The organism is Pseudophaeobacter sp. EL27, assembly GCF_900313025.1.
Classification (GTDB): Bacteria; Pseudomonadota; Alphaproteobacteria; order Rhodobacterales; family Rhodobacteraceae; genus Pseudophaeobacter.
Genome location: NZ_OMPQ01000005.1, coordinates 57,672 through 168,950 on the forward strand (window position 1 = coordinate 57,672; position 111,279 = coordinate 168,950).

Below are 111,279 nucleotides of genomic sequence, written 5' to 3' on the forward strand. Positions count from 1 at the left end.
GCTCTGGACGGGACCGTGGGCGAAAACCCTAATGGCTGGGTCCACGGGCTGGTGCGAAATGAATTGCAAACCTCCCCCCCCTGGGCAAAACCACTACCTCAGCACTTCAACCTTTACGGCTCACACAGCGAATATGTCTCGCAGCTTCCCGCAGGCGCCACGCCCTGCTCCAACAGTACCGGGTTGAACGCCGGCTTTACGGTCGACAGCCATATCTGGACCAGCCAGCACCATCCCGAGATGAGCCCTGATTTCATCACCGCCCTCACCAAAGAAATGCGCAGCGCCCTTGGCCCCGACCGATATAAACAGGCCACTTCCAGCCTGGCCGCCCCGGCAGATCAAGCGGCATTTGCGGAAAGCCTCGCCCGCTTCTTTGAACAGGCGCAATAGGCAGCCCCCGCATCCGGAGCACACAGCCCCCATTTTCATTTGGCCAAAAATATCCCCGCCGGAGGCAAACAAGCTCTCAGCCCAGTGCCGCCAGAAGATCCATCGCGGTGACCTGATCAAACTGCACATGTTGGGTCATGCGCCGCGCAGCCCCGATCTGGTCGTGGGAATAAATCAGCTCGGCAATCTCGCGATGCTCTTTGGCCGATTGCGCGATTGAACCCGGATAGTGATAACGGGCCCGGTAATAGGCCATCAATTTGCGCGCATTGGTCTTGATCATCTCCACCAGAAACGGGTTGCCTGCGCCCATGGCCACACCTGCGTGAAACCCTAGGTTCAACTGGTAATAGCCATTGGGATCACCATCCCCCTTTTCAGCTGCATGGGCCTCACAGGCCCGCACAATCTGCTCCAGCTCCGCCGCCTGCGCCGGGCTCATCCGACGCGCGGCCAGACCCGCCGCCTGCCCTTCCAGATTGGCATGCACCTCCAGAATAGCCAGAAACTCTTCCAGACTGGGCTTGAACAGTACCGCCCCCTTGCGCGGCAGCCGCCGGATCAGGCCCGCAGTTTCCAGCTGAATAAAGACCTCCCGGATGGGTGTCCGTGACACCCCATGACGCGCGGCCAGTCCAGCCTCATCCAGAACGTCACCTGGGTTCAATTGCCCGGCATCAATATCCACAAGGATCGCATTCAATAGCCCTTCGCTCTGCCCTGCCAATGCCGCCGCCCTTTGTTGCCGCCCGTTCTCCCCAGATCATAGGTTGCAGGGCGGAACAAGGCAACAAAACCCCGCCCCGACAGCGCATTGGCCCTACTCTTCCAGCAGGGCCCCCAGCCGCTCAAAAGCCGTCAGGAAATCCTCCTTGAAGCCCTGCACCACGCCGCCTGCCGACATTGCCTGGTTCATCAGGCCAACCCCCTGGCCAACCCAATAGGTGGCCAGGTCCTGCGCGCCCTCATGGCCTTTTTGCGACATCTGATCAATCCGGTGCAGCGCCGGCTCTGACACCAGGGTCTGCAGCGGCATTGGCAGTGGTTTGGGTGCGCCCTTGACCTCCCAGGCCTCGGTCCAGGCGCTGACCAACTGGCGCGAAGGCTTGCCCGTGCGCGAGCGTGAGCGGACGGTATCGCGGCTGCTGGCCGCCAGCATCTTTTCCTTCACCACCGGGTTGGTCTCAGCTTCGGCGGTGGTCAGCCAGACAGAGCCACACCAGGCGCCTGCCGCCCCCATGGCCATGGCCGCCGCCATCTGAGCGCCGGTCGCAATGCCCCCCGCCGCCAGAACCGGCACCCCGGATCCGGCAATGGCCTGCACCACCTCCGGCACCAGCACCATGGTTGAAATCTCGCCGGTATGGCCACCGGCCTCACCACCAGCGGCAATGATCACATCCACACCCGCTGCAACCTGAGCGCGGGCATGTTCCGCCGTGCCCACCAGCGCCCCCACAGCCACGTCCTGCGCCTTGCCGCGTTCCAGCATCTCCTGCGGCGGCAGGCCCAGCGCATTGGCGATCAGAGCAATTGGATGGGAGAAGGCCACATCCAGACTGCGCCGCGCGCCTTCGGCGCTGATGTTTTCGCGAAACACCAGCTGCTCGGCCCGCACCGGATCGAGGTTTCCGGGTTCAACCCCGTATTTCTGCATCACGTCATCGGCAAAATCCTTATGCCCCTCGGGCACCATGGCCAGGATCGCCGCATCCGGAATATCCTCCCCTTTGGCCTCAAACTTATTGGGCACGATAAGGTCGACGCCGTAGGGCTTGCCATTCACATGGGCATCAATCCAGGTCAGCTCTTCTTCCAGCTCCTCTGGCGACATCATGGCGGCGCCAAAAATCCCCATTCCGCCAGCATTGGTGACCGCTGCCACCACATCGCGGCAATGAGAAAAGGCAAAAAGCGGAAACTCGATGCCAAGCCGTTTACAAAGTTCCGAGTTCATTCCGTGTTCTCCTGTGTCGCCATTGCCTGCTCAATCTGCACCAAGAGATCGCCCGCCTTCACTTGGCAAGGTGCCGTGACAGCCACCTCGCTCACGGTTCCTGCCACCTCGGCCAGAATCTCATGCTGCATTTTCATCGCCTCCAACACCGCCAGACGGGTGCCCACCTCAACCGGGTCTCCTACGCGCACGCAGAGCTCCAGCAGGTTGCCGTGCATCGGGGCGGGTGTTTCACCACCACCAGCGGCCGCGCCAGCGCCAGCCCCAGACCGCTGTCGGGTCACCTTCAACATCCGCGTACCGGTAGCGAGAAACAGATCCTCCCCAACCATCAGGTGGTTGCGCAGATCCATACGCAGCCCATCCAACCGCAGACAATCCCCCTGCTGTTGCAGATGATGTTCCGCTTCGCCGACCTGTACCCGGATGCCATCGCGGCTCTCGTGCAGCAACACGGTTGCTCTCTCGCCTGCGGCCTCCAGCACCAACCGCGCCTGCAAAGCCCCTTGACTGGACCAGCCCAGCAGCTCTGCCGGGGTCTCTGCCCGCTTGGCCAATGCCGCCTGATCTACGCGGTAGATCAATGCCGCCGCCAGCGCCAAATCAGCGCTGGAGATTTCAGGTGGAACCAGAGGGTCAAAGTGATCGCCAATAAAGCTGGTCGTCGCCGCGCCTTTGGCAAACTCGGCATGGCCCAGGACATCCATCAGGAAGTCGCGATTGCAGGCCGGCCCAAAGATTACGGTGTCACCCAGCGCCGCGATCAGGCGCTCCAAGGCCTCTGCACGGGTCGCCCCATGGGCGATGACCTTGGCCAGCATCGGATCATAAAAGGCTGAGACCTCCTGCCCCGAAACAATGCCCGCATCCACCCGGATGCCCGCACCGGTGGCGGGCTGCCATTGGTGGATCTGCCCGGATTGGGGCAAGAACCCCTGGCCGGGGTCCTCGGCATAGAGCCGCACCTCGATGGCATGACCCTTCAGGGTTACATCTTCCTGTGCCACGCCCAGCGCCTGACCGCGCGCTGCGCGAATCTGCAGCGCCACCAAATCAAGCCCGGTGACCATTTCAGTGACGGGATGCTCCACCTGCAGGCGGGTGTTCATTTCCAGAAAGTAGAAAGCACCGTTTTTGTCCAACAGGAACTCCACCGTTCCGGCGCCCAGATAGCTGATGGCGCGGGCGGCTTCCACGGCGGCAGCCCCCATCTCAGCGCGCAGCTCTGGCGTCATCACCGGACAGGGGGCTTCCTCCACCACCTTTTGATGGCGACGCTGCACCGAACAGTCGCGCTCACCCAGATGGATGGTGTGACCTGAGGCATCGGCAAAGACCTGGATTTCTACGTGACGCGGGCGCATCACCGCCTTTTCCAGGATCATCTCTTCCGAGCCAAAGGCCGAGAGCGCCTCGCTTTTCGCCAGCTCCAGCGCAGTGACAAAATCCTCCGCCTCTGTGACCAATCGCATGCCACGGCCACCGCCGCCCGCTGCGGCCTTGATCATCACCGGATAGCCTATCTTTGCAGCCTCGGCCTGCAACACCACAGGGGATTGATCCGCCCCTTCATAGCCGGGGACGCAGGGCACCCCTGCTTTGATCATCCGGCGTTTCGCGGCTGCCTTGTTCCCCATCAGGGCAATGGCCTCGGCGCTGGGGCCAATGAAGGTAAGCCCTGCCTCGGCGCAGGCCGCGGCAAATTTGGCATTCTCCGACAGGAAACCATAGCCGGGATGCACCGCCTGCGCCCCTGTTTCCTTGGCCGCTGCCAAGACCTTGGCGGCATCGAGATAACTATCCCCCACTGGGCCTGCGCCAATGCAGACGGCCTGGTCGGCAAAGGCGACATGCGGGCTTTGCGCGTCGGCCTCGGTATAGACCGCGATGCATTTGATCCCCATCGCACGCGCCGTGCGCATGATGCGCAGGGCGATCTCGCCGCGATTGGCCACCAGAATTGAATTGAATTCTGTCATTGTCTGATCCTCTCCCATCAGGCCCGCCCCACGCCAAAGGCATTGGGGTTGAGATCGCGGCGACGTGCTTCCATGCAGGTGGCGAGGCAAAAGCCAATCACCGCCCGACTGTCACGCGGGTCGATCATCCCCATGTCGAGCATCCGCCCCGAGGTGAAAAACGCGTCCGATTGGTTGTCAAAATGCGCCGCGATCCCGGCACTCTGCTTGGCCAGACGTGCTTCATCTACCTCAACACCCTTACGCTCCGCCGTGCGCCGCGCCACCTGCTCCATGGTCAGGGCCGCCTGTTCGCCGCCCATCACACCCGTCATGGCATTGGGCCAGGTGAACAGGAAGTCGGCGCCAAAGGCATGGCCGCACATGCCGTAGTTGCCCGCGCCAAAACTGGCCCCGGTATAGAGCGAGATCTTGGGCACCCGTAGATTGGTCACCGCCTGGATCATCTTGGAGCCATGTTTGATCATGCCCGCGCGCTCATAGGCGGTCCCAACCATGTACCCAGTGGTATTGCCCAGAAAGATCACCGGCGTGCCCGCCTGATCCATCGCCTGCAGGAAATGTGTCGCCTTGGTGGCGCCATCGGGATCAATCGGGCCGTTGTTGCCCAGGATGCCCACCGGCTGACCCATGATATGCGCCTGCAGACAGACCAATGCCGGGCCGTAGTCTGGCTTGAAGTCGCGCAGGCGCGAGCCATCCACCAGCCGCGCCGCCAGCTCTCGCATGTCATAGGGCTTGCGGTAGTCAGCCGGAATCGCCCCGGCGAGTTCCTCGCCCGCGTATTTGGGCGGATCATACTCAACAGGTCCCTCAGTGCCCCGCTGCCAACCCAGACCTGCCATCACATCACGGGCGATCTCCAGCCCATGGGCGTCATCCTCGGCCAGATACTCCACCAGGCCGGTGACCTCGGCGTGCATCTCGGCACCGCCCAGATCCGCATCGCGAGCGATCTCGCCTGTGGCGGCCTGCACCAGTGCCGCCCCGGCCAGCATTGCCATACCGTTGCCTTTGACCCCGATCACATAGTCCGACAGGCCGGGCTGATAGGCGCCCCCCGCGGTCGAGGCCCCGTGCAACACCGTGATCACCGGATTACCCGCCGCCGAAAGCCGCGCCAGACCGGCAAACATGCCGCCACCATGAGCCCAGAGCTCAACCGTGTAGCGCGTGAGATCGGCCCCGGCACTCTCCACCAGATGCACAAAGGGCAGTTTCTGTTTCAGAGCGATGTCTATCGCCCCCAGGGCCTTATCCACTGATTTGCCGGTCATTGCGCCGGCATTGATTCCCGCATCATCGACAAAGACCATACAGCGCACACCCGATACATAGCCGATCCCCAGAATGATCGAGGCCCCCGGGATCGAGGTCTCCGGGTCGGTGTCATCCACCAGATAGGAGGCCATATTGTAGAGCTCAAGGAAAGGCATGCCGGGGTCGAGCAATGCGGCCAGACGTTCGCGTGGCGACAGCTGGCCACGTTTGTCAAAAACCGGGCGGCGTTGCTCCGATTTGGCTGCGGCACGAGCTTCCAAGGTGCGCATCCGCTCGACCTGGGCCAACATATCAGCCCGGTTCTGGGCAAAGCTGTCACTAGCGGTGTTGATCCTGCTTTGAAAGGCTTTCATCGACCTGTCCTCATTCCGGTATTCTTACGCATAGACGGCTGGGCTGGCCGTCCGAACTGTTGTTTTTTGTGATGAAACATCATGCTGTGCCTCGCAGTTTCGCCCAAAGATCGGCATCCACAGGGATAGGCGCCGCCAAAAGCAACTGGCCATAGCCCTTGGCCTGGGGATCATTGCGCAGCGACGAGGTGCCGCCGCCGCCCAAAGTGCCATGCAGCAGAATGTTCATCGACTCAGATCCCGGCAGATAGAAGCGCTGGATCTCGCCGTCGCAGAAATGGCCAAAGACCTTTTGCAGGTGCTCAGGCGTCAGGCCTGCCCAGATCCAGGGCATCAGCGCAGGGTCCCGCGCCATCACGCCGATATTGGCTATATCACCCTTGTCGCCGCTGCGGGCCCAGGCAAGATCCACCAGAGGAACCTCGACCGTCTTCTCCGCCTTTGGAGTGATGGGCAGATCGGGACGCGGTGCGTCAACCACCGCTACCCCCTGGAAAGCGGGGCATTGCAGCTCTCCTGCCTCGTCCAGCAGCCTGACCGCGACCTGGTCCTTTGGCGTCAGATAGGAAAACAGCGCCAGAACCGGAGAAGGCTTGGGCCGCGCCCCGGCAAATCCGCTAAGCCCCGGAGGTGTCGCCAACCCGAGGCCCACCGCCTCTTTCAGGAACAGGCCCACAGCCCGCGCATCCGCGTGGCGCACCGCAATCTTGGCCGCCACTTCCCGCGATGGTCCAGAATTGCGCATTGCGCCAAACTGGCTTTCGGTGCCGATCAACTCGACACTGACATCTGCGTAGTCCGGAGCCTGCATCCGCTTGAGGGAGGTCCGACAGCGCTGTAACACTGTCTCGGCAAAATGCTGCGCTTTCTCTTCGGCATCGAGACCGTAAAAGGTAAAGACGTGACCGGACCGGAAACCATCTGCCCAGGTCAGGCAGGTCTTGTAGCTGTTTGGCACCCCTAAACCACGCGCGCCTGCCACCAAAACCCGATCCGGGCCGACTTCTTCTAGCGTGACCTGAGAAAAATCGCAGGCGACATCCGGCAGCAGATAGGCCTGCGGGTCACCGATCTCATAGAGCATCTGCTCGCCCACGCTGCCGCGCGAGACCAAACCGCCCGAGCCCTGCGGCTTACTGACCTCAAAACTGCCGTCGTTGCGCAGATCGGCAATCGGATAACCGATCTCTGCCAGATTCTCAGCCACCAAGCGCCAGTCAGTGAAATTGCCTCCGGTGGCCTGAGGTCCGCATTCCAGAATATGACCCGCCAGACTGGCGCCCGCCATGGCATCCAGATCATTTGGCACCCAGCCAAAGTGATGGATCGCCGCCCCCAGCGTCACCGCGCTGTCGACACAGCGCCCCGTGATCACGATATCGGCGCCACGGTCCAGAGCTGCGGCAATGGGAAACCCTCCGAGATAGGCATTGATACTGGCAATCTTGTTCACCGGCGGCAGCGCACTGCCTGAAAACATCTCCTGCGGCGCGGCTTCAGCGATTTCCTCTGCTCGGTCCAACAGATCATCGCCCGTGACCACCGCCACTTTGAGCGACAGCCCCTGTTTCTTGATCTCTTCGCGTAGGGCTTCGGCGCAGGCCAGGGGGTTCATCCCCCCGGCGTTCGAGACAATCCGAACACCCTGCACTGCGATCTCGCGCAGGTTCGGCGCCATGGCAGAGGTGACAAAATCCGTCGCATAACCCGCCTTTGGATCCTTGACCCGTGCCCGCGCCAGGATCGCCATGGTGATCTCGGCCAGGTAGTCATAGACAATGAAATCCAACCCGCCCGCCGCCAAGAGCTGCGGCGTCGCCGCGCTGGCGTCTCCCCAAAATCCACTGGCCCCGCCGATACGCAGCTGCTGTGACATGTGCTTCCCCCTTCAGCTCCTCGCACCACCACTTCGTACAGGTGTTGACTCGGCGCAATTGATGAACAGACCAATCGTTCTGTTTTAATCTGAGCCTAGCCAGCCACCACCTGCAACCAAAATCATCCCGCCTGGCGTTACGACGTTAAGTCACGCGGCACCTGTCGATATGTTACAGAATTGCGCCGCGACATCTTAACTCGTTACGTTTCACTTGCCACGAATCGACAATCAGCATAATACCGACCCAACGGTCGGCTTATTTCGCCACCAGATCAGGAGACGCGAACACCATGGATGCATTCATCTGCGATGCCACCCGAACCCCAATTGGCCGCTACGGCGGTGCTCTGAGCCAAGTGCGGACCGACGACCTCGCTGCCGAACCTCTTGCTGCATTGGTTGCCCGCAACCCGCAGGTGGACTGGTCCAGCATTGATGATGTGATCTTTGGCGACGCCAACCAGGCCGGCGAAAGCAACCGCAACGTCGCCCGTATGGCCGCGCTGCTGGCAGGCCTGCCGGTGGATGTGCCCGGCACCACCATCAACCGCCTCTGCGCCTCTGGCATGGACGCCGTGGGCATGGCCTCGCGCGGGATCCGCGCTGGTGACTACGACATGGCCATCGCCGGTGGTGTCGAGAGCATGAGCCGCGCACCTTTTGTGATGCCAAAGGCGACATCAGCTTTCACCCGCGCCAATGCAGTTTACGACACCACTATTGGCTGGCGCTTTGTAAACAAGAAGATGCACCAGATGTATGGCACCGACTCGATGCCACAGACCGCCGACAATGTTGCCGCAGACTATGGCATCAGCCGCGCGGACCAGGACGCCTTTGCCGCCCGCAGCCAGGCCCGCTGGGCCGCCGCCCATGAGGCCGGCATCTTTGGCGATGAAATTACTCCGGTCTCGGTCCCCCAGCGCAAGGGTGACCCGGTTGTGGTCGACACCGACGAGCACCCCCGTCCCGGCACAGGCGCCGCCAAACTGGGTAAGCTCAAAGGCGTCAACGGCCCCGACCTGACTGTCACCGCCGGCAATGCCTCTGGCGTCAACGACGGCGCTGCTGCTATCTTGATGGCCAATGAGGCCGCCGCGGCCAAGAATGGGTTGAAGCCCATGGCCCGCATCGTCGGCATGGCCGCCGCCGGGGTCGAGCCCCGCGTCATGGGCATCGGCCCGGTGCCTGCCACCCGCAAGGTGCTGGCCCGGACCGGTCTGACGATCGAGCAGATGGATGTGATCGAGCTCAATGAAGCCTTTGCCAGCCAGGGTCTGGCGACGCTTCGCGAGCTGGGTGTCGCCGATGATGCGCCCCACGTGAATCCTAACGGTGGCGCCATCGCCATCGGTCACCCCCTTGGCATGTCCGGCGCCCGCCTGGTGCTGACTGCCGCCTATCAACTGCAACGCACCGGTGGGCGCTATGCGCTGTGCACCATGTGTGTCGGCGTCGGTCAGGGCACCGCCCTGATCCTCGAACGCGTTTAAGCCAGCAACCCTATAAGGGAGGAGCAAGTCATGTATGCACAGATGGTACAATCCGAAGCGAGCACCGATGATCCGGAAAAGCTGGCCGCCTTTCAGGCCCGCATTGATGCCGGAGAAAAGATCGAACCCAAGGACTGGATGCCTGCGGGCTACCGCAAGACACTGATCCGCCAGATCGGTCAGCACGCCCACTCAGAAATCGTTGGCCAGCTGCCGGAGGGCAACTGGATCACCCGTGCCCCCACTCTGGAACGCAAGGCGATCCTGCTGGCCAAGGTCCAGGATGAGGCCGGTCACGGGCTCTATCTCTACTGCGCCGCCGAAACGCTGGGTGTCAGCCGGGATGAGCTGACCGAAATGCTGCTGGACGGGCGGATGAAATACTCCTCCATCTTCAACTACCCCACCCTGAACTGGGCCGATATGGGCGCAGTGGGCTGGCTGGTTGATGGCGCGGCAATCATGAACCAGGTGCCACTGCAGCGGACCTCCTTTGGACCATACTCGCGCGCCATGATCCGGGTCTGCAAGGAAGAGAGCTTCCATGCGCGTCAGGGGTTTGACGCCATTCGCAAGATGGCGACAGGCACACCTGCGCAGAAGAAGATGGCCCAGGACGCAGTGAACCGCCTCTGGTTCCCGGCGCTGATGATGTTTGGGCCCTCGGACGCAGATTCCGTGCATTCGACCCAATCCATGGCCTGGAAAATCAAGATGAACACCAATGACGAGCTGCGTCAGAAATTCGTCGACCAGACCGTGCCGCAGATTGAATTCCTCGGGCTCGACCTGCCGGACGAAGGCATCACATGGAACGAAGAGCGCGGTCATTACGACTATTCCGACCCCGACTGGTCCGAGTTCTTTGACGTGATCAAGGGCAATGGCCCGTGCAACACCGACCGCCTCGCGGCCCGTAACAAGGCCTGGAAAGACGGGGAATGGGTCCGCGACGGATTGCTGGCCCATGCCCGCAAGAAAGCCGCCCGCAAACATGCCGCCGAATAAGCAGCCAAGTAACCTAACGATTATGCGCCCTGCCAGATCTCGCAGGGCCGCCACAGCCAGGAGAACTGAGCTATGAAAAACGAATGGCCCCTCTGGGAAATCTTCATCCGCGGTCAACATGGTATGAGCCACCGTCACGTCGGCTCGCTGCATGCACCTGATGCCGAAATGGCGATCAAGAACGCCCGCGACGTCTACACTCGCCGCAATGAGGGCGTATCGATCTGGGTGGTTGAGGCCAACCATATCGCCGCCTCTTCGCCCAGCGACAAAGGCCCGCTGTATGAGCCTTCTGAGTCCAAGGTCTACCGTCACCCGACCTTCTTTGACATTCCTGACGAAGTGGGAGCGATGTAATGGCGGCCCCGCTCACACAAGATGAGGCCCTGTTTCAGTTCCTGCTGCGCATGGGCGACAACACCCTGATCCTGGGTCACCGGGTCAGCGAGTGGTGTGGCCACGCGCCGGTTCTGGAAGAGGACATTGCCCTGGCCAATACGGCGCTGGATCTGATTGGTCAGACCCAGATGTGGCTGGGCCTGGCGGGTGACGTTCAGGGCGAAGAGAAATCGGCTGATGATCTGGCCTTTCTGCGCGATGTCTGGGATTTTCGCAACGTGCTGCTGGTCGAGGTTCCAAACGAAGACTTTGGCCGCACCCTGATGCGCCAGTTCCTGTTTGATGCCTGGCATTCGATCCAGCTGGGGCATCTGATGAAGTCCTCGGATGAGCGCATCGCGGCCATCGCGGCCAAGACCAGCAAAGAGGTCGCCTATCACCTGGAGCGCTCTGCCGATACGGTTGTGGGCCTGGGCGACGGCACCGCGCAAAGCCATGACTACATGCAGGCGGCGCTGGACTATCTGTGGCCCTACGTAGGTGAGATGTTCGCCTCTGATGAGGTCGACGCCGCCATGGTCAAAGCGGGCATTGCGCCTGACCCGGCATCGCTGCGCACCGATTATGACGCGCTGATCGGGCGCGTGCTGGCTGAGGCCACACTGGCCATTCCGGACAGCGGCTTTGCCCATAAGGGTGGGCGCAACGGCAAGATGCATACCGAGCACCTGGGCCATCTGTTGACCCATATGCAGTGGCTGCAGCGCGCCTATCCCGGCGCCAGCTGGTAAAACAGTACTGGCAATAAAAGAAATGAGGGCAACGCCTGACCCTGGGTGGGTGCGAAAGCGCCCTCCCGTGGGGAGGGTCGGGCGCTGCCCGGCCTCACGGCCGGGAAAAACACCGCAACGAGGAACGCACATGAGCCAATTACATGAACAGCCAAGTGTAGACCAAATCTGGGAATGGCTCGACGCCGTGCCAGATCCGGAGATTCCGGTGATCAGCCTGGTGGACCTGGGCATCATTCGTGGCGTGGACTGGCAAGAGGATACGCTCGTGGTCGCCGTCACTCCGACCTATTCCGGCTGCCCGGCAACAGCGATCATCAACCTCGATATTGAGACAGCCCTGCGCGATCACGGTCTGGAAAAGATCCAGCTGAAAACGCAGATCTCCCCCCCCTGGACCACCGACTGGATGAGTGAGAAGGGTCGCGCCAAACTGGAAGAGTTTGGCATTGCCCCACCGCAGGCGGCAGGTGGACCGGAACGCTGCCCCAACTGCAAAAGCACAAATGTCACCCGTGTGAGCCAGTTTGGCTCCACCCCCTGTAAGGCTCACTGGCGCTGCCAGGACTGTCTTGAACCCTTTGATTATTTCAAGTGCATCTGAGGAGAGCTCCATGGCGCGCTTCCACCAACTCGAAGTTACCGATGTCCGCAAAACCATCCGCGATGCGGTTGTGGTTTCCCTAAAGCCCGTCAATGGCGCGGCAGCGGAATTTGATTTCACCCAGGGCCAGTACCTGACCTTCCGGCGCGACTTTGACGGCGAAGAGCTGCGCCGCAGCTATTCGATCTGTGCCGGCAAGGGCGATGGTCTTTTGCAAGTCGGCATCAAACGGGTCGATGGCGGCGCCTTCTCGACCTGGGCCAATACCGAATTGCAGGCCGGCGAGATGCTAGAGGCAATGCCGCCCATGGGTAGCTTTTTCACCCCATTGGATGCCAGCGCCGCCAAGAGCTACCTGGGCTTTGCCGGTGGCTCCGGTGTTACCCCGGTTTTGTCGATCCTGAAGACAACTCTGGAAGCCGAGCCAGACTCCACCTTCACGCTGATCTATGCCAACAAGGGTGTGAACACGATCATGTTCCGCGAGGAGCTGGAAGATCTGAAGAACATCTACATGGGCCGCTTCAACGTGATCCATATCCTGGAATCCGATGCCCAGGAAATCGACCTCTTCACCGGGCTGGTGACTGAGGAGAAATGCGCCCAGCTGTTTGAGCACTGGATCGACATCAAATCCGTCGACACGGCCTTTATCTGCGGGCCTGAGCCCATGATGCTGGGCATTGCCTCTGCCCTACGCACAGCAGGTCTGGACGACAGCCAAATCAAGTTCGAGCTCTTTGCCAGCGCCCAACCCGGCCGCGCCAAGCGCAAAGAGGGGAGTGCAGATGCTGCCAGTGCCGGCAATCAGGCCACCGCAGCGATCACCCTGGATGGCTCAACCCAGACGGTGCAGATGGGCAAGGATATGACCATTCTGGACGCCGCTTTGGAAAACGCCATGGATGCCCCCTACGCCTGTAAGGCCGGGGTGTGCTCGACCTGCCGCTGCAAGGTGATCGAGGGCGAAGTGGATATGGTCGCCAACCATGCACTGGAAGATTACGAGGTCGAAAAGGGCTATGTGCTCTCCTGCCAGGCCTTCCCGGTCACCGACAGGGTTGTTGTCGATTACGATCAGTAACGCGTTTAAGAGGAAGGACATATCATGCCCGAAGACATGAGCATCGAGAGCTATCTCGCCCAGGGTGGCATGTTGAGCAACCCTGCCAATGTACCGCCACGCTACCGGGCTGCCTTGCTGAAGCTGATGGCCACCTTTGTGGATAGCGAACTGGCCGGTGCCGCCGGTTTTGCCGAAATCATCAACGAAGGCCCCGGCATCAAGGCCCGCATTGCAGCCGCCAAGATCGTGCTGGAGAAAAGCGATAACGCCGACCGCGTGCTGCGCATCATGGGCGAATTTGGCGCCGATACCGAGCGCTACGCAGATCACCACCCTTGGACTGCGCGGCTTGAACGCGGTGCGGATATTGGCCAACAGCGCTCGGATCATGACATGCGTCTGGCGGTCTTCAACTACCCGCTGGAAGGCTGGGCTGATGCCGTGGTGATGAACCTGCTGATGGGCCGAGCCGTTGCCGTGCAGCTGGCAGAGTTCTCGCTGATTTCCTATCAGCCTCTGGCCGAAGTGTTTCGTGCCCTGGCCCCGATTGAGGCCCGCCATGCTGAACTGGCCGAAGAAGGCCTGGAGCGGTTGATCGAAGAAACGGGCAAGGGCGATCTGCAATCATCGGTGAACTATTGGTGGCCACGGGTTGCTGCGAGCTTTGGCAGTGAAGGGTCAGACAAGTTCGAAGGGCTGAAAGCGCTGGGTCTACGTCGCACGCCCAACGGTGAGTTGAAAACCCGCTGGCAGGCGGAAGTGGGGGTAAAGCTGGCCAAATTGGGTTTGACACAGCCCGTCTAGCACCCAGTTCAACTGCGCCCGGCTCGCGGCTCATAGCCAAATGCTCCCGCCAAGAGCCTGGTGCATCAAAGATGCCCCGCTCCTGTTGGGCCCAGCGCGCGCCTTTGGGCGCGCGCTGTTGCGTTTGTTGTCAGCCATCCGCCTGAGCCATTCAAAACACGGCCTTCCCCATAAACTTACACACTCGATCAGCCTGCACCGTCAAAAAAGGTCTGGCCCTATGACCTTTTTCCACCTAGATTTTCCGCAACTAGTGAAGGGGAACACAATGGCCGCAGGCAAAAACATTCGCACCTATTTTCAAGGTCGCTGGCATGATGGCGATGTTGCTCTGCTGAAGGGGGCGGATCACGCCATGTGGCTTGGATCCTCGGTGTTTGATGGCGCCCGGTTCTTTGACGGCATGACCCCGGACCTGGACCTGCATTGTGCCCGCACCAATGCCTCAGCTGAGGCGCTGCTGATGCGCCCCACGGTCACAACTGCCGATATGGTTGAAATTGCCCTGGAGGGTCTAAAAGGGGTTTCTTCCGGTGCAGCGGTCTACATTCGGCCAATGTATTGGGCGACGGATGGAGATGCGACAACCATTGCCCCCGATCCGGAGAGCACTGAATTTGCGCTCTGCCTGGAGGAAATCCCCATGGCATCAGCTGAAGCCAGCGCAACCCTGACCCGAACAGGCTTTCGCCGCCCGGTCTTGGAAAGCGCGGTTGTCAATGCAAAAGCCGGGTGCCTTTATCCCAATAATGCGCGGATGCTACGCGAAGCCCGCAGCAAAGGCTTCAGCAATGCCCTGGCACTGGATGCCATGGGTAATGTCGCTGAAACGGCAACCGCAAACATCTTTATGACCCGCGATGGAGAGGTCTTTACCCCGATCCCGAATGGCACTTTTCTGGCCGGGATTACCCGGGCGCGCCATATTGCCAACCTGCGGGCGGACGGGGTTACAGTTCACGAAACCGTTTTGAGTTTGCAGGATTTTGAGGCCGCCGACGAGGTGTTTATGTCAGGCAATATGAGCAAAGTGACCCCCGTCACAGCCTTTGACAACTGCAGCTACCAGGTTGGCCCTGTGGCAAAGCGTGTTAGAGAACTTTATTGGGACTGGGCCTCCAGCCAGAAGTAACACCCCCTCCTGCCAACTCTTAATCTGCCCAAACCCTCCCGCCCATCGCCAAGGCCTCTTTGAGGCATATGGCTCCCGTTGGGGGGAGCGCCGTGCAAAGCGCGGCGCGGCAGCTCCCTTTCGCCAAAGTGCCGCAAACCAGCTGCACCAGTTTTTCTCCTCTCCCCTGAGATAGGGGCAGGACCCATTGGTTTCCTCCACGGGCCGTGAAGGAAGCACAGTTTTCCTGCGACCCTAAAGCTCTTCGGGTTTTGCTGGCAGGCGGCCTGGGGCGCTTGCAATCATAGAGTTGAAAGCTGGGCCATTGTCGCAGTGGCAGCATCCTGGGCTGACCAAGGCTGGGCCTGTTGTCGTACTGATGGAGACGTGGCAGGTGAAGCCGCGTTGAAAACGAAGCCGTTAGGACGTGCGGGTGCCCGACCCTGTAGAGCACAATGCCATGTTGGAGGCAGCACCCGTACCTATGCTCAAATCCCGTGCTGCACCGCGCCTTGAGCAGGCCAATCTGTCGCTCGTTGATGACACTGACGGGCATTGCAGCAATGGTCCCCTCACCTACAAATCCGCAGCCGATGATCCCACCCGTTCTAGATCCTCAAAACATGTTGGACCTTGGGGAGGGCTGATACTATCGCAGCATCAATCCGGAAACCGCGATGCCACTTGCGGCCTCACCAAGGTGGGGGACGTAAAAATGCTTCGGGCCTTGTGTCAAGTCGCGACCGCCATGGTGCATCGCGGGTGCCCCCATTGGCTATGGACATAGGCTACGCGAGTGGCCAAGCCTCAAGGAAGCAGGCGCTCAATGGTCGCGCTTGCGCGGCGCATCAGCATTGTTCGTCATCACATGTGGCGAGACTCATGCGATCCCACCGAGTGTCAGAGGTCTAGAAACAGCAAGAGAACGCTTGGGCGCAAGCTCTTGAAGGTTGCATAATTGCGACCCTTCGAGCTCCCCACCGGGACCTGGTTCCAAAGATGCCGAAGTCAAGACTGTTGCCGAACTTCGGTTCGAGCATGCCTATGGGATAGGTACTTCGGGTTATCACACTGGATCAGCATCATGATGGTAGCCATCGCGCTGACCACGGACAACTTGCCCAAGCATGAACTCATCGTCAGAAGCGGCCCCATGGCCAAAGCCCTGACCCTAGGAACACAGATCATCCAAGGAGCCATCCAAAAGAAATCGTCCAAGAATAAGCACCGAGACCTTACAACAAAACCCGCGCCGCGTAAGCGGCGCCAGGCCCAACTGTGAGTGGGATCGTAGATCACACGGAACAGGCGGGAGCTTCTCCCTGTCAACGCGATGCTCAGATCGAAGTCGGATGACCCGTTCCCAACTATGCCTCTTCAATTGTTACGCAGCCTATTGTTGCGCGGGCACTATTGCGCCATGATCTTTGGTGGAGCAACCAGAGGACAAAAATGCGCAAATTCCTTGTTGTACTGGACGACAGCCGAGAATGTCTGAATGCAATGCGTTTTGCCGCGATGCGCGCGGCAAAAACCGGAGGGGGTGTCGCCATCCTTTCTGTCATCCCACCGGATGATTTCAATCATTGGATTGGCGTCGGCGAAGTCATGCGGGAAGAAGCTCGCGAACGTATCCATGCTCACTTTGAAGTCTTTGCAAAATGGATGCGTGATCGCCAAGGCGTTGACCCGGAACTGGTGATACGCGAGGGTGATGCGGTGCCGGAGATCATGGCCCAGATCGAAGCCGATACCGAAATTGGTGTTCTGGTCTTGGGCGCCGGAGATGACCGGAAAGGCCCGGGCCCACTGGTCAGCCAGTTGAGCAAATCGTCGGGAAACCTGCCTGTCCCAATCACAATTGTGCCGGGAGATCTCTCAAAGGACCGCCTGGACGCCATCACCTGACGCGCCCTGCACAGCCCAGCTGTTTTTGGCGAGGGAGCACCAATTTCACCGGATTTGAAACGGTGCAGGCTCAGCTCTCAGCCTTAGTATCGTGACAGCAAGGGGGATTGCGCATAGGGCCACTGCAGTTTAGAATAATTCTAAACCTTGACTTGATGCCCCTGCGGGCGCATATCCCATGAGACGCTTTTTGGAGGCCCGAGATGTTCATTCAGACCGAATCCACGCCTAACCCGGCGACGCTTAAGTTTCTGCCAGGGCAGACCGTTCTGGACGCGGGTACCGCTGATTTCCCCAGCGCCGAAGCCGCTGGCAGCTCTCCACTGGCCAGCCGCATTTTTGCGGTCTCTGGGGTTGCAGGTGTTTTCTTTGGCAACGATTTTGTCACTGTCACCAAAGTAGACAGCGTTGACTGGGACCATATTAAGCCTGCCATTCTTGGCGCCATCATGGAGCATTACCAGTCCGGTCAACCTATCGTAGATGCCGGTGGGGAACAGAACTCTGGCCACGCCGAACACAGCGGTGAAAACAGCGAGATTGTTGATCAGATCAAAGACTTGCTGGACAGCCGCGTACGCCCTGCGGTGGCACAGGATGGTGGCGACATCACCTTCCACGGTTTTGACCGCGGCGTTGTCTATCTGCATATGCAGGGCGCCTGCGCCGGTTGCCCGTCTTCGACCCTGACCCTGAAGATGGGCATCGAAAACCTGCTGCGTCACTATATCCCCGAGGTGACCGAGGTGCGCCCGGTTGCCGTCTGAGGCAGCCACGCCACCTTTTTCCGCACGCTGCTACTGCGGCGCTTCCCGCCTACGCTTAAGCCAGGCACCGCTCACCGCCGCCTATTGCCATTGCCGGGATTGCAGACGCTGGACAGGGGCGCCCCTGGGCGCCTTTGCCGCCTTTACCCCCGCCGCCTTGACCGCAGATCCGCCGCTAGGCACGGGGGTATCCCTGGCTCCCGGGGTGCGTCGCTGGAACTGCCCGACCTGCGGATCGCCGCTTGCCGCCCGCTTCGACTACCTGCCCGATCAGGTCTATATCCCCCTCGGTATCATCGATCAGGCCGAACAAATCGCGCCGCAAAGCCATAGCCACGCTGCGGCGGCACTGCCCTGGCTGCATCTGAGCGATGACTTGCCACGGGAGGCCAGCTCTGCCAGAGAGCGGCTGAACGCGTCACGCAAGGATTTCGATAATGGTTCAGAGGGCTGATACCCCCCTTGTTCTGGGCTTTGACACCTCGGCGCCCCATTGTACGGCTGCATTGCTGCTGGGCGATAGGGTTCTGGCACAGCGGTTCGAGGAGGGCTCGCGCGGGCAGGCAGAGCGGCTGATGCCCATGCTGGAAGAAATTCTGACAGAGGCAGGCAAAACCTGGGCCGAGCTTACTGCCATCGGCGTTGGCATTGGTCCGGGAAATTTTACCGGCATTCGTATTGCAGTCTCCGCCGCGCGCGGGCTGGCACTGGGGTTGAAAATCCCCGCCGTGGGAATCAATGGTTTTGAGGCCCGCGAGAAACAAGGGGTTGTGGCTGCGGTCCCGGCCCCTCGCGCACAGGTCTATGCCTGCCTCAATGGGGAAGCGCCGCGTCTGATGCCCGAAGCTGAGGCCTCTGACGCTGCCCGCAGCGCCGGGCTGGTGTTTGCGCCTGAGGCCTCCCCGGCGGATTTGGCACAGCGCATCGCAGAACTGGCGGGGCAACGTTACCTGGACAGTGTCGCACCGCCGGCGCCGCTTTACCTGCGCGCGGCGGATGCTGCCCCCGCACGGGATTTGCCGCCACAGCTGATTGATGAGTAGCCCCCCAACCCCACAGGAGATGGCACGGATCCATGCCGCTGCCTTTCTGCAGTCCCGACCCTGGTCTACAGAAGAATTCACCTCTCTGTTGGAGAGCCCGCTGAGCTATGCCTGCGGTGACAGGCGCTGCTTTGCCCTGGTGCGGGTCATCGCAGATGAGGCCGAATTGCTGACCATTGCCACCGACCCTGAGTTTCAATGCCAAGGACTGGCGCGTAGGCTCATGCAGGATTGGCAAACCCTGGGTCAATCCCGGGGCGCCAAGACCTGCTTTTTGGAAGTTGCGGAAGACAATTGCGCGGCCATCGCGCTGTATCTCGCGGAGGGATTCGCGACCTGCGGGCGCCGCAGCGGCTACTACGCGCGCAGAAACGCTGCGGCTGTGGACGCAATTGTCATGCAAAAAGAGTTACCTTGAGCAACCTGCGCGGATTTCGCACCAATTGGTCAAAAAGCGGTTGACCCTCAGCCCGACCAAAGGGCTAAATTGCCGCACCTATTCATAACAATCCCTGTGGGGCCAAGGTGATCACCTCGAACGGATCATCCCTGACCACTGCATGGAAAAACAAAACCGGGAGTATCCTAATGACGCTGATGAAATCCCTGATGGGCGCCGCAGCTACGCTGGCCCTTTCTGCTGGTGCAGCCCTGGCCGAGCCTGCGCTGATCTTTGACCTTGGCGGAAAATTCGACAAGAGCTTCAATGAAGCCGCCTTTGGTGGCGCGCAGCGTTGGGCCGAAGAAACCGGCGGCACATTCCGCGAAATCGAACTGCAGTCCGAAGCCCAGCGTGAGCAGGCCCTGCGCCGCTTTGCCGAAGCCGGCGCCAACCCAATCGTCACCATGGGCTTTGGTATGGCTGATCCGCTCAGCTCGGTTGCCCCCGATTACCCCGACACCAAGTTTGTGGTGATCGATGTCACCTGGCTTGATGCGCCAAACATTCGTCAGGTTGGCTTTGCCGAGCACGAAGGCTCTTACCTTGTTGGCATGATGGCGGCAATGGCCTCCAAATCTGACACCGTGGGCTTTGTTGGTGGCATGGATGTGCCGCTGATCCGTCATTTTGGCTGCGGCTATGCACAAGGCGTCAAGGCGGTGAACCCGGATGCCACCGTTATTGCCAATATGACCGGCACCACGCCTTCGGCCTGGAATGACCCGGTAAAAGGCTCCGAGCTGACCAAGGCGCAGATCAGCCAGGGTGCTGATGTGGTCTATGCCGCCGCTGGCGGCACCGGTGTTGGCGTGCTGCAGACCGCTGCAGACGAAGGCATCCTGTCGATCGGTGTGGACAGCAACCAGAACCACCTGCACCCAGGCAAGGTCCTGACCTCCATGATGAAGCGCGTCGATGTTGCCGTCTATGAAGCCATGACCGCAGGCGAATCCATTGAGGCCGGCGTCTTCTCGATGGGCCTCGCGGAAGAAGGAGTTGGCTATGCCCTCGACGACAACAATGCCGCACTGGTCAGTGATGAAATGAAGGCCGCTGTTGACGAAGCACGCCAGAAAATCATCGACGGCGAGATCGAAGTTGTCTCCTACTACGCGGACAACAGCTGCCCTGCATTGAAGTTCTAATCTAGAAAGCCCCAGGCCATGACAACGTGTATTGATACCCTGTTCTCGGCCTGGGGCGACCCATCGCCCGAGAGCCGCGCAGCCAAAACAGATGCAGCCATCGGGCCCGACTTTTACTATTCCGATCCCAACGCGCCAGACCCGATCCGGGGTCGTGCTGCCTATCTGGACTATATCGCCCAGTTTGGCGCGATGATGCCCGGTGCCAGGGCTGAGGTGGTCGCGGTCAGCGAACACCACGGGCATCTGCGCGCCACTGTTGATTTTACAAAGGACGGTCAACGTATGATGCGCGGGCAGTATTTTGCGGATATGTCAGAGGGCAGGCTACAGCGTGTGATCGGATTTTCAGGCATGGGAGAGCCCGATTGACCGCCCCCGCCATTGAACTCAAAGGCATTTCAAAATCCTTTGGTCCCGTTCAAGCAAACAAAGACATCTCGATCAGCGTCGCCCCCGGAACCATCCATGGTATCATTGGTGAAAATGGCGCTGGAAAATCCACCCTGATGAGCATCCTCTACGGCTTTTACAAAGCCGATAAGGGTGAGATCTGGATCAACGGCAAACAGACGGAGATCCCCGACAGCCAGGCCGCCATCGCGGCCGGAATCGGCATGGTGTTTCAGCATTTCAAACTGGTGGAGAATTTCACCGTGCTGGAAAACATCATCCTCGGTGCTGAGGACGGCGGCCTTCTAAAGCCCTCGCTGTCCAAGGCCCGCAAGACCCTGAAGCAGCTTGCCGCCGAATATGAGCTGAACGTCGACCCGGACAAGCGCATTGATGAGATCGGCGTTGGCATGCAGCAGCGGGTTGAGATCCTCAAGGCGCTCTATCGTCAGGCCGATATCCTGATCCTGGATGAGCCGACGGGCGTGCTGACCCCGGCGGAGGCGGATCAGCTGTTCCGCATTCTGGACCGGCTGCGTGCCGAGGGCAAAACCATCATCCTGATCACCCATAAACTGCGCGAGATCATGGAGGCCACCGACACGGTCTCGGTGATGCGGCGCGGCCAGATGACCGCCACGGTCAAAACCACCGAGACCAGCCCTGAACATCTGGCGGAGCTGATGGTGGGGCGCAAGGTCTTGCTACAGGTGGATAAAGTACCTGCCAAGCCAGGTAAGCCAGTGCTGGAAATCGAAAAACTGCGCGTCGTGGATGAGGCCGGTGTTGAACGGGTCAAAAGCATCGACCTCACGGTCCGCGCCGGAGAGATCCTCGGTATTGCCGGCGTTGCGGGCAACGGCCAGTCAGAGCTCCTGGAGGTGTTGGGCGGCATGCGCAGCGGCGAGGGTGTCATCCGGTTGAATGGTCATGACCTGCCTCTGCACGGTGCCGGCTCCGATGCGCGCGCCCGGCGTGCAGCCCATGTGGCCCATGTGCCCGAGGACCGCCAGCGCGAAGGTCTGATCATGGATTTCCACGCCTGGGAAAACACCGCCTTTGGCTATCACCACGCGCCCGAATACCAACGCGGGCTGTTGATGGACAACGCAGCCATCCGCGCCGATACCGAGGCCAAGATGGCAAAATTCGATGTCCGGCCACCAGATCCCTGGCTGGCGGCCAAAAACTTCTCTGGTGGCAATCAGCAGAAAATCGTGGTGGCCCGCGAGATCGAACGCAACCCGGAGCTTTTGTTGATCGGCCAACCCACCCGAGGTGTTGATATTGGCGCGATCGAATTCATCCACAAACAAATTGTTGATCTGCGTGATCAGGGCAAAGCCATCCTGCTGGTCTCGGTCGAGCTGGAAGAGATCCTGTCGCTGGCAGACCGCGTAGCTGTGATGTTTGACGGCATGATCATGGGCGAACGCAGCGTGGATCAAACAGATGAAAAAGAGCTGGGCCTATTGATGGCCGGCATCGCGGGGGAGGCCGCGTAGATGGAAAAAATGCCAAAATGGGCCGATGTTGTCCTGATCCCTCTGATCAGCCTGGCACTGGCCGCGGGCCTCTCAGCGCTGGTGATCCTTGCCATTGGCGAAGACCCGGTTGCCGCCGTGAAACTCATGGTGGATGGCGCGCTCGGCTCCAGCTATGGCTGGGGCTATACGCTCTATTACGCCACCAACTTCATGTTCACCGGCCTCGCGGTGGCGGTTGCCGCCCATGCGGGTTTGTTCAACATCGGTGGTGAAGGTCAGGCCATGCTGGGCGGCCTGGGGGTCGCGGTGATCTGCCTGTTCATTCCCTGGCCACATTGGACCCTGGCCCTGCTCTTTGCCACACTTGGTGCCGGTCTGTTTGGCGCTGCCTGGGCGGCCATTCCGGCCTATCTGCAAGCAAAACGTGGCAGCCATATTGTCATCACCACCATCATGTTCAACTTCATTGCCGCGGCGGTGCTGAACTATGTGCTGGTCAATGTGCTCAAACCTGCCAGTTCGATGGATCCGGCCTCTGCCCGGTTCAGCGACACGGTTCATCTGCCTTCGCTACATGAATTGCTGGCGCCGCTGGGGATCGCCTTTTCCAAATCCGCCCCCGCCAATGTCAGCCTGCTGGTGGCGATTTTTGCCTGTCTGGCGGTCTGGTTGCTGATCTGGCGGACCTCGTTGGGGTTTGAGATCCGCAGCTTTGGCAAATCAGAAGCCGGAGCCCGCTATGCCGGGATCTCGCCGGTGAAGATCACCATCATTGCCATGATGATTTCCGGCGCTCTGGCCGGGATCATGGCGATCAATAACGTGATGGGCGAGGCCGAGCGCCTGGTGCTGAACGCCACCGAAGGCGCGGGCTTTATTGGCATCGCTGTGGCCCTGATGGGCCGCAACCATCCCTTTGGCGTCTTTCTGGCCGCAATCCTGTTTGGTTTTCTCTACCAGGGTGGCGCTGAACTGGCGCTTTGGACCAAGATCCCGCGTGAGCTCATCGTGGTGATTCAGGCGCTGGTGATCCTCTTTACTGGCGCACTGGACAATATGGTGCGGATCCCGCTTGAGAAGATCTTCCTCGCCTTCCGCCGGGAGGCAAACTGATGGATTTTCTCACTCTGATCCAGATTTTGGATAGCTCCGTACGTCTGGCAACGCCGCTGCTACTAGCCTGCCTGGCTGGTCTCTATTCGGAACGCGCCGGGATTTTTGACATCGGTCTTGAAGGCAAGATGCTGATGGCTGCCTTTTTCTCAGCAGCAATTGCCGCCAGCACCGGCAATGTCTGGCTGGGACTTCTGGCGGGCATCGTCTCTTCACTGGTTCTTGCAGCGCTGCACGGCGTGGCCTCAATCACCTTTCGGGGCAACCAGCTGATCTCTGGCGTGGCCATCAACTTCCTTGCTGCCGGGCTGACCGTGCTGATCGCGCAGGATTGGTTCAAACAGGGCGGTCGCACGCCTTCATTGCTCAGCGGCGGGCGCTTTGAAGGACTGGAATGGCCCTTTGCCATTGGCTCGCAGGATGCCGAGGCTGCAGGCGTGCCGGTGTCGCAGCTGATGAAGGATGCAAACCCGGTACAACAGGTCTATTCAGAGCTGATTTCGGGCCATTCCATCCTGGTTTACCTCGCTTTTCTGGCGGTTCCCGCTACCTGGTGGCTGCTCTATCGCACCCGGTTTGGTCTGCGTCTGCGCGCCGTGGGTGAAAACCCGGCAGCGGTGGACACGGCGGGGGTTTCTGTGGTCGGGCTGCGCTTTGCCGCCGTTGCCATCTGCGGGCTGCTCTGTGGCATCGCCGGCGCCTATCTGGCCACTGCCCTGCAAGCCGGTTTTGTCAAAGACATGACCGCCGGGCGGGGCTTTATCGCACTTGCAGCGCTGATCTTTGCCAAATGGCGGCCCTGGCAAGCCATGGGAGCCTGCCTGCTTTTTGGCCTGCTGCAAGCGGTTGCTTTGCGGTTCCAGAATATTGAGCTAGGCCCCATCGTGGTGCCGGTGCAGGTCATGGATGCCCTGCCCTATATCCTGACCGTGGTGATCCTCGCCGGTTTTGTCGGCAAGGCAATCCCGCCACGCGCCGGCGGCGAGCCCTATGTAAAAGAGCGCTAAGCCAAAAATGACTTCGCCCAAAGGCCCGTGTCCTCAAGACGCGGGCCTTTGGCGTGTTTCGGTGCTCTATTACTGGGAAATAGGTCCAGTTTCTAAATTCAAATCAGTCCTGCCTGCTGCAGAGCGGCATAGTGAGTTGATTTTCTTGTTACGCTACGCTCTAACGGAATTATGCAAGTCTATCTCCCCATCGCCGAAGTATCGGTCAACGCCTTCCTCTTGTTAGGCCTCGGAGGAATTGTCGGTATCCTGTCCGGCATGTTCGGGGTTGGCGGCGGCTTCCTGATGACGCCCTTGTTGTTCTTTATCGGTATTCCGCCTGTTGTGGCCGTTGCGACCGAAGCCAACCAGATTGTCGCCTCCTCCTTTTCCGGTGTCCTGGCGCATTTCCGAAGGCGCACAGTCGACATCAAGATGGGCATGGTGCTGCAAGTCGGCGGGTTGATCGGGGCTGCGCTTGGCGTGGTGGTGTTCAACTATCTCAAAAGCCTCGGTCAGGTCGATTTGCTGGTAACCCTTTGTTACGTTGTTTTTCTGGGTGTCGTTGGCACCTTGATGTTCATCGAGAGCCTCAATGCCATCTTCAAATCCAAGCGCACTGGTGGCGCCCCTGCGCCGCGGCGTCAGCGTGGCTGGGTCCATGCGCTGCCTTTCAAGATGCGCTTTCGCACCTCGGGGCTCTATATTTCGGTGATCCCGCCCATCATGGTTGGCATCGCCGTAGGCATTCTCGCTGCGATCATGGGGGTCGGAGGCGGCTTTATCATGGTGCCGGCAATGATCTATATCCTCGGCATGCCGACAAAGGTGGTTGTTGGCACCTCGCTGTTTCAGATCATTTTGGTCACTGCCTTTACCACCATGCTGCATGCCACCACCAACTATACCGTGGACATCGTGCTTGCGGTTCTGCTGCTGGTTGGCGGCGTCATCGGCGCCCAGATCGGTACCCGGATTGGTGTCTACCTCAAGGCCGAGCAGCTACGCATTCTGCTCGCACTGATGGTCATGCTGGTCTGTGTCAAACTGGGGCTTGATCTGCTACTGATGCCAAATGAGCTTTACTCCCTTGGCGCAGCAGGAGGGCATTGATCATGTCTATCCCACTCCTACGCGCAGCCGCATTGGTCCTGTGTCTGCTTGCTGGCCTGCCCTCTGCCGGCCTTGCCGTCGAAGAAGAGGTGGTCCTGGGTCTCAGCCAGGACCGCGTTGCCATTACCGCAGATTTTGATGGCTCAGAGATCCTGATTTTTGGCGCCGTGAAACGCGAGGCCCCGATACCGCAGGGCCCGCCCCTTGAGGTCATCGTCGCAGTCTCTGGACCAAACTCCCCGGTAACCGTCCGACGCAAGGCAAAACGGATGGGCATCTGGGTCAATACCGACAGCGTACTGGTGGATTCCGCGCCCAGTTTTTATGCCATCGCCACCAGCGCCCCCTTTCAGGAGGTGATCTCGGATACCGAGGACCTGCGCTATCGCATCTCCATTGCCCGCGCCATCCGTTCGGTTGGGGCCGCGATGAACATCACAAACGCCCAAGACTTTGCTGATGCGGTTGTGCGCATCCGCGAGAATGAGGGGCTCTATTCGCTGCGCGAGAACACCGTCGCCGTAGACCAGCAGACTCTGTTCCGCAGCGCCATCGATATGCCTGCCGATCTGACCGAAGGGCATTACACCGCCCGGATCTTTCTCACCCGTGCCGGCAAGGTTGTCTCCAGTTTTGAGACCGATATCGATGTTCGCAAGGTTGGCCTCGAGAGGTTTCTCTACAGCCTGTCGCGCGAACAGCCCTTTCTTTACGGGCTGATGTCCCTGGCCATTGCCATCGCCGCCGGCTGGAGTGCCTCTGCCGCTTTCCGCCTGCTCCGCAACAACTAGCAGCCTCTGACCTGGCCTTCTCCTGTTTGAACTGGGGTCAAGGGCCGCTTAGCGGCCGCGCGCAGGCGCGGTTCACCCTTGAGGCCTGAGCAAACCAAATAGACTGGAACAGGTTCTGATCGGGCAGATCGCCAGATCAGAACCTCTCAGCAGATCTTCCTGTTGCGCCGCGCGTCAGCGCGGCGCCCGGCCCAACGGGATTTGCGGCGCGCCAGCGCAGCACATCCGGGCGGGAGCCCCTCCCTTGGCAAGGCCGGGAAGACCCTTCAGCCGCGGCCGATATAGGGCATCTTGGTGGCCATAACCGTCATGAACTGCACATTGGCCTCCGGCGGCAGTTCCGCCATATGCAGCACCGATCTCGCGGCATCTTCCACCGCAAAACTCGGCATCTGTGCCGCCTCAGGCGCGGCCTCAGCCTGACGTGCTTTGAGATCCGCAACCATCGGCGTTTCGGCATTGCCGATATCAATCTGCCCACAGGCGATATCAAAGGCCCGCCCATCCAGCGACAGGCTGCGGGTGAGGCCGGAAATGGCTGCCTTGGTCGCGGAATAAGGCGCGGATCCCGGTCGCGGCACATGTGCCGCAATCGATCCATTGTTGATGATACGCCCACCCTGCGGCGATTGACGGCGCATCTGACGAAAGCTCGCCCGTGCAGCCAGAAACATGCCATTGAGGTTCACATTGACCGAAGCGTACCAGTCCTCAAGGGAGATTTCGTCGATGGTGCCGCTGGGGGTAAAAATCCCGGCATTATTGAAGAGGACATCCAACCGCCCCCTGGCCATAACAAATTGATTGACCGCGTGATCCACTGCCGTGGCATCGGTGACATCTGCAGGTAGTATGGTTGCATTGTCATGGCCCATGGCCACCTCTTCCAGGGCCTCATAGCGGCGCGCCAACAGCCCAACCTGCCAGCCCTTTGACAGACACAGCTCAGCCACTGCCCTGCCAATACCAGAGCTTGCTCCGGTGATCAGGATCGTTTTTGCGCGTTGCGTACTGCTCATAACAGCGGCGCCTCCTCTTGCATTTCCAGGGTCAGTGCTGCCGCTGGAGCAGCTTTCAGATCATCCACCTGCAGGGGACCCGTTGGCTTGGCCAAGCGGTTGCGCACCACCCAGATCAGCCGCTCCTGGGCGCGGGTGATGGCCACATAGGCCAGACGTTTCCACAAGGGCTGCCCCGCCTCTACCCGCCCCATACGGGCAGCGGCATAGATATCCGGCGCAAAGACCTGGGTGGTATCCCATTGGCTCCCCTGCGCCTTGTGGATCGTCACCGCCGCCCCGTGCAGGAAGGTGGCCCCCATCCGGGCGGCATAGGGAATGAAGGGCTCTTCCTCGTCCGGTTTTTCAATCTTCACGATCGAGGCCGCCGAGACCTGCGGATCTTCGGCCCCCATCACATGCAGACGCGAAAACCCCGGCTTACGTCCCGGCCCCAGATAGACCACCTGGGCGCCCTTGATCAGCCCGCGCGCCTCCAGGTCCAGACGTTTCTTGCGATGCTTCATCGGCAGCTCGATCCCGTCGCAGATCAAAGGCTCGCCCTCAGCCAATGCATCTTCCGGCGCGCCATGCACCTGACGAAAGGCATTGATCAGCCGGATTCGGGTGGCATTGCGCCAGACCAGAACCGGGCTGCGCGCCATCAGGTCGACCTCAACCCGCTGCCCCCAAACCACACGTTCATCCCGCCGCGCGGTCTCTTCGATCATCCGTTCAAACTCTTCAAATCCAAGTGCCGGATCCGCCAGAGCATGGGCCAGATCCAGGATCGGGTTATCCGCATCCTGGCGGTGAACCCGGTGCAGCACCAGTTGACGCGGCTCTGGCAGGGTCTCAAACACCATCGAGCCCGACTGGTTGACCGGCGCCAGCTGCGCCGGATCGCCAAAAAGAATCAGATTGGGAAAGATCTCTTTCAGATCCTCGAACTGGCGGTCATCCAGCATCGAGGCTTCATCAACAAAGCCGATATCCAGTGGATCTTCGCGCCGCTTCCAACCGGTGATAAAGTCGGAGCCCCGCAGCCCGGCCACGGCAAGCGCCCCGGGGATAGATTTGTTTTTTTCATAGAAGGCCGCAGCCCGCGCCAGAGCCTCTTCGGTCAGGCCTTCAATCTCGGGCTGTTCGCCATTGCCCGTCAGCCACTCGGCGATACGTTCATATTCCGGGTCATAAACCGGCGTGTAAAGAATGCGGTGAATGGTGGTGGCCGGAACACCGCGCAGCCGCAGGACACTGGCTGCCTTATTGGTTGGCGCCAGGATCGCTAGACTCCGCCGCCCGGTCTTCTTGCGACTTTCATAATCGCCCGAAACCACCTCGACCCCGGCCTTTTCCAGCGTCTTGTACAGTTCTGCCAACAAAAGCGTCTTACCAGAACCCGCCTTGCCGATCACTGCCATCACGCCGGATTCCCCCATCGGGGGTTGCAGCAGACCATCATCCATATCGACCCCGGCCTGGCGCAGCAAAGCGGAGACACTGTCAAAGGCCACGGCCTGATCATCGGAGAATTTTACGGTCACATCTGTCATGGCGCGACCCTATCCCGATGGGGCCGGCGACACCAGCGCAACCGGCCCCCAAGGCGTAAACTTCACTTGCACAAATTGCCCCCTCGGTCAGCCGGTCATGCGCATCGGCGCATCCCGGGTGATGCCACCAAAGGAGCGATCAAACCACTCTTGTGACATTTCCGGCGTTATTCCCGCCCGTTGCGCCACTCGGAGATAGGCCTGCACGTCATATTCCCAGAGGCCCAGACTGATCCGATCCCGACCTTCTCCAGCAGAGCTGATAATCTCGGGACTAAAGCCAAGACTGCGATAGATCCGCACCATGCGCCGATCAAACACCCCGGCAAAATGAGGAACAGAAAGGTTTCGCATGATCTCCAGCCCCGCAAGCGTCAAAGCACCGGCTACATTGCCCGAGGCATCACGCGACAGACAGAAGCGGGTACATTCCCAAATCAATGGGCTGGAAATCGGATTGCCGCCGGTCAGGTTATCAAAGATGTCATTCACCATTACCGGCCCGGTTGTTGGCAAAAACCGCATCGAGCCGCCATGGCTGCCGTCGGGCATTTCCCAGATCACATAGAGCGGATTCAACGCGTCATACTGATCGCGCTCCTCGCCCCTGTGATCCACCTGCACATCCCAGCCCAGCCGGGTTTGGAACTGATCAGCCCGATCCACAAACATCGAATGGGCAAGATCAGCATGGGTATTCAAGTCGCGTGCATAGACATAACGTAGCATTTCAGTTGTCCCCTTTTGCTAGAAATACAGGGGAAGCCTACGCCCTCGAAGCGAGTCCCCCCAAGGTTCAAGGAACCGCTAAAGGGGAATAGTGAACGCCGCTAAGTGCAAGTATTTGAAATTAGACGTTAGATAATTACCATGCCACAGCTCACTGCACGTGCAATGGCATGGGTGGTGTTCAGCGCACCGAGCTTATACCGGGCACTTTCGATATAGACCCGCAGGGTGTGCTCAGAAATCGACAGGGTTTGGGCCACCTGTGCCCGGCTATATCCGATACCCAAGAGGGTCAGCGCATCCAACTCGCGCGGGGATAAGGGCTGCGCCTGTTCTGGTGCGCGGTCCGGTTCAAACTCCAGCGCCTTGCGGTTGAAGTAATGCCCGATCAGGATCAAATCCCGGCTGTTATGTTCGGTGAATTTGTCCCAGGCTGCATCGTCGCAGTGATGGCTTACCGAGAACAAGGCGAACTGACCATTTGGACCACGAATGGGAATCGAATACCCCTGATTGCCAACCCCATGCTCCATCGCGGCGTCAAAGAATTCGCGCGCGGGTTTGGTTGACCAGTCAAGGCGGCGCCAATCCACCGGGTGAAAACGCTGATAGCAGCCCGAAACAACCGGATCGATCCGCGTGTAATTCTTTTCTTGATACAGCTGGGTCCAGGCATCGGAATAGGTGCCAAAATAGTAATGATCGCCTGCACTATCCACCCAATGGTACATCGCATGGTCGATGGCAAACACCCTGCAGATAGAGTCAATGATACTCTGCAGCCCCTCGAGGGTCTGTGTGGCATCCAATGCCGTCAGTATCTTGTCCAGCTCCGCCTTGGTCGCCATAATTCCATATCTCACCCCACCCCCCGCGCCAAAAGCACGATGTGGAGCCCCCTCCCAATTTCAGCACCTTTCTCTTCACTTATGCGACGCAGGTCAACGAAATCGTTGGCACTAAACCGCATTTCGTGCGCAAAACGCTCGAGATCAAATTAAAGTTGCATATCAAATTCAGCATTTAACTAGCAGCAGGTAGAACGGCGAAATTGCCTCCCCAAAGCTCCGCGCAGATTAGAATCAGCTACTGGAAAAAACCGGGCACCGCTTTCCCCGCAAAGAGGACCGCGATGCCCGGCTGATGTCTTGATCGGGCTAATTCGCCCGAGGCTTTTGGCTTACTTGCCCGCTTCGAGCACATCTTCCAGGGTGCGCAGCCCGGTTTTAGGGGCCTGAACCAGAACCGACATATTGCCTGGCTTGTGCTCGTTGCGCAGCATTTTCATATGCGCATCAGGCAGATCCGCCCAGGAGAAGACCTCGGACATGCAGGGGTCAAGGCGCCGCTCAACCATCAGCTTGTTCGCAGCAGCAGCCTGCTTCAGGTGGGCAAAATGCGAGCCCTGCAGACGCTTCTGGTGCATCCACATGTAGCGCACGTCGAAGGTCAGGTTGAAACCGGAAGTACCAGCGCAGATCACAACCATGCCGCCCTTTTTGCAAACGAAGGTCGAAACCGGGAAGGTCGCCTCGCCAGGGTGTTCAAACACCATGTCGACATTGTTGCCCTTGCCGGTGATTTCCCAGATGGCGGCGCCGAATTTGCGCGCCTCTTTGAACCATGCGGCATATTCCGGCGTGTTCACTGTGGGCATCTGTCCCCAGCAATTGAAATCTTTGCGGTTCAGCACGCCCTTGGCGCCCAGCCCCATGACAAAGTCACGCTTGCTCTCGTCCGAGATCACCCCAATGGCATTGGCACCGGCGGTGTTGATCAGCTGGATCGCATAGGAGCCCAGACCACCCGAAGCGCCCCAAACCAGAACATTCTGGCCAGGTTTCAGGTCGTGAGGCTCATGGCCGAACAGCATCCGGTAAGCGGTCGCCAGTGTCAGCGTGTAGCAGGCGCTTTCTTCCCAAGACAGGTGCTTGGGGCGTGGCATCAGCTGCTGAGCCTGGACATTGGTGAACTGGGCAAAAGACCCATCAGGAGTCTCATAGCCCCAGATCCGCTGGCTGGGAGAATACATCGGATCGCCACCGTTGCACTCCTCATCGTCGCCATCATCCTGGTTGCAGTGAATGACAACCTCATCACCGACTTTCCAACGCTTGACCTTGTCACCTACGGCCCAAACGATGCCCGAGGCATCGGAACCAGCAATGTGATAAGGGGCCTTGTGACCATCAAACGGCGAGATTGGTTTACCCAGGGAGGCCCAAACGCCGTTGTAGTTGACGCCAGCCGCCATCACCAGAACCAGCACATCGTGGCTGTCCAGCTCAGGAACCTCAACCACCTCCTGCAGCATCGCGCTGTCAGGTTCACCGTGGCGTTCCTTGCGGATGGTCCAAGCGTACATGTTTTTGGGAACATAGCCCATTGGGGGCATTTCACCGACCTCGTAAAGGTCCTTTTCGGGAGCTTCGTAAGACAGCGGTCCAGTTTGTGTGTCCAAAGCCATGGTGGCCTCCTCTTTCAAAGGTCGTTGCTGCGATGCAGAATCGCGGCTGCTCCCTGATGGATAAAAACAGCCGGGTAACATTGCAACCCCTCATGAGGTCATTTTGTAATTTTATGACTTCGCAGGCGCAGAAATTTCCGATGCAGTCGCAGCATCATCTGTAGCTCCAAGACCCAGAGGCCCCTCCGAAAGCAAATGCGCTACTGAGTTGGCATAGTAGCCTAGCAGCTCCAGCTTGGCCTGCACTGGCACCAGCAGCTCCTCCTTCTGCGTCACCAGCCCGCGCATCACCAAAATGCGCCGCGCCTCTTCTGCTGCGGTCGCCAGACTGGCGCTGTGATGATGAACGACAATTGATGGCATCTGTTTGCGCATTGCCGCCATATGCTGGTCTAGCGCTTCCACCCGCATGGCGCCGTGACGCAGCAGCAGCCAAGCCGCCAGTGGAACCGGCAGCACCGGCACAGCCACCCCAATCCGTGACATCAACTCAGTCGCAAGCGCGGTTGTCAGAGCGAGGGTCGGACCACCCGCTGGCTCGCGTGACGCTGTATCCCGTAGATCCAAACCGCCGTTTTCCTGCTGTCCCTTTGCAAACTCACGCAGGCTTAACGGAGCGCCAAAATTCACCGCAGCATAGCCAAAACGGTGATACCTGCCTGCCATCCACAACCAGAGCTGACGCAGGATGCGCGCCATGATGACACCGATTCGGGCCTTAAACCGGCGCTCACCCGCGCGGGCCGCAGATGTCAGGATGGTATCTTCCAAAACCCAGTCATAGTTCAGGGCCACCGGAACAAAGACCACATCGCGCCCCTGCGGGTCCGCGGCATCAACGCTGCCCGCCTCTACGATGTACTTCAACAGCCCCAGCTTTGGCTCCGCCAGAGCCCCATCCAGGCTCAGGCCTCCTTCGGGAAACATTGCCTGCGTGGCCCCGCCCTGGGTGGCCAAGCGCATGTAGGCCGACAACACCCGCCGGTAGAGGTCATTTCGGGATTTTCGCCTAATAAAATAGGCGCCCATAGCCTTGATCAACCGCGACAGTGGCCAGACCCGCGCCCACTCCCCCACCGCATAGGACAGTGCCGAACGGCGCGCCGCCAGATAGGTCACCAGGACATAATCCATATTGGAGCGGTGGTTCATCACAAAGACCAGCGTTGCATTGGGGTCCAACTGACGCAGCGCCGCCTCGTCCTGGTAGCCAAGACGCACACGATAGATGGCGTTTGAGAGCCAGCGGGCGGCACGTATGGCAAAGCCAAAATAGGCAAAAGCAGAAAAGCTCGGCACGATCTCGCGGGCATAGCGACGGGCTTGCTCAAAGGCGACGTTTTCAGGGATGCCCTCCGCGGCCGCGTGGCGCGCAATCGCCCGTGCGACCTCAGGATCATAGATCAGACGTTGGATCATATCGTAGCGGCGTGTCAGCTTGAACGGCTCAATCGGTCGCTCCAGACGCGTGTTCAACCGGGCCACGGCCCGCTCGAACCGACGGCGAAAGAACCAGCGCACCGATGGGAACAGAAAATGCGAAGCAAAGGTGACCGCTGCAAACAGCAGGATCAGCACCAGTAGCCAAAGAGGAAGCTCAACACTACGCGTCATTGGCAAAACCTACAGGAATAGATTGCGCAGGAAAAGCATACTACTCCGGAAGGCACTGCTTTCAAATCTTTGAAATTCCTTGCTCAATCATCACCTCTTCGTGATAGGCTATCATTAGCTCCGCGCCCATTGGGAGCCCCTGGGAGCCCGCTTCTAGACAAATATGAAGGGAAATGATTGTCATGAACCGTAGAACCATCTTCAAATCTGCTTTGGCTGCAATTGTGGCCTCCACCATCGCTCTGCCAGCTGCTGCGTTGGACCGACGGGTCACCATCGTGAACGACACCAATTACACGATCATGGAATTTTATGGCTCCAACAAGGGCACTGATTCCTGGGAAGAGGATATTCTTGGGCGTGATGTTCTGCGGCCTGGCCAACGCGTTCGCATCGATTTTGATGATGGGACTGGCTACTGCAAGTTCGATTTCAAAGCGATTTTTGACGATGATGACGTGCTGGTGGCACGCGATATCAATATCTGCAAAATCGGCACCTATACCTACAACTAACAGGCCACGCAGCCGAGTCGCCCTCCCGGCGGCCCAGGGTGCAAAGCTGCCCAGCTAAGCTTCAAAAGCACGTCTTTGCTTGGCAAAGGCGTGTTTTTTGCTTTTCTCGCACGAATTGCCGCAACGCAGCGAATTGACATCGGTCGAAAATTGCAGTCTAGATCTCGCTGACGAAATATAATTACCGACTAGACAACGCGAGGCTCTCCATGTCGCAGATGCAGAATGACCGCAAAACTGATCGTCCTTGGCTGATCCGGACCTATGCCGGCCACTCCACTGCCGAGGCCTCCAACGCGCTGTACCGCTCTAACCTCGCCAAGGGGCAAACCGGTCTGTCGGTGGCTTTCGATCTGCCCACCCAGACCGGCTATGACAGCGATCATGTGCTGGCGCGCGGCGAAGTCGGCAAGGTTGGTGTTCCCATCGGTCATCTGGGCGATATGCGCAGCCTGTTCGACCAGATCCCGCTGGAGCAGATGAACACCTCGATGACCATCAATGCCACGGCGCCCTGGCTGCTGTCGCTCTATATTGCTGCCGCCGAGGAGCAAGGCGCCGATGTCAGCAAGTTGCAGGGCACGGTACAAAACGATCTGATCAAGGAATATCTGAGCCGCGGCACCTATATCTGCCCACCCAAGCCAAGCCTCAAGATGATCGCGGATGTGGCCGAGTATTGCTACACCAATGTTCCGAAATGGAACCCGATGAATGTCTGCTCCTACCACCTGCAAGAGGCCGGAGCGACGCCGGAACAAGAACTGGCCTTTGCCCTTGCCACCGCGCAGGCGGTTCTGGATGAGCTGAAGCCGCGTATTGCTCCCGAAGATTTTCCGGCGCTGGTTGGGCGGATTTCCTTCTTTGTGAATGCTGGCATCCGTTTTGTCACAGAAATGTGCAAGATGCGCGCCTTTGTCGACCTCTGGGATGAGATCTGCCGCGACCGTTACGGGGTTGAAGAGTCCAAATTCCGCCGATTCCGCTATGGGGTGCAGGTGAACTCGCTGGGATTGACCGAGCAGCAGCCGGAAAACAATGTCTACCGCATCCTAATCGAGATGCTGGCAGTGACCCTGTCCAAGAAGGCCCGTGCGCGTGCGGTGCAGCTGCCTGCCTGGAACGAAGCTCTTGGTCTGCCCCGTCCCTGGGATCAGCAATGGTCGATGAGGATGCAACAGATCCTGGCCTATGAAACCGATCTTCTGGAGTATGAAGACCTGTTTGAGGGCAACCCGGCCGTCGACAAGAAAGTCGAGGCCCTGAAAGAAGGCGCCCGTGCCGAACTGGCCAACCTGCAATCCATGGGCGGCGCTGTCGCCTCGATCGAGTACATGAAATCCCGCCTGGTGGATTCCAACGCCGAGCGCCTGAACCGCATTGAGCGCAACGAGACCGTTGTGGTGGGTGTGAATCGCTGGACCGAGGGTGAACCTTCGCCGCTGCAGACCGAGGATGGCGGCATCATGGTGGTTGATCCAGCTGTAGAGCAGGAACAGATCTCTCGCCTCAACGCTTGGCGCGCCACGCGCGACAATGACGCCGTTGCAGCGGCTCTGGCCGGTCTGCGCGCCGCCGCTCGCGAAGGCAGCAATATCATGGAGCCCTCGATCAAGGCCGCCAAGGCAGGCGTCACCACCGGAGAATGGGCAGAAGAGATGCGCAAAGTGCACGGCACTTACCGCGGCCCCACCGGCGTGTCCGGTTCTCCGTCGAACAAAACCGAAGGCCTGGATGATCTGCGTGAGGCGGTCAATGCAGTCTCAGACCAACTCGGCCGCCGGTTGAAGTTTGTGGTCGGCAAGCCCGGTCTTGATGGCCATTCAAATGGCGCCGAACAAATCGCTTTCCGCGCCCGTGATTGCGGCATGGATATCACCTATGATGGTATCCGCATGACGCCGGAGGAACTGGTCTCACAGGCGCAGGATGATGGTGCACATGTTGTTGGCCTCTCCATCCTCTCCGGGAGCCACCTGCCCCTGGTCGAGGAATTGATGCAACGTATGCAGGAGTCCGATCTTGGGCATATCCCCGTTGTGGTTGGCGGCATCATTCCGGATGAGGATGCGGAAAAATTGAATAAAATGGGAGTCGCTCGCGTTTACACGCCAAAAGATTTTGAATTAAACACAATCATGGCGGACATTATCAAACTATCGCAGCCCTCCTAGATTGCTCTAACACGCTTATTTACCAAAATACCCCAGCCAAGTTAAGAATTTGGCTGGATTTTTTTGTTTGTTTTGGCATTAAGACATATAACGCAACAATTCGTGTGCGATATCTCAACTCGGAGTGTCAAAATGAGCTTTAACCTTTCGGAAATGTCCCGCAAAGAGCTTTTGGAATTAAAAACCGGCATAGATGAAGCCCTGAAAGAAGCGGAACAGCGCGAGCGGAAAGAAGCCATCAAAGCGGCTGAAGAAGCTGCGGCCAAGTTTGGATTTTCCCTGGATGAAATTGCCGGCCAGGCAAAGGCCAGCGGCAAGAAGCAAAAAGCTGCCGCAAAGTATCGCAACCCCCACAACCCAGAGGAAACCTGGAGTGGCCGTGGTCGCAAACCACATTGGGTGCATTCCGCCATCACCTCTGGTATGGATATCTCTGACCTGGAAATCTGATCCAGTAACAGGAGACATCAATGACCATTCATATCGGCGCTCAAAAGGGCGATATTGCAGAAACTGTTCTGATGCCTGGCGACCCCTATCGGGCCAAATGGGCGGCAGAGAATTTCTTGCAAGACGCACAACTGGTAAACGAAGTGCGCGGAATGCTTGGTTATACCGGTAGCTGGAATGGCCATCGGGTTACAATTCAGGGCAGCGGCATGGGAATGCCCTCCCTATCTATCTACGCAAATGAATTGATCCGTGATTTTGGCGCAAAGACACTGATCCGTATCGGCTCATGTGGCGGTATGCAGCCGCAGGTCAAATTGCGTGATGTTATTCTGGCAATGACGGCCACCACCCTTGGCTCGCCATCCCAGAGCATCTTCAAGGAACTGAATTTTGCCCCCTCGGCAGATTGGTCTCTTTTGCAGGCGGCCGCCCAGGCGGCACAATCGCGCGATATCGGCACTCATGTGGGGGGCATCTATTCCTCCGACACCTTTTATGACGAACGTGCCGATCTGAGCGAGCAGATGGTGCGGCATGGCATTCTTGGCGTCGAGATGGAGGGCGCCGAACTCTATACTCTGGCGGCACGCTACCAGTGCCGCGCCCTGGCTGTCCTTACGGTCTCTGACCACCTGGGCACCGGCGAGGCCCTGCCCTCAGATCAGCGCGAGCGCAGCTTTGGCGATATGGTCGAAATTGCTCTGGAAGCTGCCTTCGCCTGACACATTGTCGGCAGCTGGGCGCGCACGCCCCGCTCTAAACTAATCTAGACAAAACACCAAAGGCGGCCCAAGCGGTCGCCTATTGCTTTTCTGACATCTCATATGGCGCTTCGCCGCGTTCTGCGATGACGCAGCGCGTCGCCCTGGCGGCGCGCTGCCGGGCCCAAGGGGGGCCGCCGCATCTCTGATGCGGCACAGGCCCTGCGCGGGAGCTCCCCCCTTTCTGGGTCAGCCTCTATCGGCCGTGACTTTGGTCGTAACCATTGAGACCTGGACTTTGCCAGCCCTTCAACGCCTCCTCCTCCGGGGCAAAAACCTCCACCAGCAGCGGATAACAAGCCGCAGTATCGCTGGAGTGTTCAGACCCGCAATCCCCACCCGGGCAGGCGCTCAAGGCCCCCAGCAGCGGGATTTCGGCAAAGAACTCAAGAAAATCACCGGGGTGCACCGGGCTTTGCTTCATAAAATACTGCCCGGTATCGCGGGTAAAGCCGGTACACATAAAGACGTTGAGCACATCATGCACATGGGGCTCCGCCTCTGCCAGGCTGATGCCCATATGGTCGGCCAGGGCACGGGTCAGGTTGGAATGGCAACAGTGGTGGTACTGGCTACCCGCCAACAGATTACCCGTGTAGGGATCGCAGCGGGTGCCGATAACGTCATGCACCGAGCCACCAAATTCATCCATCCCGTACCAACCCAGACTGTCCTCAATGATCGTCGCCATGGGGCGCATCGCAGGGAAGCTGGTCCACATCCGCTCGCCGGTCGTAATGTGGGTGCCATGCAGGGCGCGGGTCTTGCCGGAATAAAACCGCTCGGACAGGTCATCCCGGTTCCACAGGTTCAGATCCCCCACCTGCGGCCCCTCGACCGAGGTGATCCGAAAGAAATGCCCCGCGGGCACCTCAAAACAGGCAGCATCGCGGGCAGGCACCAAAACTTCACCCGTTTTGACCGCCGCCCCTCGGGCTGCCTGGTACAGTGCAAGATCCGGCACCGGCAGCGTTTCATTGGGATAGCAGATCACCGGTTTTACAGCGCGGCGCGCCGCCGCATCCGCTGGTGCCTGAGGGGATGAGTGAGCCATGAATGAACCTTTCCTTGTTTGGTTCATCTAGGCCCTTTTCCCAAAGCCAGCGCAAGCCTGTTCAGGCTGGACGCGCTCACGACCCCGTCAGGATATCCAAGGACTCACAGCGGACCCGCAGCGAACAAGTGCCTACAGGCGTCCCCGCAAACAATCGCGGGGCTCCGTTGCGCCGGATTTCACCGCATCACAACTGGTGCAGCGCCATTGGTTCTGGCTGCGCTCCTGGCGCCAGCGGCAGTCACGAGTGAGGGTGGTCGTTTTGCGACGGTAGATGAAATAGGCAAAAACACCGGTAAGCAGAAGCAAGAGAAGAATAGGCATGCCAGTCCTGTAGAGCTTGTGATGTGTCAGCTCAAACAAAAACCTCCGAACCGAGGGAGCTCGGAGGTTTTTGTAAAACGCGGGGCCCTATCAGGCGGCGTCGTAATAGGGCACAAAACCCTCAGTCCGGCCGCTGTCCTTGCTCTGGGTCAGTGCCTCTGGGGTGAAATAGGCCCAGGCCTGTTCCAGATCCTGCAAAGCCGCCTCTGCTTTGGCGGCGGCAGCGGTATTGGGCAGATATTCTACGGTCTTCATCGTCTGGTATCCTGATCGGTTTGAAACCTCTCCCTTGGTCAGAACATAGGCGCGTCAGAGCCAGACAACATCGGACAAAAATGCAGTCTCGCCATGCGTTTAGTGCAGTGCTTGCCCCCCCTGCGAACAAAATACCCCCGGGCAGTTTCCTGCCCGGGGGTCCAAAATCATACTGTCTGACGCCAGAAGGCCGCGACAGATCAGACGGCGCGATCAACCATCATATGTTTGATATGCGCGATCGCCTCGGCTGGGTTCAGACCCTTTGGGCAGGTCTTGGTGCAGTTCATGATGGTGTGGCAGCGATAGAGCTTGAAGGGGTCTTCCAGCTGGTCCAGACGCTCAGGCGTGGCCTCATCGCGGCTGTCGATGATCCAGCGATAGGCGTGCAGCAAGGCTGCTGGCCCAAGGTATTTATCGCCGTTCCACCAGTAGCTCGGACAAGAGGTCGAGCAGCTGGCGCACATCACACATTCATAAAGACCATCAAGCTTCTTGCGGTCCTCGATCGACTGGCGCCATTCCTTGGCGGGCGCGTTGGTCTTGGTCTCCAACCAGGGCATGATCGAGGCATGCTGGGCGTAGAAATGGGTGAGATCCGGGATCAGATCCTTGACCACTGGCATATGCGGCAGCGGGTAGATTTTGACGTCACCCTTGACCTCATCCAGCCCGTAGATACAGGCCAGCGTGTTGATGCCGTCAACGTTCATGGCGCAGGAGCCACAGATGCCTTCGCGGCAGGACCGGCGGAAGGTCAGCGTTGGATCGATCTCATTTTTGATCTTGATCAGCGCATCCAGGATCATCGGACCACATTTGTCCATATCGAGGAAATAGGTATCCACCTGCGGGTTCTTGCCGTCGTCCGGGTTCCAGCGATAGATCTTGAACTTGCGCACGTTTGTCGCGCCGTCGGGCTTGGGCCACGTCTTTCCCGTGGTGATCTTGGAATTTTTCGGAAGTGCGAATTCGACCATAGATCGTTCTCCTTGCTTAGCTGCCTGTCACGCCAGGGACCAGGGCCCCGGACTGACAGGAGATCGGATGGAACGGCTGGACCCAAAGGCCCCTCCGAAACTTAAATGGTGCCGCAGCTGCGGCAGATGTTTGGCGCGGGGCAAGGAAAGGAGCAATCATAGGCTCTCTCCCTGCGGCAATGGCTGTTGCTGGGCAATGGTTTTTAGATAGGCGGCGTCCTCTGGAAACACCGCCTCCAGCTCAGTCAGCAAGTCCTGATCGCGGGCGGCCAGGTGAAGCAGCGCCTGATATTCAGCATCGCCGCGCATCTGCTGCCAACGCTTGTCGGTTTCCAGCTCAGCCGCCGAACTCGCCTGTTTCTGGAAGGAGGAGCCACCGCCATAAGATTGCACCTCACCAAGGCTGTTGTCATGCTGTCCCAGTCCCAGCTGTTGCAACAACTGTGCCCGGTAATCCGCACTGCCTGTCCAGCGGTCATAGCAGATGGCCACCAGCCCCAATTCCTGGGCCTGACGCACCAGCCCCAACAGCCGGATATAGCTGTCCATGGTGCGCAAAACGATACCGTTGCGCCGTACCAGCGTGTAGCCGGGATTGCCCTGGATCTTCTTCAAAAGCGAGGCGGTCCAGTTCAGAAAACTCCGATAGATCAGAACATTATGCGAAAACAATGCCTCATTAAAGGCACCAGAAGGCTGTCGCGACAGGTTAAACTCGGCCGGGCTGGTATCCTCATAAGAGACCAGAAACAGCGCACCGTCCCCGGCATCCCGCGTCACTGAGGGCAGGTCACGTTTGGCCTGTTTTTGCGAAGCATGGGCCCCGTTGACCTCGATCCCGCGCGAGTTCTGCAGGGGATCAGTGCCCGGTTTGCAATTGTTCAAGAACACCGACCGGCTGACGGGTGCATTGCGCTGCAGCCAAGACAGGATGGCGTGATTGCCAGATCGACGCATCCCAAAGGCTCGCAGGCTAACCGCTGGTGTCAGCCCAAGCCTCTGCCATTCACTTGGCATCGAAACATCCAGCGCAGCGGCCATCAGACAGTCCCCTCCGAAGGGAAAAAGCTATCAGCAAATATACTTTGGACCAATCCAGTCATTCTAATCGTCTCCTTGCAAAGAAGAGCGAATTGTGGAGCCGTCTTTCAGAAAGAGCAGTGCCCGTTCTTGTTCGGCTGCAGTCAGTTGCTGCCAGATCGCAGCATCACCCGGCATCAAAGCATATTGGCTCGGAAGGGGATAGCGGCCGTTTCGATCTCGCTGCACAGGTACGGAGGGCGACTGTGTCGGCCTAGTCGAACGTCCGGCGGACAGGCCACCACCAACCGAAATCAGACATTCCTGATATCGGCGTTCATAGACCCCTTTGGAAATTCCAACGCCGATCGCCACCCCAATCGGGTGACCTCCAGAAGAACCAGCTTGGCGTATCCGTTGCTTGGCGGCATCATAGTCTTCGCGGCACTCTTGCGCTGTAGTCGGAGTCCGACCCTGCTCTGGTGGCGCAGAACATCCTGCGACGCCCGCCACCAGACAGAGAACCCCAAAGAGCCGCCTCTTGGCCATCTTAGAAGGTCCGCGCTTTGGGTGCGATCTTGGCCAGGCTGATACCGCCTTCGTCTTCGGTGGTCAGGCGATCCAGAATGACCGGACGATAGGTCAAATCGACCTTTGTATCCTCAACCCGGCTAACGGTATGCACGCGCCAGTTTTCGTCATCGCGCGTGCTGTAATCCTCATGCGCATGGGCACCACGGCTTTCGCGGCGCGCCTCAGCACCGTGGATGGTGGCCAGGGCGTTTGGCATCAGGTTGGCCAGTTCCAGCGTTTCCATCAGATCCGAGTTCCAGACCAGCGAGCGATCGGTGACTTTGAGGTCATCCATCTTGCCCGCGATTGCGGTCATCTTCTCGACACCTTCTTTCAGCGACTTATCGGTGCGGAACACCGCCGCATCAGACTGCATGGTCCGCTGCATTTCCAGACGCAGATCCGCCGTGGCAATGCCGCCACTAGCGTTGCGCAAGCCATCAAAGCGATCAAAGGCCTTATCAACCGACGCCTGGTTCAGGGTTGGGTTGGGCGCTTCGGCGTCGACGATCTTACCCGCACGGATCGCCGCAGCACGACCAAAGACCACAAGGTCAATCAGCGAGTTGGAGCCAAGACGGTTGGCGCCATGCACCGAAGCACAGCCCGCTTCGCCCACGGCCATCAGGCCAGGCACAGTACCGGTTGGGTCTTCGGCGGTTGGGTTCAGCACTTCGCCCCAATAGTTGGTTGGAATGCCGCCCATGTTGTAGTGCACCGTTGGCAGAACCGGGATTGGCTCTTTGGTGACATCAACACCGGCAAAGATCTTGGCACTTTCGGAAATCCCCGGCAGACGCTCAGCCAGAGCCTCAGGCGGCAGGTGGCTGAGGTTCAGGTGGATATGGTCGCCATCGGCGCCAACACCACGGCCTTCGCGGATCTCCATGGTCATCGAGCGTGACACGTAATCGCGCGGGGCGAGGTCTTTGTACTGGGGCGCATAGCGCTCCATGAACCGCTCGCCCTCAGAATTGGTCAGATAGCCGCCTTCGCCGCGCGCACCCTCGGTGATCAGACAGCCGGAGCCGTAGATGCCGGTGGGATGGAACTGGACAAATTCCATATCCTGCAGCGCCAGACCGGCGCGGGCCACCATGCCACCACCGTCACCGGTGCAGGTATGGGCCGAAGTGGCCGAGAAGAAGGCACGGCCATAGCCGCCCGTGGCCAGAACAACCATCTTGGCGTTGAAGACATGCATGGTACCGTCATCAAGCTTCCAGCAGACAACACCCTGGCATTCGCCCTCATCCGACATGATCAGGTCGATGGCAAAATACTCGATGTAGAACTCGGCATTGTTCTTCAGCGACTGACCATAGAGCGTGTGCAGAATAGCGTGGCCTGTCCGGTCGGCAGCAGCACAGGTCCGCTGCACGGCGGGGCCTTCGCCAAACTCGGTGGTGTGGCCCCCAAAGGGACGCTGGTAGATTTTGCCCTCTTCGGTGCGGCTGAAGGGCACACCGTAGTGCTCCAGCTCATAAACCGCCTTGGGGGCTTCGCGGGCGAGGTATTCCATCGCATCCGTATCACCCAGCCAGTCTGAGCCCTTGACGGTGTCATACATATGCCACTGCCAATTGTCCGGCCCCATATTGCTGAGCGAAGCGGCAATGCCACCCTGCGCCGCAACCGTATGAGAGCGGGTTGGGAAAACCTTGGTTACACAGGCCGTGCGCAGGCCCTGTTCGGCCATGCCCAGCGTTGCGCGCAGACCGGCACCGCCGGCACCCACGACCACGACGTCATAGTCATGCGTCTCGTATTCGTATGCAGCCATATTTCTTGTCCCTTACAGCGCGATCTTGGCCAGGGCAAAAACCCCGGTGGCGATTGTGGCGTAGCTGAGGCCGATCACAAACATGATCAGCGCTTTACGCATGGAGCCACGCGCATAGTCTTCGATCATCATTTGCGCGCCCTTGTTGAAATGCATCACGCCAACAAACAGCGTGAGCCCGGTCAAGATTGCCGGGAAGGGGCGTGCAAAAGTGGCCAAGACCTCTTCCTGCGTGCCGCCAATGGCAGATCCAACGATATAGATGAAAGCCGGAACCAGAAAGGCCAGCGACACAGCGCTCACCTGCATGTACCAGTGATGATGGGTGCCGGTGCCAGAGGCCCCTTTACCTACAGCGCGTTTACGAGCGGTCAGATAACGCATGTTGTGCTCCTTAAACCACGATCACGGTAATAACGGTGAGGACGACCGAACCGATCATCATGCCCCAGCCCAGTTTCTCGGCTGTTTCGATGTCCAGCCCGTGACCGGCATCAAAATACAGGTGACGCAGCCCGGCGAGGAAGTGATACCAGATGCCAAGCGTCGAGAGCACCAGCACGATATCGCCAAACCAGGAGGTCATCACCCCGTTGGCTGTGGCAAAATAGGCAGGCGAGGTCGCCGCCGCGAGGAGCCACCAGACGATCAACATCACCGAGATGATCAGCGCGTTGCCTGTGATCCGGGTGAGGATCGAGGATAGCGCGGTCATCTGCGGGCGATAGATCGACAAATGCGGCGAAAGCGGGCGATTGCCCCGATTTACATCGGCCATGTTGGCTCCTTTCCAGTTAGCTGACGACGTTTTAGCGGATTTTTACGTCCTGTCACGCAAACAGCGGGTAAATTTCTGCGGTTATTTGACCTGTTTTGCAAAAAAACACATTTCGTGATCACAGGTAACCACCCAGTGATCACAAAATTGTCTTACTAAAATTGTTTTGCAGAATCAGCCCTCCCTAGTGCGATTTCCTGTGGCTCCTCCTCTGGGTCGCCAATTGCACGCTGCATGAAGGCGCGATCAATCGGCTGATGAACAGGTGGGCCAAAGGCGGTTTTGCGGGCCACCTCGCGGACCAGTTTGCGGCGGATCTTTTCCGGATAGTCGCGAAAACTGCGGGCGGTTTCGACAAAGGCGCCTTCGCCCTCGATCACATGCTCATAGAAATAGGCGGTGAGTTCAGGCTCGCTTTGCTCAATTGCGATGGCATTCACAGTGACATCAGCCTGCCGCATCATGCGCTTCAGCGTGGCAGGTTCCACCCCCTCGTTTGACGGCCCGTCGCCTGAAAGATCAATCACCCGCCGCTTACAGTCTGGCCCCTCGGTGATCTGGGTCAACCCCAGTAAAAGCGCCTCGCCCAGCGCGGTGGAATAATTACGCCAGGGGCGTGGAGCGGCCTCAACCGCCCGTGCCAGGGCCTCGACCTCCTCAAAGGTGCGGGTTGGGGTCCAGGGGATAGAAATCTCCTGCCGCGCCTGCCCCGACCACTGGATCAGGGTCACCTGAGCCTGCGCCCGCACCAGCGCCTCGGAGACCACACCATCACGCAGCCCAGCCGCCAGACCATCCATCTGGATCCGGTATTCGGTGGCATCCACCGAGCCCGAGACATCCACCGCCAAAACCAGCGCCAGATCGCAGGCCAGCCCCGGCAGGGGCAGCAGCGAGATCAGTCCAGCAAAGAGTTGGCCCGGGATCCTCATGAGAGAACCCTAAGATGGAAATTCCCGCGCCGTCACCCCCTTTTGACGACCAACACAAAGCTGTGAGCCTCAGCACCTGCCCTGTCAGCAAAAAGCCCCACGCAAATGCGCAGGGCTTCGCAATCCGATCAACACATCACGGCGCGGGTTACTTTGGCATCAAAGCCCAGTAGTCCAGATCCAGCAGCACATCGGGCAGGTATTTGCCATCCTCGCCCTTCAACGCAAAGGGATCGCCGCCCTTGGTGGCAACCAGACGCAGGCGGATGGCGCCAACGCCGGGGGCGTCGGTATCGGCCTTGTCGAGCACCTCGGACCAGGCGCGGATGGTGGTGCCCGACAGACAGGGATTGGCATGGGCGCCGCCGTTGAGACCGACAATCATCTGCGCATTGGCCAAGCCGTTAAAGGACAGGGCCCGCGCCATGGAGATAACATGGCCGCCATAAATCAGGCGGGTGCCATCGGGGCGGGCGGTATTGTCAAAATGCACCTTGGCGGTGTTCTGCCACAGGCGGGTGGCCAGCATATGCTCGGCCTCTTCAATGGTGACGCCATCAACGTGGTTGATGGTCTCGCCGACCTCATAATCGCCCCAGCGATGGGCCTCACCCGCCAAGGCAAAATCGTAGTCAGAGAAATCCAGCCCTGCAGGCACCACCAGCTGATCAGCGGGGATGACCTTTGCCAAGTCCGGCAGCACAGTTTCCGGTGCAGGGGCGTCCAGATCCCCTTTGCGCACCATGACCCAGCGGACATATTCCATCACGGTCTCGTCGCGCTGGTTCAGACCCTTGGTGCGCACATAGACCACACCGGATTTGCCATTGGAGTTCTGCTTGACGCCAATCACTTCGCTCACCGAGCGCAGCGTGTCGCCTTCATAGACTGGCAAGAGCCAGCGCCCCTCGGCATAGCCAAGATTGGCCACCGCGTTCAGCGAAACGTCAGGGACGGTCTTGCCAAAGACGATGTGAAAGGCCGCCAGATCATCCAGCGGTGATTTGGGCAGACCAGAGCGGCGGGCAAATTCATCGGAAGAATAAAGCGCATGACGCGCCGGATAGAGCGCATGATACATGGCACGCTCGCCGCCCGAAACGGTGCGGGGCACCGCATGGGTGATCACATCCCCCAGGGCATAGTCTTCGAAAAATCGGCCTGCATTTGTCTTTGCCGCGCTGGTCTTACTCATCAATGTGCTCCCAGTTTTGTCTCGGGTGTGTAGGTGCCATCCACCTCTTTCACCACCGATTGACCGCAGCGCATGATGCCTTTGACGGGATCAAAGGTCTGGGTGGGGCTACCGTATAGCTCCCAACCCTTGTTCAGCGCATCAGTCACCTTGTGGCAGAATGCGGATGTGTCGTCTTCGCTCAGGAAACGGTAAAGTTTCATGGCTCAACCCCCAGGAAAGGGTGAGGGGCCAAGCAGCCCGTGGATGTAACCAATCACGCCCATCAAGATAACAGAGGCCACCAGGAACATGGCGTCCTTGGCAATGCTGCCCTTGGGGTTCGGGGTCCAGTTGGATTCGGATTTGTTGATCACCAGTTTTTGGGTGATCGACCAGGCCCAGAGACCGCCAAAGAGCACAAAGGACGCCGGATCCCAATTGACCAGCAGGTGGGCAATCGCCCAGAGACCAAAGCCAGTCAGCATCGGGTGACGCATCTTGTAAAAGATCGCCCCCTTGGCAGGGCCGGGGCTCATGAAATAGATCGCAATCAGCACCAGCAGGTTATTGATATGCTGGAAAAAGGGCGGATAGAGCCCCAGTTCATAGCTTTCGGCCGAGCGATAGCCCAGAACCATCAGTACAATACTGGCAACGATAGCAATGGCGACGAGCCCCTTGCCCTTGTCGCCCATTGGTTCACGGATGCCGGGGGCGACGCGCTTGAACAGATGCGCGCCCCACCACAGCAGGATGCCTAGGACCAGAAGTGTCATGTCAGTCTCCCATAGATGTTAACTTGGTTAACACCTAGGCCGAAATCGCAGCGATTGCATCCGCTTTTGCGAGAATTTCCCGTGCGGTCACCACATGAAGATTTTCGACAATCTTCCCGTCCACTACTGCAACGCCCTGACCGGAGGCCTCAACCTCTTCAAAGGCAGCAATCTGGCGGCGGGCCAGATCAATCTCATCTGCGCTGGGGGCAAAGGCCTCATTGGCAACCGCGACCTGCGCTGGGTGGATCAGGGTCTTGCCATCAAAGCCCATGTCGCGGCCCTGAGTGCTTTCAACCATCAGACCCTCGTCATCCTTGAAGGCATTATAGACGCCATCCACGATGATCAGCCCTTCGGCCTTGGCCGCCAGCAGGCACAGACCCAGCCCCGCCATCATCGGCAGACGATCGGCGCGGAAGCGGGTTTGCAGCTCCTTGGCCAGGTCATTGGTGCCCATGACCATGCCCTGCAGTTTGGGATGCGCGGCGATTTCAGCAGCATTCAACATGCCCCGTGGGGTCTCCATCATCGCCCAAAGCGGCTTGTCGCCGGTGATCTCTGCCAGGGCATCCAGATCCCCAGCGCTGGAAACCTTGGGCAGCAGCACCGCGTCACAATCCATCGCGGCAGCGGCCTTGGCGTCTTCCTTACCCCAGGGCGTATCAAAGCCGTTGATCCGCACAATCCTGACACGCGCACCATAACCGCCCTCAGCCAGGGCCGCCGCCAACGTGTCGCGCGCGTTTTCCTTTTCCTCAACCGAGACCGCATCCTCGAGATCAAAGATCACCGCATCCACGGGCAGGGTTTTGGCCTTTTCCAAGGCGCGGGGCTTGGAGCCAGGGATGTAGAGTACCGAACGATAAGGGCGGGTGCGCGGATCCATCAGGAAGTCTCCAGGTTATTTTGTTGCGCAAACGGGTATAGATTCGGGCGAAAACTTTCAAGGGCATTCATGCCGCATCGCAGAATCGACCTGACGACACCTCCAAACCACCCCAGCTAACCCACCTTTGAAAAACGATATTTCCCCCGTAGTTTTTCTTCTCTCCTATTGGCTCGGCAGATTAACTATTTTTCAAACCCTCCTTGGCACAATTTTTATATCGCAGCGGCCAACTGGCCTGGGATCACCGCAGCCCCAAACGCCCTATTTATAAGGGTCAGGGCCAAGCACCGTTCCGCTCCTGCGAGGGCAAAAGCCCGTTAAGGAAAGACCGGGCCAAAGGCTCGCATAACCATTACGTCAACCAAAACCGGCCCCGATCTGACGGGTTCGAAAGGGAGGTCTCGCGACCGCTCTCTCTCAGGTCAGCCGTTCCGCATAGGGTAAAACCCAAGGAGAAGACGATGTTTAGAACTGTACTTGGCCTGTCTGCACTGGGCTTTACCGCGAGCCTTATGGCCGCCACCCCCGCACTGGCCCAGGGCCGCAACTGCGCACCGCGCGAAGTGGTCGTTGAGCGCCTCGCCTCGAAATATGGCGAAAGCCGTCAGGCCATTGGCATTGGCCAGCAGGGCATGGTCATGGAGACTTTTGCCTCAGCTGAAAGCGGCAGCTGGACCATCACAGTGACCATGCCCACCGGCATGACCTGCCTCATGGCTTCCGGCCAGTCCTTCGAGGCCCTGGCCGAAGCCGTGCCGACTGTAGATAATGACGCCTGATCGCCTAGGCGCCTCACACCGGCAGATCACTAGAGAAGTCTGGCGCGCATAGGGCGCGCCTGCCCTTCCCAGTCTATCTTCGCAGAGGTCACTTACAGGGTCTGCCTGACAAAACCCCTGCCAAATAGCCCCCTGATGTGCCGCTCAAGCTCTGGTTCCAGCCCGCCAGCTGACCTCAACTGACCTGCTCTGCACCACACTGCCTCCGGCAATTACGGTGCCAGAATCGACGCCCTCCCCTTGCTTTCACTAAGGCCCTGCGATGGGGTGAACCCCTGTGACAGCGCTGCAAATGCGACCGCCCCGATCACAAATGCGAAAAACATATCAACAAGTGTAACAAGAGTTGATTGCCGCATAGGCCTTATTTGCAAGCCTTTTTGCACACCCCGCTCCTCAAAGCCCGGTCACTGCCCCCGTTATGCCGCAGCGCAGAACACTTGCGCGGGCGCGCCTGAGGGCGTAGGCATCCCCCCAATTTCAACCGGACCGGAGAGAAATCCCCATGGCCAGACCCAAGATCGCGCTTATTGGCGCAGGCAACATCGGCGGCACGCTCGCCCATCTCGCAGCAATCAAAGAACTGGGCGACGTCGTTCTGTTTGACATCGCTGACGGCCTTCCCCAGGGCAAGGCGCTCGACATCGCCCAATCCGGCCCTGTTGAGAAAATCGACGCAGCCATGTCCGGCTCGAGCGATTATTCCGCCATTGCTGGCGCAGATGTCTGCATCGTGACCGCAGGTGTTGCCCGCAAGCCAGGCATGAGCCGTGATGACCTGCTGGGCATCAACCTGAAAGTGATGAAATCCGTTGGCGAAGGCATTGCAGCCCACGCGCCAGACGCCTTTGTCATCTGCATCACCAACCCGCTGGACGCAATGGTCTGGGCGCTGCAGAAATTCTCTGGCCTGCCCACCAACAAGGTCTGCGGCATGGCTGGCGTGCTGGACTCTGCCCGTTTCCGCCACTTCCTGGCCGAAGAATTCAACGTCTCCATGCGCGACGTAACCGCCTTTGTTCTGGGCGGCCACGGCGACACCATGGTGCCATCCGTGCGTTACTCCACCGTTGGCGGCATCCCCCTGCCCGACCTGATCGACATGGGTTGGACCACCCAGGAGAAACTGGACGCCATGGTTCAGCGTACCCGTGATGGTGGCGCCGAAATCGTTGGCCTGCTGAAAACCGGTTCCGCCTTCTATGCGCCGGCCGCCTCGGCGATCGAAATGGCCGAAGCCTACCTGAAAGACCAGAAGCGCGTTCTGCCCTGCGCCGCCTACTGTGATGGCGACCTTGGCGTCAACGACATGTATGTCGGCGTGCCCACCGTGATCGGCGCCGGCGGTGTTGAGCGTGTGGTGAACATCAAGCTCAACAAAGACGAGCAGGAAATGTTCGACACTTCCGTTGCAGCGGTTCAGGGTCTGGTTGACGCCTGCAAAGGTATCGACGGCTCGCTGAACTGATATCTGCCGCGATTTGATCGCAGCCAAAACCATCATGCACGCTCCCATCGGGGCGTGCATTTTCTTTTGTACGCCCCCGTCCAACCCCGCAATCAGCGGCGGGGGCGACGTGGCCACCCTCTCCAGGGTCGGTGCCTTGCCAAGAGTGTCGTTTTTGACCTGACGTTGAGTAACGAATCAATTGAATTGGCCATTTGCAAATTTGTGATCACACCCCCGAAAGCCGTGATCACAAAAACCGAAAATCTTCATCATTTCTCTGTGAGACGTCAGAAAAGCCTTTAAACATTTGGCATATGACGGCGTTATGACAGAGATTATTGAAGCCAGACGGGACAGTTTCTCATGAACATCCACGAATATCAGGCCAAGGCCCTCCTTCGCAGCTACGGAGCGCCAGTTTCCGACGGTCGCATCGTACTGAAGGCCGACGAAGCCAAAACCGCAGCAGGTGAGCTTGACGGCCCACTTTGGGTGGTAAAAGCGCAGATCCATGCCGGCGGTCGCGGCAAGGGCTCCTTCAAAGAAGCCGATGCCGGTGAAAAAGGCGGTGTCCGCCTGACCAAATCGGTTGAAGAGGCCTCGGAAGAAGCCAAAAAGATGCTGGGCCGCACCCTGGTCACACATCAGACCGGCCCAGTGGGCAAACAGGTCAACCGCATCTATATCGAAGCGGGCTCGGGCATTCAGACCGAACTCTACCTGGCGCTGCTGGTGGATCGCCAGACCTCGCGCATCTCCTTTGTCTGCTCGACTGAAGGCGGCATGGACATCGAAGAGGTTGCCGCTGCAACCCCTGAGAAAATCCTCTCCTTCTCGGTTGATCCGGCCACCGGCTATCAGGCTTTCCACGGCCGTCGCATCGCCTTCTCGCTCGGCCTTGAGGGCGTGCAGATCAAGCAGTGCGTCAAACTGATGGGCCAGCTGTACCAAGCCTTCACCGACAAAGACATGGAGATGCTGGAAATCAACCCGCTGATCGTGTCGGACACCGGTGATCTGAAAGTGCTCGACGCCAAGGTCAGCTTTGACGGCAACGCCATGTACCGCCACCCCGATGTGGCTGAGCTGCGCGACACCACCGAAGAAGACTCCAAAGAGCTGGAAGCCTCCAAGTATGACCTGAACTATATCGCGCTTGACGGTGAGATCGGTTGCATGGTGAACGGCGCGGGTCTGGCGATGGCCACCATGGACATCATCAAACTCTACGGTGCTGAGCCCGCAAACTTCCTCGACGTTGGCGGCGGCGCCACCAAAGAGAAAGTCACCGAGGCTTTCAAGATCATCACCTCTGATCCACAGGTCAAAGGCATCCTAGTCAACATCTTCGGCGGCATCATGCGCTGCGATGTGATTGCCGAGGGTGTCGTTGCCGCGGTCAAGGAAGTTGGCCTGCAGGTTCCGCTGGTGGTGCGTCTTGAGGGCACCAATGTGGAAGCCGGCAAAGAGATCATCAACACCTCTGGTCTTGACGTGATCGCCGCCGACAACCTGTCCGATGGCGCCGAGAAAATCGTCAAAGCGGTTAAGGGTTGAGAACCGGACGTGGCACTGGATCAGCGACAAATAAATCGACCTTGTCCCGCCTGTGAGAGTGAGGCCGCGACCTTGGTTCCGACCTACTCTCCGGAGCCTTGGAACATCGTGTGCTGTAATTCATGCCAGTTTGTCTATCTTGGAAATCCGCCTGCCTATGAAGCGTTGGAAGAGGATTTTGCCTGGGAAAAAACCTATGAGGCCAAGAAAACGGTTTCAAAGGGATCCACCCCTTTCTCTCCCATGGCCCGCAAACTGCGGGGTCACCTGGGGATGTATCGGGACAAGACCCAACAATTTCGCAAATGGTTCAATGACGGTGCCGTGCTCGACATCGGTTGTGGCTGGGGCCAACGCATCCAGCCGCCGATGACACCACACGGGATCGAGCTGTCAGTGGCGATGCATCGCCATGCCGACGGTTGGATGCGTCAGCACGGAGGTTACTGCCTGCACGGGCCAGGCGCCGAAGCGATCTGGGACTTCCCCGAAGAGCATTTTGACGGTGTTGTCATGTTCTCCTATCTCGAACATGAAACAGCCGTTCTTCCGGTGCTCAAGGGGGCGCATCGCACGCTCAAACCAACCGGTGCAGTTTTCATCCGGGTGCCGAACTATGCTTCTCTTAATCGCCGTGTGATCGGGCCAAAATGGTGCGGTTTCCGCTATCCCGATCACGTCAACTACTTCACGCTGCAAAGCCTTAGTGATGTCGCCGCGCGCGCAGGGTTCACCACCCATCTGGTGAACAAGTTCTCGCTGCCGGTGGACGACAATATCACGGTGCTTTTGCGCAAAACCAACTCTTAAGCAAGGACCAGACTCATGGCAGTCCTCATCGACGAAAATACCAAGGTTATCTGTCAAGGCTTTACCGGCTCGCAGGGCACCTTTCACTCTGAACAGGCCATTGCCTATGGCACCAAAATGGTTGGCGGTGTGACCCCGGGCAAGGGCGGCGTAGACCACCTTGGCCTGCCGGTCTTCAACTCCGTGCACGAAGCCAAACACGTGACCGAAGCCAATGCTTCCGTCATCTACGTGCCGCCCCCCTTTGCCGCCGACTCGATCCTCGAAGCCATTGATGCTGAGATGGAACTGATCGTCTGCATCACCGAGGGCATCCCGGTGCTGGACATGATGCGTGTTCAGCGCGCGCTGGAAGGCTCGAAATCGCGCCTGATCGGCCCTAACTGCCCCGGCGTGATCACCCCGGATGCCTGCAAGATCGGCATTATGCCCGGCCATATTCACAAACGCGGGAGCGTGGGTGTTGTATCGCGCTCCGGCACCCTAACCTATGAAGCTGTGAAACAGACTTCTGACATTGGTTTGGGCCAGTCTTCGGCCGTGGGCATTGGTGGCGACCCCATCAAAGGCACCGAGCATATCGACGTGCTGGACCTGTTCCTGGACGATGATGAAACAGAATCCATCATCATGATCGGTGAAATCGGCGGCTCTGCCGAAGAAGAAGCCGCCGAGTTCCTCGCCGAGCAGCGCAAAAAGGGCCGTTGGAAGCCTGTTGCTGGCTTTATCGCAGGTCGTACAGCCCCTCCCGGCCGCCGCATGGGCCACGCTGGCGCGATTGTTGCCGGTGGCAAAGGTGGTGCCGAGGATAAGATCGAAGCGATGAAAGCCGCTGGCATCGTTGTCGCCGAAAGCCCTGCGGGCCTGGGCGAAGCCGTGCTGAAAGCGATCAAAGGCTAAAGAATACCAGCCGGGGCGAAGAAATCGCCCCGGCCTACCCACTCGAAAACGGCAGGCAGACATGACGCAGGCACCCAAATTTCTGGGCTTTCGAAACGAACAACAGGTAACTGCAGGCCTGTCGACCGGCCGTGCCGCGCGCACGCCTTCTGCAGAAATCTCCGTAAGCATTGCGAAACACATCTGCCCTATACCCTTCGGTCAAAGCAATTTGCCCGACCAAAGCTACCTTTTTTCGAAACCCAGTCTCTGATCCTCTGCAGTGAGAACACCCATGACAGACACCTCCTCCAACGACCTGTTCCACGCCTCCTCTTTTATGCAGGGGCACAACGCCGAATACCTTGAACAGCTCTATGCCCAATACGCCAAAGACCCAAATGCGGTAGACGCAGCCTGGGCTGAGTTCTTCCGCCAGATGGGCGATGCAGAACCGGATGTGCAGGCAGAGGCCGCTGGCCCCTCCTGGGCACGGGGCGATTGGCCGCCTGCCCCCAATGACGATCTGACCGCTGCGCTGACAGGCGAATGGCCTGCGCCGGTGGAAACCAAGGCCGCTGGCAAAAAGATCGCTGAGAAAGCCCAGGCCGTCGGTGTCGAAGTCTCGCAAGAGCAGATCCAGCGCGCCGTGCTCGATTCCATTCGTGCCCTGATGCTGATCCGCGCCTACCGTATTCGGGGTCACCTGGCTGCTGATCTTGATCCACTGGCCATGCGCGGTGATACCCCTCACCCCGAGCTGGACCCTCAAAGCTATGGCTTTACCGAAGCCGACATGGATCGCCCGATCTTCATCGACAATGTTCTGGGCCTGCAGGTCGCTTCGATGCGCCAGATCGTCGACATCGTCAAACGTACCTATTGCGGCACCTTTGCGCTGCAGTACATGCATATCTCCGACCCGGCGCAATCGGCCTGGCTGAAAGAGCGCATCGAGGGCTATGACAAGGAAATCAAATTCACCCGTGAAGGCCGTAAGGCGATCCTCAACAAGATGGTTGAGGCCGAGGGTTTTGAGAAATTCCTGCATGTAAAATACATGGGCACCAAGCGCTTTGGTCTGGATGGTGGCGAAAGCCTGATCCCGGCGATGGAGCAGATCATCAAACGTGGTGGCAACCTGGGCGTCGAAGAGATCGTCATCGGCATGCCGCACCGGGGCCGCCTGTCGGTTCTGGCCAATGTGATGCAGAAACCCTACCGCGCCATCTTTAACGAGTTCCAGGGTGGCAGCTACAAACCGGAAGACGTCGATGGCTCAGGCGATGTGAAATACCACCTCGGAGCCTCATCTGACCGGGTGTTTGACGACAATAATGTACACCTCAGCCTGACCGCCAACCCTTCGCATCTTGAGGCGGTAAACCCGGTTGTTCTGGGCAAGGTCCGCGCCAAGCAGGATCAGAAAAACGACACCGATCGCACCAAGGTTCTGTCGATCCTGTTGCACGGTGATGCGGCCTTTGCCGGCCAGGGTGTTGTGGCTGAGTGTTTTGCGCTCTCGGGCCTCAAGGGCCACAAAACCGGCGGCACCATGCATATCGTGGTGAACAACCAGATTGGTTTCACCACCGCACCGCACTTCTCGCGCTCCTCCCCCTATCCCACCGACAACGCGCTGGTGGTTGAGGCGCCGATCTTCCACGTCAATGGTGACGACCCAGAGGCTGTGGTGCATGCCGCCAAGGTGGCCACCGAGTTCCGCCAGAAATTCCACAAGGACGTTGTCCTCGACATCTTCTGCTACCGTCGCTTTGGTCACAACGAGGGCGATGAGCCCATGTTCACCAACCCGTTGATGTACAAGAAGATCAAGGGCCATAAGACCACGCTCAGCCTGTACACCGAACGTCTGGTCAAGGACGGGCTGATCCCCGAGGGCGAAATCGAGGACATGAAGGCCTCGTTCCAGGCGCATCTGAACGAAGAGTTCGAGATCGGCAAAGATTACAAACCCAACAAGGCCGACTGGCTGGACGGGCGCTGGTCGCATCTGGACAAGAAAGACGCCGACTATCAGCGTGGCGCCACCGCAATCGCACCGGAAACCATGGCAGAAATCGGCAAGAGCCTGGCTTCAGTGCCCGAGGGCTTCCCGATGCATAAGACCGTCGGCCGCTTCCTGGCGACCCGTGGCAAGATGTTTGAAAGCGGCGAGGGCTTTGACTGGGCAACCGGCGAAGCGTTGGCCTTTGGCTCCCTGCTGACCGAAGGTTATCCGGTCCGTCTGGCCGGCCAGGATGCCACCCGTGGCACCTTCTCGCAGCGCCACTCCGGCATCATCAACCAGGAAACCGAAGAGCGCTATTACCCGCTCAACAATATCCGCCCGGGTCAGTCCCACTATGATGTGATCGATTCAGCCCTGTCGGAATATGCGGTTCTCGGTTTTGAATATGGCTATTCGCTGGCGGAACCCAATGCGCTGACGCTCTGGGAAGCGCAGTTTGGCGATTTTGCCAATGGCGCCCAGATCATGTTCGACCAGTTCATCTCTTCAGGCGAAAGCAAATGGCTGCGAATGTCCGGTCTGGTCTGTCTGATGCCCCACGGGTTTGAAGGTCAGGGACCTGAGCACTCCTCAGCGCGACTGGAGCGGTTCCTGCAGATGTGTGGTCAGGACAACTGGATCGTGGCCAATTGCACCACACCGGCCAACTACTTCCACATCCTGCGCCGTCAGCTGCACCGCTCCTTCCGCAAACCGCTGATGCTGGTGACGCCTAAGTCGCTGCTGCGCCACAAACTGGCCGTCAGCAAGGCCGAAGAATTCACCACCGGTTCCAGTTTCCACCGGGTTTTGTGGGATGATGCCCAGCACGGCAACTCCGACACCAAACTGGTGGCAGATGACAAGATCAAACGTGTCGTCATGTGCTCGGGCAAGGTTTACTATGACCTGCTGGAAGAGCGCGACGCCCGCGGTATCGATGATGTCTATCTGATGCGGATTGAGCAGTTCTATCCCTTCCCGGCGATCTCGCTGGTTAAGGAGCTGGAGCGGTTCAAAGGCGCTGAAATGGTCTGGTGCCAGGAAGAGCCCAAAAACCAGGGGGCCTGGACCTTCATTGAGCCCAATATCGAATGGGTGCTGAGCCGCATCAAGGCCAAGCACACCCGGCCAGTATACATTGGCCGTGCCACCTCGGCCTCGCCCGCAACGGGCCTCGCCAGCCAACATAAAGCCCAACAAGCTGCGCTCGTGAACGACGCGCTGACCATCTGAATCTGAGGAAGACAGACATGACCACCGAAGTTCGCGTGCCCACCCTGGGCGAATCCGTTACCGAAGCCACCGTTGCCACCTGGTTCAAGAAACCCGGCGACACCGTCGCACAGGACGAAATGCTCTGTGAGCTGGAAACCGACAAGGTCACCGTAGAGGTGCCCGCGCCTGCCGCTGGCGTTCTAGCCGATATCGTCGCCAAAGAAGGCGATACCGTTGGCGTTGACGCGCTGCTGGCCAATATCTCAGCCGCTGGCGCCGCAGCCACCCCGGCACCGGCCGCTGCTGCAGCCGCCGCAGCCCCAGCTCCCGCAGCAAGCGGTGGCAGCACCGATGTCATGGTTCCCACCCTGGGCGAATCCGTGACCGAAGCCACTGTTTCGGTCTGGTTCAAAAAGGTCGGCGATGCTGTTGCGCAGGACGAAATGCTCTGCGAGCTGGAAACCGACAAGGTCTCCGTCGAGGTTCCATCCCCCGCCGCTGGTGTTCTGGCTGAAATCACCGCCGCCGAAGGCAGCACGGTTGAAGCCAGCGCCAAACTCGGCGTGATCTCCGGTTCTGCTGCTGCGGGAGCGGCGGCGCCAGCCGCAGCGCCTGCGGCTGTTGCTGCTCCGGCCGCCGCAGGCAAGGACATCGCCAATGCGCCATCGGCGGAAAAAGCCATGGCTGAGGCCGGACTCTCTGCCGCCAATGTTGCAGGCACCGGTCGCGATGGCCGGATCATGAAAGACGATGTTGCACGCGCCATGGCCGCCGCCGCTGCGGCCCCTGCGCCCACTGCCGCCCCAGCCGCTGCACCGGCCGCAACACCGGCTCCAGCTGCCCCTGCCGCACCTGCAGATGCCTCTCGCGAAGAGCGGGTGAAAATGACCCGCCTGCGCCAGACTATCGCCAAGCGTCTGAAGGAAAGCCAGAACACTGCCGCCATGCTGACCACCTATAACGAGGTGGACATGGGCGAGGTCATGGCCCTGCGCAGCCAGTACAAGGACCAGTTCGAGAAAAAGCACGGCGTCCGTCTCGGCTTTATGTCCTTCTTCACCAAGGCCTGCTGCCACGCGCTGAAAGAAGTGCCCGAAGTCAACGCCGAGATCGACGGTACCGATGTTGTCTACAAGAACTACGTCAACATGGGCGTGGCCGCCGGCACCCCCACAGGTCTGGTGGTTCCGGTCATCCGTGATGCCGATACGATGTCCTTTGCCGAAATCGAGAAAGCCATCTCTGCCAAAGGCAAGCTGGCCCGCGACGGCAAGCTCTCGATGGCCGATATGCAGGGCGGCACCTTCACGCTCTCCAACGGCGGTGTCTACGGCTCGCTGATGTCCTCGCCGATCCTGAACCCACCACAGTCCGGTATCCTCGGCATGCACAAGATCCAGGACCGCCCCATGGCGATCAATGGTGAAGTGGTTATCCGCCCGATGATGTATCTGGCGCTGAGCTATGACCACCGCATCGTCGACGGCAAAGGTGCCGTGACCTTCCTGGTCCGCGTCAAAGAAGCGCTGGAAGATCCCCGCCGTCTGCTGATGGATCTGTAAACCTTTGCGGGGGGTTCCTAGCCAGCCCTACAAAATCAGCGCGCCCAAAATTGGTGAAAAACCCAGCTATTGGGCGCGCTGGTGCGGGATAAAGTGCCCCGATTGCGGGCGCATCCAGTCAACGTTGGCTATGATGCGAACCAACCCGTGGAGAGGTGTGAACAAGACCGATTTTCACCTTTGCGGAACCTGCGGCACTCACCTCTTCCTGACCGGGAAATCCCGCCATTGGCGTTTCTTTCTAGTCGTTTTGCCCACTTTCTTTGCTGTGATGGTGTTCACTTCAATCGCTTTTAACTGGCTGGGCTGGAACCAAGCTGAGGGCCCGAACAAAGGCGAACCAACATTTAGTGCTGGGCTTTTGATGTGGATTGGCATTTTTAGCATCGTAAATGCCGTCAATGGACGCCGGGAGGACATCAAAAGTGTCAAACTTGAAAGCAGTTCAATCCAATGCCCCTCCCGCTCTGGGGTCTTGTCTGCGTCGTGCAGATGACAGAGCCGACCAGTGGCCGGAACGACCTGACATTGCCCTACAATGCGGATTGTAAATGATGCTTATGACCACTGAACTCACCGTCCTCACCCTCGCCGCCCTGCTGCAGATCCTGCAGTTCTGCGCCTATTCCTTCACTGCCAATCAGCAGGTCAGCCGCCGCGTGGCGCTAGGCCCGCGCGATGAACCCGTGACGCTGACCGGCACCGCTGGCCGCTTCAAACGGGCGATGGAAAACCACTTTGAGGGCCTTGCCCTCTTCACCATTGCCTGCCTGGTCGTAACGCTTGGTGAGCAATCCACCACAACCACCCAGGCCTGCGCCTGGATCTATCTCGGTGCGCGCATCGCCTATGTGCCAGCCTATGCCCTGGGGCTCTCCCCCTGGCGCTCGGTGATCTGGTTCATCAGCCTGCTGGCCACCACATCCATGTTGATCGCCGCCCTGATTTAGGCTTTCATCTTTCCCAGAAATATTCCGGGGGAGGCCCGCAAGGGCCGGGGGCAGCGCCCCCACCCCAACCAACCACAAAGGACCCTCACTAATGGCAAGCTACGACGTCATCATCATCGGCGCAGGCCCCGGCGGCTATGTCAGTGCAATTCGCTGCGCCCAGCTGGGCCTCAAAACCGCCATCGTAGAGGGCCGCGACACCCTCGGCGGCACCTGCCTCAACATCGGCTGCATCCCCTCCAAGGCACTGCTGCACGCCACCCATATGCTGCACGAGGCAGAGCATAATTTTGCCGGCATGGGCCTCAAGGGCAAATCCCCCTCGGTGGACTGGAACCAGATGAAATCTTACAAAGAAGACGTCGTTGGCCAGAACACCGGTGGCGTTGAGTTCCTGATGAAAAAGAACAAGATCGACTGGCTGAAAGGCTGGGCTTCGATTCCCGCCGCGGGCCAGGTCAAGGTCGGCGATGAGACCCATGAGGCCAAGAACATCGTTGTGGCAACCGGCTCTGTGCCCTCCACCCTGCCCGGTGTTGAAGTCGATGAAAAAGTTGTCGTCACCTCCACTGGCGCGCTGGATCTGCCCAAAGTGCCCAAGAAAATGGTCGTCATCGGCGCGGGCGTCATCGGGCTCGAGCTGGGGTCGGTCTATGCCCGCCTTGGCGCCGAGGTCACCGTGGTTGAATACATGGATGCGGTCTGCCCCGGCATGGACAAGGACGTGCAGCGTGGCTTCAAACGTATTCTGGAAAAACAGGGCCTGAAATTCATCATGGGCGCTGCGGTTCGGGGGGTTGAGGCCACCAAGACCAAGGCCAAAGTGAAATACTCGCTGAAGAAAAAGCCCGACGCCGAAGAAGTGATCGACGCCGATGTGGTGCTGGTGGCAACAGGGCGCAAACCCTATGCGGATGGCCTGGGCCTGGATGCATTGGGGGTCAAACTGACCGAACGTGGCCAGATCGCCACAGACGCCCAGTGGCGCACCAATATCCCCGGCATCTATGCCATTGGCGATGTCATTGAAGGCCCGATGCTGGCGCATAAGGCCGAGGATGAGGGCATGGCCGTGGCTGATGTCATCGCGGGCAAACATGGTCACGTGAACTACGGCGTCATCCCTGGCGTGGTCTACACCACGCCTGAAGTGGCCACCGTCGGCGCCACCGAGGATGCGCTCAAGGCTGAGGGCCGCAAGGTCAAGGTTGGCAAGTTCATGTTTATGGGCAACGCCCGTGCCAAGGCTGTACACCAGGCTGAAGGTGGCTTTGTCAAAATCATCACCGACAAGGAAACTGACCGGGTTCTCGGCGCTGCCATCATTGGCCCAGCGGCTGGTGACATGATCCACGAGCTCTGCGTGGCGATGGAATTTGGCGCCTCCGCCGAGGATATCGCCCTGACCTGCCATGCCCATCCGACCTATTCGGAAGCAGTCCGCGAGGCCGCCCTCGCCTGCGGCACCGGCGCCATCCATAGCTAAGACCGCCCTCTTGTGAAGGTATCGCGCCCCGGCAATTGTCCGGGGCGTTTTTTTCTGGGGCAGCAGACAGATAGAGGCCAGTCAATTGCGGCGCAGTCAAATTGGGTTGGCTCATTCCTTCTTTAGGGCTTACTCATTGCCTCCGGCTTCGCGATCAGGACATTCAAAGCTTCTATGTAAAGTTCTGCCTTCTGGCCAAAATTCCTGGGAACCTTTGCTCTTGGGCGGGAAGTCCTGAACTGGCAGAAAAACTCAGGGGTTGCTCTATCTCCACATAAATGTCAAATGTTCACTATATGTTCTTTTCATTTGAGGCGCTAGATGTCCCTAAACTATGTAATGATCGGTTCTAACGACGTATCACGGGCCAGGGCCTATTTTGATGCCGTCTTACCCCTGATTGGTGGAACAGTGGTGATGGAGTTCATGCCTGATGGGTTTTGCTATGGCCTGCGTGGTGGTGGTCGGATTTGGGTAACGCGACCGTTCAACCAAGAAGAGGCCACTGTGGGGAATGGCAATATGGTTGGTTTGCTGTGCGAAAGCGAGGCCGAAGTGCAGGCGGCGCATGCCGCCGCACTCGCCGCTGGAGGTTCCAATGAAGGGGAACCTGGACCACGTCCGCAATATGGACCGGATTTCTTTGGAGCCTATGTCCGTGATCTAGATGGCAACAAGATGAGCTTCGTGTACTTTGGCGATGCGAAGTAACTGCCATTAGCCAAGACACAGAACGGTTTCAGCTAGCCTCACGCGTCGGGTTGCGCGTCCTCTTCTCTGCGCATTGTGCAGCTTGCATCCCTGCGCCAAACGGCCGATTCTAGCGGCAACACAGCAATCGAGGATCCCTCATAAATGCCCACCACCCTGCAAGTAATCTACCCCGCCCGTGAAGACGCCATTTTTGACTATGACTATTATCTCGAGACCCATCTGCCCCTGCTGCAGGAACATTGGGGAGAGGTGATCGAAGGCGTCGAAGTGACCAAGGGTCTGGCCAGCGGTCCCGATGTCCCACCCGCCTATCTGGCGATTGCCACCATCACCTTCCCGGATATGGAGGCGCTGGACAAAGCCATGTCCGAAACCGGTGGTGTCATCGTCGATGATGTGCCGAACTTCACCAATATTCGGCCCCAGATCCTGATTGGGGACCTGATCCACGGGTGATCCCTTCTATCCGAGCAATGAGCAAAAGCGCCGGGGAAATGCCCATTTCCCCGCTGCATGGTGGTCTTGTCACAGGCCGAGAAACAGCAGGCCCACTGCCAGATAGCAAAGGCTAAAGGCGGCAAACAGAATGTTTTGCCGCCAAAACCGCCAGCCAAGAGGGTCTTTCAGGCGCAGCCAGTCAACAAAACCTTCGCGGAACCGAGGCGACAACCACAAGAGCAGCCCCCAGATCACCAGGTAGCTGCCTATCCAGATCAGCGCGGCGCCCGGGTCAGAGCCCATCTCAATCGGCTCCACGGGGCGCTACCACATGGTCTGGGCCGCGCGCCCAGCCCAGGCCTGATCATACTCCGCGCCACCTTCTTCGCCTTCGGTCTGTTCCGCCAGGATCTCGCCCATGCTGGGCAGGTCCAGGCTTTCGTCCAGCCCCTTCCAGGTCCCGGCCCGCAGCATGGCACGGGCGCATTGGCTGTAGATCTCATCAATGGCGATGACGATCACCGTGGCGGGCAGCTTGCCCTTTTTCTCAAACCGGGCGCGCAGATCCGCATCCGCGGTCACCTGTGCGGTGCCGTTGAGACGCACAACATTGTTCGACCCAGGCACCAGAAACATCAGGGAGACTCGCCCGTCTCGAATGATATTGCGCAGGGAATCCAACCTGTTGTTGCCACGCCAATCCGGCATCGCCAGGGTGCCCGGGTCCAGCTCCAGCACCACAGGACCATCGTCACCCCGCGGGCTGTCATCGGTTCCCTCTGGCCCCACGGTGGTCAACATGCACAGCTTGGAGGCCATGATCCACTTGCGATACAGCGGCGTCATCCGGCGCGCCACCTTGCGCAGCGAGGGCGCGCCCGGCGTACCATAGAGCGCTTCTAGATCGCTGATCGTCTTAAGATACTGCATCCGGATCAAACCCCGCTTCTCGCATCAGCTCATTTGATTTTGCTTCGACCCGTGTTTCCAGGGTCTCCATGAACACCTTGCGATCCAGCCCCGCATCAATCTGGTCGAGAAATTCCACCACCGCCACACCAGGCTTGCGCATGATACCGGTGCGCGGCCAGAGCACCCCGACATTGGTCGCCACCGGAACGCAGGGCTGCGCCAGCTGTTCGTAAAGAACCCCGGTGCCCACCTTATAGTCGGCCTTGACGCCCGGTGCGACGCGGGTTCCTTGGGAATAGATGATCAACTGACCCGCCTCCTGGTGGCCCTCCTTGACGTCCTTGACCATTTTTTCAATCGCCGCGCCACGCTTGCCACGGTCCACTGCCACGCAGTCCAGCAACTTGGCATATTGCCCGATCACCGGGGTGCGCAGGATCTCTTTTTTCATGATGAACTTGGCGGTGGGCAGCGCTGTAAAGATCATCATGATGTCCAGAAAAGACTGGTGTTTGGCCGCGATCAGCACTTCACCAGTGGGCGGCGTACCGCGCACTTCACAGCGGATGCCAACCATAAAACGGGCCGTCCAGAACACCCAACGCGAATAGCTTTTGCAGCAGGCCCGCGCGCCGCGTTTGCTAAAGATGGCCCAGGGCGCAAAGACCAGGCCAAAGATCGGCATCATGAAATAGATCTGAAACACAAACAGGAATGACCGCAGCCATTGAATTGCAAAGCTCACGTCAAATCTCCCAGACGTTTATTGGCGGCGCGGGTTGTGGCGGCAAAAGCGACCAGAGCGCCAAGTGGTGGGATCAGGAGCGGCAGTAGCCAGGCCCAACCCTGAAAGCCCAGCCCAGTCAAAAACCCACCCTCATTTGAGGCCGCCGGCATCAGCCAGACCCCAATCATGCCCAACCCGACACCTGCAGCAGCCCCGCCCAGAGCGCGCAGAGTAAAGCGGCGCACAAAGGCATGGGCGATATAGCTATCCAGTGCCCCGACCAGACGCAGCACTTCGATCACTTGGGCATTGGCCGCAAGCGCCGCATTGGCAGCCAGCGTGATCATCGCCGCCGTAGCCCCGGCAATCAGCAGGATCGACACCGCGCCAAGGCGCCGCAGGGCGCGGGCCGCATCAACCAATGGCGCACGCCAGCGCGTATGGTCATCCAGCACCGCCCCTGGCACCTCCGCCTGCAGCCGCAGACGCAGCCCGGTGCCGTCATAGCCGGGGTCGCCTTCGATCACCTCAATCAGCTGCGGCACTGGCAGGCTGTCGATGGGCAAAGAGGATCCGAACCAGGGCGACAGCAACTCGACCTGTTCTTCGGTGGTGAAGGCACGCGCCGAGGCCACGCCAGGGGTTTGGCGCAAAATGGTCAGGGCAGCTTCGGTCTGAGCTACCCGCTGTTCGGCGGGGGCATTGATCCGCAGGGTGGCGGCGCGGGCCAGCTCATCCGCCCAGCGATTGGCCAGGCGTCCCGAGGCCAGCGAAAGCGCCAGGGCAAAAACCGCCAAAAAGGCCATCGCGCCTGAGACAAACAGGGTTAGCTGGGCAGTAAAACCACTGGGTGGCACCACCCGGTCCGCCTGGGCATCGCCCATGATGAGTTTGCGCAACCGTCCTTCGCTCATAGGTCTGCCCCCGCTTGGATCAGCTGTTTGGCCGAGATCCGCAGCACCCGCGCCTGTACTTGTTTCTTGGCGGCGCGGATCAGGGCCATGTCATGGGTCGCTACCAGGATGGTCTTGCCCATCCGGTTCAGTTCGACCAGCAGCTGCAACAGGCGCTGCGACATTTCCCAATCAACGTTCCCTGTCGGCTCATCCGCAACAATCACCTCCGGCGACAAGATGACCGACCGCGCCAGTGCCGCCCTTTGTCGCTCCCCCCCGGAGAGTTCCGGCGGCAGCGCATCGGCGCGCTGCGACAGGCCCACCCAGTTCAACAGCTCCCGCAGGTTGGCTTCTTCCTGGGACAGGTCCTTGCCCGCAACGATCAGCGGCAGTGCGATGTTTTCGATCACCGGCAGGTGGTCCAGAAACCGGCAGTCCTGATGCACTACGCCAACCCGACGGCGCAGATGTGCCATCTGATCCCGGTCCAGCCCCTGTACATCCATGTTAAAGGCCCGCACCCGACCCGAGGTCGGCGTCAGCGCGCCATAGCAGAGTTTCAACAGGGTGGTTTTGCCCGCGCCCGAAGGCCCGGTCAGGAAATGAAAAGACCCCGGAGCCAGTTTAACCGAGACATCGCTCAGCAGCTCCCCGCCCCCGTAGTTATAGCCAACGTTTTCCAGCTCTATCACGACTGTCCCCTGTATGCGCTCAGCAGTTTTGCCCCAGCAGCCCGTCAGTTTCAATGGGCCATGGTTCAAAGCCCCCGATGCAGGCCCGCATCAGAGCCGCCAAAGCACAATTCACCCTTTCACCAAAGCGCTGAACTGCCTATTGTCATTTAAAAATACTGCCGACAGCTCCCCGGAGACCGCCGGGGTCAAGGAGAGTTTTATGCGTCTGACCTGCCCGAATTGTGGTGCCCAGTACGAAGTGCCGGATGACGTCATTCCCGAAGAAGGCCGCGATGTGCAGTGCTCCAACTGCGGCGACACCTGGTTTCAGCAAGCGGCAGGCCATGTCCCGGCCCCTGATGCTGAGGCGGGTGAACCAGCTGCGGTAGCAGCTGATGCCGCCCAAGAGCAGCCCCCCACCACGCCCTCCGTTTCCCCAGCTGACCACGAAGGCAGCGAGCCAGAGCCCGTTGCTGCCGATCAAGCCGTTGATCAGGGCGCCGAGGTCGAATTTGCAACAGACCCCGATCAGGAGGCCGCAGCCTTTTTTGAAGGTGCGACGCCCGAGGCCGCTGAGGCGCACGTACCAGATCCAGAAGCTGATGGTTTTGTGACGCAGGAGCAGCCCGTTACCACGCCCACCGCCGAGCCAGACACGACGCCATCTCCGCGTGGGCTGGACCCAGCTCTCAGCGATATCCTGCGCGAGGAAGCCGAGCGGGAAGCGGGCCTGCGGGCAGCGGACCAAGGCCAATCGCAATCCTTGGAAACCCAGCCCAACCTGGGGCTGGATGACCTACCCGAGAACGAAGAGGCGCGGCGGTCTCGGCAGACCAAAGACCGCATGGCCCGTATTCGCGGCGAGGACCCACGCCTTCTTGCGGCCGAGGCCAGCGGCTTAAAACGTGGGGTCTTGCCGGATATCGAAGAAATAAACTCGACATTACGGGCCGCAGATAGCCCGCCACCACCTACCCCCGAAGCCATGGCACCGCCCCCTCGGAAGTCCGGCTTCACCCGTGGGTTTGCCCTAGCACTCCTGGTGGTGCTGGCGCTGTTGATGGTCTACAGCAATGCGCCACAGATCGCGGAAATCCTGCCCCAGGCCGACCCCTACCTGAGCAGCTATGTAACCTGGGTGGATCAAATGCGGCTCTGGTTGGATACCCAGGTGACAGCGCTGCAAAACACGCCGATCTAGGCAATACCACTGGCTTAGCGCCGCAGAAAACTGCGTTCTCGCCACTCTCATTGCGCAGGGTTTTGTCCTGCCGGTGCCTCTAGGCGCCCCGCATAACGCTCTCTCAGAGCGTTATGCGCCAGCCCCAACAAGGGCGCGGGATTTTCAAATCCCAAGGCCTGGGCGGGAGCCCCACCTTTTGTAAAAACACAGATGCCTTCTGGGGGCGGCCTGGGATCACCACATTGCATCATGTCGCCAACTGAGGTGCCCCCACAGCGCCCCGTGCGGGTTTAAAATTGATCCAACAGGCGTTCAAAATAGCGCCGTTCGTCCTCTTCTCGCCCCTGTTCTCCGACCCGGCGACGCAGTTCTTCCAACAGATCCCAGGCGCGGCGATGCGCCCGGCCATTGCCAAACTCCGAATTCCGCTCATCGCCCAGCCCGCCAGCATTGCGGTCGCGTCCCAGCGGATCCGCCCGCGAAGAAGAGGCGCTGTCCCCCTGCCCGGGCTGCTGTCCGGGCTGTTGGTTCTGCGCCATGGCCTCGCCCAGGGCGCGCATGCCTTCGCGCAGGGCCTCCATGGCCTCGGACTGGCGGTCAATTGCTTCGGCCATATCGCCCTGGCGCAGCGCCTCTTCGGCGCCATCCATTGCCTCACCAGCGCGGTCCAGCGCTTGCCCAGTGGCCTCGCCCTCTGCGCCCAGCCCTTGTGGCAGCCCCTCTTGCTGGCGCCGCAGTGCCTCGCGCAGGGCCCGCTGCTGATCCGCCAGACTGCCTGCACCAGGGGTGCCGCCATCGCCGCCGCCCTGGGCGGTACCACCGGGGGCCTGGCCGCTGTCATCACCCTGCCCCTCGCTGCCGTTCTGACCGGATTGACCCGCGCCACCAGTGCCGCCCTGGTGCTGTTGCCCCCGGCCCTGACCTCCGCTGCGCCCTTCATTGTTCTGACTTTCACCGGCCTGCGCATTGGGATTGAACTGCTCCTGCAAATCACGAAAGGCCTGGTCTGAAAGCCCCTGCTGCTCTTGCAGGGTTTCGCCCAGATCCTCCATGGCCTGCTGGCCATCTGACCCGTTTTGCCCCTGTTGGCTCTGGGTCATCCGCATGTTTTCCATCATCCGTTGGAACTCTTCCAGCGCCTGCTCGGCCTCGGCCATGCGGCCCTGTTCCATCAACTCCTGAATGCGATCCATCATCGCCTGCAGATCCTGCTGGTTCAGCGTCATGGCCTCTTGCTGCCCTTCAGAGCCTTCGCCGGATTGGCCGTCACGCTGCGCCTGGCGCTGCAATTGGCGCATGTAGTCCTGCGTGGCCTCGCGCAGCTTTTGCATCAGGCGGGCAATTTCCTCATCGCTGGCGCCGTCGCGCATCGCCTGACTCAGCCGTTCCTTAGCGCGCTGCATCCGCTCCAAGGCATCACCAATATCGCCCTCTTCCAGGCTCTGCGCCAGGGCCCAAAGTGCAGCGGCGCTTTCGGTCCGCTGATCCTCACTGATCGGCATCTCGCTGTCGCTGCTCTGACGCAGCGCCGCCTCAAGCCTGCGCAAAATGCCCCGCATCTGCAGATAGCTCCCGGCTTCGCGAAACAGATCCTCAGGGCGGTGTGACAGGCTCCGCAGCAATTGGGTGATGCGCAGGCTGTTGCCGCGCGTCCAGATCAGATCCCGGCGCTGTTCAGCCACCGCCGCCGCCAGAGGATCAAAGAACCGTGGCGCCACCAAAGGCGCGCCCAGCCCCGCAGAGGTCGAGGATTGCCCGGCAGCGTCCCGCACAGAAAAGCTGAAAACCACCGGCAGGTTCGCCCAGGGATGGGCGGCAAAATCCTCGATCAACACAGCCTCAAAAGCCTGCCGAGATCCGCTTACCGGCATCGGTAGGTCCAGCACGACATCCTCCCGCGTCTCAGGGTCAAGGCGCAGGCCGTGACGGCGGGACAGGGCAAGGTAATCCAGCGAGATACGCACAGATCCGCCTTCAATCCCGTAGTCATCCTGGGCCAGGAAAGGCAGCGACAAAGCCCCATCCTCGGTCAGTTCTGGCAGACCAAGGATAGAGATATGGGGCGGCTGATCCGGCAGCACAGCCACCTCCCAACTGCGACCACCGCGCCCCTCGATCTTGAGGTCGCCAGAATGATGAACGGCAATGTCATGCTCCAGCGCCGGGCCTTCCCCGGCAGGCCCGACTTGTTCTGACAGGCTCTGTGCCAGGGTCAAAGCGCCAACTTCGCCATAAAACCGCAGGGTGATGCGGCTGCCTTCGGCCAGCTCCAACACTTCCCCCTGCTGATCATTGAGATACAAAACCGGCAGTCCGGTATAATGCGGAGGCTCGATCCACCCCTCCCAGGAGGGGCCTGCCAGCGCCGCCCCAGCGCCGCCAGGTGCCATGGCTGACAGGGTGCTGACCCGCCAGAAGGAACCAAAGATCACCGCCATAAGCAGCGCAACCAAAGCCACATACCGCAGCGCGAAGGGATCCGCCGAAGCAATACGCAGATTGGGCGCAGGCGCCCTGGCCTCTGCGGCTGCCCGGGCCATACGCGCCTGATGCGCCTGCCACAGCGCCGTTGCGCCGGCATCGCCCAGCCCAATTGCCTGCGCATCCAGCAAAGCCGTGACCGGACGGCCCGGCAGGCTGGCATCCAGTCTTGCACGTGCCTCTGCCCGGCGTGGAAAGCGAAATCTCCAGAGCCCAAAGATCAGGCTGGCCACCAGTGCCAGCAGCACAACGGCGGCAAGGCTCCAGAGCACCGGGTTGGGCAGTAGGTCATGCAGCCCCAGCATCAAAGCGGCAGCTGTAGCCGCCAAAACAGAAAACAGCGGCCAAAACCCCCGCAGGGCGCGTTCACAAAACAGCCCCGCCTGCGTCAGCCGGAGCGGCCATCGCAGGGGATAAAGTCGGGGATCACTCTTGCCGCGTCGCACCATCGCTGCTCTGCCTCCTTTAGGCGTTGCATGTGGCCGGGACCTCGGCAAAATCTGCCGGGTCGCTCAGAGCCACTCCGGGATGGTATCGCGGTTTATCATTTCGTCAAAGTCCGGTCGTGGGCGAATAACCGCAAATTGATCCCCATGCACCAGAACTTCGGGAATAAGGGGGCGCGAGTTATATTCGCTGGCCATCACAGCCCCATAAGCGCCCGCAGAGCGAAAGGCGATAAGATCGCCGGCCGAAAGTGGCGGCATGTCGCGTTGTTTGGCAAAAGTATCCCCGGTTTCGCAGACCGGCCCCACGATATCATAGGGGCGATTCTCAATCCCCGGCGCAGGTTCATTCACCGCCACAATATCGTGGTGTGCCTCATACATGGCCGGGCGGATCAAGTCGTTCATCGCGCCATCCACGATGAGGAACTCGCGGTCCTCGCCGGATTTCACATAGATCACCTTGCTCACCATCAGCCCGGCATTACCTGCAATCAGACGACCCGGTTCGATCTCGATCTCGCAGCCCAGATGGCCCAGGGTGTCTTTGATCAGCTGGCCATATTCCACCGGCAGGGGCGGCGCCTCATTGGAGCGGGTATAGGGAATGCCCAAGCCCCCGCCTAGATCAAGGCGGCGGATATCATGGCCATCGGCGCGCAGGCTCTCGGTCAGTTCTGCAATTTTTTCATAGGCCTTGCGGAAAGGTTCCAGATCAGTCAGCTGCGAGCCGATGTGGCAGTCGATGCCAATGACCTTGAGCCCCGGCAGCGAGGCTGCATGGGCATAGACCTCGCGGGCACGCGAAATCGGAATGCCAAACTTATTCTCGGATTTGCCAGTGGCAATCTTGGCGTGGGTCTTGGCATCGACATCCGGGTTCACCCGAATGGTGATCGGTGCCACCAGCCCCAGCTCCTGTGCCACCGCGTTGATCACCGCCATCTCAGGTTCGGATTCGACGTTGAACTGGCGAATACCGCCAGACAGGGCGCAGCGGATTTCTTCCATGGTTTTGCCAACGCCGGAGAAAACGATCTTGTCTCCCGGAACACCCGCCGCCTTGGCCCGCATATATTCGCCCTGGCTGACCACATCCATTCCCGCGCCCGCCTGGGCCAGGGTCTTGAGGATGGCCTGATTGCTGGCCGCTTTCATCGCGTAGCAAACCAAGTGATCCATGCCCTCCAGCGCCTCGTCAAACAGACGAAAGTGTCGCAGCAGTGTCGCGGTGGAATAGACATAAAACGGAGTGCCCACGGCAGCCGCGATCTCGGCAACCGGCACGTCTTCGGCGTAGAGCGCGCCGTCGCGGTAGAGAAAGTGATCCATGCTTTTGCGATTAGACCAAAACCGGCAGGGCTGGCAAATGATTCCCTGCCATCGGTTGCGCTTTGATCAGCAACAGTCCGGGCACAGGTGCCGCTGGTTAAAAGTTGTGAGAAACCCCAACACGGGCATAGCCCGAGACACGCACGCCGGATGAAGGCGCGCGATCTGCTTTTTCAGCCTTGGGAGGTTCGGCATAGGACTGCGGCAGATCACAGGCGGACAGGCCAAAGAGACCCAGAACCAAAAGAAAACGGATCATAGTATAAAAGCTCCTGCCCATCTTGCGTTGTGAAGTGTCGTTTTGACGTCTTTGGCTGCTCAGGCCACCAAATCGCGTCGCTTAGAAACCAAGCGAGAGATTGAAAGGGCCCTTTTGCAGCCCAACGGATCCCCCGGCGTGAACGCCATTGTTGGAAACCCCAATCCCTGCGTTCAACGCGGGGCGCACGGGTTCACCATCAACGCCACAAGCGCTGAGGCCCGCAGTCAAAACGGCGATCCCAATCAGTTTGAGCATCCAATTGTTCATTGTGGCATCTCCAAAAACCGGCCCGGTTCTTACTGAGCTTAGATGGGCAACACGGGCAACATTTCAAGGCTGCCCATGGCTTGTTTTTCCTCTCTGCAGGCCGGTTCAGGCCTCCAGAATAGCCGTCCAGCGCGCCACCTGAGCACGCACCTGCGCGGGGGCAGTGCCACCGTAGGACATGCGGGAGTTTACCGAGTTTTCAACGCCAAGAACAGTAAAGACATCCTGAGTGATCTCAGCGTGTACACCCTGCATATCCTCCAGGGTCAGATCCGGCAGGTCGCAGCCGCGCCCCTCGGCCAGGGCCACCAAGGATCCGGTGACGTGATGCGCATCACGGAATGGCAGACCCAGCACCCGCACCAGCCAATCGGCCAGGTCGGTCGCGGTGGAGAAGCCAGAGCCCGCAGCCTCGGCCAGCTCGGCGCGGTTGGCGCTCATATCCTTGACCATGCCCTCCATCGCCGCCAGCGCCAGCATCCAGTTGTCAGCGGCGTCAAAGACCTGTTCCTTGTCTTCCTGCATATCCTTGGAATAGGCCAGTGGCAGGCCCTTCATCACCATCATCAGCGCGGTGTTGGCCCCAAAGATCCGGCCCACTTTGGCGCGGATCAGCTCAGCCGCGTCGGGGTTTTTCTTTTGCGGCATAATCGACGAGCCAGTGGAGAAGCGGTCTGACAGGGTCACAAAGCGGAACTGCGCCGAGGACCAGATTACCAGCTCTTCTGCAAAACGGCTGAGGTGCACCGCGCAGATCGAGGCCGTCGACAGGAACTCCAGCGCAAAGTCACGGTCCGAGACCGCATCCAGCGAATTTGCCGCCGGGCGGTCAAAGCCCAGCGCCGTTGCGGTCATCTCGCGGTCGATCGGAAAAGAGGTGCCCGCCAGCGCGGCCGCGCCCAGAGGGCTCTCGTTCATCCGGGCACGGGCATCGCGTACCCGGCTCAGGTCGCGGCCAAACATCTCGACGTAGGCCATCATGTGATGGCCCCAGGTCACTGGCTGCGCCACCTGCAGATGGGTAAAGCCCGGCATCACCCAATCCGCGCCTGCCTCGGCCTGGGTCAGCAGCGCCCGGATCAGCGCCAAAAGGCCCGATTCTGCCGCATCCAGCTGGTCCCGCACCCAAAGTTTGAAATCTGTCGCCACCTGGTCATTGCGTGACCGGCCAGTGTGCAGACGGCCTGCGGGTTCACCAATCACCTCTTTCAGACGGGCCTCCACATTCATGTGGATGTCTTCGAGTGCGGTGGAGAACTGGAATGTTCCGTTCTCGATCTCTGACAAGACCGTGAGCAGCCCTTCCCGAATTGCCTCCGCGTCGTTATCGCTTATAACGCCTGTTGCGGCCAACATCGCTGCATGGGCCCTGGAGCCAGCAATGTCCTGGGCAGCCATCCGTTTGTCAAAACCGATCGAGGCGTTGATCGCCTCCATGATCGCGTCTGGGCCAGCGGCAAAACGGCCGCCCCACATCTGGTTCGAGGCTTGATCTGTCATGGTGGAATCCCGGAGATAATATGCGTCTGTTACGTCATCTTTCCCTTTATATCGCCCTGGGCCTGGGTGCAAATGCGGCATTGGCTGCCGATGTTGCCGAATTGGAAGCCCTGCGCGCCGAAAGCCTGAAACGTCTGGTGGTCCACAAGGAAGCCCGCGAGGTCTCGCAGGCTGAGTTCCACCTCGAGGACGACGGCGGCATGGCCAGCCTGCAGGACTACAAGGGCAAGGTGGTTCTGCTGAACTTCTGGGCCACCTGGTGCGCGCCCTGCCGCAAAGAAATGCCGCAGATCGCCGAACTGCAGGAAGAGTTCGGCGGCGAAGACTTTGAGGTCCTGACCATCGCCGCCGGGCGCAACTCTCCAGCGGGCATTCTCAAGTTCTTTGAGGAAAACGGCATCACCAACCTGCCGCGCCATCAGGATCCCAAACAGGCCCTGGCCCGTGAAATGGCTGTGATTGGCCTGCCTATCACGGTGCTTCTGGATCGCGACGGCAAAGAGGTCGCCCGTCTGCTGGGGGATGCCGAATGGAATTCTGAGAGCGCCAAGGCCATTGTTGCGGCGATGATTGACAGCACGCCCGGCAGTTAATCGCATTCTACCAGATGGTTAGCCTTGCAGGACTTTCCGCAACTTTTGGTGCAGGATCACTTGCAAGGCTGGCTCCAAATAATCGTATTTGTCTGCGACGCCAGCACCACAACCCGTTTTGCCACCAGGTGCGCGCTAAACTGACTGGACAGCTTTGACTTTTGACGCTTTTCCATCACCACGATTATATCCGCCCAGCCCAGATGTTCTGAAGACAAGAGTTCATCCGCGTCCTTGCTCAGCCCCGCAAAATCGGTTTCAAATCCCGGCCAGCTCGCCACCATATCCGCAGCTGTTGGGCTGCGCATGCGCGCCTTGCCGCAAATGAATAAGACACGTCTCACAGATTCACCCATTCGGCCCCTCTAACAGGTTTCGCATCAGAAAAAACATCCTAAAGAGTTTGGCCTTCCCCGACGCCACCTTTGACAGCAGTGCCTTTGCACCGCCATTCTGATCGGCAACAGGCATGATCTGGGAGGGAGCAATGCCGCTGGAACTTTTGTTGATCTTGGTTGTGGGAGGCATCAGCGCGATTGCGCTGCTCTTGCACCTGAGTGGGCGGTCACAGCCTAAAGTGATGACAGAGCCCGAAGCCCGCGAGGCCTGGTTCCGACAGTTCCCAGAAAACCCGGTTGTAGATCTGACCCTGGCCAAAGACGGCCATGCCGCCCTTATCCAAACTGCTGATGGCAGCGCACCACTGGGGCTGGTCTGGTCCTTTGGGGCCGATACAGTGGCCCGGTTTCTGGAGGGTGCCAAATTGAGCCCCTGCCAGCAGGGGCTGCAGCTGCGCCTTGCGGATTTTTCAGCTCCCACGGTGCAGCTGCATCTCGGTCAAGCCGAAGCCGCCCTTTGGCAAGAGCTGATTGAGGGCCCGTCATCCCCACAGCCCCGAAAGCAAGAGGTATAAGCCATGGACACGGTCTCTTTTCCGGATGTGACGCAATTGGCGGTGCCGATTTTTATCGCCGCGATCCTAGGCGAATTTCTGTGGATCGCGCTCAAAGGCCGTGGTGGGCGCTATGAGACCCGCGATGCGGTGACCTCGCTGATCATGGGGGCCGGCAGTGTCGCCTCTGGCATTTTGTTGGGCTTTATCGCGTGGGGATTCTTTATGGTGCTGTGGGAGATCACGCCACTGGATCTGGGCACCTCGGTCTGGGTGATCATCCTCTGCTTTGTGCTGGACGATCTGCGCTATTACTGGGTGCATCGTTTTGGCCACCGCATTCGCTGGGTCTGGGCCAGCCATGTCAATCACCACTCCAGTCAGCACTACAATCTGACCACCGCGCTGCGGCAAACCTGGACCGGTACCTTTACCTTTATGATGGTGGTACGCGCGCCATTGGTCTTGTTCGGCTTTCACCCGGCCTTGGTGCTCTTTGTGGGCGGTATCAACCTCGTCTACCAGTTCTGGATCCATACCGAGGCCATCGGCAAGATGCCGCGCTGGTTTGAAGCGGTGATGAATACCCCCAGCCACCACCGCGCCCATCATGGTCGCAATCCGCGCTATCTGGACTGCAACTACGCCGGGGTTTTCATCATCTGGGACAAGATGTTTGGGACCTTTGTGCCCGAACAGGAGCATGATCCCGTTGACTATGGGCTAGTCTACAACATCGCCACCTTCAACCCTCTGCGGGTGGCCTTTCACGAATGGGTGGCGATCTACCGGGATATGACCCTGCCAGGATTGTCGCTGAAACAGCGCCTGCTCTATGCGCTGGCGCCGCCCGGCTATAGCCATGATGGCAGCCGTGACACCTCTGAGACCATCAAGGCCAAGCACTTGGCGCGCCAGCCGCAGGACAGCGGCACACCCGGATTTTGACCTGGGGCAGATCTGGCGCGTTTTTGGCGCCATGGCTGCAAAACGGAATTCGCTAAAGTTTTAGATTTAAGCCTCAATTCACCCTTTTGAACGACAGTCCCTGGTGACGCATAGTTTTCCCAGAAAACGACAGCAGCAGGAGGCAGGGCGTGGTCAATAAGCGAAAACTGAGACGGGCAAATATGGCCGAGGGCTCTGAAGATCCGATTTCCGCCGCTGTGGTCTCACGGGATCGCTCAACCTTGGATATGGTGGCCGAGGCCGTCAAACATGACCAGACCATGCTGGCCTATCAGCCGGTCATGCAGGCGATGCCGCCCCATGATGTTGCCTTTTATGAAGGCTATATCCGGGTTTTGGACGCCACTGGCCGGGTTATTCCAGCGCGTGACTTCATGCATGTGGTGCATGACAAGGAAATTGGCCGCGAGCTGGATTGTCTTGCCCTGCAGCACGGTCTTCGCGCCCTGATGAAATCACCGCAAATTCGTCTCTCGGTCAACATGTCCGCTCGCTCCATCGGCTACAGCCGTTGGTCCAGAGTTCTCAATAGTTTCCTGAAGAAAGACTCCACCATAGGCGAGCGTCTGGTTCTGGAGATCACCGAGGCCTCGGCCATGGCGGCTCCGGAATTGGTGATCGACTTTATGGACCGGATGCAGGAACACGGCATTGCCTTTGCGCTCGACAGTTTTGGCGCGGGCACCACAGCCATCGGCCATTTCCGTGAGTTCTTTTTTGACGCGGTCAAAATCGACGGGCAGTTCATTCGTGGGATTTGTTCCAATCACGACAATCAAGCCGTCGTGCGCGCCCTGGTTGGAGTTGCCAAACAGTTCGACATGCTGGTCGTCGCAGAATCTGTTGAAACCCAGGCCGAAGCCGAGTTTCTGGTTTCAATTGGGATCGATTGCCTGCAGGGCTTCCTTTACGGAGCACCCTCGGTTTCCCCGCCCTGGCTGGAACAGATGAAGCAACGCAATCGCGCCTGACACAGCGTTTGCCTCAGACTGCCAGACCAGCCCCTGCCCCTAAGGCACTGCAGAGCTGTTGAAAAATCGCTGCGTTGCGGCAAAGTCAGCACCACCTCAGCTCGCGCCTGGGGTGGTTCTTTTTGTTTTTAACATATGCCAGTTGACTCAGACCCAAACCCTGAGACACCCTGTCAATTGCTGCAACTGCAGCAAGACGCTATATCTGTCCCGGAGAGGGAGGTGGAGATTTGTCATTTTGCGGTGAATTTATGACCCGCGACCTGCGTTTCTTCACGAGAGAATTTGATGGCAGAGGACCCAAATAAATGACCAATGTTGTAATTGCATCCGCCGCGCGCACCGCCGTCGGCAGTTTTGGCGGAGCCTTCGCCAATACGCCCGCCCATGATCTGGGCCGTGCGGTACTGGAAGCCGTGGTAGAGCGCGCTGGCGTCGACAAATCCGAAGTCTCCGAAACCATTCTGGGACAGGTTCTGACCGCGGCTCAGGGCCAGAACCCTGCGCGCCAGGCCCATATCAATGCCGGCCTGCCACAGGAAAGCTCTGCCTGGAGCATCAACCAGGTCTGTGGTTCCGGTCTGCGCGCCGTGGCCCTTGGCGCTCAGCACATCCAGCTGGGTGATGCCTCGATCGTCTGCGCCGGCGGTCAGGAAAACATGACCCTCTCTCCCCATGCTGCCGCTCTGCGCGCCGGTCACAAGATGGGCGACATGAAATATATCGACACCATGATCCGCGATGGTCTGTGGGATGCCTTCAATGGCTACCACATGGGTCAGACCGCCGAGAATGTTGCCGATAAATGGCAGATCTCGCGCGAGATGCAGGATGAATTTGCCGTCGCCAGCCAGAACAAGGCGGAAGCGGCGCAAAAGGCCGGCAAATTTGCCGATGAGATCGCCGCCTTCACCATCAAGACCCGCAAGGGTGACATCGTGGTGGATCAGGACGAATACATCCGTCACGGCGCCACTATGGCCGCGATGCAGAAACTGCGCCCTGCCTTTGCCAAAGAAGGCTCCGTCACAGCGGCCAATGCCTCCGGCCTCAACGATGGCGCTGCTGCCACTCTGCTGATGAGCGCCGATGACGCCGAAAAGCGCGGTATCGAGCCGCTGGCCCGGATTGCCTCTTATGCCACAGCTGGTCTGGACCCGTCGATCATGGGCGTCGGCCCGATCTATGCCTCGCGCAAAGCCCTGGACAAGGCGGGCTGGTCCGTCAGCGATCTGGATCTGGTTGAGGCCAACGAGGCCTTTGCCGCACAGGCCTGTGCTGTCAACAAGGACATGGGTTGGGATCCCTCAATCGTCAACGTCAACGGTGGCGCCATCGCCATCGGCCACCCCATCGGCGCCTCGGGCTGCCGGGTGCTGAACACGCTGCTGTTTGAAATGCAGCGGCGCGGCGCTAAAAAGGGCCTCGCCACGCTCTGCATCGGTGGCGGCATGGGTGTCGCCATGTGCCTGGAGCGCCCATAAGGCGTTGCCAATTTGACATAGAACGGGGCGCCAATTTGGCGCCCTTTTTTGTTAACTTATGAGACTTCGCTGCAGGTGCGACAATTTACGCGGCATCGCGGCAAAAATCCATTGCGCAATATTGTTGCGTATAGCATTATCAATGGGTAGCAAGATTACCGAGAGAATCTCGAACTGGAGGAAGACTGAATGGCACGTACTGCACTCGTCACCGGCGGCTCACGCGGCATTGGCGCAGCAATCTCAAAGGCTCTGATGGATCAGGGCTGCACCGTGGCCGCGACCTACGCGGGCAATGACGAAGCGGCGGCAAAGTTCACTGAGGAAACCGGCATCAAGACATACAAATGGAATGTCGGCTCTTACGAAGAGAGCCAGGCAGGCATTGCCCAGGTAGAGGCCGATCTGGGCCCAATCGACATCGTCGTGGCCAATGCCGGCATCACCCGTGATGCGCCCTTCCACAAGATGACGCCGCAACAGTGGCAAGAGGTCATCGACACCAACCTCACTGGTGTGTTCAACACCGTTCACCCGATCTGGCCTGGCATGCGCGAGCGCAAATTTGGCCGCGTCATCGTGATCTCTTCGATCAATGGTCAAAAAGGCCAGTTTGCCCAGGCGAACTATGCCGCAACCAAGGCCGGCGATCTGGGGATCGTGAAATCTCTGGCCCAGGAAGGTGCCCGCGCCGGCATCACCGCCAATGCGATCTGCCCCGGCTACATTGCCACTGAAATGGTCATGGCGGTGCCAGAAAAGGTACGCGACTCGATCATCAGTCAGATCCCAACAGGTCGTCTGGGTGAGCCCGAAGAAATCGCCCGCTGCGTGGCCTTTCTGGCCTCCGATGATTCGGGCTTTATCAATGGCTCCACCATTTCGGCCAACGGTGGTCAGTTCTTCGTCTGATTTAACGCCCCTGTAGCACAAGCAAGGGCCGGTCTGTTCAGACCGGCCCTTTTCTAATCCCGTAAGAACATGTGCACTATGCCCAGCGGGAAAACCCAATATCTGCGGTCTTGGTGACCCCAGATTTACGCGACCGGAACAGCCAGGACAGGGCTGAAAACAGCGCCTGGCTGCGCTCCGCATGGGCACGTTCCATCGCCTGCTTGACGTTGCTATTTGCTGAATATTCCATCGCTCAGACCTCCGTTCGGATCAAGATTGTCTATCTGAAGCCAATATGAGGCTTTAAAACAAAAGCTACAAACGAGACTTTTCAAGCCTTCAGTTAAGTATTACTTGTGTGATATGTCAGATCGCCTCCCTCCCCTCACCGCCCTGCGGGCCTTTGATGCCGCCGCCCGGCACATGTCCTTTGCCCAGGCCGCGGCAGAGTTAAACGTGACACCCGCCGCCCTGTCATTTCAGATCAAATCGCTGGAAGAGCATCTGGGCGCGCCGCTGTTTCGCCGTCTCAACCGCGCAGTAGAGCTGACCGAGGCCGGACGCACCCTGGCTCCCGGTGCAACGGAGGGCTTTCAGGCGCTCTCGGCGGCCTGGATGGCCACCAAACGGCTGCAGGACAACAGCAGCCTTACCGTGACCGCAGGCCCTGCGCTGACGGCCAAATGGCTGGCGCCGCGGCTTTATGAATTTGCCCGCGCCCATCCCGAGATCGACCTGCGATTTTCGGCCACCCTGCGCAATATGGACCTGACGCGCGATGACGTCGACGTGGCGATCCGCTTTGGCTATGGTGAGGACGACGGGCTTTACTCGGTGCCGGTGCGCAAGGAATGGCTGACCCCGGTAATGACGCCCCAATTGGCCGAGCAATTCACAACGCCGGAAAGCCTGATGCAGGCGCCGCTGATCTTTGATGATTCGATCGATTTTTTGCAGCCCCCCTGTGACTGGCCCACTTGGTTTCGCGCTGCCGGGATAGATTACACCCCGCAGCATGGCACCCATTTTTCCAATGCCGACCACGCCATCAGCGCGGCAGCTGCGGGAATGGGTGTGGCCCTGGGGCGGCGCCCGATGATTATCGGCGATGTGCAGGAGGGGCGCCTGGTGATGCCTTTCAAGCTGGCGATCGAAACCAAGGCCCGGTTTCGCTTCCTCTGCCTGCCGGGGGCAGAAAAACGCCCCCAGATCAAAGCTTTTCGCGATTGGTTTCTGGCGGAGATCGAAAAAACCGCGCATATATCCGACGGTTTCACAGTTATTCCGGTTGAGGAGATCGCCGCTTTATGACCCGTTCCAAGGCCACCGCAGTTGGATTTGTTGCCGTGCTGCTCTGGGCGCTTTTGGCGCTCTTGACCGTTGGCTCTGCGCCAACCCCGCCACTGCTGCTGAATGCCATCTGTTTCACTATTGGCGGCACATTGGGATTGATCTGGACCATGCGCACAGGTGGTCTGGGCCAGTTGCGCAAAATCCCCTGGAAGGTCTATGCTTTTGGCTCTGTTGGGCTATTTGGCTATCACGCACTGTATTTTTCCGCCCTGCGCCTGGCCCCTGCAGCCGAAGCCGGGCTGATTGCCTATCTCTGGCCGCTGCTGATCGTGCTGTTTTCCGGTTTGCTCCCCGGTGAGCGCCTGCGGCCCGGACATCTGATCGGGGCGATTTTAGGCTTTGCTGGTGCTGCCGCTATCATCACCGGCGGATCCGGCGGCTTTCAGGCAGAATTCCTGCCCGGCTATATCCTTGCCTTCCTCTGCGCGCTGACCTGGTCGGGCTATTCGGTGCTGTCGCGTCTGATGGGGTCAGCCCCTACCAGTTCGGTTGCAGTGTTTTGCGTCGTTACCGCCATTGCCTCCTGGGGACTGCATTTTGCCCTGGAAGAGACCATTTGGCCGCAGGGCACCATTGGTTGGGCCTCGACCCTGCTGTTGGGGCTGGGGCCAGTTGGACTGGCCTTCTATGTCTGGGACATTGGCGTCAAACAGGGTGATATTCAGATGCTTGGCACCAGTTCCTATGCGGCACCCTTGCTGTCGACCCTTGTGCTGGTTCTGGCCGGAGTAGCAGACCCAAGCTGGGCGCTGGCATTGGCTGCCGCACTGATCACCGCAGGGGCTGCAATCGCTGCCAAAAGCGGCTGAACAAGCGGCATGACACGACCGTCACGCCAAAATAAAAGGGCCGCCATTTCTGGCAGCCCTGAAAACTCTGTCGCTCATATCGTTCAGGGGCGAATTCCCCGGGCTCGATAGGCGGTTATGCTGTCTCGGTTTCGCTCGACAGGCGCTCAATCTCTTCTTTGAGTTTCAGCTTTTGCTTCTTCATCCCGGCGATCTCCAACCCGTCGGTACTGGGGGATCGTTGGGCGTGTTCGACTTCCATGCTCAGGTGGTCATGCTTCTTTTTCAGTTCGGTAAGATGCGAGCTGAGGCTCATGGCGTTCCTCCTTATTAAGCGAGACGTTCAACCCCAAATCAGCGGGGTTGATTTGAGTGGACCACAAGTTTTGCCCGCTGTCACGCTGCAGACGCATAGTTTTTGTCATGAAATTGTCATATCGGCCAAAGCTCGCCAATAGCGTTATTTTTAAGGATCAAATCGCCCGAAACGCCAGATAAAACCATCCGCAGAGCTTGCAATACGGCCCTCAGATACCTACTTTGTCGTCGGCCAGGCCAGGGCGGCGCCTTCACGCAAAATTGCCCGCACCTCGGCCCGGTAACTCTCGACATCCGCCAGATGGCGCTCCCCTTCATGCAGGATCAGGGGCGCATGCAGACGAAAATCGGCACGCCCCCCCTTGCGGGCCCGCAGCAGAACCAGCTCTGCCGGGCGCCCCTGTCGCGGCGCCAGCGGCATAACTTCAACCGAGCCAAGACGCCCCTGACAGGCGGTCAGGATTTCGGGTAGCCGATCCGCCCGCTGGATCATATGCAGATAGCCCTTATGAGTCAGGCGCCGCGCGGCCACGTCAATCCAGAGCTCCAGTGGCGTATCACCGCCCAGGGCAATCTGGCGGCCAGTGTCCTCGGCTGGGCTATGGGCCCCGGCGCGATAATAGGGCGGATTGGCCAGGACCTGGTCAAACTGGCGCTGGCGCAGATCATTGGGCAGCGCCGCAAGATCCGCCTCGATCACCTCAACAGACTGCTGATTCTGCACAGCATTGCGTCTGGCAAGATCGGCATAGTCCGATTGCAACTCCACCCCGGTGAGCGTCAGGCCCGGCACCCGCTCGCCAAGGCACAGCAACGCCTGGCCGCCGCCACAGCCCAGCTCCAACACGCGCTCCCCTGCCCGTGCCGGCAGCGCAGCGGCCAGAAGCACGGGATCCACCCCGGCCCTATAGCCCTCACGTGGTTGCCACAGCTGCACCCGTCCGCCGAGGAAATCATTCAGCGACAGGGCCGCCTCGGGAAAGCCGCGCGCCGCGTTTCCCTCCCCGTCGCCCGCCTGCGTCATGTGTCGTTGCCAAGCGGGATTTCATTGTCCAGCATCGCGCGTTTGGCCAGGATATAGTCATCTTCGCGCACCATCAGCCGACGCGGAAAAATCCCGATGCCACCTTCGAGGATGCTCATATTTACGTCCATCTGAAAGCAGTCTATATCCTCACCCTCAAGAAGGGCGGATGCAAAGGCCAGGACGGTAGGATCGGTGCTGCGCAAAAGTTCTTTCATGGGGATGGATCTAAGGGCAAGGCCACGGTCTTGTCGAGCCTGAAAGCCGGGGAAGCAATGAACCAAGTCACGACGCAAAAACCACATGAATTGCTCGCCGCCACTTTGAGCGGGGAAATGGAAGCGGTGAACACGCTGATCCAGACCCGTATGGCGTCAGAACATGCGCCGCGCATTCCCGAGGTGACAGCGCATCTGGTTGGCGCCGGCGGCAAGCGCCTGCGGCCCATGCTGACCCTCGCCGCAGCCCGGCTGTGTGGCTATGAGGGCGAACATCACGTCAAACTGGCGGCAACGGTGGAGTTCATCCATACCGCGACGCTGCTGCATGACGATGTGGTGGATGAAAGCGGCCAGCGGCGCGGGCGCCCTACCGCCAACCTGCTTTGGGACAACAAAAGCTCGGTTCTGGTGGGCGATTACCTGTTCTCCCGCAGCTTCCAGCTGATGGTAGAAACCGGATCGCTGCGGGTGCTGGACATTCTAGCCAATGCCTCTGCCACCATCGCCGAGGGCGAGGTTCTGCAAATGACCGCCGCCTCCAATCTGGCCACGGATGAGGCGGTCTATCTGCAGGTGGTTCGCGGCAAGACGGCAGCGCTGTTTTCCGCCGCCACCGAAGTGGGTGGCGTCATTGCCGAGGCCCCGGCGGATCAGGTCAAGGCGCTGTATGACTATGGCGATGCGCTTGGCATTGCCTTCCAGATTGCCGATGACCTGTTGGACTATCAGGGCGATGCCGCCACCACCGGCAAAAACGTCGGCGATGATTTCCGCGAGCGTAAGCTGACGCTGCCGGTGATCAAGGCCGTGGCTCAGGCCACCGACGAAGAGCGCGCCTTTTGGACCCGCACCATTGAAAAGGGTCGCCAGGAAGAGGGCGATCTGGAGCAGGCTCTGGGCCTGATGGCGAAATACAACACATTGGAAGCCACCCGCCAGGATGCGCTGCTCTGGGCCGAAAAGGCGACCGATGCGCTGGTTGAACTGCCAGATCACCCGATCCGCCAGATGCTACATGATCTGGCCGAATATGTGGTCTCGCGCCTGCATTAGGCTCTGCCCCATACGTAGATCAATAAATCCTACGCCCGCAGCTATGCGGGCGTTTTCATTTGTGTTTAGCTTTCCGCCAAGCCCTTTACCCAGTTGAACGGAAATTGATTTACCTGCCCATGCTGCACCTTGTTTTTCATGCCTGCATCATTGCCGTTCTCACGGCTCTGACCCAACTGGGCGGCATCGCCTGGGCCCTGTCACGGCTGTTTCGCTATCCTCTCCCGATTTTTGCGCTGCTCTATACCGGGCTGAGCCTCGCGGCGATTTGGCTGGCACCGCTGAGCGGTAGAACCGCGCTCTCCTGCTTTGAACGCGGCCCCCTGCAGGTGCAGTCCTGGTTCTACTGCGCCACCAACCGCACCTATGTCACGCCTGAGCTCAAGACCGTGCTGGAAGACGCAGCAGAGCGGGTGAGAGAGGACTACCCCGGCACCCAGACGCTGGTTTTGGATGCCAATTTCCCCTTCCTCACCGGCTTCCCGCTGCTGCCGCATATGTCCCATGACGATGGCGAGAAGGTCGATCTTGCTTTCTATTATGCGGATGCAGAAGGGTTGTTTTTCCCGAACCAAGTGCGCAGCCCGATTGGCTACTTCGCCTTTGAAGACGGGCCAACGAACTGCCCGGACACCTTGCTGTCCCTACGGTGGGATCTGGACGGGTTGCAATCTCTATGGAAAACCTTTGAGTTGGAGTCGCAGCGCAATCGATTGCTCGTCGAGATCCTGGCGCGTGACCCGCGCGTGGCCAAGATTTTTATCGAGCCGCATCTCAAGCAATCCTTGGGGCTGAGCAGTGACAAGATCCGGTTTCAGGGCTGTCGCGCCGCCCGCCACGACGACCACATCCACCTTCAGCTCTAACGCAGGGTGACCGCCCGGATCCACCAATCGGGATGCTCAGCGCCGATCTCATAGGCCGCCATATGGGCCGCCTTTAGGGTTGGGTAGAGCGCAAAGCAGGTGGCGCCAGACCCGGACATCCGCGCCAGTAACGCCCCCTTGCTGGCCCCCAGATCGCTCAGCACCCGGTCGATTTCAGGTGCTGCGACACGCGCCGGCTCTTCCAAATCGTTGCGTTGATCTGCCAACCAGAAATAGCAGTCGCTGACACTTTTGAAAGGCGGAATTTCATCCGGCATCGGCGCATTGTCACGGCTTTGCAGACCGGAAAACACCGCACCCGTCGGCACATGGCAACCGGGGTTGACCAGGAGCGCTGGCAGCTCCGGCAATTCGATCGGGGTGAGCAATTCGCCAATGCCCTGCATACGCGCAGCGCGGGCCACCATACAGACCGGCAGGTCAGCGCCCAGCGACAGGGGCAGATCCGTGGGCACAGTCAGCCCCTCTGCCGTCAGAGCATTCAGCACAGCCGCCGCATCAGAAGACCCGCCGCCAATGCCCGCGCCGTGAGGCAGCTGTTTGTTCAGTTCAATCGCGCCAGACCAGCCCACACCCTGGGCGGCCTGCCAAATCAGGTTGCGCGCATCCTGTGGCACACCTGCGGCAAAGGGGCCGCTGAGGTCGATCCGCATCTCGGGGCCGGCTGTCAGCTGTAAGCCATCGCCAAGATCGGCAAAGGCAACCAGTGAATCCAGCAGATGGTAGCCATCCGCGCGCTGGCCGGTGACATGCAGGGTCAGGTTGATTTTGGCAGGCGCAAAGACCTCAATCGCCATTGGCCACCTGCAAAGGCGCCGAGCCTTCCTGCTCGAGCACTGCATCGAGGCCCAGCTCCAGCTTACTGCGGATGCGATCCGGATCCGCCTCGCCGTCGCCTTCACCGGATTTGATAAAGGACAGCGCCCGTTTCCACTGGAACTCAGCCTCACGCAACCGGCCCACAGCCCAATAGACATCGCCCAGGTGATCATTGACCACCGGGTCGATTGGCATCAATTCCACCGCGCGCTCCATAGGACCCACGGCATCGGCGTAACGGCCCAGCCGGTAGAAAACCCAGCCCAGACTGTCGATGATATAGCCAGAATTTGGCTGTGCCGCGACCGCGCGTTCAATCATCCCCAGGGCCTCGTCCAGTTTCTCCGGCGTATCCTCTTTTTCGATCAGAGAATAGCCAAGATAGTTCAGCACCTGCGGGCTGTTGGGACGCAATTCCAGCGAGGCCCGGAAATCGGCCTCAGCCTTGGGCCAGTCTTTAAGCCGTTCGTGAGAGATGCCACGGGCGTAATGCAGGAACCAGCGACTGCCCGAATCCTCTGCCATATGGGACAGCGCAGAATCATAGGCGGAAATGGCCCCCGCGTAGTCCTCCTGCTGGCGCAACAGATCGCCCAGGCTGATCGAGATCTGAGGCAGGGTTGGGAAATCCCCTACCAATTGCTCCAGTACTTCGGCAGCGGCGTCCGGTTTCGCAGCCCGGCGCAGCGCCTCGGCGCGACCCATTTCGGCGGCGTAATATTCTGGGTGGTCGCTAGACACCTGTTTGTAGGTGGCAATCGACAACTCATACCGTCCCAGCTGATCCAACAGCTCGGCGCTGAGCAGCACCGCGTCCACATGTTGCGGGCTGAGCGCGGAAGCTACGCGGGCATACATCAGGACAAAATCATTGGCAGCCTCACCGTTCATCACCGCCGCCAGCGTAAAGAAGACCTCGGCAATCCCATCACGGGCAGTGCTGGCAATGGAAAAGCCCAGCGCCTCCTCCGCCTCCAGACGGCTGCGGATGTCATCAAGGGCGGGATCACTGCCTGAGCCAAAGCTGTCATTCAGCGTGGCCAGGGCCATATCAAATTCGCCCAGCTGCGATTGGATTTCGATCCGGGCCAGCGCCGAGCGGCGCGACAACCGGGTGAGCTGCCCGTCATTTTCCGCAAACAGCGCCTCGGCGCCGCCGTAGTTCCCCGCCGAGGCCAGCGCCAGCGCCTTGTGATAGGCAGCAAAGGGGCGCAGCGCCTCCTCTTCACCGATGCGATCAAAAACCACGATTGCCTTGTCGACAGATCCAATGCCCATCTGCGCCCAGGCCTCTAGCAGGCCATCGACCAGCGGGTGAATCTGGCGGGTTTCCATATCACGATCCAGGATGGCCTGAAAATCCTCAGACAGCGCAAAGCCACCGGCCATCACGATATTGGCCGCCTGACTGCGCGCATCGCTCTGCCAGAGCCGTTCGGCCACCGGGATTGCCTTTTTCATCTGTCCCTGCGCCAGTTGGGCAAAGACCACATTTTCCATCAGCAGCGGGTTGGAAGGGTCACGCACCAAGGCGCGGGTATAATACTCCGCAGCAGTGGAAAAATCGCTCTCAAAAGTGGCAGCCCGCCCCGCCAGATAGGACCCGGCCAGGCCATCAGCCGAGGCGCTCTGGGCGGTTGCAAAAGTTCCTGATGCTGAAAAGGCAACCAAGGCCAGCGCCGTAAGGCTGCGGGAATGTAAAATCGGCACCTGGAGTTCTCCTCTGCGTGTGCGGCTCGCTCAAACCGAATCGTAGTGCGGGACCAGGTGACACGCAATGGGGCGACCCGAAGGCCGCCCCAATTTTACGTGATTTCCATAGGCGCTCAGCAACATAGGCATGCTATTGCCTGTTTTGTTGCTGATTTTGCAGCCTTTGGGCTTACATGTTCGGATAGTTCGGACCATCGCCGCCCTGGGGGGTGGTCCAGGTGATATTTTGGCTTGGGTCTTTGATATCGCAAGTCTTGCAGTGCACGCAGTTCTGGAAGTTGACCACAAATTCCGGCTTACCGTCTTTTTCAACCACCTCGTAGACGCCTGCTGGGCAGTAGCGCTGCGCCGGTTCATTGAATTTCGGCAGGTTGGTCGAAATCGGCAAGTTCGGATCCGCAAGGCGCAGGTGGCAGGGCTGGCTTTCCTCGTGGTTGGTCGCGGCAAAAGACACATTGGTCAGGCGATCAAAGGACAGCACCCCGTCTGGCTTGGGGTAATCGATCTCTTTGTGCTTGCTGGCGTCCTCGGTCGACTCGGCATCGTTTTTACCGTGCTTGAGGGTGCCAAAGAGCGACAGGCCAAAGAGCGTGTTGGTCCACATATCCAGACCACCCAGGGCCAGCGAAGGCAGCAGGCCCCACTTGGACCACATCGGTTTTACGTTGCGCACCTTCTTGAGGTCTTTGCCGATGTCGCCATCGCGCACGGCAGTTTCATACTCGGACAGTTCATCGCCGGAACGTTCCGTCTGGATTGCCGCATAGGCGGCCTCGGCTGCGGATTTGCCCGACAGCATGGCGTTGTGGTTGCCCTTGATGCGCGGCACGTTGACCATACCGGCAGAGCAGCCCAGCAGCGCCACACCGGGGGCGACCAGCTTGGGCATCGACTGATAGCCACCTTCGGTGATGGCGCGGGCGCCGTAAGCGACGCGTTTGCCGCCTTTCAGCAGCTCGGCCACCATCGGGTGGTGCTTGAAGCGCTGGAATTCCATGTAGGGGTAGAGATGAGGGTTCTTGTAGTTCAGGTGAACCACAAAACCGACGTAAACCTGATTGTTTTCCAAGTGATAGATAAAGGAACCACCCCCAGCATTGGAGTTCAGCGGCCAGCCCATGGTGTGGGTGACAGTGCCCTCTTTGTGCTTGGCAGGATCGATCTCCCAGATCTCTTTCATGCCAACGCCGTATTTCTGCACGTCCTTGCCGGCCTGCAGATCATATTTGGCAATGACCTCTTTCGACAGCGAGCCACGCACACCTTCCGACAGGAAGACGTATTTGCCGTGCAGCTCCATGCCTGGCTCGGTGTTGGGACCATATGAGCCGTCTTCTTCGAGACCAAAGACACCGGCAACCACGCCTTTGACTTCGCCTTTGTCGCCGTAAACCAGCTCTGAGCAGGACATGCCGGGGAAGATTTCAACACCCAGTTCCTCGGCCTGTTCCGCCATCCAGCGGCAGACATTGCCCATCGAGACAATGTAGTTGCCGTGGTTGTTCATCAACGGCGGCATGGGGAGGTTGGGAACGCGGATTTCGCCCGCTTCGCCCAGCATGTAGAAGTTGTCTTCCTTGACTTCGGTGTTCAGTGGCGCGCCTTTTTCCTTCCAGTCGGGGATCAGCGCATCCAGACCACAGGGGTCCAGAACCGCGCCGGACAGGATATGGGCGCCCACTTCGGAGCCTTTTTCCAGAACCACGACCTCAAGGTCGGCATCCAGCTGTTTCAGACGGATCGCGGCAGACAGACCGGCGGGGCCAGCCCCAACGATCACTACGTCATATTCCATCGTTTCGCGTTCGATCTCGGCCATAGAGCTGCTCCTTGGCTATTGTATTCGCTACCGGTCCCATTGCTGGGGGCGAGCTGGGAGTAATTTTCTTTCGCGGTTGCTTAGCGTTTGGCAACATACAAGGTCAATCCAAACTCTGCGTTAGTTCCATCAGAACTGCGCTTTGCCGCAGGGCAAGGGTCATTTTCGCCGCTCAAGCCCCCTTTTCCGGCGCAGCAGCTGGTTCGGGACTGTCTCCCATCAGGTATCGCGGCCCCTTTCCCTTTTGGGCGGCCTGATCCTGCGGGTTATAAAGCGCGCATTTTGGCAAAGACAGGCAGCCACAGCCAATACAGCCATCCAGATTGTCCCGCATTTTCTCTAGAGTTTCGATTCGCGCATTCAGATGCTCCCTGAAACCGGTCGAAATCCGCGTCCAATCCTCGGGCGTAGGCGTACGACCGCCGGGCAGGGTTTTGAGGAAGCCGCGAATCTCCGGCAGGGAAAATCCAAACTTCTGCGCGATCATGATGAAGCTGAGGCGGCGGATATCAGCGCGGTGGAAACGGCGTTGGCCGCCTGCATTGCGCCAGGGCTCCAACAACCCCTGCGCCTCATAGTAGCGAATTGCCGAAACCGCGAGGCCCGAGCGCTCTGATAGGTAGCCAATCGCCACCCCTGCTGATTTGGCCATTTTGACGGCTCCCCAAAAAAGTTCAGATTTATCTTGAGCTAAAGTTAGGTTTAGAAATTATCTTAAGGCGACTCATACTCAAACGCCAAACAAAAAGGAGACGGCAAATGAGCGCTATTTTGGAACATGCCAACATTACAGTCACCGATCCCAAAGCCACCGCAGCCTGGATGGCGGAAGTCTTTGGCTGGCACACCCGCTGGTCCGGGGCTTCGATCTACGACGGGTTCAGCCTGCATGTGGGCGGTACCGACAGCTATCTGGCGCTCTACAAGCCGCCAACCACGCCACGTGATCCTGGCAATAGCTATACAACCCGTGGCGGGCTAAACCATCTGGCCGTCGTCGTCACGGACATCAAAGCAACCGAGGCCGCAGTCCTGGCCGCCGGGTTCACCCCCACCAGCCATGCCGATTACGAACCTGGGCAGCGGTTTTACTTCAACGACAGCGACGGGATCGAATATGAGGTGGTGCAATATGATGATTGATATTCTCTGGCAGGCCGACCTGCCCAACCTCCCCGACCACGGCATTTTTCCGCGCAAGCCGACAACAAAACCCGCAAAAACCGCCGATTGAGTGAATTTGCCTGTGGAGAGCTTGCTCCGCCCCCTTGAAATTTGTGCCCAGATTGGGTCAGGTAAATGCCAACACAAAAGACGAGCCCCGCTACAGCGTTTGTGGCGGGGCTCTGCCTTTGGCAAGATCGACGCATACCAACATAAGAGCTACCCTGTTAGCCAAACGACCTGGACCCTAGATATGGAAAAGATCCCAATGACTTCTGCGGGTCACACCGCACTCGAAGCTGAGCTCAAGAACCTGAAATCGGTGGAGCGCCCAACGATTATCAAAGCCATCGCCGAAGCCCGTGAGCTGGGCGATCTGTCGGAAAACGCCGAATACCATTCAGCCCGCGAAAAACAGTCCTTCATCGAGGGCCGTATCAAAGAGCTGGAAGGAATTTTGAGCCTCGCGGATGTGATCGATCCGGCCAAACTCTCTGGCTCGGTCAAATTTGGCGCCAAGGTCACATTGGTTGACGAAGACACCGATGAGGAAAAAACCTGGCAGATCGTTGGCGAACATGAGGCCAATGTCGAGGCTGGTTTGCTGAACATCAAATCTCCCATTGCCCGTGCCCTGATTGGCAAGGAAGAAGGCGACAGCGTCGAGGTCCGCACCCCCGGTGGCGTGCGCGGTTACGAGATCCTGACCATCCTTTTCGGCTAGGGGCACAACAGGGCAGGAGCACCCCGGCAGGGTTCCTCTTGCCTCTGCCCCCGAAACCGTTAGCCTTGTATAAACGCACTAGAATTTAGTTCCAGCTTCGGATTGCGAGCCTGCCTATGACTGCCCAGGATGCCTCCAAACGCCCGTCCCCGCTTGCCGGGCAGGGCATCAAATCAGCGCAGTCTCACCCTGGCCAAGCGACGTCAGGCCAAGTGAGTTCCAGCCCGTCGGATGCCGGAATGGGCAGTGCCGAAATGGTGGCGATCCTGCTCTCGGCGCTTTGGCTATTGGTGGTGCTGACACTATTCCTATTGGCCCCGGCGGACCAGGGCATTGCCCACTGGACGCCAACCGTACTGACGGTACTGGCCATTGTGATGCCTCTGGTGATGATTTGGGTGGGCACCTCGGCGCTGCGCTCGGCCCGGGTGATGCGCAGTGAAAGCCAACGCCTGCAGGCAGCGATCGACAGCCTGCGCCATAGCTACCTCACCCATGTGCAACAGACCCAGGCCGCAGGTGAGCCAACGGTGAGTCAGAAACTGGAAGAAATCGCCGAGGCTGCCCGCAAGACCGAAACCGCCCTGGCCACCTTCCAGAGCAGCCGCCACGCTCCGGCCCGCCCCGCCATCCCGGCAGAAGCCACCAAACTGGCAACCGAAGATCAGGGCAGTCTGGCGCTTGGCACCTCTGCCGAGGATATGGCCGCACCTCTGCCCGCAGAGCAGTTCATCCGGGCGCTGAACTTCCCCGAGACCGCAGAAGACGAAGATGGGTTCACTGCCCTGCGTGCTGCGCTCAAGGACCGTAAGGCAGCCCAGGTGGTGCAGGCGGCACAGGATGTGCTGACCCTGCTGAGCCAGGACGGCATCTATATGGATGATCTGCGCCCTGACATGGCTCGTCCCGAGATCTGGCGGCAATTTGCCCAGGGCACCCGTGGCCGTGCTGTGGCCGCATTAGGCGGAGTGCGTGATCGCACCTCGCTGGCGCTGACCTCGGCGCGGATGAAGCAGGATCCAATTTTCCGCGATGCGGCGCATCATTTCTTGCGCCGGTTTGACAAGATGTTTGCCGAGTTCGAAACCGAGGCCAGTGACGGAGAGATCACTGCCCTGGGAGATACCCGTACCGCGCGCGCCTTCATGCTGTTGGGGCGGGTTGCGGGAACTTTCGACTAGCTCTCCCGCCAATCTACAAAGGGGGCTTTGCCCCCTCGCGCCACAGGCGCTCACCCCCAGGATATTTTGGGCCAAATGAAATCTAACCCTCTCTTCATTTGGCTCTAAATATCCCGGAGCGCGAGGCAGAGCCTCGCATCAGGCTCCTCTACAACCGGAAACTGTCGTAGGGGATGAAGCGCACTGGATGGCCAGGAATGATCTCCAATGCACCGTCGCCCAGCTCCACAAGGCCTTCGGCCCAGCTGAGACCAGAAATACGCGCGGACCCTTCTGATTTGAACACCTCAACCTGACCGTCGCGGATCCGCGCACGCAGATATTCGCGTCGACCCGTTTTTTTGCGCTTCGCAAAAGCGGCTGGCAGGTCAAACCCCAGGGGTTCTTGCCAGTTGGCGCCTGCCATCTGCCCCATGGCCGGGCGGGCGAAGATCAGCGTACAAACCAAGGCCGCCACCGGGTTTCCTGGCAGGCCAAAAATCGGCACGCCGTTCCAGAGCGCCAGGGCCAGCGGGCGCCCTGGTTTCAGCGCAATGCGCCATTCCTGCAGGGCACCGCTTTCGCGCAGCAGTGCCGAAACATGGTCTTCGTCCCCTGCCGAAGCGCCTCCACTGGTGAGGATCACATCCACCTCGAATGCCGCCTTGTCCAGCCGGGCGCGCAGGGTCGCGCGATCATCAGCGACCCGGCCAAGGTCCACCGGGACAAACCCCATCTGCCGCAGCAGGGCCAGCAGCATGGGCCGGTTCGCATCATAGATCTGTCCGGGGGCTGCCATTTCACCAACCTCGCAGAGCTCATCCCCCGTAGAAAGAACCCCAACCCGCAGCGGCAGATAGACTTCGAACGCGTCAATACCGGCGGCAGCTGCCAGGGCCAGATCCGCCGGGGTGATGACCCGGCCAGCGGTCAAGATTGCTTCGCCCGTGTTAAAATCTTCACCTGCCTTACGGGTATTGGCGCCCTGCTTGAGTGGGCCGCGAAAGGCGATTTCGCCCTTGCCCAGGGTTACGTCCTCTTCGAGGATCACTGTTTCCACCCCGGCTGGCAGAGCTGCGCCCGTGAGGATGCGGATGGCCTGCCCTGCAGGCACTGTGCCCTCATAGGCCAGTCCGGCGGCGGCGCGGCCCTTTACCAAAGGCATGACATGTGCGCCCTCTGCTATGGATCCGGCAAACCCATAGCCATCAACCGCCGTGTTGGGCAGGGCCGGATTGGAGCGTTTGGCAATGACATCCTTTGCCAGCACCCGACCCAGAGCAGCAGAGAGCGAGAGGGTCTCACTGCTGACAACTCTCTTCAACCGCTCACGCAGCAGGGCCAGGGCCTCATCAACCGGGGTCCAGTCGACGCCGGCCGGCAGGGAGAAACAATCGTTGCGCAGCGGTGGTGGGGTCAAGGGCATTTGGGTCTCACCTTCACAAAAGACGGGCTAGAGCATCAGCTCTGCGGCGATAAAATCCGCTATGGCCGTTGTGTCATCCAGATCAAAGACGGGGCGGTCCAGGTCCAGCGGTACATCGCTGGCCAGAGCCCGGATATTGGGGTCTTGCGGGGCGATCAAGGGCTGGCCTGCGACGGCCCGGTGGGCTTCGATCTTGGGGTGGGGTTCCCGCTTGTAGCCCTCAACCAGCACCAGATCGACGGGAGAAAGCCGTGCCAGCAGTTCTGACAGCGGAGGCTCCACTGCGCCGCGCAGCTCCTGCATGATGGCGATACGGTGGGTCGAGGCCAGCACCACCTCGGAGGCGCCCGCCATACGGTGGCGGTGGCTGTCGGTGCCCTGTTGATCCACATCCGTGCTGTGATGGGCATGTTTGATGGTTGAGACCGTCAAGCCGCGTTCGGTGAACTCTGCCACCAGACGTTCCATCAGCCCGGTTTTACCGCAGTTCTTCCAGCCCGTGACACCGTAGAGATTCATCTGAGCAGCTCCTCCGCCCGTTGCAGATCCTCGGGCGTGTTGACGTTGAAAAAGGGATCAAAGGGGGTGGCCTCGAACAGGGCTTCGCGGCCCTGATGCTGATCAGTCCAGATCACCACCTTGCGCAAACCATCCTGGAGCGCGCGGCGCAGATCATCCCGCAGCGCCACGGGCCAGAGGCCAAAGGTGGGGTGGCGGTTGACCTTGCTGCGGCCGCCGGATTTCAGTTCTTCGCCAGTACGTGGTGTGGTGGCCAGCACCAGCGGATATTTCTGCCCGTCGGAGGCTGCAACCAGCTGCGCCACCAGATTCGTCGGGAAGAACGGCGTATCGGCGGCGGCGGTAACGATGCTGTCAGCGCCCTGTTCAGCCGCCCAGTCGAGCCCGGCCAGCACCCCGGCAAGAGGACCGGCAAAACCTTCGATACTGTCGGCCACCACCGGCAGGCCCAGATCGGCAAAGCGCGCCGCATCGCCGTTGGCGTTGAGCGCCAGGCCGGAAACCTGCGGTGCCAGCCTGTCCCGCACCCGCTCCAGCAGGCTGTGGCCACCGATCTGAAGCAGCCCCTTGTCGCCGCCGCCCATGCGGGTGGCGAGGCCACCTGCGAGGATTACACCGAGAGGTTTGGTCATTTATTGATCTCCTATGACGTCGTATGGACGCGTCAACAGAAAAGAGAGTGCAAAAAAGCTCGACAAAAACAGGAACCCTTCCAATCCCAGGAAGACAAAAACCATGCCAAAATAGGCTACGTAGATGCCAAGAAATACCAAACGGCATCGCCGCACATTGCGTTGCAGCAAAGAACTGCCACCATTGATGCCCCGAAAGATCACGCGGCCCGAGACGGATCCGTCAAGAAAGGAGACCCCAAGCTGTTGGGCAATCGGTCTCCAACACAGAAACATAGCCAAGAAAGAAAGTACTACCAGCGAAAGTGAACCAAAATAGAAAGAGGCGAGGTTGCTCATTGCGCAGCCGTCCAGCGCCCGAGTCGGCGGGTTCGCTTTGCCAAAAAGAAAGACGTCCTCACTCTGCTCACCCCTCCCCCTTCCGGCGATGCTTCTTCTCTTCCTGCGGCACTGTTTTTGGGTCGACGTCCCGCTCCAACCGCTCGTCGCCGGACAAGCAGGTAAACCGCTGCCCCTTCATGCGCCCAATCAGGGTGAGGCCAACCTGTTGGGCGATCTCGACCCCCCAGGCGGTGAAACCCGAGCGCGAGGCCAGGACGGGTATGCCCATCATTGCGGTTTTGATCACCATCTCAGAGGTCATCCGCCCCGTGGTATACAAGATCTTGTCCGAGGCTGAGACGCCCTCTGACAACATCCAGCCGGCGATCTTGTCCACCGCGTTGTGGCGGCCCACGTCCTCCATATAGACCAGCGGGCGATCCTTATGACAGAGCACCGTGCCATGTATCGCCCCGGCCTCAAGGTAGAGCGAGGGTGTACGGTTGATCTTATGTGCCAGCGCATAGAGCCAGGAAGTCTTGACCGGGGTGGCAGGCAGCTGCACATCCTCCAGCCCCTCCATCATATCGCCAAAGACGGTGCCCACTGCACAGCCTGAGGTGCGGGTCTTTTTCTGCAGCTTTTCCTCATGGCTGGTTTCAACGGCTGTGCGCACGACAACGGTTTCCAGCTCTTCGTCAAAATCCACCCGCGTGACCACATCATCGGGCAGCAGCATGCCCTGATTGCGCAGGAAGCCAAGCGCCAGATATTCGGGGTAGTCGCCAATGGTCATGGCGGTGACAATTTCCTGCCGGTTCAGATAGATGGTCAGCGGGCGTTCTTCGACCACCGACAGATCCACAAGTATGCCGTGCTCGTCCCGGCCCTGCACCGGGCGGGTCAGCCCTGCGCGGCCTGGATCAGGCGCAATCAGATACTCCGCCAGAATTTCTGTGAGGTCAGATTTTTTTACCAATTGCAAAACCTCTGTAAGCTGCCTAGCTGTTTGGCAGTCAATCTAGGACGCGCGCATGGCAATCACCACCACGAAATCCCTCTTTCTGAGAGGCTTGATCGACAGTCTGCCTTTTCTGCTTGTGGCCAGTCCTTTTGGCCTGCTTTTTGGCGTTCTTGCAGCCGAAGCGGGACTAAATGTCCTTGAAGCCCTGGCTTTCTCCCTGGCGGTATTTGCTGGCGCTGCCCAGTTCACCGCCCTGCAACTACTGCAGGAGAACACGCCGCTGTTGATCGTGCTCACCTCGGCGCTGGCGGTGAACCTGAGGATGGGAATGTATTCGGCCTCGCTGACGCCCTATCTTGGGGATGCGCCCATGTGGCAGCGCGCCTGTGCCGCCTATATGACCGTGGATCAATCCTATGCGCTATCGATCGTAAAGTTCGAAGACGAGCCCGAGATGACCACATCCCAGCGCATGGCCTATTTCTTTGGCACCACCTCGGTGATTGCCCCCAGTTGGATGATTGCAACGGTGATCGGTGCCTGGGTTGGCGCTCAGATCCCGGCAAGCTGGGGGTTGGATTTTGTGCTGCCGCTGGCCTTTCTGGCGATGATCGGACCGATGCTGCGCACACCTGCCCACATGGTCGCCTGTTTTGTTGCCATTGTTGCCTCGCTGCCGGCCACGCTGATGCCGCATAACCTCGGCCTGATCGTCGCCGGGCTGGCGGGAATGATGGCGGGCGCACAGACTGAACTCTGGCTGGAGCGAGCTGCCGCGCGCAGCAATGCCGAGCAGGAGACCGCGCCATGAACACGTTTGACCAAACCAGCCTCTGGATCGTGATCATTGGCATGGCCTTGGGCAGTTTTGCCCTGCGTTTTGCCTTTATTGGGTTCATGGGCGGGCGGAAAATGCCGGACTGGCTGATGCGGCACCTGCGCTACACGGCGGTGGCCATCCTGCCGGCATTGGTCACGCCCCTGGTGGTCTGGCCCTCGCCAACAGGCGGAGAGACCAGCCTGCCCCATCTGGCCGTGGCGGCGCTGACCTTTGCGGTTGGGTATCTCACCCGCAATGTGCTCTGGGCACTGCTGAGCGGCGTTTGCGGGTTTTTATTGCTGTTCTTGCTCGGCTGAGAGGAAACAAGAAGGGCCGAGCCGGTTTCCCAGGCTCAGCCGCTGTAGACCTTTATTCCTCAGCCGACGTGGTCTCGTAGTTCAGGACCACATTGCCTTCTGCCAGGGCTTTTTGCAGATCGGCGTCGTCATCTTCATAGTACTTGGTAGTGACCACACCAGGCAAAGCGCCAAACTGTTCCGACAGTTTTACCGGGTAAAACGTGGTCTTCAGCCCCTCAAGCCCTGGGATCTGGCTCAGGATGGAGGAGGTTGAATTGGCGCAGTAGGCGCCAGGGACCCGACCATTGGTAATCGCCAGCTCATAGGCCAGCTGCGCCTGTGCAGGGGTCACCTCGAGACGCTGCATCACCACATGGTGGGTGCTGCGGGCATGGGCACCGCGATAGGCTAGCACCACTCCAGGCGTGATGCCAAACAACACGTCATTCCGCTCTGGCACCACATCGGCATAAAACGACCCCGCAGGGTCAAAAATGATCCGCTCGGAGGCATTGATCATCAGCGAGGTATGCCCACCAGATCCGGTCCGGTTGTTGACCATGGTATAAAGCGTCAGCGCCGGTGCGCCGCTATGCACATATCGGGCTGCCGCAAGGGTCTTCGCATCAGCATTGGGCTTTTTCTGGGCTTCGCAGCCCGCAAGCGTAACACAGCACGCAAAAAGAGCCGTACGCATAGCGATACGGCCCGGCGCGGTGCGCCCAAACAGCTTACCAAAAGTCATGTGCAAGGATCAGGTTGCAAAAACAGCAAGGAACAGCGCCAGGATCACCAGGAAGATGGCGGAGCGCGTGGTGAAGGTGATGAAGCCTGCGTAGGTGTCTTCTTGAACTTTGGAGTCCATGGTGCCGTGTTTATGTTCAGCCATAACGGATCTTTCTATTCGCGTAGGTGTTTTGTGCTGAATACTGGATTTCAAATTGCCTGTCACCACGTCATTGCCGCGCAGGGGGGCAAAAACCCACAGCTGCGGCCTATCGGTCGCGTCTTTGCCGGGACTTCAGCAGTTTGGATAGCCATAGCCCCAGCGCCAGGGCAATCCCGAGCAGGGTTCCCCTCCGAATCGCACTGCATAGAACATCGCCTGTGACAGACGCCAAAAGGCCTGCTGCAGCACCTCTGTGCTGACGCCGTAGACCTGGGCCAGTTCCGCACCCTGCTCTTGGGCCATTTGCTGCACACAGAGGCGCAGCGCTTGATCCGCTGCCAGCCGGGCGTCATAGCTGGCCATGGCACTGCGGGCGCCGGTGATATCGTGATAGGCCCTGTCATGCGTGACACAGCAGGGTTCAAAGGGCGGCGCCTGGCTGTAGCGCGCGGCAAACCCCGGCCAATAGCCTGCCACCTGCCGCCAGCTTTCCGAAAGCCCGCCGCTGCAGCCATCCGAGGTAAACTCACTTGGGGTTTCAGCCAGATCAGCGATCCGCTCCAGCAACACAGCATGGGTCCTCAGCTCCAGCGCGCGGGCCCATTGCGACAGGCGTCCCATCTGCGCCTCTTCTGCCTTGCCCCCATGGGGCGCTGCCAAGAGCAGGCCCAGGAAAAGCAAACACCGCCCCCCGGTCCCGATCAGGGCCCAAGCGACGGTGCAGAGTTTTGGCATCAGATCAGGCACATCTGGCCCTTTGTGTAGGATAGCCCCGCGGTGGTTCAGGTCCCCAGATCGCTGGCGAGGCGAAAGCCGATGCGATTGGCGGGGACTTCTTCACGCGGCTTGGGAAGGGCGCGGAGCATCACATTCATCTGGCTGACATGCTGCACCAGCTGGGTTTTGCTGCCACCACCATCGGTGCCGTAGAAGGTCACGATATCCGGGTCGTAGTAGCCCATGCCTTCGATCCGCAGCACACCTGCATCGCCACCCACAAAGCCCATCGCGACCTCATGCTCACCATCCAGCTGCTTTTCAAAGTTCTGGATATAGAGGATCAGCCGCTCATAGGCCCAGCGCGCCTGGCTTTTGGCGTCATCGGTTTTCTGCAAAGGCTCCGGCACCTCGGTGAGGCCGTTTGTTGCCTCCGGATCCGCATGCACCTCATGCACGCAGGGCATTGCCGCCGCCTCGACTGCCTCGGCGCTGGTTGAAATCTTATTGTCCATGGCCACTCACTCCCCCTGCCATTTTTAGGCCGGAGAGCTGCCCCGGCGCTTATTCCTTGCTCTGGTACAGCCAGGCCCCGTCCTCGCGTTTGACACGGCTGACGCGATCTGTGCGGTACAGATGATTGACATGGGCCACGGCCTCGACCAGTGCAAGCCCATATTCACCCTCACCGATCTTACGCTTGAACAGCGGCGCAAAACAATCCGCCGCCGTCTTGGGCGTTTCCAGATGGTTCATCAGCCGATCCAGCGCCCCGTGATGGTTGTCGATCAGCTGCCGCATGCGCAGCGGCAACCGGGTAAAGGGCAGCTTATGTCCGCCCAAGGCCAGGTGATCCGCCCGCGCCAAGGGGGCCAGACGCTCACAGGCTTCCAGCCATTCGCCCAAGGGATCGGCCATGGGTTCGGTGGCATAGACCCCGATATTGGGACTGATCGAGGCGAGAATCTGATCGCCGGTGATCACGAGATTGTCATCGCGGCTCCAGAAGGTGGCATGCTCTGGCGCGTGACCATTGCCCATATGCACGTCCCAATCGCGCCCGCCCATGCGAAAGACATCGCCCTGCTGCACCCGGGTAAAGCCCAGCGGCATCGGATAGACCATATCGGAGAAGTTGAACGGCCGGTCCGCCACCCGTTTGTCATAGATCTCTGCATCCATGCCCGCAGAGCGGTAATAGGCCAGGGTCTCGGCGGGCCAGACCTCTTGCACATCCAGCGTCAGCATCCGGGCAAAAAGCCAGGCGGTGCGGCTGGTGACCAGCTCGGCGCCATGTTCCGACTGGAGCCAGCCCGCCAGACCGATGTGATCGGGGTGATGATGGGTGCCAACAACGCGCGATACCGGCTTGCCCTTCAGGGGACCCGCCATCAGGCTCTCCCAGATTTCGCGGCTTTTACGGGTGTTGAACCCGGTGTCGATCACTGTCCAGCTATCGCCCTCGTCCAGGGCATAGATATTGACGTGATCCAGCTTCATCGGCAGCGGTTGCCGCATCCAGAGAACCCCCTCGGCGACCTCGATCGCTTCGCCCAGCGCGGGTGGTTCGGTCCAGGGGGTGCGGGGGCCGACTTCGGGGACACTTGCCATGATCAGCCTGCCAATTCTTCAAGAGTGAGCGCCATGGTGCTTGCGGCACCTTCCTGCACATGGGTCAGCAGACCTGCATGTTCCGGCAACAGGCGTTTGATGTAGAACCGCGCCAGTTTTTCCCGCGGGCCACCCTTGTCGGCGATGGCCGCCGAGAGGTGGTAATGCCCGCCCAGAACCCGGGCAAAGGCGCGCAAATAGGGCACGGCCCCGGCAAATCGATCCTGCAGATCCTCCTGCTCCACCAGCCATTCGGTGGTTTCACGCAAGCTCTCGCAGGCCTGCCAGACGGCCTCTCCCATATTGGGATGGGTGGCCCGGGCGCCCTCGGCCTGAGCTTCGATTTCATCAATGATGCGATGGGCCATATCGCCGCCATCCATCATTTTGCGGGCCACCAGATCCATCGCCTGGATGCCATTGGTGCCCTCATAGATCGAGGTCACCCGCACATCGCGCAGGAACTGCGCTGCGCCGCTTTCCTCGATAAAGCCCATACCGCCATGCACCTGAATGCCCAGATCCGCCACCCGGATGCCGGTATCGGTGCCAAATGCCTTGGAGATCGGGGTGAGAAAGGCAGCCCGCGCCTTCCAGTCTGCCTCATCTGTGGCATTGCCCATATCGATGGCATGGGCGCAGGCCAGCATGATGGCGCGCGAGGCATAGGTATCGGCCTTCATCTCCATCAGCATCCGGCGCACATCGGCGTGATCCGCGATTGAGCCCGAGGGCGTCTTGCCCTGTTTGCGCTCCAGCGCGTAGGCCATGGCCTGCTGATAGGCCCCTTCGCCAGCGCCAACGCCCTGCCCCCCCACGCCCAGCCGCGCATTGTTCATCATGGTGAACATCGCCGCCATGCCGCCATGCTCGGGGCCAACCAGCCAGCCTGTTGCACCGTCAAACTGCATCACACAGGTCGGGCTGCCGTGCAGGCCCATCTTATGCTCCAGGCTGACCACGCCCAGTGTATTGGCCGCTCCCAGGCTGCCATCGGCGTTGGGCAGGTATTTGGGCACCAGGAACAGCGAGATGCCTTTGGTGCCCGGCACTCCGTCCGGCAACCGTGCCAGTACCAGATGGCAGATGTTGCCGCCAAAATCATTGTCGCCCCAGGAGATAAAGATCTTCTGGCCGGTGACCGCAAAACTACCATCACCATTGGGTTCCGCCTTGGAGCTGAGCGCCCCCACATCAGAGCCCGCCTGCGGTTCGGTCAGGTTCATGGTGCCAGTCCATTCACCTGAGATCAGCTTGGGCAGATACATCTCTTTCAGTGCATCACTGGCATGATGTTCCAGCGCCTCGATCTGGCCCTGGCTCATCAACGGCGCCAGCTGCAGCGACAGGCAGGCGCCCGACATCATCTCGTTCACCGCCGCCGTCAGGGTCATCGGCAGCCCCATGCCGCCATGTTCAGGCGCAGCGCTCATGCCAATCCAACCGCCCTCGGCGATGGCCTTGAACCCTTCACCAAAACCGGGCGAAGTCCGCACCACGCCGTTCTCCAGCTTTGCCGGCTGCAGATCACCACCGCGTTGCAGCGGCGCCATGACCTCGTCACACAGTTTGCCCGCCTCGGTCAGGATGGCCGTGACCAGATCACTGCTCGCCTCGCTGAACCGGTCAGTCTGGGCGATCTGGTCAAAGCCGATAACGGTGCTGAGCAGGAATTCATATTCGGATACGGGGGCACGGAAGGTCATGGGCGTCCTCTTGGCGGCCTTGGGGATAATCGCGGGCGCAGGCTTGGCATTGCCAGACGTGCCCGGTATGTCTGTTGCGCTATCTATCAGGTAGCTGACCGATTACCTAACCTCCGCCCCCTTGCAATCAACCAAAACGCCGCGTCACCGAAATGTCTCAAGATACCGCCCAAAATGCAACGCAAGTGCTGGATGCTTCGCCCGACGGGATTGCCCGTGCGGCGCAGCTGCTGCGCCAGGGCGATCTGGTCTCTTTCCCAACCGAGACCGTCTATGGGCTGGGTGCCGATGCGCGCCGTGGCGATGCAGTTGCGGCGATCTATGCCGCCAAGGGACGCCCCAGTTTCAATCCGCTGATTGCGCATGTCGCCTCGGTTGAGGCCGCAAAACGCTACGTCATCTGGAACGCCTGGGCCGAGTGCCTTGCTCGCGCCTTCTGGCCTGGTCCGCTGACGCTGGTGCTGCCGCTGAAACCGGGCCACGGCATCTCTGAACTGGTGACAGCAGGGCTCAATACTCTGGCCCTGCGGGTTCCGGCGCATCCCACGGCGCAGAACCTGCTGGCGGAACTGGGCGGCCCGGTGGCGGCCCCCTCGGCCAACCCTTCGGGCCGGATCAGCCCCACCACGGCGGATCACGTCATGGCAGGGCTTGCTGGGCGTATCGCCGCTGTGGTTGCGGATGGCCCCTGCACAGTAGGAGTGGAATCCACCATTGTCGGCCTGGCAGGAGAGGCCCCCCAGCTGCTGCGCCCTGGCGGCTTGGCGGCTGAGCAGATCGAGGCGGTTCTGGGCCAGCCTCTGAGGGGTCGCGACCTCCACGATCCCCTGACAGCGCCCGGCCAGCTCCTGTCCCATTACGCGCCACAGGAGCGGGTGCGGCTCAATGCAACAGAAGCACGCGCGGGCGAATGCTACCTGGGATTTGGCCCGCACCGTGGCGCCCGCGCCGATGATCTCACCCTGTCCGACACAGGCGATCTGGGAGAGGCCGCTGCCAATCTCTTTGGCCACCTCCACCGACTGGACGCCCTGGGACTGCCCATCGCCGTGGCCCCAATCCCCGAAACCGGCCTGGGTGTTGCCATAAATGACCGGCTGCGCCGTGCCGCGGCGCCGCGCGACGCCGCCCCCTGCAATCAGGAATAAAGACTTACGCGCCTTCAGGCCGTGCCCGCGCTGGCCGAGAGCGACAGGGGATCAATCCCCAAAGAGCCAAGCGCCGCGCCCCATTTCTCACTATCTGCGGTGTCAAAGATCAGCGCATCCGTGCTCTCGGCGGTGAGCCAGCCATTGGCAATGATCTCTGCCTCCAGCTGCCCCGGTCCCCATCCCGCATAGCCAAGCATGATCAGCAGCTTTTCGGGACCGCTTCCCTGAGCAATATCCTCCAGAATATCCAGAGTGGCAGTCATGCCATAGCCAGGCGGCACCACCAGGGCATTGATGCTGGATTCATAGTCCTTTGAGTGCAGCACAAAGCCACGCTGGGTCTCCACCGGCCCGCCAAAGCGGATCGCCTCTGCGCCTCGGCCCTCTTCAGCCACCGGGATCTCCAACTGGTCGAGCAGATTGCTCAGTTGCACTTCGGGGGCGACCTTGTTGATAATCAGCCCCATGGCGCCCTCGTCGCTATGCGAGCAAAGGAAAACAACCGAGTGTTCAAACCGAGGATCGCCAATGCCCGGCATCGCGATCAGTAATGTCCCGGTGAGATCCATATCCTGCCCTTTCCCTTGGCACCTACTGCATTTTTCCAGCATGCCGCTGTGCTCTCCAAGGTGCAAGGGCCTGTGAAGGATCCGGTCACAACAGCGCAGTTCAGCATTTAACCAGATCGTGACTTGGCAATTGCCCCGCAACAGACCATTTATATTCTCATGAGCGAATATAGCCCCCGTCCCGATCCGACACTCGCCCCAGCAAAACCAGCTCGCGGCCTGCGCAACCTGCTGGCTGCCGCTGTTGCGAGCCTCGCCGCAGGTTTCGCCCCAATGGCAGTCAGCGCCCAAAGCGCCCTGCCAGCGACGACGGATGAATTGGTTCAGGTCGAGATCCTAGACGGCGGCATTGCCCCGGACGGGACCTATACCGGGGCGCTGCGCCTGACCCTTCAGGGGGGGTGGAAGACCTATTGGCGCGCCCCTGGCGAGGCCGGCATTCCGCCCCGTTTCACCTGGCGTGGCTCGCGCAATGTGGGTGAAATGTCGATGACCTGGCCCGCACCAGAGGTCTTCTCGACCTCTGGCTATCAGACCATCGGCTATCATGACCAGCTGGTGCTGCCGATCCGCATCACCCCCGAAAAACCGGGCCGCCCGGTGCGCCTGAAAGGGCGGATGGAGCTGGGCATCTGCAAGGATGTCTGCGTGCCCTCCGAGCTCTCCTTTGACCACCAGCTTGATTCTGATGCCGGGCGCAATCCGACCATTGTCGCCGCGCTGGCCAGCCGCCCCTATTCCGCCCGCGAGGCCGGGGTCTCGGCCAGCACCTGCCGCCTGAGGCCAACCAGATACGGCATCGAAGTCGAAGCCCGCATCACCATGCCCAGCGCCGGCGGCACCGAAGTTGCTGTAATCGAATCCGGCTCTCCCCATGTGTATGCCGGGGCAACCACCACCTCGCGCAGCGGGCGCACCCTGGTGGCCAAGTCCGAGCTGCTGCCCGCCCGCGCAGGCGCCCTGCCTGCGGTGGACCGCTCGCAATTGCGGATCACCGTGTTGGGGCAAAAACATGCGGTGGATATATCCGGCTGCACCGCCGGATAAGCACGAGGTCGCGCGCAAATGTCTTTGATCCAACCCGCCCGCCCCGTTCTGGGAGCGATTGCCGTTGTCTACCATCAGGGGCAGGTGATTCTGATCCAACGCAAAACCGAGCCCAATCTGGGCTGGTGGGGGTTTCCCGGCGGCCATGTTGAGCTGGGTGAGACTGCCATGCAGGCTGCTACCCGCGAACTGTTTGAGGAAACCAGTGTCATTGCCCGCCCGCTGAACTACCTGACCAATATCGACGTCCTGCTGCGGAATGAGGCAGGCGAGATACAAAAACAATATCTGCTCACGGCAGTGCTCTGTGCCTATGAGAGCGGCACCCCAGTGCCTGATGATGATGCGCAGCAGGCCTGCTGGCTGCCGGTTGATGAGCTCGAAAACCGGGGGTTGGAGCTGATCGATCAGGTCGCCGAGGTGGCCCGTCTGGCACAGCGCAAGATGACCTAGGCCAAGCTCACGCTGGGAACCCTAGGCCGCCCGGCCTCGCCGCAGAGCAAAGACCGTGGCCGAGATCAGATAGGCCAGCAGTGACAACACTGCGATACCGCCCAGCGCCAGCAATAGCCCGGCCCGCACCGGGTCCAGCCCGGCCAGCGCCGGCACTGTACTGCGCAAAATAGGGTGCAACGCACCGGTGGCCATCGCCCAACCGAGACTGACACCCAACCAGCCCAGTTGCAGCACCCCGGTGCCCAGAACCAACCAACGCAAGGGATTACCCCCGCCGCGCAGCGCCCGGCGCAGGGCGGTCACGGGTCGCGCCGCATCTTGTTGGATCGCTACCAAGGCGGGCACCACCAAAAGCACCAGAAACATGCCAAAACCCAGGCCATAGACCAGCGTAATCACCGTTGGTTTCAGGAACTGCGCCTGTTGCGAGCTTTCATACATCAAAGGTGCCAGCCCCAGCACTGTGGTCAGGGTGGTCAGCATCACCGGCCGCAACCGATCCGCCGCCCCGTCAATGATTGATGGCACCAGTCCACGGGTCTCGGCATATTCGTCGATTGTGGTCACCAGAACGATGGAATCATTGATGATGATCCCCGTCATCCCCAACAGACCGATCACCGTGAACATGCTCAGCGGCACCTCCCACAGATAATGCCCCCAGATGGTCCCCACCAGACCGAAGGGAATGATCGCCATGACCACAATGGGCCGGGTCCAGCTGCCAAAGATCCAGGCCAGCACCAGATAAATTCCCGCCAGACAGAGGATCAGCCCGGTGCGCGCATCGTTGAGAAACTTGTCTTCCTGCTCGCTAAGGCCACTCAGGCGCCATTCCACCTGTCGACGGCTGGCAATATCCGGCAGGATTTCTTCCTCCAGCGCCTTGCCGATGTCGGCGGCGCGGGTTGGATCATCCTCTGAGATATCGCCGGTGACGCTGATCAGGCGAATGCCGTTTTCCCGCCGCACGGTGGAAAACCCGGTACGCTGACTGACCGAGACGATATCGGACAGCGGCACATAGATACCGCCAGGGCTGCGCATCAGGGTGCGCTCCAGAAAATCCGCCGACAGCTCATTGCGGGGCAGTTCCACCCGGATTTCGGCGCTGCGCGGCCCATCGGGATAGGTCGCCGCCTCAATACCATTCAGCCGCGCGCGCAGCGCCCGCCCCAGGGTGTCGATGGTAAAGTTCAGCGACTGCCCCTGTGGGGTCAGCTCCAGCACCACCTCTTCTTTGTCATAGGCGAGGTTGTCCTCCACTGCGGACACCTCGGGGTAGCGCAGCAGGGCGTTCTTCAGATCCTCGGAGGCGCCTTTGAGCACCTGAACATCGGCACCGTAGAATTGCACATCCAGCGCATCACCACCGGGGCCAGAGCGCCAGCTGCGAAAGCTGACGGATTCGACCAGCGGGTGGTTCTGCACCTCTTCCTGCAGCTCCGCCACAAAGGCAAAGCTGGAATAGTCAGGCCGCAGATCCGCGTCGATCAGCTCGATCGAGATGCCGCCCAACAGATCCTTATCCTTGGCATCCACCCCGGACATGCCGCGCCCAGCATTGCCGCCGACCTCAGCGATGACAAAATCCACCGGATTGATGTCTTCGTAGCGCTCTGCAAAAGAGGCGCCGGTGGCGGCGGTTGCGCGCTGCATCTCCGCCATCATCATCAGGGTGTCGGCGCGGGTGGCGCCTTCGGCCATGGCAAAGTTACCGGTGACAGAGCCACGTTCCGGCGCGTTGAAGAACCGCCATTTCACATCGCCGCCAATGAACAGTGCCATCTGGCTGGCCAGAATGGTCAAGGCCCCCGCCAGCACCACATAGCGCGCCTGTACCACCAGCGACATCAGCGGACGGAACAGATGGTCCCGGCACCAGCGAAATCCGCGGTTGACGATGCGATTGGGCCAGTCATACCAGTGATCCTTTTGCGCATGGGTCAGCGCATGGGCCATGTGATGCGGCAGGATCAAAAAGCACTCCATCAGCGAGGCCGCCAGCACCGCAATCACCGTGAAGGGAATATCGCGGATCAAATCGCCAAAGCGCCCGCCGATCGCCGTCAGCCCAAAGAAGGCAATGATGGTGGTCAGCGTGGCGGCAAAAACCGGCATCGCCATGCGACGGGCAGCATTTTCCGCCGCCTGCATCGGGGTCTCGCCTAGGCGGCGCACCCGGAAATCGGCGTGCTCGCCCACCACGATGGCGTCATCCACCACGATGCCAAGGGTAATGATCAGACCAAAAAGGCTGATCATATTGATGGTAATCCCGGCGGCATACATCAGCGCCACGGCGGCAAACATCGCCGCCGGAATGCCCGCCGCCACCCAAAAGGCGATGCGGGTATTGAGGAACAAAAACAGCAGGGCCAGCACCAGCCCTAGCCCCATCAACCCATTGTCGATCAGGATATCCAACCGGTCAGAGATCCGCTCGGCGCGGGTGCGTATGAGCTCGGCTTTGACGCCCTGCGGCAGGGTGACTTGCAACGCATCGACCACCTCCTGCACCTGGGCCTGAATGGCAATGGCATTGCCCAGATCCGAGCGGTCTACCCGGATCGACATGGCCGGGTTTTCCCCGACAAAGTAGGAGCGGTTGCGATCCACGCCTTCGCGCGTGACCTGCGCCAGATCGCCAATGGTCAGCACCGAGCCATCGGCTTCGGTGCGCAGCACGATGCCTTCGATCTCTTCCGGGCTGCGCTTTTCGCGCCCCGTGCGCACCCGCGTATTGGCACCCGTCACATCCCCGGCCGGATCTGCATCGACCTCGGCCGCGATGGCGCTGGCGATATCGCTCATGGTGATGTCATGGGTGATCAGGCTGTAAGAGGGCACCTCGACCAGGGTTTGTGGTGCAGCAAAGCCGCGAATGGTGGTGCGGGTGACGCCAACCTCAAAGAGGCGCACCACCAGCTCATCGGCAAAAAGGCCCAGCTGTTCCGGTGCCAATGGCCCCGAAATCACCACATCCGTCACCCGATCACGCCAGGCGCCCCGCCGCACCGTGGGATCATCAGCCTCTTCTGGCAGGGTTGTGATGGCGTCCACCGCCGATTGCACATCATCTGCGGCCAGCGCCATATCCCAGCCGGGTTCAAAATCCAGCACGATCGAGGCGCTGCCTTCACGCGACGAGGCCGCACTTTCCTCGACCCCGTCCACTGCCAAAAGCGAGGGCTCCAGCACCTGCACAATGGCCCCGTCGACATCCTCAGGGCCGGCCCCATCCCAGGTGACACTGACGGTTACGGACTCAACAATGACATCGGGAAAGAACTGCGCCCGCATCTTTGGGATTGCCGCTGTACCCAGCAGCAAAAGCACCAGCAACAACAGGTTGGCGGCGGTGCGGTGGCGGGTGAAATAGCTTAGCAGGCCACCAGCCGGGCGAGAGAGATCACGCATGGATTATCCCCCCATCCGGGCTTCGATCCTATTGACCAGCTTGGCCGGAACCTGCGCCTTGGCCAGGGCCGCCAGCATCCGCTCCTTGGCGGCTTCTGGCAGACGGGCGCTGTCTTCGATGGCGGCCACCAGTTTGGCGCGACGCTCTTCCGAAAGCTCAATCATTTCAGGCAAGGGGGCCACAGCGGCTTCTGCGCCTTGATGCAGGGGACGCACCCGGATGCCAGCCCCCAACAGCGGTGTGCGCCCGGTGACCACCTGCCGCCCCTCCAGCCCTGCGCCCCGGATCAGCACGTCATCGCCCTGTCGGCGCATCAGCTCGACCGGCAAGGACTCCAGCCGATCCTCCGCGCCCAGCACCAGAACGGTCCCGTCAGAGCCCAGCGCCGAAGAGGGCACTCGCGCCACAGCTGCGAGCGGCGGCTCACTGACTTTTACGGTGACAAAATCTCCGGGTTTGAAGCCCGGCGTCAGATCCAGACTCGCATAGAGCAGACGTCCGGTCTGCCCATCGCCCACTGCGCCGCTGGCGCGCGACAGCTGACCAGTTGCCTCAAGCCCGGCACCTGCCGCATCCAGTGTCACCCGGACCGGTGCCGCCGTGAGCCGCCCGTCAGCGCCCAGCAGGCGGGCATATTGCAGGGTGGAGACACGAAACACTGCCTCCAACTGGTCTGCATCAACCAGTTCTGCCAGTTTTTCATTCACCGAGACCAGCCGCCCTTCAACCAGCGTCACCGCCTGTAGGGTGCCATCAAACCCGGCGCGCAGAGTGGTATCCGCCAGATCGCGGGTGGCGGTCTCCAGGGCAATCTGGCTGCGTGCCACGCGGGTAGCAGCCTGATCGACACGGGCCTCGGCCTGGCTGACCGCCTGACGGCGTGAAATCACCGATTGGCGGGCCTGCACCGCTGTCAGCTCTGCGGCCTCAACCGCAGCCGTGGTACCAACGCCGCGTTCCTGCAGATCAAGCTGGCGTTGATGCGCCCGGGCGCGCAACTGCGCCTGATCCTGGGTCGCCTCGAGTTCATCATTGGCCAGGATGAGATCCCGGCCCGCGTCACGCTCTTCAGCGCGGGAATCCAGCATATCCGCCTCGGCCTGATCCAAAGCTGCCTGCGCATCTGATGGATCGATCTGCATCAGGATCTCGCCTGCGCGCACCTGGCCGCCTTCTTCAAAACGCTCAGACAGCTGGGTGATCCGCCCGCCCTGGGCGCTGCGCAATTCCAGCGTACGGCGGCTCTCAACCCGGCCAAAGGCGATAAGTTCGGGGGTGATCTCCTTCAGCTTGGCACTCACAAGGTTCACCGCAAAAATGCGTTCGCGCACCGGAGGTTTGCGAGGTTCGGCGTTCATCCGCGTCTGCACAGCCCCAATGACCATCTGCCCCGCATAGAGCATCAGCGCAGCCGTTACCGCGGCCAGAAACAAACCCGTCAAACTATGCCGCAAAAAGCGCATGCTCTGTTCCTTTTGGTGGCCGGGGACCTCCCCGTGCTACCTTATCAATTTAGCTCTTGCGCCAAAGATGGCACCGCACAGGGAGCGCTCCCCGGGCAGTAATCCCTTGGCAGATATCACTGAACATAGTGTTCGTCTTGAGGTTTTACACGTAGAGCAGCGTCACTTCCGTCGCTGGGTTTCGGTCAAACGTGGCATTATTTCCACAAAATTACAGGGGCGGTGCCGATAATCCAGTTGAAAGGCCAGAATTTCATCCCAACCATCCTTGCAGGCACCGGGGCTGCCAGGCAGGGCAAACAGATAGGTTCCACCAGCGACACCACCTGTGGCGCGCGACTGCACCGCAGAGGTGCCGATCTTTTTCATCGACACAACGGTAAAGACGGTGCCAAAGGCCTCGATCTCTTTTTCATAGACATCGCGGTGGGCCTCTACCGTCACATCGCGCCCCGTGAGCCCGGTGCCGCCGGTGGAAATCACGGCGTCTACCTCCGGGTCTGCGACCCAGGCGCGCAGCTGATCGGCGATCTCAGCCCGCTCATCTGGTATGATCTTGCGATCCGCCAGTACATGGCCCGCCGCCTGCAGCCGGTCCACCAGCACCTGCCCCGAGCGATCCTCCTCCAGGCTGCGGCTGTCAGAAACGGTAAGAATGGCGATGCGAACCGGGATGAACTCCATGGTTTCGTCGATACGTGACATAGCAGACCTCATGTCTTTTGCAAAAGCGCGAGCCTGAGAGCCAGCCCCGCAAATATTCCCGCCGAAATCCGGCCCAGCCAGATGCCCGCGCGCGAGCCCGGCGCCAAAAACCGCCCGGCAGCACTGCCAAAGACCCCAACCAGCCCGTTGATGACAAAGCCGCCCAGCGCCAGGACCAGCCCAAAGATCAGGAACTGCCCCAGCACCGGTCCGGCCTCGGGCACCACAAATTGCGGCACAAAGGCCAGCACAAACAGGATCACCTTGGGGTTGGTGAGATTGACCCAGAACCCGGCGCGAAAGCTATGCGCTGCGGGGGGCTGGGGCTTATCCGCTGTCGGCAATGGCGCTCTCAGCGCACTCCAGGCGAGATAAAGCAGATAGGCAACGCCAAGCCAGCGGATCACATCAAACAGCGCGGGCTGGCTGTTCACCACCGCCCCCAGACCCAGCCCGGCCAGCGCCACATGCACCATGCCCCCGGTGGAGATCCCGGCACTGGCGGCCAGCGCCGATCTGCGCCCCGCCCGCAGCCCCTGACCAAGGCAGAACATCATATCCGCCCCCGGTGTGAGATTCAGCGCCAGCGCCGCGGGCACAAAGGCCAGGAGGCTAAGTGGGTCAATCACAGCCCCACCTCAAAAAAACTGGGCACCGGCCCCAGGTTTGCCGTCACGGTATTGCCAACCTGACCGCGAAACCCCCAGCTGTCGTGAATATGGCCAAAGAGCGCCAGCTGCGGCTGCAATCGTTCAACCGCCCGCAGGATCGACTGCGATCCGACGCAGAGCCCGGTCGAGGTCTCATCCCCCTGCCCCTTGGGGGGGGAATGGCAAATCAGCAAATCAGCGCGACTGCAGCGCGACAAAAGCGCCTCGGCCTCCTGTTCTGACAGATCATAGGACCAATCGCCAAAAGGCGTTTCAGGCACCCCTCCGCCCATGCCAAAGATCTGCAGCCCTTCAATCTCCAGCGCCTCACCATGCAGCACATGCGTCTCCGGCAGGGCTGCGGTTCGCAGCTCCTCGGCGCTTTCGGCATTACCGGGTACGGTGATCAGCGGTTTTGCGATCCCCGTCAATAGCGACATGGCGCGGTCCAGACCCTTGCGTCCATTGCAAAAATC

119 protein-coding genes (2 of these 119 running past the window's edge) are annotated in these 111,279 nt (G+C 59.8%); 58 read left to right on the top strand and 61 right to left on the bottom strand.

The genetic code is table 11. The features are described 5' to 3' along the window. Positions 1-393, top strand: partial view of a type 1 glutamine amidotransferase gene (locus ED661_RS03170; protein ID WP_371412387.1) — the 3' portion only. The gene continues 219 nt to the left of window position 1, outside the view; only the last 393 of its 612 coding nucleotides appear in the window; its start codon lies off the left edge, out of view; it ends in the stop codon at positions 391-393. 76 nt (positions 394-469) lie between these two features. Here ED661_RS03170 and ED661_RS03175 read toward each other — a convergent pair whose 3' ends face one another. The 5 genes from ED661_RS03175 to ED661_RS03195 all read right to left on the bottom strand — a co-directional run bounded on the left by ED661_RS03175 (position 470) and on the right by ED661_RS03195 (position 7,839). Then, complete coding sequence (locus ED661_RS03175; protein ID WP_122072506.1) at positions 470-1,120, bottom strand: GntR family transcriptional regulator; 651 nt, start codon at positions 1,118-1,120, stop codon at positions 470-472. Positions 1,121-1,213: 93 nt separating this feature from the next. Then, positions 1,214-2,350: a nitronate monooxygenase gene (locus tag ED661_RS03180; protein ID WP_122072507.1), complete on the bottom strand. Its 1,137-nt coding sequence runs from the start codon at positions 2,348-2,350 to the stop codon at positions 1,214-1,216. After that, positions 2,347-4,329, bottom strand: a complete 1,983-nt coding sequence (locus ED661_RS03185; protein ID WP_122072508.1) for an acetyl-CoA carboxylase biotin carboxylase subunit — start codon at positions 4,327-4,329, stop codon at positions 2,347-2,349. Before ED661_RS03185 ends, ED661_RS03180 begins: the two co-directional genes overlap by 4 nt. Before the next feature lie 17 nt (positions 4,330-4,346). After that, positions 4,347-5,963 (bottom strand): acyl-CoA carboxylase subunit beta, encoded by a 1,617-nt coding sequence (locus ED661_RS03190; protein ID WP_122072509.1) that lies wholly within the window; start codon positions 5,961-5,963, stop codon positions 4,347-4,349. A gap of 79 nt (positions 5,964-6,042) precedes the next feature. Next, on the bottom strand, positions 6,043-7,839 hold the full coding sequence (locus ED661_RS03195; RefSeq protein WP_122072510.1) for an acyclic terpene utilization AtuA family protein: 1,797 nt from the start codon (positions 7,837-7,839) through the stop codon (positions 6,043-6,045). 293 nt (positions 7,840-8,132) lie between these two features. Between ED661_RS03195 and pcaF the strand changes: the two genes are divergently transcribed. The 22 genes from pcaF (at position 8,133) to ED661_RS03305 (ending at position 26,246) form a co-directional block, all read left to right on the top strand. Further along, the gene (pcaF, locus tag ED661_RS03200) at positions 8,133-9,335 is read left to right on the top strand and encodes a 3-oxoadipyl-CoA thiolase (RefSeq protein WP_122072511.1); all 1,203 of its coding nucleotides are present in this window, start codon (positions 8,133-8,135) and stop codon (positions 9,333-9,335) included. A 30-nt stretch (positions 9,336-9,365) separates the two neighbouring features. Beyond that, complete coding sequence (gene paaA, locus ED661_RS03205; protein ID WP_054459918.1) at positions 9,366-10,343, top strand: 1,2-phenylacetyl-CoA epoxidase subunit PaaA; 978 nt, start codon at positions 9,366-9,368, stop codon at positions 10,341-10,343. Positions 10,344-10,415: 72 nt separating this feature from the next. Next, positions 10,416-10,700, top strand: coding sequence for a 1,2-phenylacetyl-CoA epoxidase subunit PaaB (gene paaB, locus ED661_RS03210; RefSeq protein ID WP_009809578.1), 285 nt, complete (start codon positions 10,416-10,418; stop codon positions 10,698-10,700). Then, positions 10,700-11,473 (top strand): 1,2-phenylacetyl-CoA epoxidase subunit PaaC, encoded by a 774-nt coding sequence (gene paaC, locus ED661_RS03215; protein ID WP_122072512.1) that lies wholly within the window; start codon positions 10,700-10,702, stop codon positions 11,471-11,473. The genes paaB and paaC overlap by 1 nt, the downstream gene beginning before the upstream one ends. 130 nt (positions 11,474-11,603) lie before the next feature. Further along, a complete protein-coding gene (gene paaD / locus ED661_RS03220; protein WP_122072513.1) occupies positions 11,604-12,077 on the top strand; it encodes a 1,2-phenylacetyl-CoA epoxidase subunit PaaD in 474 nt (157 codons plus the stop codon). A 10-nt stretch (positions 12,078-12,087) separates the two neighbouring features. Continuing rightward, positions 12,088-13,161 carry a 2Fe-2S iron-sulfur cluster-binding protein gene (locus tag ED661_RS03225; RefSeq protein WP_122072514.1) on the top strand — a complete coding sequence of 358 codons (1,074 nt, stop codon included), beginning with the start codon at positions 12,088-12,090 and terminating at the stop codon, positions 13,159-13,161. Positions 13,162-13,185: 24 nt separating this feature from the next. Further along, entirely contained in the window at positions 13,186-13,947 is a 762-nt protein-coding gene (locus ED661_RS03230) for a Phenylacetic acid catabolic protein (protein WP_122072515.1), read from the top strand. Between the two features lie 268 nt (positions 13,948-14,215). Further along, positions 14,216-15,079, top strand: coding sequence for a branched-chain amino acid aminotransferase (locus ED661_RS03235; RefSeq protein ID WP_122072516.1), 864 nt, complete (start codon positions 14,216-14,218; stop codon positions 15,077-15,079). Positions 15,080-15,542: 463 nt separating this feature from the next. Then, entirely contained in the window at positions 15,543-15,845 is a 303-nt protein-coding gene (locus tag ED661_RS22375; RefSeq protein ID WP_371412393.1) for a transposase, read from the top strand. Between the two features lie 297 nt (positions 15,846-16,142). Then, positions 16,143-16,340, top strand: coding sequence for a hypothetical protein (locus tag ED661_RS03245; RefSeq protein ID WP_162930016.1), 198 nt, complete (start codon positions 16,143-16,145; stop codon positions 16,338-16,340). A gap of 170 nt (positions 16,341-16,510) precedes the next feature. Then, a complete protein-coding gene (locus ED661_RS03250; protein WP_122072519.1) occupies positions 16,511-16,966 on the top strand; it encodes a universal stress protein in 456 nt (151 codons plus the stop codon). A 203-nt stretch (positions 16,967-17,169) separates the two neighbouring features. Beyond that, entirely contained in the window at positions 17,170-17,733 is a 564-nt protein-coding gene (locus ED661_RS03255) for a NifU family protein (RefSeq protein WP_122072520.1), read from the top strand. Next, positions 17,723-18,187 carry a GFA family protein gene (locus ED661_RS03260; RefSeq protein ID WP_122072521.1) on the top strand — a complete coding sequence of 155 codons (465 nt, stop codon included), beginning with the start codon at positions 17,723-17,725 and terminating at the stop codon, positions 18,185-18,187. The genes ED661_RS03255 and ED661_RS03260 overlap by 11 nt, the downstream gene beginning before the upstream one ends. Further along, a complete protein-coding gene (tsaB, locus tag ED661_RS03265; protein ID WP_122072522.1) occupies positions 18,171-18,776 on the top strand; it encodes a tRNA (adenosine(37)-N6)-threonylcarbamoyltransferase complex dimerization subunit type 1 TsaB in 606 nt (201 codons plus the stop codon). Before ED661_RS03260 ends, tsaB begins: the two co-directional genes overlap by 17 nt. Then, complete coding sequence (locus ED661_RS03270; protein ID WP_254054759.1) at positions 18,769-19,194, top strand: GNAT family N-acetyltransferase; 426 nt, start codon at positions 18,769-18,771, stop codon at positions 19,192-19,194. Before tsaB ends, ED661_RS03270 begins: the two co-directional genes overlap by 8 nt. 170 nt (positions 19,195-19,364) lie before the next feature. Next, entirely contained in the window at positions 19,365-20,363 is a 999-nt protein-coding gene (locus ED661_RS03275; RefSeq protein WP_122072524.1) for a BMP family protein, read from the top strand. A gap of 18 nt (positions 20,364-20,381) precedes the next feature. Next, the gene (locus tag ED661_RS03280; RefSeq protein ID WP_122072525.1) at positions 20,382-20,735 is read left to right on the top strand and encodes a nuclear transport factor 2 family protein; all 354 of its coding nucleotides are present in this window, start codon (positions 20,382-20,384) and stop codon (positions 20,733-20,735) included. Next, positions 20,732-22,261: an ABC transporter ATP-binding protein gene (locus ED661_RS03285; protein WP_122072526.1), complete on the top strand. Its 1,530-nt coding sequence runs from the start codon at positions 20,732-20,734 to the stop codon at positions 22,259-22,261. Before ED661_RS03280 ends, ED661_RS03285 begins: the two co-directional genes overlap by 4 nt. Further along, a complete protein-coding gene (locus tag ED661_RS03290; protein WP_122072527.1) occupies positions 22,262-23,356 on the top strand; it encodes an ABC transporter permease in 1,095 nt (364 codons plus the stop codon). Then, entirely contained in the window at positions 23,356-24,363 is a 1,008-nt protein-coding gene (locus ED661_RS03295) for an ABC transporter permease (protein ID WP_122072528.1), read from the top strand. The genes ED661_RS03290 and ED661_RS03295 overlap by 1 nt, the downstream gene beginning before the upstream one ends. A 171-nt stretch (positions 24,364-24,534) precedes the next feature. Then, the gene (locus ED661_RS03300; protein WP_122072529.1) at positions 24,535-25,455 is read left to right on the top strand and encodes a sulfite exporter TauE/SafE family protein; all 921 of its coding nucleotides are present in this window, start codon (positions 24,535-24,537) and stop codon (positions 25,453-25,455) included. Between the two features lie 2 nt (positions 25,456-25,457). Next, on the top strand, positions 25,458-26,246 hold the full coding sequence (locus tag ED661_RS03305) for a TIGR02186 family protein (RefSeq protein WP_122072530.1): 789 nt from the start codon (positions 25,458-25,460) through the stop codon (positions 26,244-26,246). A gap of 266 nt (positions 26,247-26,512) precedes the next feature. Here ED661_RS03305 and ED661_RS03310 read toward each other — a convergent pair whose 3' ends face one another. From ED661_RS03310 to ED661_RS03335, 6 genes are all read right to left on the bottom strand, one after another. Next, positions 26,513-27,265: an SDR family oxidoreductase gene (locus tag ED661_RS03310; protein WP_122072531.1), complete on the bottom strand. Its 753-nt coding sequence runs from the start codon at positions 27,263-27,265 to the stop codon at positions 26,513-26,515. Further along, a complete protein-coding gene (locus ED661_RS03315) occupies positions 27,262-28,800 on the bottom strand; it encodes an ATP-dependent RecD-like DNA helicase (protein WP_122072532.1) in 1,539 nt (512 codons plus the stop codon). The genes ED661_RS03310 and ED661_RS03315 overlap by 4 nt, the downstream gene beginning before the upstream one ends. 87 nt (positions 28,801-28,887) lie before the next feature. After that, entirely contained in the window at positions 28,888-29,529 is a 642-nt protein-coding gene (locus ED661_RS03320; RefSeq protein ID WP_122072533.1) for an acyl-homoserine-lactone synthase, read from the bottom strand. A 128-nt stretch (positions 29,530-29,657) separates the two neighbouring features. Continuing rightward, the gene (locus ED661_RS03325) at positions 29,658-30,377 is read right to left on the bottom strand and encodes a LuxR family transcriptional regulator (RefSeq protein ID WP_122072534.1); all 720 of its coding nucleotides are present in this window, start codon (positions 30,375-30,377) and stop codon (positions 29,658-29,660) included. A 332-nt stretch (positions 30,378-30,709) separates the two neighbouring features. Further along, positions 30,710-31,996 (bottom strand): crotonyl-CoA carboxylase/reductase, encoded by a 1,287-nt coding sequence (ccrA, locus tag ED661_RS03330; protein ID WP_122072690.1) that lies wholly within the window; start codon positions 31,994-31,996, stop codon positions 30,710-30,712. A 111-nt stretch (positions 31,997-32,107) separates the two neighbouring features. Continuing rightward, entirely contained in the window at positions 32,108-33,610 is a 1,503-nt protein-coding gene (locus ED661_RS03335; RefSeq protein WP_122072535.1) for a 1-acyl-sn-glycerol-3-phosphate acyltransferase, read from the bottom strand. A 182-nt stretch (positions 33,611-33,792) separates the two neighbouring features. On the opposite strand from ED661_RS03335, the gene ED661_RS03340 reads away from it, so the two are divergent. The 4 genes from ED661_RS03340 to deoD all read left to right on the top strand — a co-directional run bounded on the left by ED661_RS03340 (position 33,793) and on the right by deoD (position 37,474). Beyond that, entirely contained in the window at positions 33,793-34,125 is a 333-nt protein-coding gene (locus ED661_RS03340; protein WP_254054760.1) for a hypothetical protein, read from the top strand. Between the two features lie 209 nt (positions 34,126-34,334). After that, positions 34,335-36,299, top strand: a complete 1,965-nt coding sequence (locus ED661_RS03345) for a protein meaA (RefSeq protein WP_122072537.1) — start codon at positions 34,335-34,337, stop codon at positions 36,297-36,299. A gap of 132 nt (positions 36,300-36,431) precedes the next feature. Continuing rightward, positions 36,432-36,749: an H-NS family nucleoid-associated regulatory protein gene (locus tag ED661_RS03350; RefSeq protein ID WP_122072538.1), complete on the top strand. Its 318-nt coding sequence runs from the start codon at positions 36,432-36,434 to the stop codon at positions 36,747-36,749. 20 nt (positions 36,750-36,769) lie between these two features. Further along, positions 36,770-37,474, top strand: coding sequence for a purine-nucleoside phosphorylase (gene deoD / locus ED661_RS03355; RefSeq protein ID WP_122072539.1), 705 nt, complete (start codon positions 36,770-36,772; stop codon positions 37,472-37,474). Between the two features lie 235 nt (positions 37,475-37,709). On the opposite strand, the gene ED661_RS03360 is transcribed toward deoD, so the two are convergent. The 14 genes from ED661_RS03360 to ED661_RS03415 form a co-directional block, all read right to left on the bottom strand. Continuing rightward, entirely contained in the window at positions 37,710-38,567 is an 858-nt protein-coding gene (locus tag ED661_RS03360; protein WP_122072540.1) for a DUF1989 domain-containing protein, read from the bottom strand. Positions 38,568-38,699: 132 nt separating this feature from the next. Then, the gene (locus ED661_RS03365; protein ID WP_122072541.1) at positions 38,700-38,891 is read right to left on the bottom strand and encodes a hypothetical protein; all 192 of its coding nucleotides are present in this window, start codon (positions 38,889-38,891) and stop codon (positions 38,700-38,702) included. Positions 38,892-38,981: 90 nt separating this feature from the next. After that, positions 38,982-39,146: a hypothetical protein gene (locus ED661_RS21805; RefSeq protein ID WP_162930017.1), complete on the bottom strand. Its 165-nt coding sequence runs from the start codon at positions 39,144-39,146 to the stop codon at positions 38,982-38,984. Between the two features lie 200 nt (positions 39,147-39,346). Further along, entirely contained in the window at positions 39,347-40,126 is a 780-nt protein-coding gene (locus tag ED661_RS03370; protein WP_027241497.1) for a succinate dehydrogenase iron-sulfur subunit, read from the bottom strand. Between the two features lie 156 nt (positions 40,127-40,282). Continuing rightward, complete coding sequence (locus tag ED661_RS03375; RefSeq protein WP_122072542.1) at positions 40,283-41,167, bottom strand: hypothetical protein; 885 nt, start codon at positions 41,165-41,167, stop codon at positions 40,283-40,285. 63 nt (positions 41,168-41,230) lie between these two features. Beyond that, on the bottom strand, positions 41,231-41,695 hold the full coding sequence (locus ED661_RS21810; RefSeq protein WP_162930018.1) for a hypothetical protein: 465 nt from the start codon (positions 41,693-41,695) through the stop codon (positions 41,231-41,233). 1 nt (position 41,696) lies between these two features. Beyond that, complete coding sequence (gene sdhA / locus ED661_RS03380; protein ID WP_122072543.1) at positions 41,697-43,502, bottom strand: succinate dehydrogenase flavoprotein subunit; 1,806 nt, start codon at positions 43,500-43,502, stop codon at positions 41,697-41,699. Positions 43,503-43,514: 12 nt separating this feature from the next. Further along, the gene (gene sdhD, locus ED661_RS03385; protein ID WP_122072544.1) at positions 43,515-43,886 is read right to left on the bottom strand and encodes a succinate dehydrogenase, hydrophobic membrane anchor protein; all 372 of its coding nucleotides are present in this window, start codon (positions 43,884-43,886) and stop codon (positions 43,515-43,517) included. Positions 43,887-43,896: 10 nt separating this feature from the next. Then, entirely contained in the window at positions 43,897-44,280 is a 384-nt protein-coding gene (gene sdhC / locus ED661_RS03390; RefSeq protein ID WP_122072545.1) for a succinate dehydrogenase, cytochrome b556 subunit, read from the bottom strand. 155 nt (positions 44,281-44,435) lie between these two features. Then, positions 44,436-45,212 (bottom strand): DUF1194 domain-containing protein, encoded by a 777-nt coding sequence (locus tag ED661_RS03395; protein ID WP_122072546.1) that lies wholly within the window; start codon positions 45,210-45,212, stop codon positions 44,436-44,438. 148 nt (positions 45,213-45,360) lie between these two features. Beyond that, positions 45,361-46,407 carry a MaoC family dehydratase gene (locus ED661_RS03400; RefSeq protein WP_122072547.1) on the bottom strand — a complete coding sequence of 349 codons (1,047 nt, stop codon included), beginning with the start codon at positions 46,405-46,407 and terminating at the stop codon, positions 45,361-45,363. Beyond that, positions 46,407-46,610 (bottom strand): DUF1737 domain-containing protein, encoded by a 204-nt coding sequence (locus ED661_RS03405; RefSeq protein ID WP_005623868.1) that lies wholly within the window; start codon positions 46,608-46,610, stop codon positions 46,407-46,409. Before ED661_RS03405 ends, ED661_RS03400 begins: the two co-directional genes overlap by 1 nt. Before the next feature lie 3 nt (positions 46,611-46,613). Continuing rightward, positions 46,614-47,165 (bottom strand): NnrU family protein, encoded by a 552-nt coding sequence (locus ED661_RS03410; RefSeq protein WP_122072548.1) that lies wholly within the window; start codon positions 47,163-47,165, stop codon positions 46,614-46,616. 34 nt (positions 47,166-47,199) lie between these two features. After that, positions 47,200-48,054, bottom strand: coding sequence for a CoA ester lyase (locus ED661_RS03415; protein WP_122072549.1), 855 nt, complete (start codon positions 48,052-48,054; stop codon positions 47,200-47,202). A 464-nt stretch (positions 48,055-48,518) separates the two neighbouring features. Here ED661_RS03415 and ED661_RS03420 point away from each other — a divergent pair, with 464 nt between their 5' ends. The 12 genes from ED661_RS03420 to ED661_RS03470 all read left to right on the top strand — a co-directional run bounded on the left by ED661_RS03420 (position 48,519) and on the right by ED661_RS03470 (position 61,929). Beyond that, positions 48,519-48,836, top strand: a complete 318-nt coding sequence (locus ED661_RS03420) for a hypothetical protein (protein WP_122072550.1) — start codon at positions 48,519-48,521, stop codon at positions 48,834-48,836. A 505-nt stretch (positions 48,837-49,341) separates the two neighbouring features. Beyond that, positions 49,342-50,304, top strand: coding sequence for a malate dehydrogenase (mdh, locus tag ED661_RS03425; RefSeq protein WP_122072551.1), 963 nt, complete (start codon positions 49,342-49,344; stop codon positions 50,302-50,304). A gap of 345 nt (positions 50,305-50,649) precedes the next feature. Beyond that, a complete protein-coding gene (gene sucC / locus ED661_RS03430) occupies positions 50,650-51,843 on the top strand; it encodes an ADP-forming succinate--CoA ligase subunit beta (RefSeq protein WP_122072552.1) in 1,194 nt (397 codons plus the stop codon). Between the two features lie 108 nt (positions 51,844-51,951). Continuing rightward, a complete protein-coding gene (locus tag ED661_RS03435) occupies positions 51,952-52,653 on the top strand; it encodes a class I SAM-dependent methyltransferase (protein ID WP_162930019.1) in 702 nt (233 codons plus the stop codon). A 15-nt stretch (positions 52,654-52,668) separates the two neighbouring features. Then, complete coding sequence (sucD, locus tag ED661_RS03440; protein WP_122072554.1) at positions 52,669-53,553, top strand: succinate--CoA ligase subunit alpha; 885 nt, start codon at positions 52,669-52,671, stop codon at positions 53,551-53,553. A gap of 274 nt (positions 53,554-53,827) precedes the next feature. Continuing rightward, complete coding sequence (locus ED661_RS03445) at positions 53,828-56,779, top strand: 2-oxoglutarate dehydrogenase E1 component (protein ID WP_122072555.1); 2,952 nt, start codon at positions 53,828-53,830, stop codon at positions 56,777-56,779. Positions 56,780-56,796: 17 nt separating this feature from the next. Then, complete coding sequence (gene odhB, locus ED661_RS03450) at positions 56,797-58,323, top strand: 2-oxoglutarate dehydrogenase complex dihydrolipoyllysine-residue succinyltransferase (protein WP_122072556.1); 1,527 nt, start codon at positions 56,797-56,799, stop codon at positions 58,321-58,323. 157 nt (positions 58,324-58,480) lie between these two features. Beyond that, positions 58,481-58,819, top strand: a complete 339-nt coding sequence (locus tag ED661_RS21815) for a hypothetical protein (protein ID WP_162930020.1) — start codon at positions 58,481-58,483, stop codon at positions 58,817-58,819. Between the two features lie 64 nt (positions 58,820-58,883). Continuing rightward, on the top strand, positions 58,884-59,273 hold the full coding sequence (locus ED661_RS03455) for an MAPEG family protein (protein ID WP_122072691.1): 390 nt from the start codon (positions 58,884-58,886) through the stop codon (positions 59,271-59,273). A gap of 91 nt (positions 59,274-59,364) precedes the next feature. After that, the gene (lpdA, locus tag ED661_RS03460; protein WP_122072557.1) at positions 59,365-60,759 is read left to right on the top strand and encodes a dihydrolipoyl dehydrogenase; all 1,395 of its coding nucleotides are present in this window, start codon (positions 59,365-59,367) and stop codon (positions 60,757-60,759) included. A gap of 321 nt (positions 60,760-61,080) precedes the next feature. After that, positions 61,081-61,470: a VOC family protein gene (locus ED661_RS03465; protein WP_122072558.1), complete on the top strand. Its 390-nt coding sequence runs from the start codon at positions 61,081-61,083 to the stop codon at positions 61,468-61,470. Between the two features lie 144 nt (positions 61,471-61,614). Continuing rightward, the gene (locus ED661_RS03470; protein WP_122072559.1) at positions 61,615-61,929 is read left to right on the top strand and encodes an EthD family reductase; all 315 of its coding nucleotides are present in this window, start codon (positions 61,615-61,617) and stop codon (positions 61,927-61,929) included. 69 nt (positions 61,930-61,998) lie between these two features. Here the strand turns inward: ED661_RS03470 and ED661_RS03475 are convergent, their stop codons facing one another. From ED661_RS03475 to ED661_RS03495, 5 genes are read right to left on the bottom strand one after another with little or no spacing between them, the layout of a single operon-like run. Beyond that, positions 61,999-62,214 (bottom strand): hypothetical protein, encoded by a 216-nt coding sequence (locus ED661_RS03475; RefSeq protein WP_122072560.1) that lies wholly within the window; start codon positions 62,212-62,214, stop codon positions 61,999-62,001. A gap of 21 nt (positions 62,215-62,235) precedes the next feature. Further along, positions 62,236-62,841, bottom strand: coding sequence for a pyridoxamine 5'-phosphate oxidase family protein (locus ED661_RS03480; protein ID WP_122072561.1), 606 nt, complete (start codon positions 62,839-62,841; stop codon positions 62,236-62,238). Further along, positions 62,828-63,568: a 1-acyl-sn-glycerol-3-phosphate acyltransferase gene (locus ED661_RS03485; protein WP_122072562.1), complete on the bottom strand. Its 741-nt coding sequence runs from the start codon at positions 63,566-63,568 to the stop codon at positions 62,828-62,830. The genes ED661_RS03480 and ED661_RS03485 overlap by 14 nt, the downstream gene beginning before the upstream one ends. Then, positions 63,565-64,464 carry an ABC transporter permease gene (locus tag ED661_RS03490; protein WP_122072563.1) on the bottom strand — a complete coding sequence of 300 codons (900 nt, stop codon included), beginning with the start codon at positions 64,462-64,464 and terminating at the stop codon, positions 63,565-63,567. The genes ED661_RS03485 and ED661_RS03490 overlap by 4 nt, the downstream gene beginning before the upstream one ends. Continuing rightward, positions 64,461-65,138, bottom strand: coding sequence for a cell division ATP-binding protein FtsE (locus ED661_RS03495; protein WP_122072564.1), 678 nt, complete (start codon positions 65,136-65,138; stop codon positions 64,461-64,463). The genes ED661_RS03490 and ED661_RS03495 overlap by 4 nt, the downstream gene beginning before the upstream one ends. Positions 65,139-65,340: 202 nt before the next feature. Here ED661_RS03495 and ED661_RS03500 point away from each other — a divergent pair, with 202 nt between their 5' ends. Then, positions 65,341-66,321, top strand: a complete 981-nt coding sequence (locus tag ED661_RS03500; protein ID WP_122072692.1) for a zinc-ribbon domain-containing protein — start codon at positions 65,341-65,343, stop codon at positions 66,319-66,321. Positions 66,322-66,593: 272 nt separating this feature from the next. Here the strand turns inward: ED661_RS03500 and ED661_RS03505 are convergent, their stop codons facing one another. The 5 genes from ED661_RS03505 to argH all read right to left on the bottom strand — a co-directional run bounded on the left by ED661_RS03505 (position 66,594) and on the right by argH (position 72,591). Further along, positions 66,594-69,233: a DUF4175 domain-containing protein gene (locus ED661_RS03505; RefSeq protein ID WP_122072565.1), complete on the bottom strand. Its 2,640-nt coding sequence runs from the start codon at positions 69,231-69,233 to the stop codon at positions 66,594-66,596. A 63-nt stretch (positions 69,234-69,296) separates the two neighbouring features. Beyond that, positions 69,297-70,562 carry a diaminopimelate decarboxylase gene (lysA, locus tag ED661_RS03510; RefSeq protein WP_122072566.1) on the bottom strand — a complete coding sequence of 422 codons (1,266 nt, stop codon included), beginning with the start codon at positions 70,560-70,562 and terminating at the stop codon, positions 69,297-69,299. Between the two features lie 97 nt (positions 70,563-70,659). After that, positions 70,660-70,821: a hypothetical protein gene (locus ED661_RS21820; RefSeq protein ID WP_162930021.1), complete on the bottom strand. Its 162-nt coding sequence runs from the start codon at positions 70,819-70,821 to the stop codon at positions 70,660-70,662. An 81-nt stretch (positions 70,822-70,902) separates the two neighbouring features. Further along, entirely contained in the window at positions 70,903-71,091 is a 189-nt protein-coding gene (locus ED661_RS03515; protein WP_122072567.1) for a hypothetical protein, read from the bottom strand. Between the two features lie 105 nt (positions 71,092-71,196). After that, positions 71,197-72,591 carry an argininosuccinate lyase gene (gene argH, locus ED661_RS03520; RefSeq protein ID WP_122072568.1) on the bottom strand — a complete coding sequence of 465 codons (1,395 nt, stop codon included), beginning with the start codon at positions 72,589-72,591 and terminating at the stop codon, positions 71,197-71,199. Positions 72,592-72,611: 20 nt separating this feature from the next. Here argH and ED661_RS03525 point away from each other — a divergent pair, with 20 nt between their 5' ends. Beyond that, on the top strand, positions 72,612-73,184 hold the full coding sequence (locus ED661_RS03525; RefSeq protein WP_122072569.1) for a TlpA disulfide reductase family protein: 573 nt from the start codon (positions 72,612-72,614) through the stop codon (positions 73,182-73,184). Positions 73,185-73,240: 56 nt separating this feature from the next. Here the strand turns inward: ED661_RS03525 and ED661_RS03530 are convergent, their stop codons facing one another. Beyond that, complete coding sequence (locus ED661_RS03530) at positions 73,241-73,492, bottom strand: phosphotyrosine protein phosphatase (RefSeq protein WP_216822430.1); 252 nt, start codon at positions 73,490-73,492, stop codon at positions 73,241-73,243. A gap of 179 nt (positions 73,493-73,671) precedes the next feature. On the opposite strand from ED661_RS03530, the gene ED661_RS03535 reads away from it, so the two are divergent. The 5 genes from ED661_RS03535 to phbB all read left to right on the top strand — a co-directional run bounded on the left by ED661_RS03535 (position 73,672) and on the right by phbB (position 78,412). Beyond that, positions 73,672-74,097 (top strand): hypothetical protein, encoded by a 426-nt coding sequence (locus ED661_RS03535; RefSeq protein WP_122072693.1) that lies wholly within the window; start codon positions 73,672-73,674, stop codon positions 74,095-74,097. Positions 74,098-74,100: 3 nt separating this feature from the next. Next, positions 74,101-75,024, top strand: a complete 924-nt coding sequence (locus tag ED661_RS03540; RefSeq protein WP_122072570.1) for a sterol desaturase family protein — start codon at positions 74,101-74,103, stop codon at positions 75,022-75,024. A gap of 182 nt (positions 75,025-75,206) precedes the next feature. Then, positions 75,207-76,016, top strand: coding sequence for an EAL domain-containing protein (locus ED661_RS03545; protein WP_122072571.1), 810 nt, complete (start codon positions 75,207-75,209; stop codon positions 76,014-76,016). A gap of 308 nt (positions 76,017-76,324) precedes the next feature. Continuing rightward, positions 76,325-77,500: an acetyl-CoA C-acetyltransferase gene (locus ED661_RS03550; RefSeq protein WP_122072572.1), complete on the top strand. Its 1,176-nt coding sequence runs from the start codon at positions 76,325-76,327 to the stop codon at positions 77,498-77,500. Between the two features lie 189 nt (positions 77,501-77,689). Next, a complete protein-coding gene (phbB, locus tag ED661_RS03555) occupies positions 77,690-78,412 on the top strand; it encodes an acetoacetyl-CoA reductase (protein WP_054459855.1) in 723 nt (240 codons plus the stop codon). Positions 78,413-78,488: 76 nt separating this feature from the next. Here the strand turns inward: phbB and ED661_RS21825 are convergent, their stop codons facing one another. Next, positions 78,489-78,644, bottom strand: coding sequence for a hypothetical protein (locus tag ED661_RS21825; RefSeq protein ID WP_162930022.1), 156 nt, complete (start codon positions 78,642-78,644; stop codon positions 78,489-78,491). Positions 78,645-78,757: 113 nt separating this feature from the next. On the opposite strand from ED661_RS21825, the gene ED661_RS03560 reads away from it, so the two are divergent. Together ED661_RS03560 and ED661_RS03565 are read left to right on the top strand one after the other, a co-directional pair. Then, entirely contained in the window at positions 78,758-79,705 is a 948-nt protein-coding gene (locus ED661_RS03560) for a transcriptional regulator GcvA (RefSeq protein ID WP_122072573.1), read from the top strand. Next, complete coding sequence (locus tag ED661_RS03565; protein ID WP_122072574.1) at positions 79,702-80,556, top strand: DMT family transporter; 855 nt, start codon at positions 79,702-79,704, stop codon at positions 80,554-80,556. Before ED661_RS03560 ends, ED661_RS03565 begins: the two co-directional genes overlap by 4 nt. A 115-nt stretch (positions 80,557-80,671) precedes the next feature. Here ED661_RS03565 and ED661_RS03570 read toward each other — a convergent pair whose 3' ends face one another. The 3 genes from ED661_RS03570 to ED661_RS03580 form a co-directional block, all read right to left on the bottom strand. Then, a complete protein-coding gene (locus tag ED661_RS03570) occupies positions 80,672-80,851 on the bottom strand; it encodes a YdcH family protein (protein WP_122072575.1) in 180 nt (59 codons plus the stop codon). Positions 80,852-81,070: 219 nt separating this feature from the next. Beyond that, complete coding sequence (locus ED661_RS03575; protein WP_122072576.1) at positions 81,071-81,877, bottom strand: tRNA1(Val) (adenine(37)-N6)-methyltransferase; 807 nt, start codon at positions 81,875-81,877, stop codon at positions 81,071-81,073. Continuing rightward, complete coding sequence (locus ED661_RS03580) at positions 81,874-82,095, bottom strand: DUF2007 domain-containing protein (RefSeq protein WP_122072577.1); 222 nt, start codon at positions 82,093-82,095, stop codon at positions 81,874-81,876. Before ED661_RS03580 ends, ED661_RS03575 begins: the two co-directional genes overlap by 4 nt. 57 nt (positions 82,096-82,152) lie before the next feature. Between ED661_RS03580 and ED661_RS03585 the strand changes: the two genes are divergently transcribed. Together ED661_RS03585 and ED661_RS03590 are read left to right on the top strand one after the other, a co-directional pair. Then, a complete protein-coding gene (locus tag ED661_RS03585) occupies positions 82,153-83,151 on the top strand; it encodes a polyprenyl synthetase family protein (RefSeq protein WP_122072578.1) in 999 nt (332 codons plus the stop codon). 119 nt (positions 83,152-83,270) lie between these two features. Further along, positions 83,271-84,017: a hypothetical protein gene (locus ED661_RS03590; RefSeq protein WP_122072579.1), complete on the top strand. Its 747-nt coding sequence runs from the start codon at positions 83,271-83,273 to the stop codon at positions 84,015-84,017. Here the strand turns inward: ED661_RS03590 and ED661_RS03595 are convergent. The 4 genes from ED661_RS03595 to soxR form a co-directional block, all read right to left on the bottom strand. Then, on the bottom strand, positions 84,014-84,835 hold the full coding sequence (locus tag ED661_RS03595; protein WP_122072580.1) for a 4-(cytidine 5'-diphospho)-2-C-methyl-D-erythritol kinase: 822 nt from the start codon (positions 84,833-84,835) through the stop codon (positions 84,014-84,016). The genes ED661_RS03590 and ED661_RS03595 overlap by 4 nt on opposite strands. Then, on the bottom strand, positions 84,825-86,567 hold the full coding sequence (locus ED661_RS03600; protein WP_122072581.1) for a tetratricopeptide repeat protein: 1,743 nt from the start codon (positions 86,565-86,567) through the stop codon (positions 84,825-84,827). The genes ED661_RS03595 and ED661_RS03600 overlap by 11 nt, the downstream gene beginning before the upstream one ends. 172 nt (positions 86,568-86,739) lie before the next feature. Beyond that, on the bottom strand, positions 86,740-88,389 hold the full coding sequence (locus ED661_RS03605) for an electron transfer flavoprotein-ubiquinone oxidoreductase (protein WP_122072582.1): 1,650 nt from the start codon (positions 88,387-88,389) through the stop codon (positions 86,740-86,742). Positions 88,390-88,561: 172 nt separating this feature from the next. Beyond that, entirely contained in the window at positions 88,562-89,041 is a 480-nt protein-coding gene (gene soxR, locus ED661_RS03610; RefSeq protein ID WP_122072583.1) for a redox-sensitive transcriptional activator SoxR, read from the bottom strand. 107 nt (positions 89,042-89,148) lie between these two features. On the opposite strand from soxR, the gene ED661_RS03615 reads away from it, so the two are divergent. The 3 genes from ED661_RS03615 (at position 89,149) to ED661_RS03625 (ending at position 91,458) form a co-directional block, all read left to right on the top strand. Then, positions 89,149-89,532: a VOC family protein gene (locus ED661_RS03615; RefSeq protein WP_122072584.1), complete on the top strand. Its 384-nt coding sequence runs from the start codon at positions 89,149-89,151 to the stop codon at positions 89,530-89,532. A gap of 274 nt (positions 89,533-89,806) precedes the next feature. Beyond that, entirely contained in the window at positions 89,807-90,277 is a 471-nt protein-coding gene (greA, locus tag ED661_RS03620; RefSeq protein WP_122072585.1) for a transcription elongation factor GreA, read from the top strand. Positions 90,278-90,393: 116 nt separating this feature from the next. Next, a complete protein-coding gene (locus tag ED661_RS03625; protein ID WP_122072586.1) occupies positions 90,394-91,458 on the top strand; it encodes a hypothetical protein in 1,065 nt (354 codons plus the stop codon). 148 nt (positions 91,459-91,606) lie between these two features. Here the strand turns inward: ED661_RS03625 and glp are convergent, their stop codons facing one another. The 5 genes from glp to fdhD all read right to left on the bottom strand — a co-directional run bounded on the left by glp (position 91,607) and on the right by fdhD (position 95,314). Beyond that, positions 91,607-92,863, bottom strand: coding sequence for a gephyrin-like molybdotransferase Glp (glp, locus tag ED661_RS03630; protein ID WP_122072587.1), 1,257 nt, complete (start codon positions 92,861-92,863; stop codon positions 91,607-91,609). Positions 92,864-92,890: 27 nt separating this feature from the next. Then, on the bottom strand, positions 92,891-93,382 hold the full coding sequence (gene mobB / locus ED661_RS03635; protein ID WP_122072588.1) for a molybdopterin-guanine dinucleotide biosynthesis protein B: 492 nt from the start codon (positions 93,380-93,382) through the stop codon (positions 92,891-92,893). Further along, positions 93,379-94,014, bottom strand: coding sequence for a molybdenum cofactor guanylyltransferase MobA (mobA, locus tag ED661_RS03640; RefSeq protein WP_122072589.1), 636 nt, complete (start codon positions 94,012-94,014; stop codon positions 93,379-93,381). The genes mobB and mobA overlap by 4 nt, the downstream gene beginning before the upstream one ends. Continuing rightward, on the bottom strand, positions 94,015-94,353 hold the full coding sequence (locus tag ED661_RS03645; RefSeq protein WP_122072590.1) for a hypothetical protein: 339 nt from the start codon (positions 94,351-94,353) through the stop codon (positions 94,015-94,017). Positions 94,354-94,420: 67 nt separating this feature from the next. Beyond that, a complete protein-coding gene (gene fdhD, locus ED661_RS03650) occupies positions 94,421-95,314 on the bottom strand; it encodes a formate dehydrogenase accessory sulfurtransferase FdhD (protein WP_371412389.1) in 894 nt (297 codons plus the stop codon). A gap of 55 nt (positions 95,315-95,369) precedes the next feature. On the opposite strand from fdhD, the gene ED661_RS03655 reads away from it, so the two are divergent. Together ED661_RS03655 and ED661_RS03660 are read left to right on the top strand one after the other, a co-directional pair. After that, complete coding sequence (locus tag ED661_RS03655) at positions 95,370-96,110, top strand: AzlC family ABC transporter permease (RefSeq protein ID WP_122072592.1); 741 nt, start codon at positions 95,370-95,372, stop codon at positions 96,108-96,110. Next, a complete protein-coding gene (locus tag ED661_RS03660; protein WP_122072593.1) occupies positions 96,107-96,436 on the top strand; it encodes an AzlD domain-containing protein in 330 nt (109 codons plus the stop codon). Before ED661_RS03655 ends, ED661_RS03660 begins: the two co-directional genes overlap by 4 nt. A 52-nt stretch (positions 96,437-96,488) precedes the next feature. Here the strand turns inward: ED661_RS03660 and ED661_RS03665 are convergent, their stop codons facing one another. From ED661_RS03665 to ED661_RS03690, 6 genes are all read right to left on the bottom strand, one after another. Further along, positions 96,489-97,115 carry a hypothetical protein gene (locus tag ED661_RS03665; protein ID WP_122072694.1) on the bottom strand — a complete coding sequence of 209 codons (627 nt, stop codon included), beginning with the start codon at positions 97,113-97,115 and terminating at the stop codon, positions 96,489-96,491. Positions 97,116-97,172: 57 nt separating this feature from the next. Beyond that, complete coding sequence (locus ED661_RS03670) at positions 97,173-97,307, bottom strand: aa3-type cytochrome c oxidase subunit IV (RefSeq protein WP_122072594.1); 135 nt, start codon at positions 97,305-97,307, stop codon at positions 97,173-97,175. Positions 97,308-97,439: 132 nt separating this feature from the next. Beyond that, positions 97,440-98,054, bottom strand: coding sequence for a hypothetical protein (locus ED661_RS03675; RefSeq protein ID WP_254054761.1), 615 nt, complete (start codon positions 98,052-98,054; stop codon positions 97,440-97,442). A 35-nt stretch (positions 98,055-98,089) separates the two neighbouring features. Further along, the gene (locus ED661_RS03680; RefSeq protein ID WP_122072595.1) at positions 98,090-98,539 is read right to left on the bottom strand and encodes a DUF6173 family protein; all 450 of its coding nucleotides are present in this window, start codon (positions 98,537-98,539) and stop codon (positions 98,090-98,092) included. 49 nt (positions 98,540-98,588) lie between these two features. Next, positions 98,589-99,635: an MBL fold metallo-hydrolase gene (locus tag ED661_RS03685; RefSeq protein ID WP_122072596.1), complete on the bottom strand. Its 1,047-nt coding sequence runs from the start codon at positions 99,633-99,635 to the stop codon at positions 98,589-98,591. 2 nt (positions 99,636-99,637) lie between these two features. Continuing rightward, positions 99,638-101,341, bottom strand: a complete 1,704-nt coding sequence (locus ED661_RS03690) for an acyl-CoA dehydrogenase (RefSeq protein ID WP_122072597.1) — start codon at positions 101,339-101,341, stop codon at positions 99,638-99,640. Positions 101,342-101,493: 152 nt separating this feature from the next. Between ED661_RS03690 and ED661_RS03695 the strand changes: the two genes are divergently transcribed. Next, complete coding sequence (locus tag ED661_RS03695) at positions 101,494-102,489, top strand: L-threonylcarbamoyladenylate synthase (protein ID WP_122072598.1); 996 nt, start codon at positions 101,494-101,496, stop codon at positions 102,487-102,489. A 14-nt stretch (positions 102,490-102,503) separates the two neighbouring features. Here ED661_RS03695 and ED661_RS03700 read toward each other — a convergent pair whose 3' ends face one another. Continuing rightward, positions 102,504-103,061: a YqgE/AlgH family protein gene (locus ED661_RS03700; protein ID WP_122072599.1), complete on the bottom strand. Its 558-nt coding sequence runs from the start codon at positions 103,059-103,061 to the stop codon at positions 102,504-102,506. Positions 103,062-103,220: 159 nt separating this feature from the next. Between ED661_RS03700 and ED661_RS03705 the strand changes: the two genes are divergently transcribed. Both ED661_RS03705 and ED661_RS03710 read left to right on the top strand, forming a co-directional pair. After that, positions 103,221-104,108 carry a protein-disulfide reductase DsbD domain-containing protein gene (locus ED661_RS03705; protein ID WP_122072696.1) on the top strand — a complete coding sequence of 296 codons (888 nt, stop codon included), beginning with the start codon at positions 103,221-103,223 and terminating at the stop codon, positions 104,106-104,108. Between the two features lie 18 nt (positions 104,109-104,126). After that, positions 104,127-104,561: an NUDIX hydrolase gene (locus ED661_RS03710; RefSeq protein WP_122072600.1), complete on the top strand. Its 435-nt coding sequence runs from the start codon at positions 104,127-104,129 to the stop codon at positions 104,559-104,561. A 21-nt stretch (positions 104,562-104,582) separates the two neighbouring features. Here ED661_RS03710 and ED661_RS03715 read toward each other — a convergent pair whose 3' ends face one another. The 5 genes from ED661_RS03715 to ED661_RS03735 form a co-directional block, all read right to left on the bottom strand. After that, positions 104,583-107,984 (bottom strand): efflux RND transporter permease subunit, encoded by a 3,402-nt coding sequence (locus ED661_RS03715; RefSeq protein WP_122072601.1) that lies wholly within the window; start codon positions 107,982-107,984, stop codon positions 104,583-104,585. Positions 107,985-107,987: 3 nt separating this feature from the next. Beyond that, a complete protein-coding gene (locus ED661_RS03720; protein WP_122072602.1) occupies positions 107,988-109,448 on the bottom strand; it encodes an efflux RND transporter periplasmic adaptor subunit in 1,461 nt (486 codons plus the stop codon). 162 nt (positions 109,449-109,610) lie between these two features. After that, positions 109,611-110,153, bottom strand: coding sequence for a molybdenum cofactor biosynthesis protein B (moaB, locus tag ED661_RS03725; RefSeq protein ID WP_122072603.1), 543 nt, complete (start codon positions 110,151-110,153; stop codon positions 109,611-109,613). Between the two features lie 8 nt (positions 110,154-110,161). Beyond that, positions 110,162-110,782 carry a LysE family translocator gene (locus ED661_RS03730; protein ID WP_122072604.1) on the bottom strand — a complete coding sequence of 207 codons (621 nt, stop codon included), beginning with the start codon at positions 110,780-110,782 and terminating at the stop codon, positions 110,162-110,164. Further along, a protein-coding gene (locus ED661_RS03735) for a metallophosphoesterase (protein ID WP_122072605.1) crosses the window boundary here: on the bottom strand, positions 110,779-111,279 show its 3' portion. 99 nt of this gene lie beyond the right edge of the window; 501 of the gene's 600 nt are visible here — the last part of the coding sequence; its start codon lies beyond the right edge, outside the window — the gene reads right to left on this strand; the stop codon is at positions 110,779-110,781. Before ED661_RS03735 ends, ED661_RS03730 begins: the two co-directional genes overlap by 4 nt.

Excerpts from the sequence above, each read along its gene's own strand:
- ED661_RS03660 (WP_122072593.1), top strand. The coding sequence starts at position 96,107 with ATGAACACGTTTGACCAAACCAGCCTCTGGATCGTGATCATTGGCATG.
- sucD (WP_122072554.1), top strand. The coding sequence starts at position 52,669 with ATGGCAGTCCTCATCGACGAAAATACCAAGGTTATCTGTCAAGGCTTT.
- sdhD (WP_122072544.1), bottom strand. The coding sequence starts at position 43,886 with ATGCGTTATCTGACCGCTCGTAAACGCGCTGTAGGTAAAGGGGCCTCT.
- deoD (WP_122072539.1), top strand. The coding sequence starts at position 36,770 with ATGACCATTCATATCGGCGCTCAAAAGGGCGATATTGCAGAAACTGTT.
- mdh (WP_122072551.1), top strand. The coding sequence starts at position 49,342 with ATGGCCAGACCCAAGATCGCGCTTATTGGCGCAGGCAACATCGGCGGC.
- ED661_RS03710 (WP_122072600.1), top strand. The coding sequence starts at position 104,127 with ATGTCTTTGATCCAACCCGCCCGCCCCGTTCTGGGAGCGATTGCCGTT.
- ED661_RS03270 (WP_254054759.1), top strand. The coding sequence starts at position 18,769 with ATGAGTAGCCCCCCAACCCCACAGGAGATGGCACGGATCCATGCCGCT.
- paaB (WP_009809578.1), top strand. The coding sequence starts at position 10,416 with ATGAAAAACGAATGGCCCCTCTGGGAAATCTTCATCCGCGGTCAACAT.
- ED661_RS03685 (WP_122072596.1), bottom strand. The coding sequence starts at position 99,635 with ATGGCAAGTGTCCCCGAAGTCGGCCCCCGCACCCCCTGGACCGAACCA.
- paaA (WP_054459918.1), top strand. The coding sequence starts at position 9,366 with ATGTATGCACAGATGGTACAATCCGAAGCGAGCACCGATGATCCGGAA.
- ED661_RS03540 (WP_122072570.1), top strand. The coding sequence starts at position 74,101 with ATGGACACGGTCTCTTTTCCGGATGTGACGCAATTGGCGGTGCCGATT.
- ED661_RS03465 (WP_122072558.1), top strand. The coding sequence starts at position 61,081 with ATGTCCCTAAACTATGTAATGATCGGTTCTAACGACGTATCACGGGCC.
- ED661_RS03360 (WP_122072540.1), bottom strand. The coding sequence starts at position 38,567 with ATGGCTCACTCATCCCCTCAGGCACCAGCGGATGCGGCGGCGCGCCGC.
- ED661_RS03370 (WP_027241497.1), bottom strand. The coding sequence starts at position 40,126 with ATGGTCGAATTCGCACTTCCGAAAAATTCCAAGATCACCACGGGAAAG.
- ED661_RS03335 (WP_122072535.1), bottom strand. The coding sequence starts at position 33,610 with ATGACGCGTAGTGTTGAGCTTCCTCTTTGGCTACTGGTGCTGATCCTG.
- ED661_RS03395 (WP_122072546.1), bottom strand. The coding sequence starts at position 45,212 with ATGAGGATCCCGGGCCAACTCTTTGCTGGACTGATCTCGCTGCTGCCC.
- ED661_RS03235 (WP_122072516.1), top strand. The coding sequence starts at position 14,216 with ATGGCCGCAGGCAAAAACATTCGCACCTATTTTCAAGGTCGCTGGCAT.
- ED661_RS03405 (WP_005623868.1), bottom strand. The coding sequence starts at position 46,610 with ATGAAACTTTACCGTTTCCTGAGCGAAGACGACACATCCGCATTCTGC.
- paaD (WP_122072513.1), top strand. The coding sequence starts at position 11,604 with ATGAGCCAATTACATGAACAGCCAAGTGTAGACCAAATCTGGGAATGG.
- ED661_RS03375 (WP_122072542.1), bottom strand. The coding sequence starts at position 41,167 with ATGGCCGCTGCGCTGGATGTTTCGATGCCAAGTGAATGGCAGAGGCTT.
- ED661_RS03690 (WP_122072597.1), bottom strand. The coding sequence starts at position 101,341 with ATGACCTTCCGTGCCCCCGTATCCGAATATGAATTCCTGCTCAGCACC.
- ED661_RS03665 (WP_122072694.1), bottom strand. The coding sequence starts at position 97,115 with ATGCGTACGGCTCTTTTTGCGTGCTGTGTTACGCTTGCGGGCTGCGAA.
- odhB (WP_122072556.1), top strand. The coding sequence starts at position 56,797 with ATGACCACCGAAGTTCGCGTGCCCACCCTGGGCGAATCCGTTACCGAA.
- ED661_RS03580 (WP_122072577.1), bottom strand. The coding sequence starts at position 82,095 with ATGAAAGAACTTTTGCGCAGCACCGATCCTACCGTCCTGGCCTTTGCA.
- ED661_RS03320 (WP_122072533.1), bottom strand. The coding sequence starts at position 29,529 with ATGCTACGTTATGTCTATGCACGCGACTTGAATACCCATGCTGATCTT.
- ED661_RS03500 (WP_122072692.1), top strand. The coding sequence starts at position 65,341 with ATGCGTCTGACCTGCCCGAATTGTGGTGCCCAGTACGAAGTGCCGGAT.
- ED661_RS03300 (WP_122072529.1), top strand. The coding sequence starts at position 24,535 with ATGCAAGTCTATCTCCCCATCGCCGAAGTATCGGTCAACGCCTTCCTC.
- ED661_RS03185 (WP_122072508.1), bottom strand. The coding sequence starts at position 4,329 with ATGACAGAATTCAATTCAATTCTGGTGGCCAATCGCGGCGAGATCGCC.
- ED661_RS03700 (WP_122072599.1), bottom strand. The coding sequence starts at position 103,061 with ATGGATCTCACCGGGACATTACTGATCGCGATGCCGGGCATTGGCGAT.
- ED661_RS03550 (WP_122072572.1), top strand. The coding sequence starts at position 76,325 with ATGACCAATGTTGTAATTGCATCCGCCGCGCGCACCGCCGTCGGCAGT.
- ED661_RS03470 (WP_122072559.1), top strand. The coding sequence starts at position 61,615 with ATGCCCACCACCCTGCAAGTAATCTACCCCGCCCGTGAAGACGCCATT.
- ED661_RS03490 (WP_122072563.1), bottom strand. The coding sequence starts at position 64,464 with ATGAGCGAAGGACGGTTGCGCAAACTCATCATGGGCGATGCCCAGGCG.
- ED661_RS03480 (WP_122072561.1), bottom strand. The coding sequence starts at position 62,841 with ATGCAGTATCTTAAGACGATCAGCGATCTAGAAGCGCTCTATGGTACG.
- ED661_RS03655 (WP_122072592.1), top strand. The coding sequence starts at position 95,370 with ATGGCAATCACCACCACGAAATCCCTCTTTCTGAGAGGCTTGATCGAC.
- ED661_RS03695 (WP_122072598.1), top strand. The coding sequence starts at position 101,494 with ATGTCTCAAGATACCGCCCAAAATGCAACGCAAGTGCTGGATGCTTCG.
- ED661_RS03505 (WP_122072565.1), bottom strand. The coding sequence starts at position 69,233 with ATGGTGCGACGCGGCAAGAGTGATCCCCGACTTTATCCCCTGCGATGG.
- ED661_RS03535 (WP_122072693.1), top strand. The coding sequence starts at position 73,672 with ATGCCGCTGGAACTTTTGTTGATCTTGGTTGTGGGAGGCATCAGCGCG.
- ED661_RS21820 (WP_162930021.1), bottom strand. The coding sequence starts at position 70,821 with ATGATCCGTTTTCTTTTGGTTCTGGGTCTCTTTGGCCTGTCCGCCTGT.
- glp (WP_122072587.1), bottom strand. The coding sequence starts at position 92,863 with ATGCCCTTGACCCCACCACCGCTGCGCAACGATTGTTTCTCCCTGCCG.
- ED661_RS21805 (WP_162930017.1), bottom strand. The coding sequence starts at position 39,146 with ATGAAGACCGTAGAATATCTGCCCAATACCGCTGCCGCCGCCAAAGCA.
- ED661_RS03455 (WP_122072691.1), top strand. The coding sequence starts at position 58,884 with ATGACCACTGAACTCACCGTCCTCACCCTCGCCGCCCTGCTGCAGATC.
- ED661_RS03615 (WP_122072584.1), top strand. The coding sequence starts at position 89,149 with ATGAGCGCTATTTTGGAACATGCCAACATTACAGTCACCGATCCCAAA.
- ED661_RS03295 (WP_122072528.1), top strand. The coding sequence starts at position 23,356 with ATGGATTTTCTCACTCTGATCCAGATTTTGGATAGCTCCGTACGTCTG.
- ED661_RS03545 (WP_122072571.1), top strand. The coding sequence starts at position 75,207 with ATGGCCGAGGGCTCTGAAGATCCGATTTCCGCCGCTGTGGTCTCACGG.
- tsaB (WP_122072522.1), top strand. The coding sequence starts at position 18,171 with ATGGTTCAGAGGGCTGATACCCCCCTTGTTCTGGGCTTTGACACCTCG.
- ED661_RS03570 (WP_122072575.1), bottom strand. The coding sequence starts at position 80,851 with ATGAGCCTCAGCTCGCATCTTACCGAACTGAAAAAGAAGCATGACCAC.
- ED661_RS03400 (WP_122072547.1), bottom strand. The coding sequence starts at position 46,407 with ATGAGTAAGACCAGCGCGGCAAAGACAAATGCAGGCCGATTTTTCGAA.
- ED661_RS03720 (WP_122072602.1), bottom strand. The coding sequence starts at position 109,448 with ATGCGCTTTTTGCGGCATAGTTTGACGGGTTTGTTTCTGGCCGCGGTA.
- ED661_RS03340 (WP_254054760.1), top strand. The coding sequence starts at position 33,793 with ATGAACCGTAGAACCATCTTCAAATCTGCTTTGGCTGCAATTGTGGCC.
- sdhC (WP_122072545.1), bottom strand. The coding sequence starts at position 44,280 with ATGGCCGATGTAAATCGGGGCAATCGCCCGCTTTCGCCGCATTTGTCG.
- ccrA (WP_122072690.1), bottom strand. The coding sequence starts at position 31,996 with ATGGCTTTGGACACACAAACTGGACCGCTGTCTTACGAAGCTCCCGAA.
- ED661_RS03625 (WP_122072586.1), top strand. The coding sequence starts at position 90,394 with ATGACTGCCCAGGATGCCTCCAAACGCCCGTCCCCGCTTGCCGGGCAG.
- ED661_RS03525 (WP_122072569.1), top strand. The coding sequence starts at position 72,612 with ATGCGTCTGTTACGTCATCTTTCCCTTTATATCGCCCTGGGCCTGGGT.
- ED661_RS03595 (WP_122072580.1), bottom strand. The coding sequence starts at position 84,835 with ATGGCGATTGAGGTCTTTGCGCCTGCCAAAATCAACCTGACCCTGCAT.
- lpdA (WP_122072557.1), top strand. The coding sequence starts at position 59,365 with ATGGCAAGCTACGACGTCATCATCATCGGCGCAGGCCCCGGCGGCTAT.
- ED661_RS03575 (WP_122072576.1), bottom strand. The coding sequence starts at position 81,877 with ATGACGCAGGCGGGCGACGGGGAGGGAAACGCGGCGCGCGGCTTTCCC.
- ED661_RS03365 (WP_122072541.1), bottom strand. The coding sequence starts at position 38,891 with ATGCCTATTCTTCTCTTGCTTCTGCTTACCGGTGTTTTTGCCTATTTC.
- ED661_RS03445 (WP_122072555.1), top strand. The coding sequence starts at position 53,828 with ATGACAGACACCTCCTCCAACGACCTGTTCCACGCCTCCTCTTTTATG.
- ED661_RS03560 (WP_122072573.1), top strand. The coding sequence starts at position 78,758 with ATGTCAGATCGCCTCCCTCCCCTCACCGCCCTGCGGGCCTTTGATGCC.
- ED661_RS03420 (WP_122072550.1), top strand. The coding sequence starts at position 48,519 with ATGTTTAGAACTGTACTTGGCCTGTCTGCACTGGGCTTTACCGCGAGC.
- ED661_RS03255 (WP_122072520.1), top strand. The coding sequence starts at position 17,170 with ATGTTCATTCAGACCGAATCCACGCCTAACCCGGCGACGCTTAAGTTT.
- ED661_RS03515 (WP_122072567.1), bottom strand. The coding sequence starts at position 71,091 with ATGAACAATTGGATGCTCAAACTGATTGGGATCGCCGTTTTGACTGCG.
- ED661_RS03415 (WP_122072549.1), bottom strand. The coding sequence starts at position 48,054 with ATGGATCCGCGCACCCGCCCTTATCGTTCGGTACTCTACATCCCTGGC.
- soxR (WP_122072583.1), bottom strand. The coding sequence starts at position 89,041 with ATGGCCAAATCAGCAGGGGTGGCGATTGGCTACCTATCAGAGCGCTCG.
- ED661_RS03275 (WP_122072524.1), top strand. The coding sequence starts at position 19,365 with ATGACGCTGATGAAATCCCTGATGGGCGCCGCAGCTACGCTGGCCCTT.
- pcaF (WP_122072511.1), top strand. The coding sequence starts at position 8,133 with ATGGATGCATTCATCTGCGATGCCACCCGAACCCCAATTGGCCGCTAC.
- ED661_RS03715 (WP_122072601.1), bottom strand. The coding sequence starts at position 107,984 with ATGCGTGATCTCTCTCGCCCGGCTGGTGGCCTGCTAAGCTATTTCACC.
- paaC (WP_122072512.1), top strand. The coding sequence starts at position 10,700 with ATGGCGGCCCCGCTCACACAAGATGAGGCCCTGTTTCAGTTCCTGCTG.
- ED661_RS03195 (WP_122072510.1), bottom strand. The coding sequence starts at position 7,839 with ATGTCACAGCAGCTGCGTATCGGCGGGGCCAGTGGATTTTGGGGAGAC.
- ED661_RS03230 (WP_122072515.1), top strand. The coding sequence starts at position 13,186 with ATGCCCGAAGACATGAGCATCGAGAGCTATCTCGCCCAGGGTGGCATG.
- ED661_RS03645 (WP_122072590.1), bottom strand. The coding sequence starts at position 94,353 with ATGAGCAACCTCGCCTCTTTCTATTTTGGTTCACTTTCGCTGGTAGTA.
- ED661_RS03305 (WP_122072530.1), top strand. The coding sequence starts at position 25,458 with ATGTCTATCCCACTCCTACGCGCAGCCGCATTGGTCCTGTGTCTGCTT.
- ED661_RS03190 (WP_122072509.1), bottom strand. The coding sequence starts at position 5,963 with ATGAAAGCCTTTCAAAGCAGGATCAACACCGCTAGTGACAGCTTTGCC.
- ED661_RS03565 (WP_122072574.1), top strand. The coding sequence starts at position 79,702 with ATGACCCGTTCCAAGGCCACCGCAGTTGGATTTGTTGCCGTGCTGCTC.
- phbB (WP_054459855.1), top strand. The coding sequence starts at position 77,690 with ATGGCACGTACTGCACTCGTCACCGGCGGCTCACGCGGCATTGGCGCA.
- ED661_RS03605 (WP_122072582.1), bottom strand. The coding sequence starts at position 88,389 with ATGGCCGAGATCGAACGCGAAACGATGGAATATGACGTAGTGATCGTT.
- ED661_RS03410 (WP_122072548.1), bottom strand. The coding sequence starts at position 47,165 with ATGACACTTCTGGTCCTAGGCATCCTGCTGTGGTGGGGCGCGCATCTG.
- moaB (WP_122072603.1), bottom strand. The coding sequence starts at position 110,153 with ATGTCACGTATCGACGAAACCATGGAGTTCATCCCGGTTCGCATCGCC.
- mobA (WP_122072589.1), bottom strand. The coding sequence starts at position 94,014 with ATGACCAAACCTCTCGGTGTAATCCTCGCAGGTGGCCTCGCCACCCGC.
- ED661_RS03290 (WP_122072527.1), top strand. The coding sequence starts at position 22,262 with ATGGAAAAAATGCCAAAATGGGCCGATGTTGTCCTGATCCCTCTGATC.
- ED661_RS21825 (WP_162930022.1), bottom strand. The coding sequence starts at position 78,644 with ATGGAATATTCAGCAAATAGCAACGTCAAGCAGGCGATGGAACGTGCC.
- greA (WP_122072585.1), top strand. The coding sequence starts at position 89,807 with ATGGAAAAGATCCCAATGACTTCTGCGGGTCACACCGCACTCGAAGCT.
- sucC (WP_122072552.1), top strand. The coding sequence starts at position 50,650 with ATGAACATCCACGAATATCAGGCCAAGGCCCTCCTTCGCAGCTACGGA.
- ED661_RS03345 (WP_122072537.1), top strand. The coding sequence starts at position 34,335 with ATGTCGCAGATGCAGAATGACCGCAAAACTGATCGTCCTTGGCTGATC.
- ED661_RS03475 (WP_122072560.1), bottom strand. The coding sequence starts at position 62,214 with ATGGGCTCTGACCCGGGCGCCGCGCTGATCTGGATAGGCAGCTACCTG.
- ED661_RS22375 (WP_371412393.1), top strand. The coding sequence starts at position 15,543 with ATGCTCAAATCCCGTGCTGCACCGCGCCTTGAGCAGGCCAATCTGTCG.
- ED661_RS03280 (WP_122072525.1), top strand. The coding sequence starts at position 20,382 with ATGACAACGTGTATTGATACCCTGTTCTCGGCCTGGGGCGACCCATCG.
- ED661_RS03705 (WP_122072696.1), top strand. The coding sequence starts at position 103,221 with ATGAGCGAATATAGCCCCCGTCCCGATCCGACACTCGCCCCAGCAAAA.
- ED661_RS03180 (WP_122072507.1), bottom strand. The coding sequence starts at position 2,350 with ATGAACTCGGAACTTTGTAAACGGCTTGGCATCGAGTTTCCGCTTTTT.
- mobB (WP_122072588.1), bottom strand. The coding sequence starts at position 93,382 with ATGAATCTCTACGGTGTCACGGGCTGGAAGAACTGCGGTAAAACCGGG.
- ED661_RS03680 (WP_122072595.1), bottom strand. The coding sequence starts at position 98,539 with ATGGACAATAAGATTTCAACCAGCGCCGAGGCAGTCGAGGCGGCGGCA.
- lysA (WP_122072566.1), bottom strand. The coding sequence starts at position 70,562 with ATGGATCACTTTCTCTACCGCGACGGCGCGCTCTACGCCGAAGACGTG.
- ED661_RS03225 (WP_122072514.1), top strand. The coding sequence starts at position 12,088 with ATGGCGCGCTTCCACCAACTCGAAGTTACCGATGTCCGCAAAACCATC.
- ED661_RS03245 (WP_162930016.1), top strand. The coding sequence starts at position 16,143 with ATGATGGTAGCCATCGCGCTGACCACGGACAACTTGCCCAAGCATGAA.
- ED661_RS03325 (WP_122072534.1), bottom strand. The coding sequence starts at position 30,377 with ATGGCGACCAAGGCGGAGCTGGACAAGATACTGACGGCATTGGATGCC.
- ED661_RS21810 (WP_162930018.1), bottom strand. The coding sequence starts at position 41,695 with ATGGCCAAGAGGCGGCTCTTTGGGGTTCTCTGTCTGGTGGCGGGCGTC.
- ED661_RS03250 (WP_122072519.1), top strand. The coding sequence starts at position 16,511 with ATGCGCAAATTCCTTGTTGTACTGGACGACAGCCGAGAATGTCTGAAT.
- ED661_RS03350 (WP_122072538.1), top strand. The coding sequence starts at position 36,432 with ATGAGCTTTAACCTTTCGGAAATGTCCCGCAAAGAGCTTTTGGAATTA.
- ED661_RS03315 (WP_122072532.1), bottom strand. The coding sequence starts at position 28,800 with ATGACAGATGTGACCGTAAAATTCTCCGATGATCAGGCCGTGGCCTTT.
- ED661_RS03530 (WP_216822430.1), bottom strand. The coding sequence starts at position 73,492 with ATGCGCAGCCCAACAGCTGCGGATATGGTGGCGAGCTGGCCGGGATTT.
- sdhA (WP_122072543.1), bottom strand. The coding sequence starts at position 43,502 with ATGGCTGCATACGAATACGAGACGCATGACTATGACGTCGTGGTCGTG.
- ED661_RS03585 (WP_122072578.1), top strand. The coding sequence starts at position 82,153 with ATGAACCAAGTCACGACGCAAAAACCACATGAATTGCTCGCCGCCACT.
- ED661_RS03670 (WP_122072594.1), bottom strand. The coding sequence starts at position 97,307 with ATGGCTGAACATAAACACGGCACCATGGACTCCAAAGTTCAAGAAGAC.
- ED661_RS03310 (WP_122072531.1), bottom strand. The coding sequence starts at position 27,265 with ATGAGCAGTACGCAACGCGCAAAAACGATCCTGATCACCGGAGCAAGC.
- argH (WP_122072568.1), bottom strand. The coding sequence starts at position 72,591 with ATGACAGATCAAGCCTCGAACCAGATGTGGGGCGGCCGTTTTGCCGCT.
- ED661_RS03590 (WP_122072579.1), top strand. The coding sequence starts at position 83,271 with ATGCTGCACCTTGTTTTTCATGCCTGCATCATTGCCGTTCTCACGGCT.